117 protein-coding genes and 4 tRNA genes (1 of these 121 running past the window's edge) are annotated in these 108851 nt (G+C 67.0%); 58 read left to right on the top strand and 63 right to left on the bottom strand.

The window, feature by feature from the left end; genetic code table 11:
* Positions 1-471, top strand: partial view of a sensor histidine kinase gene (locus ACNO8X_RS00605; protein ID WP_418003706.1) — the 3' end only. The gene continues 1023 nt to the left of window position 1, outside the view; only the last 471 of its 1494 coding nucleotides appear in the window; the start codon falls outside the window, past its left edge; it ends in the stop codon at positions 469-471.
* On the opposite strand, the gene ACNO8X_RS00600 is transcribed toward ACNO8X_RS00605, so the two are convergent.
* From ACNO8X_RS00600 to ACNO8X_RS00580, 5 genes are read right to left on the bottom strand one after another with little or no spacing between them, the layout of a single operon-like run.
* Positions 418-822 (bottom strand): HIT family protein, encoded by a 405-nt coding sequence (locus ACNO8X_RS00600; protein ID WP_418003705.1) that lies wholly within the window; start codon positions 820-822, stop codon positions 418-420. The genes ACNO8X_RS00605 and ACNO8X_RS00600 overlap by 54 nt on opposite strands.
* Positions 823-831: 9 nt before the next feature.
* The gene (locus ACNO8X_RS00595; RefSeq protein ID WP_418003704.1) at positions 832-1809 is read right to left on the bottom strand and encodes an enoyl-CoA hydratase/isomerase family protein; all 978 of its coding nucleotides are present in this window, start codon (positions 1807-1809) and stop codon (positions 832-834) included.
* Positions 1810-1819: 10 nt separating this feature from the next.
* Positions 1820-3181: a cytochrome P450 gene (locus ACNO8X_RS00590; RefSeq protein ID WP_418003703.1), complete on the bottom strand. Its 1362-nt coding sequence runs from the start codon at positions 3179-3181 to the stop codon at positions 1820-1822.
* 15 nt (positions 3182-3196) lie between these two features.
* Positions 3197-4129: an SDR family NAD(P)-dependent oxidoreductase gene (locus ACNO8X_RS00585; protein ID WP_418003702.1), complete on the bottom strand. Its 933-nt coding sequence runs from the start codon at positions 4127-4129 to the stop codon at positions 3197-3199.
* A complete protein-coding gene (locus tag ACNO8X_RS00580) occupies positions 4130-4753 on the bottom strand; it encodes a PaaI family thioesterase (RefSeq protein WP_260972271.1) in 624 nt (207 codons plus the stop codon). It lies immediately after the preceding gene.
* Between the two features lie 461 nt (positions 4754-5214).
* Between ACNO8X_RS00580 and ACNO8X_RS00575 the strand changes: the two genes are divergently transcribed.
* From ACNO8X_RS00575 to ACNO8X_RS00560, 4 genes are read left to right on the top strand one after another with little or no spacing between them, the layout of a single operon-like run.
* Positions 5215-6381 (top strand): thiolase family protein, encoded by a 1167-nt coding sequence (locus tag ACNO8X_RS00575; protein ID WP_418003701.1) that lies wholly within the window; start codon positions 5215-5217, stop codon positions 6379-6381.
* A gap of 7 nt (positions 6382-6388) precedes the next feature.
* Positions 6389-8605 (top strand): MMPL family transporter, encoded by a 2217-nt coding sequence (locus ACNO8X_RS00570; RefSeq protein ID WP_418003700.1) that lies wholly within the window; start codon positions 6389-6391, stop codon positions 8603-8605.
* Positions 8606-8613: 8 nt separating this feature from the next.
* The gene (locus ACNO8X_RS00565) at positions 8614-9579 is read left to right on the top strand and encodes an SDR family NAD(P)-dependent oxidoreductase (protein ID WP_418003699.1); all 966 of its coding nucleotides are present in this window, start codon (positions 8614-8616) and stop codon (positions 9577-9579) included.
* On the top strand, positions 9579-10574 hold the full coding sequence (locus ACNO8X_RS00560; protein WP_418003698.1) for an NAD-dependent epimerase/dehydratase family protein: 996 nt from the start codon (positions 9579-9581) through the stop codon (positions 10572-10574). Before ACNO8X_RS00565 ends, ACNO8X_RS00560 begins: the two co-directional genes overlap by 1 nt.
* A 64-nt stretch (positions 10575-10638) precedes the next feature.
* Here ACNO8X_RS00560 and ACNO8X_RS00555 read toward each other — a convergent pair whose 3' ends face one another.
* The 8 genes from ACNO8X_RS00555 to ACNO8X_RS00520 all read right to left on the bottom strand — a co-directional run bounded on the left by ACNO8X_RS00555 (position 10639) and on the right by ACNO8X_RS00520 (position 17198).
* Complete coding sequence (locus ACNO8X_RS00555; RefSeq protein ID WP_418003697.1) at positions 10639-11046, bottom strand: nuclear transport factor 2 family protein; 408 nt, start codon at positions 11044-11046, stop codon at positions 10639-10641.
* 90 nt (positions 11047-11136) lie between these two features.
* Positions 11137-12267 carry an NDMA-dependent alcohol dehydrogenase gene (locus ACNO8X_RS00550; RefSeq protein ID WP_418003696.1) on the bottom strand — a complete coding sequence of 377 codons (1131 nt, stop codon included), beginning with the start codon at positions 12265-12267 and terminating at the stop codon, positions 11137-11139.
* A gap of 93 nt (positions 12268-12360) precedes the next feature.
* Positions 12361-12936 carry a nuclear transport factor 2 family protein gene (locus ACNO8X_RS00545; RefSeq protein WP_418003695.1) on the bottom strand — a complete coding sequence of 192 codons (576 nt, stop codon included), beginning with the start codon at positions 12934-12936 and terminating at the stop codon, positions 12361-12363.
* Between the two features lie 17 nt (positions 12937-12953).
* Positions 12954-13160: a ferredoxin gene (locus tag ACNO8X_RS00540; protein ID WP_418003694.1), complete on the bottom strand. Its 207-nt coding sequence runs from the start codon at positions 13158-13160 to the stop codon at positions 12954-12956.
* Position 13161: 1 nt separating this feature from the next.
* Positions 13162-14514 carry a cytochrome P450 gene (locus ACNO8X_RS00535; protein ID WP_418003693.1) on the bottom strand — a complete coding sequence of 451 codons (1353 nt, stop codon included), beginning with the start codon at positions 14512-14514 and terminating at the stop codon, positions 13162-13164.
* Positions 14511-15338 (bottom strand): SDR family oxidoreductase, encoded by an 828-nt coding sequence (locus tag ACNO8X_RS00530; RefSeq protein ID WP_418003692.1) that lies wholly within the window; start codon positions 15336-15338, stop codon positions 14511-14513. The genes ACNO8X_RS00535 and ACNO8X_RS00530 overlap by 4 nt, the downstream gene beginning before the upstream one ends.
* 28 nt (positions 15339-15366) lie before the next feature.
* Complete coding sequence (locus ACNO8X_RS00525; protein WP_418003691.1) at positions 15367-16596, bottom strand: cytochrome P450; 1230 nt, start codon at positions 16594-16596, stop codon at positions 15367-15369.
* The gene (locus tag ACNO8X_RS00520) at positions 16593-17198 is read right to left on the bottom strand and encodes a TetR/AcrR family transcriptional regulator (RefSeq protein ID WP_133762418.1); all 606 of its coding nucleotides are present in this window, start codon (positions 17196-17198) and stop codon (positions 16593-16595) included. Before ACNO8X_RS00520 ends, ACNO8X_RS00525 begins: the two co-directional genes overlap by 4 nt.
* A gap of 183 nt (positions 17199-17381) precedes the next feature.
* Here ACNO8X_RS00520 and ACNO8X_RS00515 point away from each other — a divergent pair, with 183 nt between their 5' ends.
* The 5 genes from ACNO8X_RS00515 (at position 17382) to ACNO8X_RS00495 (ending at position 22211) form a co-directional block, all read left to right on the top strand.
* Complete coding sequence (locus tag ACNO8X_RS00515) at positions 17382-18851, top strand: aldehyde dehydrogenase (RefSeq protein ID WP_418003690.1); 1470 nt, start codon at positions 17382-17384, stop codon at positions 18849-18851.
* Positions 18852-18927: 76 nt separating this feature from the next.
* Complete coding sequence (locus ACNO8X_RS00510; RefSeq protein WP_418003689.1) at positions 18928-19677, top strand: SDR family oxidoreductase; 750 nt, start codon at positions 18928-18930, stop codon at positions 19675-19677.
* A complete protein-coding gene (locus ACNO8X_RS00505; protein WP_418003688.1) occupies positions 19674-20537 on the top strand; it encodes an NAD(P)-dependent oxidoreductase in 864 nt (287 codons plus the stop codon). The genes ACNO8X_RS00510 and ACNO8X_RS00505 overlap by 4 nt, the downstream gene beginning before the upstream one ends.
* On the top strand, positions 20537-20980 hold the full coding sequence (locus ACNO8X_RS00500) for a carboxymuconolactone decarboxylase family protein (protein ID WP_133762414.1): 444 nt from the start codon (positions 20537-20539) through the stop codon (positions 20978-20980). The genes ACNO8X_RS00505 and ACNO8X_RS00500 overlap by 1 nt, the downstream gene beginning before the upstream one ends.
* Entirely contained in the window at positions 20970-22211 is a 1242-nt protein-coding gene (locus ACNO8X_RS00495; RefSeq protein ID WP_418003687.1) for a hypothetical protein, read from the top strand. The genes ACNO8X_RS00500 and ACNO8X_RS00495 overlap by 11 nt, the downstream gene beginning before the upstream one ends.
* 210 nt (positions 22212-22421) lie before the next feature.
* Here ACNO8X_RS00495 and ACNO8X_RS00490 read toward each other — a convergent pair whose 3' ends face one another.
* Positions 22422-22913 carry an EspA/EspE family type VII secretion system effector gene (locus tag ACNO8X_RS00490; RefSeq protein WP_418003686.1) on the bottom strand — a complete coding sequence of 164 codons (492 nt, stop codon included), beginning with the start codon at positions 22911-22913 and terminating at the stop codon, positions 22422-22424.
* A gap of 72 nt (positions 22914-22985) precedes the next feature.
* Between ACNO8X_RS00490 and purD the strand changes: the two genes are divergently transcribed.
* Complete coding sequence (gene purD, locus ACNO8X_RS00485; protein WP_418003685.1) at positions 22986-24254, top strand: phosphoribosylamine--glycine ligase; 1269 nt, start codon at positions 22986-22988, stop codon at positions 24252-24254.
* On the opposite strand, the gene ACNO8X_RS00480 is transcribed toward purD, so the two are convergent.
* Positions 24251-25147 (bottom strand): alpha/beta hydrolase, encoded by an 897-nt coding sequence (locus ACNO8X_RS00480; protein ID WP_418006065.1) that lies wholly within the window; start codon positions 25145-25147, stop codon positions 24251-24253. The two genes, purD and ACNO8X_RS00480, sit on opposite strands and share 4 nt — an antisense overlap.
* A gap of 96 nt (positions 25148-25243) precedes the next feature.
* On the opposite strand from ACNO8X_RS00480, the gene ACNO8X_RS00475 reads away from it, so the two are divergent.
* From ACNO8X_RS00475 to ACNO8X_RS00465, 3 genes are read left to right on the top strand one after another with little or no spacing between them, the layout of a single operon-like run.
* Complete coding sequence (locus ACNO8X_RS00475) at positions 25244-25858, top strand: TetR/AcrR family transcriptional regulator (RefSeq protein WP_418006064.1); 615 nt, start codon at positions 25244-25246, stop codon at positions 25856-25858.
* A 25-nt stretch (positions 25859-25883) separates the two neighbouring features.
* Complete coding sequence (gene purB, locus ACNO8X_RS00470; protein WP_418003684.1) at positions 25884-27302, top strand: adenylosuccinate lyase; 1419 nt, start codon at positions 25884-25886, stop codon at positions 27300-27302.
* Complete coding sequence (locus ACNO8X_RS00465) at positions 27299-28516, top strand: cytochrome P450 (RefSeq protein WP_418003683.1); 1218 nt, start codon at positions 27299-27301, stop codon at positions 28514-28516. Before purB ends, ACNO8X_RS00465 begins: the two co-directional genes overlap by 4 nt.
* Positions 28517-28561: 45 nt before the next feature.
* Here ACNO8X_RS00465 and ACNO8X_RS00460 read toward each other — a convergent pair whose 3' ends face one another.
* Together ACNO8X_RS00460 and ACNO8X_RS00455 are read right to left on the bottom strand one after the other, a co-directional pair.
* Positions 28562-29419 carry a cyclopropane mycolic acid synthase family methyltransferase gene (locus ACNO8X_RS00460; RefSeq protein WP_418003682.1) on the bottom strand — a complete coding sequence of 286 codons (858 nt, stop codon included), beginning with the start codon at positions 29417-29419 and terminating at the stop codon, positions 28562-28564.
* 122 nt (positions 29420-29541) lie between these two features.
* On the bottom strand, positions 29542-30075 hold the full coding sequence (locus ACNO8X_RS00455; RefSeq protein WP_418003681.1) for a fasciclin domain-containing protein: 534 nt from the start codon (positions 30073-30075) through the stop codon (positions 29542-29544).
* 396 nt (positions 30076-30471) lie between these two features.
* Between ACNO8X_RS00455 and ACNO8X_RS00450 the strand changes: the two genes are divergently transcribed.
* Entirely contained in the window at positions 30472-31689 is a 1218-nt protein-coding gene (locus ACNO8X_RS00450) for an NAD(P)/FAD-dependent oxidoreductase (protein ID WP_418003680.1), read from the top strand.
* Here the strand turns inward: ACNO8X_RS00450 and ACNO8X_RS00445 are convergent.
* The 3 genes from ACNO8X_RS00445 to ACNO8X_RS00435 form a co-directional block, all read right to left on the bottom strand.
* A complete protein-coding gene (locus ACNO8X_RS00445) occupies positions 31686-32570 on the bottom strand; it encodes a cyclopropane mycolic acid synthase family methyltransferase (protein ID WP_418006063.1) in 885 nt (294 codons plus the stop codon). The two genes, ACNO8X_RS00450 and ACNO8X_RS00445, sit on opposite strands and share 4 nt — an antisense overlap.
* Before the next feature lie 8 nt (positions 32571-32578).
* Entirely contained in the window at positions 32579-33442 is an 864-nt protein-coding gene (locus tag ACNO8X_RS00440) for a cyclopropane mycolic acid synthase family methyltransferase (RefSeq protein ID WP_418003679.1), read from the bottom strand.
* A gap of 362 nt (positions 33443-33804) precedes the next feature.
* Positions 33805-34434 carry a hypothetical protein gene (locus ACNO8X_RS00435; RefSeq protein WP_418003678.1) on the bottom strand — a complete coding sequence of 210 codons (630 nt, stop codon included), beginning with the start codon at positions 34432-34434 and terminating at the stop codon, positions 33805-33807.
* 30 nt (positions 34435-34464) lie between these two features.
* Here ACNO8X_RS00435 and ACNO8X_RS00430 point away from each other — a divergent pair, with 30 nt between their 5' ends.
* Both ACNO8X_RS00430 and ACNO8X_RS00425 read left to right on the top strand, forming a co-directional pair.
* A complete protein-coding gene (locus ACNO8X_RS00430) occupies positions 34465-35364 on the top strand; it encodes a phosphoribosylaminoimidazolesuccinocarboxamide synthase (protein ID WP_418003677.1) in 900 nt (299 codons plus the stop codon).
* Positions 35361-37550: a S9 family peptidase gene (locus ACNO8X_RS00425; RefSeq protein WP_418003676.1), complete on the top strand. Its 2190-nt coding sequence runs from the start codon at positions 35361-35363 to the stop codon at positions 37548-37550. The genes ACNO8X_RS00430 and ACNO8X_RS00425 overlap by 4 nt, the downstream gene beginning before the upstream one ends.
* On the opposite strand, the gene ACNO8X_RS00420 is transcribed toward ACNO8X_RS00425, so the two are convergent.
* Positions 37479-37925 (bottom strand): DoxX family protein, encoded by a 447-nt coding sequence (locus ACNO8X_RS00420; RefSeq protein WP_418006062.1) that lies wholly within the window; start codon positions 37923-37925, stop codon positions 37479-37481. The two genes, ACNO8X_RS00425 and ACNO8X_RS00420, sit on opposite strands and share 72 nt — an antisense overlap.
* A 79-nt stretch (positions 37926-38004) precedes the next feature.
* On the opposite strand from ACNO8X_RS00420, the gene ACNO8X_RS00415 reads away from it, so the two are divergent.
* The 3 genes from ACNO8X_RS00415 to ACNO8X_RS00405 all read left to right on the top strand — a co-directional run bounded on the left by ACNO8X_RS00415 (position 38005) and on the right by ACNO8X_RS00405 (position 41022).
* Entirely contained in the window at positions 38005-38562 is a 558-nt protein-coding gene (locus ACNO8X_RS00415; protein WP_418003675.1) for a TetR/AcrR family transcriptional regulator, read from the top strand.
* A gap of 90 nt (positions 38563-38652) precedes the next feature.
* The gene (locus ACNO8X_RS00410; protein WP_418003674.1) at positions 38653-39357 is read left to right on the top strand and encodes a DUF2334 domain-containing protein; all 705 of its coding nucleotides are present in this window, start codon (positions 38653-38655) and stop codon (positions 39355-39357) included.
* A 24-nt stretch (positions 39358-39381) separates the two neighbouring features.
* Complete coding sequence (locus ACNO8X_RS00405; protein WP_418003673.1) at positions 39382-41022, top strand: FAD-binding dehydrogenase; 1641 nt, start codon at positions 39382-39384, stop codon at positions 41020-41022.
* A gap of 3 nt (positions 41023-41025) precedes the next feature.
* On the opposite strand, the gene ACNO8X_RS00400 is transcribed toward ACNO8X_RS00405, so the two are convergent.
* Both ACNO8X_RS00400 and ACNO8X_RS00395 read right to left on the bottom strand, forming a co-directional pair.
* Positions 41026-41604, bottom strand: coding sequence for a PA-phosphatase (locus tag ACNO8X_RS00400; RefSeq protein ID WP_418003672.1), 579 nt, complete (start codon positions 41602-41604; stop codon positions 41026-41028).
* Positions 41605-41636: 32 nt separating this feature from the next.
* Positions 41637-42287, bottom strand: coding sequence for an MBL fold metallo-hydrolase (locus ACNO8X_RS00395; RefSeq protein WP_418003671.1), 651 nt, complete (start codon positions 42285-42287; stop codon positions 41637-41639).
* A 93-nt stretch (positions 42288-42380) separates the two neighbouring features.
* On the opposite strand from ACNO8X_RS00395, the gene purS reads away from it, so the two are divergent.
* Together purS and purQ are read left to right on the top strand one after the other, a co-directional pair.
* Positions 42381-42620 carry a phosphoribosylformylglycinamidine synthase subunit PurS gene (gene purS, locus ACNO8X_RS00390; protein ID WP_418003670.1) on the top strand — a complete coding sequence of 80 codons (240 nt, stop codon included), beginning with the start codon at positions 42381-42383 and terminating at the stop codon, positions 42618-42620.
* Positions 42617-43291 (top strand): phosphoribosylformylglycinamidine synthase subunit PurQ, encoded by a 675-nt coding sequence (gene purQ / locus ACNO8X_RS00385; protein ID WP_418003669.1) that lies wholly within the window; start codon positions 42617-42619, stop codon positions 43289-43291. The genes purS and purQ overlap by 4 nt, the downstream gene beginning before the upstream one ends.
* Positions 43292-43295: 4 nt before the next feature.
* On the opposite strand, the gene ACNO8X_RS00380 is transcribed toward purQ, so the two are convergent.
* Together ACNO8X_RS00380 and ACNO8X_RS00375 are read right to left on the bottom strand one after the other, a co-directional pair.
* Positions 43296-44093, bottom strand: coding sequence for a family 1 encapsulin nanocompartment shell protein (locus tag ACNO8X_RS00380; protein WP_043390374.1), 798 nt, complete (start codon positions 44091-44093; stop codon positions 43296-43298).
* Positions 44090-45100 carry a Dyp-type peroxidase gene (locus ACNO8X_RS00375; RefSeq protein ID WP_418003668.1) on the bottom strand — a complete coding sequence of 337 codons (1011 nt, stop codon included), beginning with the start codon at positions 45098-45100 and terminating at the stop codon, positions 44090-44092. The genes ACNO8X_RS00380 and ACNO8X_RS00375 overlap by 4 nt, the downstream gene beginning before the upstream one ends.
* 51 nt (positions 45101-45151) lie before the next feature.
* On the opposite strand from ACNO8X_RS00375, the gene ACNO8X_RS00370 reads away from it, so the two are divergent.
* The gene (locus ACNO8X_RS00370) at positions 45152-46411 is read left to right on the top strand and encodes a M18 family aminopeptidase (RefSeq protein ID WP_418003667.1); all 1260 of its coding nucleotides are present in this window, start codon (positions 45152-45154) and stop codon (positions 46409-46411) included.
* Between the two features lie 15 nt (positions 46412-46426).
* Positions 46427-46780: a VOC family protein gene (locus ACNO8X_RS00365; RefSeq protein WP_260972293.1), complete on the top strand. Its 354-nt coding sequence runs from the start codon at positions 46427-46429 to the stop codon at positions 46778-46780.
* 4 nt (positions 46781-46784) lie between these two features.
* On the opposite strand, the gene ACNO8X_RS00360 is transcribed toward ACNO8X_RS00365, so the two are convergent.
* Complete coding sequence (locus ACNO8X_RS00360) at positions 46785-47096, bottom strand: hypothetical protein (RefSeq protein WP_418003666.1); 312 nt, start codon at positions 47094-47096, stop codon at positions 46785-46787.
* A 135-nt stretch (positions 47097-47231) separates the two neighbouring features.
* On the opposite strand from ACNO8X_RS00360, the gene ACNO8X_RS00355 reads away from it, so the two are divergent.
* The 3 genes from ACNO8X_RS00355 (at position 47232) to ACNO8X_RS00345 (ending at position 50437) form a co-directional block, all read left to right on the top strand.
* Positions 47232-47654 (top strand): DoxX family protein, encoded by a 423-nt coding sequence (locus ACNO8X_RS00355; protein ID WP_071287789.1) that lies wholly within the window; start codon positions 47232-47234, stop codon positions 47652-47654.
* 52 nt (positions 47655-47706) lie between these two features.
* Positions 47707-49995, top strand: coding sequence for a phosphoribosylformylglycinamidine synthase subunit PurL (purL, locus tag ACNO8X_RS00350; RefSeq protein ID WP_418003665.1), 2289 nt, complete (start codon positions 47707-47709; stop codon positions 49993-49995).
* 61 nt (positions 49996-50056) lie between these two features.
* Positions 50057-50437 carry a sterol carrier family protein gene (locus ACNO8X_RS00345; RefSeq protein WP_418003664.1) on the top strand — a complete coding sequence of 127 codons (381 nt, stop codon included), beginning with the start codon at positions 50057-50059 and terminating at the stop codon, positions 50435-50437.
* Here ACNO8X_RS00345 and ACNO8X_RS00340 read toward each other — a convergent pair.
* The gene (locus ACNO8X_RS00340; protein WP_418003663.1) at positions 50430-51782 is read right to left on the bottom strand and encodes a DoxX family protein; all 1353 of its coding nucleotides are present in this window, start codon (positions 51780-51782) and stop codon (positions 50430-50432) included. The genes ACNO8X_RS00345 and ACNO8X_RS00340 overlap by 8 nt on opposite strands.
* 207 nt (positions 51783-51989) lie before the next feature.
* On the opposite strand from ACNO8X_RS00340, the gene purF reads away from it, so the two are divergent.
* Entirely contained in the window at positions 51990-53522 is a 1533-nt protein-coding gene (purF, locus tag ACNO8X_RS00335) for an amidophosphoribosyltransferase (protein WP_260937932.1), read from the top strand.
* Between the two features lie 63 nt (positions 53523-53585).
* Positions 53586-54668 carry a phosphoribosylformylglycinamidine cyclo-ligase gene (purM, locus tag ACNO8X_RS00330; protein WP_418003662.1) on the top strand — a complete coding sequence of 361 codons (1083 nt, stop codon included), beginning with the start codon at positions 53586-53588 and terminating at the stop codon, positions 54666-54668.
* A gap of 61 nt (positions 54669-54729) precedes the next feature.
* On the opposite strand, the gene ACNO8X_RS00325 is transcribed toward purM, so the two are convergent.
* A complete protein-coding gene (locus ACNO8X_RS00325; RefSeq protein ID WP_133762387.1) occupies positions 54730-54942 on the bottom strand; it encodes a DUF3073 domain-containing protein in 213 nt (70 codons plus the stop codon).
* A 215-nt stretch (positions 54943-55157) separates the two neighbouring features.
* A complete protein-coding gene (locus ACNO8X_RS00320) occupies positions 55158-56222 on the bottom strand; it encodes a YgfZ/GcvT domain-containing protein (protein ID WP_418003661.1) in 1065 nt (354 codons plus the stop codon).
* Between the two features lie 42 nt (positions 56223-56264).
* Between ACNO8X_RS00320 and ACNO8X_RS00315 the strand changes: the two genes are divergently transcribed.
* Positions 56265-57068, top strand: coding sequence for an aminotransferase class IV (locus tag ACNO8X_RS00315; protein WP_418003660.1), 804 nt, complete (start codon positions 56265-56267; stop codon positions 57066-57068).
* A gap of 337 nt (positions 57069-57405) precedes the next feature.
* On the opposite strand, the gene ACNO8X_RS00310 is transcribed toward ACNO8X_RS00315, so the two are convergent.
* The 7 genes from ACNO8X_RS00310 to lmeA form a co-directional block, all read right to left on the bottom strand.
* Entirely contained in the window at positions 57406-58047 is a 642-nt protein-coding gene (locus tag ACNO8X_RS00310; protein WP_260937930.1) for an FABP family protein, read from the bottom strand.
* Between the two features lie 287 nt (positions 58048-58334).
* Entirely contained in the window at positions 58335-58637 is a 303-nt protein-coding gene (locus ACNO8X_RS00305) for a DUF1416 domain-containing protein (RefSeq protein WP_020098804.1), read from the bottom strand.
* A 1-nt stretch (position 58638) separates the two neighbouring features.
* Positions 58639-59475 carry a sulfurtransferase gene (locus tag ACNO8X_RS00300; RefSeq protein WP_043390397.1) on the bottom strand — a complete coding sequence of 279 codons (837 nt, stop codon included), beginning with the start codon at positions 59473-59475 and terminating at the stop codon, positions 58639-58641.
* Between the two features lie 38 nt (positions 59476-59513).
* Positions 59514-59981: a DUF4395 domain-containing protein gene (locus ACNO8X_RS00295; RefSeq protein WP_043390400.1), complete on the bottom strand. Its 468-nt coding sequence runs from the start codon at positions 59979-59981 to the stop codon at positions 59514-59516.
* Positions 59982-60084: 103 nt separating this feature from the next.
* On the bottom strand, positions 60085-60177 hold the full coding sequence (locus ACNO8X_RS00290) for an Ms5788A family Cys-rich leader peptide (RefSeq protein ID WP_366663813.1): 93 nt from the start codon (positions 60175-60177) through the stop codon (positions 60085-60087).
* Positions 60178-60206: 29 nt separating this feature from the next.
* Complete coding sequence (locus ACNO8X_RS00285) at positions 60207-60632, bottom strand: thioredoxin family protein (RefSeq protein WP_418003659.1); 426 nt, start codon at positions 60630-60632, stop codon at positions 60207-60209.
* The gene (gene lmeA, locus ACNO8X_RS00280) at positions 60629-61426 is read right to left on the bottom strand and encodes a mannan chain length control protein LmeA (RefSeq protein ID WP_418003658.1); all 798 of its coding nucleotides are present in this window, start codon (positions 61424-61426) and stop codon (positions 60629-60631) included. The genes ACNO8X_RS00285 and lmeA overlap by 4 nt, the downstream gene beginning before the upstream one ends.
* Before the next feature lie 208 nt (positions 61427-61634).
* Here lmeA and ACNO8X_RS00275 point away from each other — a divergent pair, with 208 nt between their 5' ends.
* The 6 genes from ACNO8X_RS00275 to pstB all read left to right on the top strand — a co-directional run bounded on the left by ACNO8X_RS00275 (position 61635) and on the right by pstB (position 67375).
* Complete coding sequence (locus ACNO8X_RS00275) at positions 61635-62411, top strand: winged helix-turn-helix transcriptional regulator (RefSeq protein WP_418003657.1); 777 nt, start codon at positions 61635-61637, stop codon at positions 62409-62411.
* Positions 62408-63298 carry a mycothiol synthase gene (gene mshD / locus ACNO8X_RS00270; RefSeq protein ID WP_418003656.1) on the top strand — a complete coding sequence of 297 codons (891 nt, stop codon included), beginning with the start codon at positions 62408-62410 and terminating at the stop codon, positions 63296-63298. Before ACNO8X_RS00275 ends, mshD begins: the two co-directional genes overlap by 4 nt.
* Before the next feature lie 147 nt (positions 63299-63445).
* Positions 63446-64555 carry a phosphate ABC transporter substrate-binding protein PstS gene (gene pstS, locus ACNO8X_RS00265; protein ID WP_418003655.1) on the top strand — a complete coding sequence of 370 codons (1110 nt, stop codon included), beginning with the start codon at positions 63446-63448 and terminating at the stop codon, positions 64553-64555.
* 72 nt (positions 64556-64627) lie between these two features.
* Complete coding sequence (pstC, locus tag ACNO8X_RS00260; protein WP_418003654.1) at positions 64628-65659, top strand: phosphate ABC transporter permease subunit PstC; 1032 nt, start codon at positions 64628-64630, stop codon at positions 65657-65659.
* An 8-nt stretch (positions 65660-65667) separates the two neighbouring features.
* The gene (gene pstA / locus ACNO8X_RS00255; RefSeq protein ID WP_418006061.1) at positions 65668-66582 is read left to right on the top strand and encodes a phosphate ABC transporter permease PstA; all 915 of its coding nucleotides are present in this window, start codon (positions 65668-65670) and stop codon (positions 66580-66582) included.
* Between the two features lie 16 nt (positions 66583-66598).
* Entirely contained in the window at positions 66599-67375 is a 777-nt protein-coding gene (pstB, locus tag ACNO8X_RS00250; RefSeq protein WP_043987936.1) for a phosphate ABC transporter ATP-binding protein PstB, read from the top strand.
* A 338-nt stretch (positions 67376-67713) separates the two neighbouring features.
* On the opposite strand, the gene ACNO8X_RS00245 is transcribed toward pstB, so the two are convergent.
* Positions 67714-68688 carry a quinone oxidoreductase family protein gene (locus ACNO8X_RS00245; RefSeq protein WP_418003653.1) on the bottom strand — a complete coding sequence of 325 codons (975 nt, stop codon included), beginning with the start codon at positions 68686-68688 and terminating at the stop codon, positions 67714-67716.
* Between the two features lie 76 nt (positions 68689-68764).
* Here ACNO8X_RS00245 and ACNO8X_RS00240 point away from each other — a divergent pair, with 76 nt between their 5' ends.
* Positions 68765-69277: a MarR family transcriptional regulator gene (locus ACNO8X_RS00240; protein ID WP_418003652.1), complete on the top strand. Its 513-nt coding sequence runs from the start codon at positions 68765-68767 to the stop codon at positions 69275-69277.
* 66 nt (positions 69278-69343) lie between these two features.
* On the opposite strand, the gene phoU is transcribed toward ACNO8X_RS00240, so the two are convergent.
* From phoU to ACNO8X_RS00215, 5 genes are all read right to left on the bottom strand, one after another.
* Positions 69344-70015 (bottom strand): phosphate signaling complex protein PhoU, encoded by a 672-nt coding sequence (gene phoU, locus ACNO8X_RS00235; RefSeq protein ID WP_418003651.1) that lies wholly within the window; start codon positions 70013-70015, stop codon positions 69344-69346.
* Between the two features lie 78 nt (positions 70016-70093).
* Positions 70094-72217, bottom strand: a complete 2124-nt coding sequence (locus ACNO8X_RS00230) for an LCP family protein (RefSeq protein WP_418003650.1) — start codon at positions 72215-72217, stop codon at positions 70094-70096.
* A 2-nt stretch (positions 72218-72219) separates the two neighbouring features.
* A complete protein-coding gene (gene dusB / locus ACNO8X_RS00225; protein ID WP_418006060.1) occupies positions 72220-73401 on the bottom strand; it encodes a tRNA dihydrouridine synthase DusB in 1182 nt (393 codons plus the stop codon).
* Positions 73389-74390, bottom strand: a complete 1002-nt coding sequence (locus ACNO8X_RS00220; RefSeq protein ID WP_043390432.1) for an acyl-ACP desaturase — start codon at positions 74388-74390, stop codon at positions 73389-73391. The genes dusB and ACNO8X_RS00220 overlap by 13 nt, the downstream gene beginning before the upstream one ends.
* A 126-nt stretch (positions 74391-74516) precedes the next feature.
* Entirely contained in the window at positions 74517-75104 is a 588-nt protein-coding gene (locus ACNO8X_RS00215) for a TetR/AcrR family transcriptional regulator (RefSeq protein ID WP_418003649.1), read from the bottom strand.
* Positions 75105-75167: 63 nt separating this feature from the next.
* Between ACNO8X_RS00215 and ACNO8X_RS00210 the strand changes: the two genes are divergently transcribed.
* From ACNO8X_RS00210 to ACNO8X_RS00195, 4 genes are all read left to right on the top strand, one after another.
* Positions 75168-76178, top strand: coding sequence for an oxygenase MpaB family protein (locus tag ACNO8X_RS00210; protein ID WP_418003648.1), 1011 nt, complete (start codon positions 75168-75170; stop codon positions 76176-76178).
* Between the two features lie 113 nt (positions 76179-76291).
* Positions 76292-76633, top strand: coding sequence for an ArsR/SmtB family transcription factor (locus ACNO8X_RS00205; protein ID WP_418003647.1), 342 nt, complete (start codon positions 76292-76294; stop codon positions 76631-76633).
* Positions 76630-77289, top strand: coding sequence for a cation transporter (locus ACNO8X_RS00200; protein ID WP_418003646.1), 660 nt, complete (start codon positions 76630-76632; stop codon positions 77287-77289). The genes ACNO8X_RS00205 and ACNO8X_RS00200 overlap by 4 nt, the downstream gene beginning before the upstream one ends.
* Positions 77290-77475: 186 nt before the next feature.
* On the top strand, positions 77476-78762 hold the full coding sequence (locus ACNO8X_RS00195; protein ID WP_418003645.1) for a PE-PPE domain-containing protein: 1287 nt from the start codon (positions 77476-77478) through the stop codon (positions 78760-78762).
* Positions 78763-78764: 2 nt separating this feature from the next.
* Here ACNO8X_RS00195 and ACNO8X_RS00190 read toward each other — a convergent pair whose 3' ends face one another.
* Genes ACNO8X_RS00190 through ACNO8X_RS00180 form a run of 3 tightly spaced genes read right to left on the bottom strand, consistent with a single transcriptional unit; the run spans position 78765 to position 82214 of the window.
* Positions 78765-80387 carry an AMP-binding protein gene (locus tag ACNO8X_RS00190; protein ID WP_418003644.1) on the bottom strand — a complete coding sequence of 541 codons (1623 nt, stop codon included), beginning with the start codon at positions 80385-80387 and terminating at the stop codon, positions 78765-78767.
* Between the two features lie 12 nt (positions 80388-80399).
* Positions 80400-81389, bottom strand: coding sequence for an SDR family NAD(P)-dependent oxidoreductase (locus tag ACNO8X_RS00185; protein WP_418003643.1), 990 nt, complete (start codon positions 81387-81389; stop codon positions 80400-80402).
* 33 nt (positions 81390-81422) lie between these two features.
* Complete coding sequence (locus ACNO8X_RS00180) at positions 81423-82214, bottom strand: SDR family NAD(P)-dependent oxidoreductase (protein WP_418003642.1); 792 nt, start codon at positions 82212-82214, stop codon at positions 81423-81425.
* 80 nt (positions 82215-82294) lie between these two features.
* Here ACNO8X_RS00180 and ACNO8X_RS00175 point away from each other — a divergent pair, with 80 nt between their 5' ends.
* Entirely contained in the window at positions 82295-83017 is a 723-nt protein-coding gene (locus ACNO8X_RS00175) for a MerR family transcriptional regulator (RefSeq protein WP_418003641.1), read from the top strand.
* 11 nt (positions 83018-83028) lie between these two features.
* Here ACNO8X_RS00175 and ACNO8X_RS00170 read toward each other — a convergent pair whose 3' ends face one another.
* Both ACNO8X_RS00170 and ACNO8X_RS00165 read right to left on the bottom strand, forming a co-directional pair.
* Positions 83029-83487 carry a PaaI family thioesterase gene (locus tag ACNO8X_RS00170; RefSeq protein WP_418003640.1) on the bottom strand — a complete coding sequence of 153 codons (459 nt, stop codon included), beginning with the start codon at positions 83485-83487 and terminating at the stop codon, positions 83029-83031.
* Between the two features lie 51 nt (positions 83488-83538).
* Positions 83539-83614 (bottom strand) — tRNA-Lys (locus tag ACNO8X_RS00165).
* Between the two features lie 164 nt (positions 83615-83778).
* Between ACNO8X_RS00165 and ACNO8X_RS00160 the strand changes: the two genes are divergently transcribed.
* The 3 genes from ACNO8X_RS00160 (at position 83779) to ACNO8X_RS00150 (ending at position 84061) form a co-directional block, all read left to right on the top strand.
* Positions 83779-83851, top strand: a tRNA-Glu gene (locus ACNO8X_RS00160).
* 34 nt (positions 83852-83885) lie between these two features.
* Positions 83886-83962 (top strand) — tRNA-Asp (locus ACNO8X_RS00155).
* 25 nt (positions 83963-83987) lie between these two features.
* A tRNA-Phe gene (locus ACNO8X_RS00150) sits at positions 83988-84061 on the top strand.
* A 69-nt stretch (positions 84062-84130) separates the two neighbouring features.
* Here the strand turns inward: ACNO8X_RS00150 and ACNO8X_RS00145 are convergent.
* The 7 genes from ACNO8X_RS00145 to ACNO8X_RS00115 form a co-directional block, all read right to left on the bottom strand.
* Positions 84131-85039: a hypothetical protein gene (locus ACNO8X_RS00145; protein ID WP_418003639.1), complete on the bottom strand. Its 909-nt coding sequence runs from the start codon at positions 85037-85039 to the stop codon at positions 84131-84133.
* Positions 85040-85196: 157 nt separating this feature from the next.
* The gene (locus ACNO8X_RS00140; protein ID WP_418003638.1) at positions 85197-85568 is read right to left on the bottom strand and encodes a hypothetical protein; all 372 of its coding nucleotides are present in this window, start codon (positions 85566-85568) and stop codon (positions 85197-85199) included.
* A 36-nt stretch (positions 85569-85604) separates the two neighbouring features.
* Positions 85605-86819: a hypothetical protein gene (locus ACNO8X_RS00135; RefSeq protein ID WP_418003637.1), complete on the bottom strand. Its 1215-nt coding sequence runs from the start codon at positions 86817-86819 to the stop codon at positions 85605-85607.
* Positions 86820-86823: 4 nt separating this feature from the next.
* Positions 86824-87108, bottom strand: a complete 285-nt coding sequence (locus ACNO8X_RS00130) for a hypothetical protein (RefSeq protein WP_418003636.1) — start codon at positions 87106-87108, stop codon at positions 86824-86826.
* 221 nt (positions 87109-87329) lie between these two features.
* The gene (locus ACNO8X_RS00125) at positions 87330-87878 is read right to left on the bottom strand and encodes a hypothetical protein (protein WP_418003635.1); all 549 of its coding nucleotides are present in this window, start codon (positions 87876-87878) and stop codon (positions 87330-87332) included.
* Complete coding sequence (locus ACNO8X_RS00120; RefSeq protein WP_418003634.1) at positions 87875-88114, bottom strand: hypothetical protein; 240 nt, start codon at positions 88112-88114, stop codon at positions 87875-87877. The genes ACNO8X_RS00125 and ACNO8X_RS00120 overlap by 4 nt, the downstream gene beginning before the upstream one ends.
* A complete protein-coding gene (locus tag ACNO8X_RS00115; protein ID WP_418003633.1) occupies positions 88111-88239 on the bottom strand; it encodes a hypothetical protein in 129 nt (42 codons plus the stop codon). The genes ACNO8X_RS00120 and ACNO8X_RS00115 overlap by 4 nt, the downstream gene beginning before the upstream one ends.
* 129 nt (positions 88240-88368) lie before the next feature.
* Here ACNO8X_RS00115 and ACNO8X_RS00110 point away from each other — a divergent pair, with 129 nt between their 5' ends.
* Complete coding sequence (locus ACNO8X_RS00110; RefSeq protein WP_418003632.1) at positions 88369-88629, top strand: hypothetical protein; 261 nt, start codon at positions 88369-88371, stop codon at positions 88627-88629.
* Positions 88630-88691: 62 nt separating this feature from the next.
* A complete protein-coding gene (locus ACNO8X_RS00105; RefSeq protein WP_418003631.1) occupies positions 88692-89720 on the top strand; it encodes a hypothetical protein in 1029 nt (342 codons plus the stop codon).
* Here the strand turns inward: ACNO8X_RS00105 and ACNO8X_RS00100 are convergent.
* From ACNO8X_RS00100 to ACNO8X_RS00080, 5 genes are all read right to left on the bottom strand, one after another.
* Entirely contained in the window at positions 89678-90325 is a 648-nt protein-coding gene (locus ACNO8X_RS00100) for a pyridoxamine 5'-phosphate oxidase family protein (RefSeq protein WP_418003630.1), read from the bottom strand. The two genes, ACNO8X_RS00105 and ACNO8X_RS00100, sit on opposite strands and share 43 nt — an antisense overlap.
* A gap of 26 nt (positions 90326-90351) precedes the next feature.
* The gene (locus ACNO8X_RS00095; protein WP_418003629.1) at positions 90352-92862 is read right to left on the bottom strand and encodes a cellulase family glycosylhydrolase; all 2511 of its coding nucleotides are present in this window, start codon (positions 92860-92862) and stop codon (positions 90352-90354) included.
* A 143-nt stretch (positions 92863-93005) separates the two neighbouring features.
* A complete protein-coding gene (locus ACNO8X_RS00090) occupies positions 93006-93650 on the bottom strand; it encodes a hypothetical protein (protein WP_418003628.1) in 645 nt (214 codons plus the stop codon).
* Positions 93651-93709: 59 nt separating this feature from the next.
* Positions 93710-94381 carry an MspA family porin gene (locus ACNO8X_RS00085; protein WP_133762355.1) on the bottom strand — a complete coding sequence of 224 codons (672 nt, stop codon included), beginning with the start codon at positions 94379-94381 and terminating at the stop codon, positions 93710-93712.
* 245 nt (positions 94382-94626) lie between these two features.
* Complete coding sequence (locus tag ACNO8X_RS00080; protein WP_418003627.1) at positions 94627-95298, bottom strand: MspA family porin; 672 nt, start codon at positions 95296-95298, stop codon at positions 94627-94629.
* Between the two features lie 464 nt (positions 95299-95762).
* On the opposite strand from ACNO8X_RS00080, the gene ACNO8X_RS00075 reads away from it, so the two are divergent.
* From ACNO8X_RS00075 to ACNO8X_RS00050, 6 genes are all read left to right on the top strand, one after another.
* On the top strand, positions 95763-96263 hold the full coding sequence (locus tag ACNO8X_RS00075) for a hypothetical protein (protein ID WP_418003626.1): 501 nt from the start codon (positions 95763-95765) through the stop codon (positions 96261-96263).
* Between the two features lie 25 nt (positions 96264-96288).
* Positions 96289-96987, top strand: a complete 699-nt coding sequence (locus ACNO8X_RS00070; RefSeq protein WP_418003625.1) for a sensor domain-containing protein — start codon at positions 96289-96291, stop codon at positions 96985-96987.
* A gap of 67 nt (positions 96988-97054) precedes the next feature.
* A complete protein-coding gene (locus ACNO8X_RS00065; protein WP_043390474.1) occupies positions 97055-97495 on the top strand; it encodes an SRPBCC family protein in 441 nt (146 codons plus the stop codon).
* 47 nt (positions 97496-97542) lie between these two features.
* The gene (locus ACNO8X_RS00060) at positions 97543-98622 is read left to right on the top strand and encodes a CaiB/BaiF CoA transferase family protein (protein WP_418003624.1); all 1080 of its coding nucleotides are present in this window, start codon (positions 97543-97545) and stop codon (positions 98620-98622) included.
* A 64-nt stretch (positions 98623-98686) separates the two neighbouring features.
* On the top strand, positions 98687-99124 hold the full coding sequence (locus tag ACNO8X_RS00055; protein ID WP_418003623.1) for an SRPBCC family protein: 438 nt from the start codon (positions 98687-98689) through the stop codon (positions 99122-99124).
* Positions 99125-99151: 27 nt separating this feature from the next.
* Complete coding sequence (locus ACNO8X_RS00050) at positions 99152-99859, top strand: GntR family transcriptional regulator (protein WP_418003622.1); 708 nt, start codon at positions 99152-99154, stop codon at positions 99857-99859.
* 52 nt (positions 99860-99911) lie between these two features.
* Here ACNO8X_RS00050 and ACNO8X_RS00045 read toward each other — a convergent pair whose 3' ends face one another.
* Both ACNO8X_RS00045 and ACNO8X_RS00040 read right to left on the bottom strand, forming a co-directional pair.
* Positions 99912-101096, bottom strand: a complete 1185-nt coding sequence (locus ACNO8X_RS00045) for a pyridoxal phosphate-dependent aminotransferase (protein ID WP_418006059.1) — start codon at positions 101094-101096, stop codon at positions 99912-99914.
* Between the two features lie 11 nt (positions 101097-101107).
* Complete coding sequence (locus ACNO8X_RS00040) at positions 101108-101608, bottom strand: DUF2834 domain-containing protein (protein ID WP_418003621.1); 501 nt, start codon at positions 101606-101608, stop codon at positions 101108-101110.
* 70 nt (positions 101609-101678) lie between these two features.
* On the opposite strand from ACNO8X_RS00040, the gene ACNO8X_RS00035 reads away from it, so the two are divergent.
* The 5 genes from ACNO8X_RS00035 (at position 101679) to ACNO8X_RS00015 (ending at position 106996) form a co-directional block, all read left to right on the top strand.
* Positions 101679-102263, top strand: a complete 585-nt coding sequence (locus tag ACNO8X_RS00035) for a TetR/AcrR family transcriptional regulator (protein WP_418003620.1) — start codon at positions 101679-101681, stop codon at positions 102261-102263.
* 63 nt (positions 102264-102326) lie between these two features.
* Complete coding sequence (locus tag ACNO8X_RS00030; protein WP_418003619.1) at positions 102327-103877, top strand: phytoene desaturase family protein; 1551 nt, start codon at positions 102327-102329, stop codon at positions 103875-103877.
* Positions 103878-103943: 66 nt separating this feature from the next.
* The gene (locus tag ACNO8X_RS00025; protein ID WP_260971726.1) at positions 103944-104645 is read left to right on the top strand and encodes a GntR family transcriptional regulator; all 702 of its coding nucleotides are present in this window, start codon (positions 103944-103946) and stop codon (positions 104643-104645) included.
* 84 nt (positions 104646-104729) lie between these two features.
* The gene (locus tag ACNO8X_RS00020) at positions 104730-106277 is read left to right on the top strand and encodes an NCS1 family nucleobase:cation symporter-1 (RefSeq protein WP_418003618.1); all 1548 of its coding nucleotides are present in this window, start codon (positions 104730-104732) and stop codon (positions 106275-106277) included.
* The gene (locus ACNO8X_RS00015; protein ID WP_418003617.1) at positions 106274-106996 is read left to right on the top strand and encodes an aspartate/glutamate racemase family protein; all 723 of its coding nucleotides are present in this window, start codon (positions 106274-106276) and stop codon (positions 106994-106996) included. Before ACNO8X_RS00020 ends, ACNO8X_RS00015 begins: the two co-directional genes overlap by 4 nt.
* Here ACNO8X_RS00015 and puuE read toward each other — a convergent pair.
* Both puuE and alc read right to left on the bottom strand, forming a co-directional pair.
* Positions 106993-107895, bottom strand: a complete 903-nt coding sequence (puuE, locus tag ACNO8X_RS00010; protein WP_418003616.1) for an allantoinase PuuE — start codon at positions 107893-107895, stop codon at positions 106993-106995. The genes ACNO8X_RS00015 and puuE overlap by 4 nt on opposite strands.
* Positions 107892-108842 (bottom strand): allantoicase, encoded by a 951-nt coding sequence (gene alc / locus ACNO8X_RS00005; protein ID WP_418006058.1) that lies wholly within the window; start codon positions 108840-108842, stop codon positions 107892-107894. Before alc ends, puuE begins: the two co-directional genes overlap by 4 nt.
* Positions 108843-108851: the final 9 nt, after the last annotated feature.

The following is a 108851-nucleotide window of genomic DNA, read 5'->3' as shown; positions in this document are numbered from 1 at the left end:
ACGGTGTCGCTGGAACTGCTGGACGGGCCGGGCACCCCGGAAGTCCTGGGCGACGAAGCCCGGTTGCGCCAGGTGCTGGGCAACCTGGTGATGAACGCGGTGCAGCACACCCCGGAGTCCGGTGGCATCACCGTGCGGGTCGGCACGGTCGACGGCGACGCGGTACTCGAGGTGTGCGACCAGGGCCCTGGCCTCACGGCCGAGGATGCCCACCGCATCTTCGAGCGCTTCTACCGCACGGACTCGTCGCGCACCCGGACCAGCGGCGGCACGGGCCTCGGGCTGTCGATCGTCGACTCGCTGGTGCGGGCGCACGGCGGCGTCGTCACCGTGACCACGGCGCCGGGCCACGGCTGCCGATTCACGGTGCGTCTGCCCCGGGTCGGCGGCGCCGCCGGCTCTGCCGAAGTAGCCGGCTCAGCCGGCGGTGCCGAGGGCGGCGACGATCTTGGCCTGAGCCTCGTCGAGTGATTCCGGCGACGGGTTGCGGTCGACATTGGCGAAGCCGAAGTCGGACAGGTTGCGGGCCGGGAAGACGTGCACGTGCAGGTGCGGCACCTCGAGCCCGGCGATGATCACACCGGCGCGGGGCGCGTCGAACGCCGTGCACACCGCGCGGCCGATCTGCTGTGACACCGCCATGACCTTGCCCCACAGCTCGGGGTCCAGTTCCTGCCAGTTGTCCACCTCGGCCCGGGGCACGACAAGCGTGTGGCCCTGCGTCATGGGCTCGATGGTGAGGAACGCGACGACGTCGTCGTCCTCGTAGACGAATCGGCCCGGCAGGTCGCGGTTGATGATCATGCTGAAGACGGTCGGCATGGGCCCAGCCTATTGCTCGACGCGGGTGCCGGACAGCCAGGGATCGATGTGCGTGGCGAAGGGGCTGTCGCCGATGGTCTCGTAGTCCTGCTGAAAAGCGTCCGCCGTCAGGTGTTTTCGCGGATTCCGGCCGGTCCCGATGAATCCCGCGAGCTCGAAGTCGAGGGCGCGGGACAGCGATTTGTTGCCGCCGAAGTAGACGGCGCGTTTGACGGCCGCGATGGCGTAGGGGGAGCGCCGGGACAGCCGCTGCGCGGTGGCGTGGACGTCGTCGAGGAGGTTTGCGGCGGGCACGAGTCGGTGCACGACGCCGGCGTCGAGTGCTTCCCGCGCGGTCAGCGGTCGGCCTTCCAGCATGTGTTCCAGTGCGGCGGACATGCCGAGCATGGCCGGAAGTCGTTGGCTGCCACCGCCTCCCGGCACCAGGCCCGCGAGAATCTCGATCAGGCCGATGCGGACCTGGTCGGCGTCGGCGGCGATCCGCAGGTCGCAGAACAGCGCGAGCTCGAACCCGCCACCGAGGGTCGTGCCGTTGATGGCGGCGAGGTAGACGACGCCCGAGCGGTTCATCCGGGTGATGGTCCGCTTGAGGATGGCGCTGTAGACGATGCCGGTGCCCCAATCGCCGCCGCGGGTCTCGGTGGCCTTGAGCAGGGCCGGGACGCGCATGGCGGCGTTGTTGAGCTTGATGGACCAGCCCACGGCGCGCGGCGGCAGCGGCGGCGTCGCCAGCTGGAAGAACAGTTGCACCTGTTCAGGTTCGGAGTGCGAGATGAACTTGTCGCCGGTCCCGGTCAGGATCACCGCGCCGACCTCGGGATCTAGATCCGCGGCGCGGGTCAGCCGGTCCATGTCCTTGACCAGCCGCAGCGACAGGAACTGGTTCGGCGGGTCGTCGAACCGCGCGGTGAGGACGCGGCCGTCCTGCTGCAGCGTCAGGGTTTCCAGGTCCAGCTCGGCGGTACGTACCGGGGCTCGTCGTGGCACGGCGGTCTTCCTAGGAGTTCACGGTCTGGACCAGGGCTGGGATGGGCCCGTCCGGCACGATGGTGAGGGGCGCAGTGATGGGGAACGTCGATTCGCGCGACGTCAGCCGGCAGTGCCGGACGATCGACGCCAGCTCCAGGGTCGCCGCGGTCAGGGCGAAGAACTCGCCGATGCACGACCGCGGCCCGCCGCCGAACGGCAGGAACTGCCATTGCATCCGCGAGCGGCCCGCGCTGAACCGGTCGGGATCGAATTCCAGTGGGCGGTCCCATAATTCCGGGTCTCGGTGCATGGCGTACACGCCGACCAGCAGCATGCTGCCCGCCTCGACGCGGAAACCGTCGACTGCCATGTCCTGCCGGGCAATCCGCATCACACCGGGCGTCGGGCCGCCGAGACGCAGGGCCTCCTGGATGACGCTCACGGTGTAGGGCAGCTGGCTGCGCGGATTGGTCCGCAGTGCCGCCTCGTCGACCGCCGACACCTCGGCCGCGACGCGGTCATAGATGTCGGGATGACGGCCCAGCGACCAGAGTGCGTAGGCGAGCGTCGTCGCGGTGGTCTCCAGCCCGGAGGCCAGGAAGATGACGAGCTCGTGGCAGATCTCCTCGTCCGTCAACGGTTCTGAGGTCTCCGGATCCCGGGCCTCCATCATCGCGCGGACCAGGGGCGCGCTCAGCTCCGGATCGGTGCGGCAGTCCTGCAGGATCTGTGCGGCGAGGTCGTGCGCCACCTTGTTGAATCTGACCGCGAAGCGGCGTTCCCTGGTCGGCACCCAGCTCGGCAGCTTCACCGGTGCGCGGCCCCGGTCGGCGATGTACTTGCTGATCCGGCGTAGTGGATCAACCAATTCGTCTGTGTAGGAACCGGGTTCGAATCCCATGATGGTGCGGCCGAGCACCCGCATGGTGATCCGCCGGCTCTCCTGGTCGAGGTCGATCTCGGACCCGTCGCGCCACGAGGTCGCGGCGTCGGCGGCGATGTCGTACATCTGCCCGTTGAGTTCGGCGATGCGTGCGGTGGTGAACACCGGTTGCAGCATGCGCCGCCGCCCGACCCATTCCCGGTGGCTGAAATTCAGCAGCGATCCGCCGTTGAGCTTCTGCTGCTCGGTCATGAACGGGAAGTCGCGGTCGACGGCCGGGTACGTGGCGGTCAGGACGTCGCGAGCGCCCTGCGGAGAAGTCACGGCGACGATCGGCGGCATCATCCACTTCGGGGCGATCCGCACGGTGGTGACCGGACCGCCCGCGTCGCGGAAGGTCTCACATCCGCTGTGCGCCAACTGGATTGCGGCAATTCGCTCGCGCAGGCTCAAGGGTACGTCGGGGGCCGGCGGCAGCCGGCCGACATCGGTTGTATCGGTTGACACTGTCGGCTCCTGTCGTCAGATGCCGTACCGGACACCGGTGTGGTGTTCGGCGGCAACCCAATTCGCGGTCATCAGAGCCTGGTCGGTGGCGGCGCGGCCGGCCTTCGCCGGAGCCGGGAGGCCGCGCATCCCGAAGAACCGGTTGGGCCCGTAGTAGCCGCCGGCGACGACGTCGTCCGCGGCGGCGGCGTAGGTGATCGACAGGGCCGCAACGTCCGCCGGCTGACCGATGGCCCGGCACGAGGCACGCCACGAGACGTCGCCCCACTTGCGGCCGGAGTGCATGCCCGCGTCGGTGTCGGCCCAACCGGGTTGTGCGGATACCGATTTCACCGTGCTCCCGGCAGCGGTGAGGCGGCGCTGCAGCTCACCCGCGAACAACAAGTTGGCGAGCTTGGCCTGGCAGTACCCGTCGAACGCGGAGTACCTGCGGGTGCGCCACCCGGGATCGGCGGGCGCGAGCTTGCCGAAGCCCGGTCGGCCGACGAACTCGTGTGCCCGGCTGGTGACCACCACGACCCGGTCGGTGATGCGGTCCAGGAGCTGGCCGACCAGCGCGAAATGTCCGAGATGGTTGATGCCGGTGTGTAATTCGAAACCGTCGGCGGTCAGTCCGTAGGGCACGTGACACACCCCGGCCAGCGCGATGACGGTGTCGACGGGGCCACAGGCAGCCGCTGCGGACTTCACAGAGTCCAGGTTGGCCAGGTCGAGATTCAGAGTCTTCGCGGCAGGGCCGATTTCGGCGGCCAACGCCTCGGCTTGCTCAGGGCGGCGGCACGCCAGGATGACCTGAGCTCCCGCATTCGCCAGGTGCCGCGCGGTGGCGGCGCCGAGGCCGCCGTTGGCACCGGTGATCAGGACTGTCCGGCCGGTCTGGTCAGGAATGTGCGCGCCGAGCCAGTCTTTGGCCACTTTGGTGGCATTGGCGCCGATCGACCGTGTCATCTAGCCGCGGGCCCACTTGGGCTGGATGAAGATGCCCTCGGCTTCGATGGTGACGCCCTGGTCGTCGGCGATGTGGGCGACGCCGTAGGCCTTGAAGCCCTCGGTGCGCACGATGCGTGCTTCGGCTCGCAGCTTGCCCAGCGGGGTGGGGCGCACGTACTTCACGTTGATGGTGCCGGTGAACCGGGTCGTGCCGTCGTTCGACGACACTTCGCCCAGCACATGGTCGAGAATCATGGCGCAGACGCCGCCGTGCGCGTGGTTGGGCGGGCCCTCGTAGGCGGCGCCGAGGGAGAACTCGGACCAGACGTAGTCCTTTGCTTCGAGAACGACGGTCAGCGGCGGTGCGACCGGGTTACGCAGCCCCACAACGGCATTGGCCCATGGCAGCCACTCACCTTCGGTGGTGAAGCGCAGGCCCCAGGTCTTCTCCAGCTGCTTGGACCGCAACCGCGCGGTGGCCGATTCGATCTCGGCTTTCGCGGCCGCGATGGTGTCGGCGTCGGCGTCGCTGCGGACCGTCGCATCCATCAGTTCCCGGACCGATTGGGTCAGCGGCTCGAATACGGAACGGAGGCGTTCGGCTTCCTCGGGGCTGAGGGTGTCGGTGCTGAAGTCGAGCATGTCGCTACTAGAACATGTTCTACCGGACGCTGTCGAGCCCAAAGTTTGCTGCGATGGTCGTCGAGGGTTTGCCACAGCGGCGGGCGTCGCGGCAGTGGGCGCGCGGTCCGCAAGCTGATTCACAGCATTGGTCGGTGTCCTTCGAAACACTGTTATCGGTTGTGCGGCAACGTGGTTCCCGCTGTGACGGGGGTTACATCAATCATTGCGTCGAGCAACTATTGAAACAGGTTCTAACTAGTTCGCTAAATTGATAATTAACGCCTCCGACGTGGATATTTACGCCAAAGCAATATGGACTGCACCGGGATTGCGTGTTACAAACTATTGCCGTTAGTTGCTGATATCAGTACGGCGAAGAACAGCCATGCCGTTATGTCCACGCGCACACGACAGTTCTGAGCAGTCCGCGGATTGCGTGCCGCCGCTCGTGGATGACGTTGCCGAGGAGGACAAGAATCTTGACCAATCCAGTAGTCGTTGCGTATGCGCGAACCCCGTTCACGCGTTCGCTGGTAGGTGGACTGGCCAACGTTTCTGAGTTCGACCTCGCGAGCACGGTGATCCGTGAGGTGATCGACCGCGCCGGCGTCGACCCGCAGTGGATCGACAACATCGTGATGGGTGAGGTGCTGCAGGGCGGCGGCTGCATCGCCCGCTACTCGGCCCTGGACATGGGGCTGCCGCTGGACACCCCGGCCGTCGCGGTCGGCGGTTGGTGCGCTTCGGGAATGATGGCGATGCACCAGGCCGTGGCGACCATCAAGGCGGGCATGGGCAAGTGCGTCATCGCCGGCGGCCTGAACACGCCGTCGGCGTCACCCTTGGCGGGTCCGCAGTTCGCGGCCACCGGCATCACCGACACCAAGATCGCCCCGATGCATCCCGGCATCGGCGAGATGCCGGCGCTCGACCTGGCCCGCACCCTCGGTGAGGGCACCGCGCGGATGTTCGGTCTGACCCGCGAAGAGGTCGACGAGTGGTCGGCCCGGGCGCACACCCTGGCCTCGGACGCCATCGACGCGGGCGTGCTCGATGTCGAGAAGGTTGCCGTAACTGTCGACGGCACAGCCGTTTTCGATGACGAACTGCCGTGCCGCGACTTCAACATGAAGAACCTGTCCGCGCTGACGTCGTTCCTCGGTGAGGACTGCACGGTGACGCCGGGCAACCAGACGGGCCTCACCGACGGTGCCGCCGCCGTGATGATCTGCGACCCCGACTTCGCCGCAGCGCAGGGCCTGACCCCGCTGGCGGAGATCGTCGGCTGGTCGGTCGTCGGCTCGGAGCCCGAGCGCGCCACCGAGGCCGCGATCACCGCCACCCGGCGCGCCCTCGACGGCGCCGGCATCGGCATCGAGTCCGTCGACCTGTACGACGTCCACGACTCCTACGCCTCGATCGGCATCGCCTACGAACGCTCGCTGCACATCGGCCGCGACCGGCTCAACGTGCACGGCGGCGGCCTGGCGCTCGGCCACCCCTACGGTGCCTCCGGTACCCGCGTGGCCGGCACCTTGATCAATGAACTGCAGCGCCGCGGCGGCGGTATCGGCGCCGGTGCGATCGTCAGCGCGGGCGGCCTGGGTGCCGCCGTCGTGCTCAACGTCTTCCCGCCGGCGGCGTGACGCGACGATGCTCGAGCTGATCTCGCGCGTCGTCATCGCCGCGCCCAAACGGATTCTCCTGGCCACCGTCATTCTGATGTCGCTCTTCGGGGTCCTGTCCGCACCCGTCGCAGACATGCTCGGCGCCGGTGGATTCACCGACCCCGACGCCCAGTCCAACCGCGCCAACAAGGTGCTCACCGAAGAGTTTCACCGCGGCTTCGTCAACCTGAATCTGCTGGTGCAGGCCAAGCAACCGGTGACCTCGGCGCCGGTGCGGGTCCAGGTGGACCGGCTGGTCACCGAGTTGCGCGGCACCGAGCACGTCGCCCGGGTGCTGTCGCCGTTCGAAGCTCCTGATCCGGTCGCGGCCGGTCTGGTGAGCAAAGACGGGCGCTCGGCTCTGGTCATCGCCTTCATGGACGGCAACGAGACCACCGGCATCGCGTCCTCCACCGCGTTGGTGGAACGCTATGTCGGCGGGCGGGATCCGGGCCTCACCATCTCGGCGGGTGGTCCCGGCGCCGTGTACTCCGCGGTCAACGAGCAGAGCCGGCACGATCTGACCCTCAGCGAGGCCATCGTGCTGCCGCTGACGTTCCTGGTCCTGGTGTGGGTGTTCGGCGGCGTGGTCGCGGCCCTGGTGCCGCTGGCAGTCGGGGCCTTCGCGATCTCGGGTTCGGTTGCGATCCTTCGGGTGCTGGCCGAGTTCGTCGACGTCTCGATATTCGCGCTCAACCTCGCGGTGGCGTTGGGACTGGCCCTGGCCATCGACTACTCGCTGCTGCTGGTGAGCCGGTACCGCGAGGAGATCGGCGACGGCTCCCATCCCGACGAGGCGTTGCGGCGCACCATGCGCACCGCCGGCCGCACTGTCGTCTTCTCGGCGGCCACGGTCGCGCTGTGCCTGGCGACCATGGCGGTCTTCCCGATGTACTTCCTGCGGTCGTTCGCCTACGGCGCGGTGTCGGTGGTGGCCATGGCCGCGCTCGCCGCGCTGGTCATCACGCCGGCCGCCATCCGGGTCACCGGCAAGCGGATCGGCAAGCCGGGTCAGCGTGGTCCGCTGACCGAATCACGTTGGTACACCTGGACGCACGCGGTGATGCGTCGTCCCAGGATCGCGGCGGCCGTCACCCTGATTCCGCTCGTCATCGTCGGGCTGCCGTTCCTCAACATCAAGTTCGGCTTCCCCGATGACCGCATCCTGCCGACCACGTCATCGGCGCGTCAGGTCGGTGACCACATGCGCAGTGACTTCACGCAGGACGCCGGGTTGCCGGTGCACATCGTCCTGTTGCACGGCAACGGAACCCGCGACAACGCCGCCATCGACGCCTACGCCGCGGAGCTGTCCAAGGTGCCGACCGTGGTGGCCGCGGCCGGACCGGGTGCCACCTACGCCGGTGGACGCGCGATCGGTCCCGCCGGGCACGAGGCCGGTACCGGCACCGACGCCAGCTTCCTGACGGTGACCACCACGACGCTGCCCTTCAGCGCGGCGTCCGACGAAGCGCTGGACCGGCTGCACGCCGTGCCGCCGCCGGCCGGGATGACGCCGCTGTTCACCGGTGCCGCGCAGTCCAACCGCGAGGGCGTCGAGGCCATCGCCACTCGGGTGCCGACCATGCTGGGGCTGATCGCGGTGGTGATGTTCGTCCTGCTGTTCCTGCTGAGCGGCAGCGTGATCATCCCGTTGAAAGCGTTGGTGCTCAACGCCTTGTCACTCACCGCGACGTTCGGTGCGCTGGTGTGGATCTTCCAGGAGGGTCACCTCGGCGGCCTCGGCACCACGGTGGTGGGCACTTTGGTATCGACCATGCCGGTGCTGATGTTCTGTGTCGCGTTCGGTCTGTCGATGGACTACGAGGTGTTCATCATCGCCCGCATTCGCGAATTCTGGCTTGCCTCAGACAAATCCGATCAGGCCGGCCGCGAATCGGTGGCACTTGGTCTGGCCGGCACCGGCCGGATCGTCACCGCTGCAGCGCTCGTCATGGCCATCACGTTCGCCGGGCTCGTCGCGTCGCAAGTGTCGTTCCTGCGCATCTTCGGGTTCGGGCTGGCGGTCGCGATCCTGGTGGACGCCATCGTGATCCGGACGGTGCTGCTGCCGGCCGTCATGGTGCTCCTGGGCAAGGCGAACTGGTGGGCGCCGGCACCACTGGCCCGGCTCCATGCCCGCATCGGTCTGAATGAGGGTGCGCCAGAAGAGAATTCGTCAATTCCAGCGGAAGTCGGGTAATGAATCAGATGGTGACACGGAGCCTGCTGTTGACCGGTGCCACCTCGGGGCTGGGGCTCGGGCTGGCGAAACGCGTGGTGGGACAGCCCGGTTGGCACGCGGTGCTGCCGGTCCGCAATGCCAAACGGGGCGAAGAACTGAAGGCGGCGCTCGGTGACCGTGCCGCGGCCGGCACCACCCATATCGTGGTGTGCGACCAGGGCAGCCAAGAGAGCGTGCGCAACGCCGCCGCCGAGATCGCGCGCCTGGTGGCGGACGGCGTCATCCCGCCACTGTGCACCGTCGTGCTCAATGCCGCAGTGCTGCGCAACGATGCGCACGAGCTCAGTCCCGACGGCATCGAATTGACCGTGGCCACCAACCTTTTGGCCCCGCACTCGCTGCTGGCGCGGATCAGTCCCCAGCTGGCCGCTGATGCGCGCGTCATGATCGTCGGGTCGCCGACCATCCGCCAGACCCTGTTCCAGCGACTGGCTCGGGTCAAGACCGCCCAGTGGCAGCCGCTCGCCGAGCAGTGCCTGCCCAGCGATGACGGAGTCCAGGCGTACGCGCGCACCAAACTCGGCTTGTTCTACCTGTCCCGCGCGGCCGGCGGCCTGGTGCCCGAGGGCATGTCCGCGGCGTATTTCGATCCGGGCGTGATGCCCGGGACGAACATCCTGCGCGAACGTGGTCAGTTCAGCCAGGTCTACTGGCGCCGGGTGCTGCCGTACATCGCGTGGACGTTCGGCGGGGTCACCGTCGGCCGCGGCGCGCGGTCGATGTCGCCCTATGTGCTGCACCAGAAGTCGATGGGGGACAGCGGATTCCTCTCGGTCAAGTGGGGTAAGCGCGCACCGGCAGTCGACCCGGCGCGGGTGCACGAGTACTTCGTGGAGGCCAACGAGATCACCGGAATCGGCGAGTCCGACGCCGCGCCGTGGTGGTCGCAACCGGACCGCCTGCTCGGCCAGGCGGTCGGGCCCCGAGCCTGATGGCGCCACGCAAGTCACTGGTCATGGGAGCCAGTGGCTTCCTCGGCTCCCACGTGACGCGTCAGCTCGTCGAACGCGGCGACGACGTCCGGGTGCTGCTGCGGGAGAGTAGCGCGACCCGCGGCATCGACGATCTCGACGTCGAGCGTTGCTACGGAGACATTTTCGACGACGACGCCGTGCGGTCCGCGATGGCCGACCGGGACGTCGTCTTCTACTGCGTCGTCGACGCCCGGGCCATGCTGCCCGACCCGGCGCCGTTGTTCCGGACCAACGTCGATGGCCTGCGGCAGGTGCTCGACATCGCGGTGGACGCCGAGCTCGACAAGTTCGTCTTCGTCAGCACCATCTGCACCATCGCCGTCAGCGCGGACGGCAGCGCGGTCACCGAGGAGACCCCGTTCAACTGGGCGGACAAAGGCGGCGACTACGTCCGATCACGGCGTGCCGCAGAACAACTCGTGCTGGATGCGGTCGCCGAACGGGGATTGCCCGCCGTCGCGATGTGTGTGTCGAACACCTACGGCCCACGGGACTGGCAGCCTACGCCGCACGGCGAGATCGTGGCGCGCACCGCCGTCGGCCGGATGCGGTTCTACGCCGCCCACGCGGCCGCGGAAGTGGTCGGTATCGAGGACGCGGCACGGGCGCTGCTTCTGGCAGCTGAGCGCGGCCGCGTCGGGGAGCGCTACATCATCTCGGAGAGCTACCTGCCGCTGCGCACCATCTTGGAGACGGCGGCCGACGAAACCGGCGTCCGGCCACCACGATTCGGCATCCCGAAGGCCGCCATGTACGCGGGCGCCTACGCCTCGCTGCCGCTACGCGCGGTGCGCCCGGGCAAGATACCGCCGCTGCTCACCATCACGCGGCTGCTGCACCTGACGTCACCGGCGGACAACAGCAAGGCGCGGCGGGAGTTGGGCTGGGAACCGGAGCCGACGGTGAACGCCATCCGCCGCGCGGCCCGGTTCTATGTTGAACATGTGGAATAACGCCGAGAGGCCAGTTATCGCACGGATTTTCGAGAAATACGTGTGACAACTGGCCAGTCGGCGGTTACTCGGCAGGCTGCTCGAACTTCATGGCCTCGAGGTTCCAGTAGCCGCGCAGGTTGGTGATCAGCCCCTCTGCGTTGACCTTGTACGTGAAAGGACCGCGGACGGTCGCGACGAAACCGTTCGGGAATTCGGTGCGCAGCACCAGGATGTAGGCGATCTCGTTGGGCGAGCTCGACGGGAACGTCTCCTCGCAGGTGATCGTCAACTGGTTGGGCCCGATGTTGGTGTCGTAGAAGGCGGCCAGCGCCTCCTTGCCCTTCACGCCGGTACCGTCCGGGTTGGTGACGGACTCGCCGATCGGGTCTTCGACGACGATGTCGTCGGCCATCAGGGCCAGCCAGCCCTCTCGGTCGTGGCTCTGGACGCAGCGCCACGACGACTGCGACGCGGTGACAACGGGATTCATGCTTCTCCTTTTCATACCGAAACGGCATTGCGGCAGGCGGCTACTCGAACTTTCCCTGCTGGAATGCCGTTTCGGCCTGGGGTGTCTCGCTCAGCGGTCGGCGTCGGTGTACCGGATGACGCCGCGGATGTTGCGGCCCTCCAGCATGTCCTGGTAGCCCTCGTTGATCTGCTCCAGCTTGTACTGCCGGGTGACCATGTCGTCCAGGTTCAGGCGGCCGGCCTTGTACATGGCCAGCAGCGACGGGATGTCGTGGTGCGGGTTGCCGCCGCCGAAGATGGTGCCCTGCAGGCGCTTCTGCATCAGGGTCAGCATCGACAGGTTCAGCTTCACGTCCAGGCTGGCCATGTTCGCGACCGCGGTCACCACACAGGTGCCGCCCTTGCTGGTGATGTTGAGGTAGTTGTCGATGTCCTCGCCGTGCAGTTCGCCGACGGTGACGATGGTCTTGCTGGCCATGCGGCCTTCGGTGACCTCCGCGACGCCTGCCATCGCGCTGAAGATGTCCGGGTAGGCGTGGGTGGCACCGAACTTCAGGGCGTTGTCCCGTTTGAACTCAACAGGATCCACGACGAAGACGTTGCGGGCACCGGCGTTCAGGGCACCCTGCAGCGCGCCGGTACCGACACCACCGACACCGACGATGCACACGTCGTCACCGGGGCGCACGTCGCCGCTGCGGACCGCCGAGCCGTAGCCGGTGGTGACACCGCAACCGACGAGGCAGGCGACCTCGAACGGGATGGTCGGGTCGATCTTCACGACCGAGCTCTTGTGCACCACCATGTACGGGCTGAAGGTGCCCAGCAGGGTCATCGGGAGGACCGGGGTGCCGTCCGTGGTGTGGACGCGGTTGGTGCCGTCGGAGACGGCGGCGCCGGTCAGCAGGTACATACCCAGGTCGCACAGATTGCGCATGCCGGCCTGACACGACGGACACTCGCCACACGACGGGATGAACGACAGCACGACGTGGTCGCCGACGGCGATGTGGTCGACGCCGGGGCCGACCTCGACGACGATGCCCGCGCCCTCGTGGCCGCCGAGGACCGGGAAACCGGCCATCGGGATGTCACCGGTCACCAGGTGATGGTCGGAGTGGCACATGCCCGAGGCTTCCATCTGGATCTTGACCTCGTCCTTGACAGGGTCGCCGATCTCGATTTCCTCGATGGTCCACGGCTTGTTGAACTCCCAGATGAGAGCACCTTTTGTCTTCACCGCATGTGCCTTCCACTAGAACGTGTTTCACTCAGACTAGAGGCAATAGTTAGATACGTCACACCCACCCCCAATCAACTGCTTGGGCGGGTTTCACCAGATCGGGACCGGAGCTTCGCCCAGCGGGTAGTAGCCGGGCAGCTGCTCGCCGGCCAGGCTGCGCTGGATGCGCTGCTGCATGCCCTTGGACAGTTTGCCCGCGGTCATCAGGTCCAGGTAGAGCTTCTGCACATGGCCGAAATCGAAGAAGTCGCGCTGCCAGGCGATCTTCGGTTCCCCATCCACATTCTCCAGCCGGAACCAGCTGCCGCCGATGCCGTAGACCTCGAAACGCGCGGAATCGGTGGCTCCGGCCGAATTGTCGGCTCCGCCGACGATCTGCTTCCAGAAACCGACGACCTCGCCCTGCTTGTCGTCGATCACCACCCGTTGGTACGGGTACTTCCAGCCTTCGAGGCCCTCCATCTCCAAACCCAAAGCAATATCGCGTATCTCATCGACGCCGAGGCACATCACGTCCTCCTTGGGCCCGATGTTCCAGCCGTAGGTGGCATCGTCGGTGTAGAAGTCGGCCATGGGCTTCCAGTCACCGGCCGCCTCGGCGTCCCGGTTGACCTGCAGCCACCGCTGCACCCACTCTTCGAGTTGTTCGCGGGGGAATGACGTCATTGTCTTGTCCTTTGTTTTCAGCTGGTTTCGCGAATGAACAGGGCTTGGGTCGGGCATTCGGCGACGGCGCGCTCGATCTCGTCGCGCGCCTCGTCGGGCGGGGTCTCGTCGAGGATCTCGACGGTGCCGCGCTTGGGAACGTCGAAGTAGTCGGGCGCCTCCAGGGAGCACATGGCGTGGCCCTGGCACAGGTCGCGGTCGACTTCAACGCGGTAGCAACCCATTTCAGGAGCGCTTCCGGTACCGGACCGTGGCGGGACGGGCCAGCTGGACGACCATCTTCGAGTGGTCGTTCTGGTAGCTCTCCGGGGGCTGCGCCATCTCGAACTCGTACTCGCGCAACAGAACCGAGAAGATCGCCTTGATCTGCATCTGCGCGAAGGCCGCGCCAACACAGCGGTGCTTGCCGGCGCCGAACGGGATCCAGGTCCACCGGTTCAGCAGATCTTCCTGCCGCGGCTTCTCGTAACGGTCGGGGTTGAAGGCATCGGGGTCCGGGAAGTCCTCGGGAAGTCGGTTGGAGATCGCCGGCGAGGCGGCCACCATCTGACCCTTGTGGATCGGGTGCTCGGCGACCTCGAACTCGTCCTGCGCGACGCGCATCAGGATGATCAGCGGCGGGTGCAGGCGCAGGGTCTCCTTCAGTGCGTTGTCGAGATTCGGAATCTGGCGCAACGCATGGAAACTCACCTCCTGGCCGTCGGAGTAGAGGTCGTCGAGCTCCTGCTGGACCTTGGCATAGAAGTCGGGGTGGCGCAGCAGCTCGATCAGCGTCCACGACGACGTACCCGAGCTGGTGTGATGCCCGGCGAACATCAACGAGATGAACATGCCGGTGACCTCGTTGGCACTGAAGCGCAGGTTGCCCTCTTCGTCCTTGATGGACACCAGGACGTCGAGCAGGTCACGATCGCTCTTGTCGGTGGGCGGGCTGGCAATTCGGCCGTCCATGACCTCTTGGACCAACGCCACCAGATTGGCCCGGGCCTCGTCGCGGATGCGGAAACTCTCGATGGGCAGGTAGGGGTCGACGTAGCAGAGCGGGTCGGTGCCGCGCTCGAGTAGGTGGTAGTAGTTCGCGAACCGCGAATCGAGCTGGTTGCGGAACTTCTGGCCGATCAGGCAGGCCGTCGAGGTGTAGATGGTCAGTTCGGAGAAGAACTCCAGTAGATCGATTTCCCCCGAGTCGCCCCAGTTTTCGGTCATCCGCCGGACCTCGCGCTCGATGGTCGCGGCATGGCCTTTCATCTGCTCGCCGCGCAGCGCGGTGTTGTGCAGCATTTCGGCCCGACGTTCGGGGTCGGCGTCGAACACGACGCCCTCGCCGAAGATCGGGGTCATGAACGGATAGGCCTCGGCCTGGTTGAGTTCGCTGTCGCTGGAGCGGAAGAAGAACTCGTTGGCCTCGGAGCCCGTCAGCAGCACCACCTGCTTGTCTGCGAGTTGGAACCAGCCGACGTCGCCGCATTCGTCGCGGATGCGCTGCATCAGGCCGATCGGGTCGGTGCGGAATTCCTCCAGGTGGCCGTGTTCGTCGGCGCCGCCCGAAACCCGTTGTACCTCTTTGGTGATCGTCATTGGTTCGGCATCCCTTCTTCGCCCAGGGCCAGCGACTGGCGGTCCTTGATCTCCGTCAGCGGCGCTTCGGGCTGCAGTTCCATGTTGGCGATGTACCCGCCGCGCGGGGTCTCGGCGACGAACGTGATGGCGCGGGCCAGGTCGGCGGCGCGCAGGAAGTAGCTGTGGCGGGCCTGACCCCATTTGGCCCAATCCTCGAGGGCCGGGCCGATCTTCTCGGCCGGCAGGCTCCAGCCCATCGACGTCATGGTCGGGCCGGGATGCACCACCGACGCGCGCACGCCGGTACCTTCCAGCTCCATCTGGAAGTTGGTGACCATCGCGACCAGACCGGCCTTCGCGGCGCCGTACGCGCCCATGTGCGGGCGCTGGCGCAGCGCCACATCGGATCCGACGAAGATCAGGTCGCCACGCCGGCGCTCGACCATGCCGTCGAGGACGGCACGGGCCATGCGGTTGGCGCCGACCAGGTGAATCTGCAGCTGCTGGGCGAACTCGTCGGTGCTCATCTCGTGCAGCCGACCGAAGTTCGTGTCGCCGGCGCCGGTGACCAGGACCTCGATGTCGCCGAGAGCGGCTGTTGCCTTGGCGACGAAGTTCTCGGCCGACGCGGTGTCGGTGACGTCCAGCGGCAGCGCGATCGCCTCTCCGCCTTCGGCTTTGATCTGGTCGACGAGTTCCTGACACTTCTCCACCCGGCGGGCGCCGAGGGCGACCGGGAAGCCACGGGCGGCGAGTGCGGTCGCCGTCGCGGCGCCGATACCCGACGAGGCGCCGGCCACGATGGCGGGCCTGCGGGTGGGGTGCGGTTCGAAACGGGCCATGTAGCAATGCCTCTCAGAATATGGCGGTTCAGCGGGTCTGGACGGTGACGGGCAGGTGGGCAAATCCGCGGACGGAACTGGAGTGCACGCGGACGCAGTTGTCCTCGTCCACCTCGTAGCCGCGGATACGTTTGAACAGTTCGGTCAGAGCGACCCGGGCTTCCATCCGGGCCAGGTGGGCGCCCAGGCAGAAGTGGGCGCCGCTGCCGAAACTCACCAGCTTCGAGCCGATCTCGCGGCCGACGCGGTACTCGTCGGGCGCCTCGAACACCCGCTCGTCGCGGTTCGCGGAGCCGGCGAGGAGCACCAGCACCTCGCCGGCCGGGACGGTGGTGCCGTGAAACTCGAGGTCCTCGACGACGGCCCGGGCCAGCAGCTGGCTGGACGTGTCGTAGCGCAGCGTCTCCTCGATCCACGGCGAGATCAGCTCGTGGTCGTCGAAGACCGGAGCCAGCTGGTCGGGGTTCTTGTGTCCCCAATAGGCGGCATTGGCAAGCAGTTTCGTGGTGGTCTCGTTGCCGGCGATCACCATCAGGAACAGGAACGCCATGATCTCGTCGTCGGTGAGTTTGTCGCCGTCGATCTCGGCCTCGACCAGTGCCGAGGTGAGGTCATCACTCAGGCTCTTGCGGCGCTGCTTGACCATGGCGGCGTAGTACATCAACAGCTCACCCGAGGCGGCGATGGCGGAGGCCGGGACGTCGGGTGCCCCGTCCTCGCGGTGCATCACGCCGTCGGCGAGTGCCCGGATGCGCACGCGGTCTTCGTCGGGGACGCCCATCAACTCGCTGATGACGTCCATGGGCAGCTTGCCCGCGAAGTCGTCGACGTAATCAAAGGTGTTGTGCTGCAACGCCTCGTCTAGGTGCTGGACCGCGATCTCGGTGACCCGTCCTTCCAGCTCGCGGATGCGCCGCGGCGTGAAGCCCTTGGAGACCAGGGTGCGCAGCCGAAGGTGCGCCGGATCATCGAGGGCCAGAAAGGACATCACGCGGTGCGCTTCGTCGTTGCGGGAGATCGGGTCCAGCGAGACGCCGTGCTTGTTGGACAGGGCGACGCTGTTCCGGAAGCCGCGCAGCACGTCCTCGTGCCGCGACAGGGCCCAGAAGTTGAGCTTGTCGTTCCGGTAGATCGGCGCCTCGTCCCGCAGTCGCCGGTAATACGGATACGGATCTTCATGGAAGTCGTAGCTGTACGGGTCGATGAGTAGCTCGACTTGCCGGGGCGAGCGAAGCGACGGGGATGTGTTGGCTGTCATGCGTTGTCTCCCACGATAAGTCCGACGACATAGGACAGCCGGTCCGCGATTTGGTGATAGGTGTAGACGCCGCTGCCGGCGTTGACGAGTGCGCCGAAGTACGTCATCTCCAGCGCCGACAGCAGGCGCGGATCGGCATCGGGCCCGACGGCCGAACGGATCCGGCGGTGGATTTCGCCACCGATGCGGTCGCGCACCTTGCGGACCGTGTCGTCGTCGCCGGACAGCAGGGCCGTCGTGCAGGCGGCTGCCACCCCGGGTTCGTCGGCGACCACCAGGGCCAGGCTGCGCAGCGCCTGTTCGACGCGGCTGGCCATCGACTGGTTCACATCGGTGAAGTAGGGCACCTGCCGAACCATGTCCAGGTACACCTCGGCGATGAGGTGGTTCTTGGACGAGAAGTAGGTGTAGGCGGTTGCCGGCGCGACCTTCGCCCGCGCTGCCACTGCCCGCACCGTGAGGTCGGCGTAGGACGATTCCCGCAGCATCTCGCGACCGGCGGCCAGAACCTTCTGGAAGGTTTCCTCCTGGCGGCGGTTGCGCGGCTGGTCGTCCACTTCTTGGCCGGTACTTGTGACTGCGGCCACTGCATCGCTGGACACATGTCCAAGTTAGCCGATGACGCGCTGCGGAAGCAAGAAGGTGACGAAAATAACCAGGTAAATCCATATGTAGCGCGATAGCGACGTTGCTGATTTAGCCCGACCCTTGCCACTCGGCGGCGCGTGAGGTTATGGTTCGACTGAACGTTGTCGGACAGCTGTCCAGAATTTTCAGGAGTGCAGATGACCTTGCTGGGTGATCGCGAAAGCCGCCTTCTCATCGACGGGAAATTGGTGCCGGGCTCGCGCGGCGCGTTCCCGACCATCAACCCCGCGACCGAGGAAGTCCTCGGTGTGGCGGCCGATGCCACGGTGGGGGACATGGCTGATGCCATCGACGCCGCCCGGCGGGCCTTCGACGAGACCGATTGGTCCACGAATGTCGAACTGCGGGTGCGCTGCCTGCGGCAGTTGCAGCAGGCCATGCGCGACCACCGCGATGACCTGCGGGAGCTCACGATTGCGGAGGTCGGCGCGCCCCGGATGCTCACCGCCGGAGCGCATTTGGACGGCCCGATCGAAGACCTGAGCTTCGCCGCCGACACCGCCGAGAACTACCAGTGGACCACCGACCTGGGACATGCCACGCCGCAAGGGATTCCGACCAACCGGACCATCGCGCGCGAGGGCGCCGGCGTCGTCGGTGCCATCACGCCGTGGAACTTCCCGCACCAGATCAACCTGGCCAAAGTCGGGCCGGCGCTCGCGGCGGGCAACACCCTGATCCTCAAGCCTGCACCGGACACCCCGTGGGCCGCCGCGGTGCTCGGCGAACTGATCGCCGAGCATACCGACTTCCCGGCCGGCGCCATCAACATCGTCACCTCCCGCGACCACGGCGTCGGTGCCATGCTGTCGAAACACCCTGACGTGGACCTGGTTTCGTTCACCGGATCGACCGTCACCGGCCGCGCCGTGATGACCGACGCCGCAGAAACCATCAAGAAGGTGTTCCTGGAGCTCGGGGGCAAGTCGGCGTTCCTGGTGCTCGACGACGCCGACCTGGCCGGCGCCTGCGCGATGGCCGCATTCACGGCGTCGATGCACGCCGGCCAGGGCTGCGCGATCACCACCCGGCTGGTGGTCCCGCGGGCGCGCTACGACGAGGCGGTCGCGGCCGCGGCCGGCACCATGGGCGGCATCAAGCCCGGCGACCCGTCCAGCTCGCGGACCGTCTGCGGTCCGGTGATCTCGGCTCGCCAGCGCGACCGGGTGCAGAGCTACCTGGACCTGGCCATCGAGGAAGGCGGCACCTTCGCCTGCGGTGGTGGCCGGCCGGCGGACCGGGACACCGGATTCTTCATCGAGCCGACCGTCATTGCCGGACTGGATAATTCGGCCCGCGTCGCCCGCGAGGAGATCTTCGGGCCGGTGCTCACCGTCATCGCCCATGATGGCGACGACGACGCCGTGCGCATCGCCAACGACTCGCCGTACGGACTGTCCGGCACGGTGTTCTCTGCCGACCCGCAGCGGGCGGCCGGCGTGGCTGCCCGGCTGCGCGTCGGCACCGTCAACGTCAACGGCGGCGTCTGGTACTCCGCCGACGCGCCGTTCGGCGGCTACAAGCAGTCCGGCAACGGCCGGGAGATGGGCATCGCCGGGTTCGAGGAGTACCTGGAGACCAAGTGCATCGCCACCCTCGCGACCTAGTCGCTCCAGCGGCCAACTGTGACACGCAAATCAGCGAAAACCGTGTAGTAACTGCCCATTCGGCGGAGAGGAAATCATGAGGTTCGAAGGTAAAGTTGGCATCGTCACTGGAGCCGGCGGCGGCATCGGCCAGGTCTACGCCGAGTCGCTGGCGCGCGAAGGCGCCGCGGTCGTCATCGCCGACATCAACGTCGAAGGCGCCGAGAAGGTGGCCGCCGGCATCAAGGCCGAGGGCGGTAAGGCGCTGGCCGTCCGGGTCGACGTCTCCGACATCGATTCGGCCAACGACATGGCCGCCCAGGCCGTGGCCGAGTTCGGCGGGATCGACTACCTGGTGAACAACGCCGCGATCTTCGGTGGCATGAAGCTCGACGGTCTGCTGACCGTGGACTGGGACTACTACCGCAAGTTCATGAGCGTCAACCTCGACGGTGCGCTGGTGTGCACCCGCGCGGTGTTCCCGCACATGGAGAAGCGCGGCGGTGGGTCGATCGTCAACCAGTCCTCCACCGCGGCATGGGTTTACGCCAACTTCTACGGTCTGGCCAAGGTCGGCATCAACGGCCTGACGCAGCAGCTGTCCCGTGAGCTGGGCTGGCGCAACATCCGCATCAATGCGATTGCGCCGGGGCCCATCGACACCGAGGCCAACCGCAGCACCACGCCGCAGGCCATCGTCAAGCAGATCGTCCAGACCCTGCCGCTGGCGCGGATGGGTACCCCCGAAGACCTGGCCGGTATGTGCCTGTTCCTGCTGTCCGACGAGGCCAGCTGGATCACCGGGCAGATCTTCAACGTCGACGGCGGACAGATCATCCGGTCATGACAGACGAACGAAACGGGTGCCGGCTTGGTTATATAGGCCTGGGTAACCAGGGCGCGCCGATGGCCAAGCGGCTGGCCGAATGGCCCGGCGGGCTCGTCGTTTTCGACATGCGCGCCGAGGCCATGGCACCGTTCGCGGAACTCGGCGCCACCCTGGCGGGCAGCGTTGCGGAGGTCGCCAAGGCTGACGTGATCAGCGTGACCGTGCTCAACGACGAGCAGGTCCGCGACGTCGTGACGCAGCTCGCCGAGCACGCCGGGCCCGGCACGGTGATCGCGATCCACTCCACGATCGAACCGACGACCGCCGTCGAGCTGGCTGAGCAGTTGCGGCCCAAGGGGATTCACATCGTGGACGCCCCGGTCAGCGGTGGCGCCGGCGCAGCGAGCAAGGGCGAGCTGGCGGTCATGGTCGGCGCCGACGACGACGCCTACGACAAGGTCAAGCCCGTCTTCAAGCAGTGGGCGTCCTTGGTGGTGCGCGCCGGTGAGCCCGGCGCGGGCACCCGGATGAAGCTGGCCCGGAACATGCTGACCTTCATCGGTTTCGCTGCCGCATGTGAGGCGCAGAAGCTGGCCGAGGCGGCGGGCATCGACCTGCAGAAGCTGGGCCGCGTGGTGCGGCACAGTGACGCGCAGTCCGGCGGGCCCGGCGCAATCATGGCGCGGGACGACACCAAGCCGCTGGCGCCCGACCACTTCCTCTACAACATGTTCGTCCACACCCGGGGTCTGGCGGAGAAGGATCTGTCGCTGGCACTCGGTCTGGGGTCTGCTGTGGGAGTGGATCTTCCGCTTGCCGAGCTGGCCCTGGCCAACCTCGCCGAGGGGCTCGGCGTACCGCATTCGAAGGAGCAGTGATGGACGAGTTGCGCGCCAAGGGCCTGGCGAAGATGAACGAGGTCTACGGCTGGGAGATGCCCAACATCGAGGGCGACCCGTACTTCGATCTCACCGTGGACCACCTGTTCGGCACCATCTGGAGCAAGCCCGGACTGTCCATGCGGGAGAAGCGGCTGATGACGTTCACGTGCGTCACTGCCGTCGGCTCGCAGGACCTCGCGGAAATCCAGGTCAATGCCGCATTGCTCAACGAGGAGTTCAGCGAGGCCGAACTCAAGGACATCGGCATCTTCCTCACTCAGTACCTCGGCTTCCCGCTCGGTTCGGCATTCAACGGAGCGGTCTCCAAGGTGGTGGCCAGGCGGCGTAAGGCTGCCGAGAAGGGTTTGGCCGAGGACCGCAAGGCCAACGTCAACGCCGCGGTCAAGATGAACACCGGGACCGAGCTCGATGACCAGTAGGTATGCCTCGCTGTCGCGTGCGGAGCTCGCCGCGCTGGTGCCGGAGCTGCTGCTGATCGGCCAGCTCATCGACCGCGCCGGAATGGCCTGGTGCATCGTCGAATTCGGCCGAGAAGAGATGCTGCAGGTCGCCATCGAGGAGTGGGCCGGGTCCAGCCCGCTGTACACCAAGCGGATGCAGAAGGCGCTGAAATACGAAGGCGTGGACGTCATCACGATCTTCAAGGGGCTGCAGCTCGATATCGGCGCACCGCCGCAGTTCATGGATTTCCGGTACACCGTGCACGATCGCTGGCACGGCGAGTTCCATCTGGATCACTGCGGCGCCCTCATGGATGTCGAGCCGATGGGCCCCGATTATGTGCGCGGCATGTGCCATGACATCGAGGACCCGACGTTCGATGCGACGGCGCTGGCGACCAACCGGCGCTGCCAGGTGCGCCCCATCCACCGGCCGCCGCGCGTTCCGGCGGGCCGAACGCCGGCCTGCGCGTGGACCGTCACCATCGACGAGTCCTATCCCGAGGTCGGGTTCATCCCGCAGCTCGACATCATCGGCGCGAGCCGCGCCTACCACTGCGAGCTCGACGCGATCGATCCGGCCGACGAAGGCCAGGCCGACTACTCCGGCGCGCTCATGAGCGACGTCGACTTCTCCGCGTTCTCGCATTCGGCCCTGGTGCGCATCGCCGACGAGGTGTGCCTGCAGATGCACCTGCTGGTGCTGTCCTTCGCGCTGGCGGTCCGGGCCCGCTGCGACGGGTCCGCAGAGGACAGGGGCACAGAGAAGGAACGGTCGATCCGGACCAAGTCGTTGATCGGCATCTCCGGTGTTGCGGCCGAACGCATCCGGCGGGTGCTGGAGCTGCCGAACGACGCCGCCGGCGCGCTTCGCGTGCTGGAGCTGCATCCGCTGCTCAACCCGGCTGCGTATGTCTCCGTTGATGTTTCGGGTGACGAGGCGCATGTGCATCCCTCGCCGGCGCACGAGGACGACGCCTGGATCGCCCTGGTGTCCCCAGGGTCCGTCCTGCCACTGCAGGCGATCGCGACGGCCGTCAACCCGCTGCTGCGCGTGGAGGTGTCGGGTACCGACACCGACTGGACCGTCCGATTCGTCGAAACCGACACCCCGGCAAAGGAACTCGGCGAGGTCTCGGTGTGCAAGGTGAGCAGCGGGGCGGCGTGGGTTTTCGAGGAACGCAAGTCCCTGCCGCTGACGGTGGTGTAGTGCGGCTGCGCAATTTCCAACTCCTGAAAGCGGACCTCTCCCTCGGCGCCTTTCGTCGGAAGCCGTCAACTTTCCTTGACGTCAAGGAAAGTTGACGGCTTCAGGTCGCATGTGTGGGGGTGAGAGTTGACTGCTGCTTTGACGGCGAACTGACGGCGCGAAAAGTCGAGTAGATGTGTGCATGGATTCGCAGTCAAAGTTGACTGGCGCTCAGAAGTCGTCGAACTCGCGGTCGAGACTCTGGATTCGTCCCGCGACCCCCGACAGGTCTGTGTGTGAGCGCTGGATGATGTCGGCGACATCGCCGCTGGCCTTGCCGATCGCCGACCACAGCGCGTGGTCGGCGGCGGCGGTCGGCGTCTTCTTGGCCTCGTCGGCGAGGTCGTTCACCCACTGCTTGAGCGCGTCGAGTTCCCGGCGCCCGCCGGTGACCACGTCGGCGGACCGCTCGAGTTCGTCGCCCACGCGCTTGTCGATATCGGCCAGCCGGCCGAGGGCCTGGGCGTGCTGGTGGTTGGCGTCGGCGTAGCGGTCCGCTGCGCCGCCCGTCCAGTGCGATCCGGGACCTGCGGCCTTCACCTGGTCCTGCAGCCCGCGCAGCTCCGCGCTCTTGTCGAACTCGGTGCGGTCGTGCGGAACGCCCTCGCCGAAGGTGGCGCGGGCCCGTTCCCACACCAGCAGGAAGGCATCCAGCGGCTCCACCGGTGTGGACCTCCTCGCGTGCGTCGGGCCTGCCCAGTTTAGGACGAGCCGACCAGCTATTAGTGTGTGGCTGTGCGCGTCCTCGTGATCGGCTCTGGAGCCCGTGAACATGCCCTGCTGCTTGCCCTGAGCCGCGACCCCCAGGTGGACTACCTGGCCGTTGCCCCCGGCAACGCCGGTACCTCCGCCGTTGCCGAACAACACGACGTCGACATCACCGCCGCCGACGAGGTGGTCGCGCTGGCCAGGAAGCTGTCCGCCGACCTGGTGGTGATCGGACCCGAGGTGCCCTTGGTGCTCGGGGTGGCCGACGCCCTGCGTGCGGCCGGCATCGCCTGCTTCGGGCCGTCCAAGGACGCCGCCCGCATCGAAGGCTCGAAGGCATTCGCCAAGGACGTCATGGCCGCTGCCGGGGTTCGCACCGCGACCAGCGAGATCGTCGACAACCCCGCGCACCTCGACGCCGCACTGGACCGCTTCGGCCCGCCTGCCGGTCAGCAGGCGTGGGTCGTCAAAGACGACGGCCTGGCCGCCGGCAAGGGCGTCGTCGTCTCCGCCGACCGCGACGCGGCCCGCGCGCACGCCGCCGAACTGCTCGAGTCCGGCCACCCGGTGCTGCTCGAGTCGTTCCTCGACGGACCCGAGGTGTCGCTGTTCTGCGTCGTCGACGGCGAGACCGTGGTGCCGCTGTTGCCCGCCCAGGACTTCAAGCGCGTCGGCGACAACGACAGCGGACCCAACACCGGTGGCATGGGCGCCTACACGCCGCTGCCCTGGCTGCCCGCCGCCGTCGTCGACCAGATCGTCGAAGAGGTCGTCAAACCCGTTGCCGCTGAACTGGTTCGGCGTGACAGCGCGTTCTCCGGGCTGCTGTACGCGGGCCTGGCCATCACCTCGCAAGGGCCGGCTGTCGTCGAATTCAACTGCCGCTTCGGCGATCCCGAGACCCAGGCGGTGCTGGCGCTGCTGGACACCCCGCTGGGCTCGCTGCTGAACGCCGCCGCCACCGGAACCTTGGGCTCGCTGGACGAGCTGCAGTGGCAGGACGGCTCGGCCGTGACCGTCGTCGTGGCCGCCGAGAACTACCCGGGCCGTCCCCGCGTCGGCGACGTGATCACCGGATCGGAGACGGCCGGCGTGCTGCACGCCGGCACCACCCGCCGGGCGGACGGCAGCGTCGTCTCCTCCGGCGGCCGGGTGCTGTCGGTGGTCGGCACCGGCGCGGATCTGGCAGCCGCGCGGGCCGAGGCCTATCGGATCATCGAGTCAGTTCGCTTGCCGGGCAGCCACTTCCGCACCGACATCGGCCTCGCCGCCGCCGAAGGCCGCATCTCCCTCTAGGCGACCAGCAGCGGGGCCAGCCAGGAGATCTCGGCGGGCAGCTGCGCGCTCCAGAACGACCCGTCGTGCCCGCCGGGGGAGAACCCACCCGCCGCTCCGTTCGGCAGCTGGGCGATGAACTGCTTGGTCGCCGAGTAGAACGGGTCGCTGTCGCCGCAGTCGATCCGGATCGGGATGCCCGCCAGCCCGGGCAGTCCCCACACCGAGTTGGCCGCGTAGTCGCCTGCGCCATCGAAGGCGCCCGGAGCCGTCGCGCCCGACGACGTCCACAACGCCGGACTCACCGCGCAGATCGCCGCGGTCCGGGCCGCCCCCAGCCGACCGCCCAGCAGCAGCGCGCCGTAACCGCCCATCGACCAGCCGAGGAAGCCCACCCGCGAGGTATCCAGCCCCTGACCAGCCAGCATCGGGATCAGCTCGTCGAGCACCATCGCGCCGGCATCCTCACCGGAAGCCCGCTTGTGCCAGTAGCCGCCACCGCCGTCGACGGCCACCACCGCGAACGGCGGCAGTCCCGCCGCCACGGCCTGTGCGAGCCCCTGTTCCACGCCGCCGGCCATCACGGTCGCGGCATCGCTGCCTTTGCCGTGGAGCGCGATCACGGGGCGCAGCGGGGCGGTCTGGCCCGGCGGGCGGGCGATGGCCCAGTTGGTCGAGACGCCGCCACGGGCCTGCGAGACGAACGAGCCCGTCACGTAGGTGGGCGCCGGGTCTGCGACGGCCGGGGGCGGCGCCAGCGGCGTTCCCACGCTCGTCATCGTCACCGGTTGCGCGGTGACGGCCGGGCGGTTGATCGTCGACCCCAACGCGAACGCGCCGGCGGCCCCTGCGGCGGCGCCCGCTCCGAGACGGAGGACGGCGCGTCGGCTCGGCTCTGTCATGGCCGCCATCATGCCATCGGCCACCAGGCGTCATTCCTGAGCAATGCCTAATGGATTACGTCAATTCGTGATCACCACGTGACCATTGCTGGCAGCATTTACCTGGTGATGACAGCAGTCACCCCTAAGGGGGAACGGCGACGGTATGCGCTGGTCAGCGCCGCCGCCGAGCTGCTGTGCGAGGGGGGCTTCGACGCCGTCCGACACCGCTCCGTGGCGCAGCGCGCCGGGCTGCCGCTGGCCTCCACGACGTACTACTTCTCGTCCCTCGACGACCTCATCGAAAAGGCCGTCGAGCACGTCGGCGAATCCGAATCGCAGCAGCTGCGGCTGCGGGTTTCGGCGCTATCTCGGCGCCGGCGGGGGGCCGACGCGACGGCCGATCTGCTGGTCGACCTGCTGGTCGGCGACGGTAACCGGGCGTCCGACCAGCTGATTTCCCGCTACGAGCGCTACATCGCCTGCGCCCGCCAGCCCGGGCTGCGGGACGTACAGCGACGCATCCTCAAGCAGCGCTCCGACGCCGTCATCGAGGTGGTGGAACGGTCGGGGCGCTCGGTGCGCGCCGAACTGCTGACGGCCCTGGTCTGCGCGGTGGACGGGGCGGTGGTCGCCTCGATGGTCAGTGACGGTGACGGCCCGCGTGCGACGGCCCGGGCGACCCTCGTGGACGTCATCGACGTCTTGGCGCCCTTCGACCAAGAACGCCGGATCGCCCTGTAAATAGGCCGAAGTAGGCTTAAGCCCCGTGAGCATCCCCAATGTGCTGGCCAACCGTTACGCCAGCGACGAGATGGTGGCCATCTGGTCGCCGGAGAACAAGATCGTCGCCGAACGCCGGCTGTGGCTGGCCGTGCTGCGCGCGCAGTCCGAGCTCGGAGTGTCCGTGCCCGACGGGGTGGTGGCCGACTACGAGCGGGTGCTGGAACAGGTCGACCTGGCGTCCATCGCCGCGCGCGAGCGCGTCACCCGCCACGACGTCAAGGCGCGTATCGAAGAATTCAACGCGCTGGCCGGCCACGAGCATGTGCACAAAGGCATGACGAGCCGCGACCTCACCGAGAACGTCGAGCAGCTGCAGATCCGGCAGTCGCTGGAACTGGTGTTCTCGCACGGCGTCGCGGTGGTGGCACGGCTCGCCGAGCGCGCCGCGCTGTACCGCGATCTGGTGATGGCCGGTCGCTCGCACAACGTGGCGGCGCAGGCCACCACCCTCGGCAAGCGGTTCGCCTCGGCAGCCGAAGAGACCCTGGTCGCGCTGACCCGGCTGCGGGAGCTGATCGACCGCTACCCGCTGCGCGGCATCAAAGGCCCGATGGGGACGGCGCAGGACATGCTGGACCTGTTCGGCGGGGACGCCTCGCGGCTCGCCGACCTGGAGCGCCGGGTGGCTGAATTCCTTGGATTCACCGAGGTTTTCACCTCCGTCGGCCAGGTGTACCCGCGGTCGCTCGACCACGACGTGCTGTCCGCGCTGGTGCAGTTGGGCGCCGGTCCGTCGTCGTTCGCGCACACCATCCGGCTGATGGCCGGCCACGAACTGGCCACCGAGGGCTTCGCGCCCGGGCAAGTCGGCTCGTCGGCCATGCCCCACAAGATGAACACCCGGTCGTGTGAACGTGTCAACGGTCTGCAGGTCGTGCTGCGCGGCTACGGCTCGATGGCCGCGGAACTGGCTGGGGCGCAATGGAATGAGGGCGACGTCTTCTGCTCGGTGGTGCGCCGTGTCGCGCTGCCCGATGCCTTCTTCGCGATCGACGGGCAGACCGAGACGTTCCTGACGGTGCTCGACGAGTTCGGCGCCTACCCGGCGGTGATCCAGCGCGAGCTGGACCGCTACCTGCCGTTCCTGGCGACGACCCGCATCCTGATGGCTGCGGTGCGCGCCGGCGTCGGCCGCGAGACCGCACACGAGGTCATCAAGGAGCACGCCGTCGCGGTGGCGCTGGCGATGCGCGAAAAGGGTTTGGAGCCCGACCTTCTGGACCGGCTGGCCGCCGATCCGCGGCTGCCGCTCGACCGCGTCGAACTCGATGCGGCGCTGGCCGACAAGCAGGCGTTCAGCGGTGCGGCCGGTGACCAGGTCGACGCCGTGGTGGCAGCGGTGGACCGGTTGGTCGGGCAGTACCCGGAGGCGGCCAAGTACACCTCGGGCGCCATCCTGTGACCCTCGCGCGAAGTCTCGCCGGGGTCGACCTGACCGACCTCGACAACTTCGCGTCGGGTTTCCCGCACGAGCTGTTCGCGCGGCACCGCGCCGAAGCCCCGGTGTACTGGCACGAGCCGACCGAGAACACCCCGGACGGCGAGGGGTTCTGGTCCGTCGCTACCCATGCGGAAACCCTTGCGGTACTGCGTGATCCGGTGACGTTCTCGTCGGTGACGGGCGGTTCGCGGCCGTTCGGCGGGACCCTGATCCAGGACCTGTCCATCACCGGCCAGGTGCTGAACATGATGGACGACCCGCGGCACGCGGAGATTCGGCGGCTGGTGTCGTCGGGGCTGACGCCGCGGATGATCGCGCGGGTCGAGGATGACCTGCGCGCGCGCAGCCAGACGCTGCTGGACGCGGTGGAGCCGGGCGTGCCCTTTGACTTCCTGGTCGACATCGCCGCCGAGCTGCCCATGCAGATGATCTGCATCCTGATGGGTATCCCTGAGTCGCAACGGCATTGGCTATTCGAGGCGATCGAGCCGAGTTTCGATTTCGGCGGTTCGCGCAAGGCCGCTATCACCCGGTTGTCGGTGCAGGAAGCCGGGTCGCGGATGTACAACTTCGGCATGGAGCTGATCGCGTCCAAGCGGGCCGAACCCACCGACGACATGCTGTCGGTGGTGGCCAACGCCGACGACGTGTCAGACCTCGAGGTCTATCTGTTCTTCAACCTGCTGTTCAGTGCGGGCGCGGAGACCACTCGCAACTCGGTCGCCGGCGGGCTGTTGGCCTTGTGCGAGAACACATCTGCGCTGGAACTGGTGCGCGCGGACCCGGCACTGCTGCCGTCGGCGATCGAGGAGATGGTGCGCTGGACCTCGCCGTCGCCGTCGAAGCGGCGTACCGCCACGCGCACCGTCGAGCTGGGCGGGTGCACCATCGAGGCGGGGCAGAAGGTGGTGGTCTGGGAAGGTTCGGCCAACCGCGACGAGCTGGTGTTCACCGATCCAATGACCTTCGACGTGGCCCGGAAACCCAACCCGCACTTGGGATTCGGGCAGGGATTGCACTACTGCCTGGGCGCGAACCTGGCCCGGCTGGAGCTGCGGGTCCTGTTCGACGAGCTGCTGACCCGGTTCCCGGACATCCAGGTGGTCCGGCCGCCGGAATGGACCCGCAGCAACCGGCACACCGGGCTGCGGCACCTCTGGGTCACCCTGTCGTGATTTGTGCACGAAAATCCGCGGGTGGCGCGGATTTTCGTGCACAAATCACGACTTTTCGAGGGTGAACTGGTTGACGTCGACTTGGCGCAGCCGGAACATCTTTGCGCACCCGGTCAGGTATTTCATGTACCGGTCGTAGACCTCGACCGATTGCACTGCGATGGCTTCGTCGCGGTGTGCTTCCAGGGCTTCGGCCCAGAGGTCGAGGGTTCTCGCGTAGTGCGGCTGCAGTGACTGAACCCGGGTTACCTTGAATCCGGCCGCCGCGGCGTGCTGACGGACCATCGGGGCGGACGGCAGCCGGCCGCCCGGGAAAATCTCGGTCATGATGAACTTGACGAACCGCAGCAGGTCGATCGTCACGGGCAGGTTCGTGTAACGCGGATCGGTGCCGCAGATGGTGTGCAGCAGCATGGTGCCGTCGGGCGGGAGGGCGTCGTAGGCCATCTGGAAGAACGCCGGGTAGCGGTCGTGGCCGAAATGTTCGAATGCGCCGATGGACACGATCCGGTCCACTGTTCCGTCGTATTGTTCCCAGCCTTCGAGGAGGACGCGACGGGAGCGGGTGGTGTCCATATTGTCGAAGAGCCGCTCGACGTGGGTGGCCTGGTTCTTGGACAAGGTGAGGCCGATGACGTTCACGTCGTACTTCTCGATGGCGCGGCGCATGGTGGCGCCCCAGCCGCAGCCGACGTCGAGCAGCGTCATTCCTGGCGTGAGGCCGAGTTTTCCGAGGGCGAGGTCGATCTTGGCTGTTTGGGCTTGTTCGAGTGTCATGTCGTCGCGCTCGAAGTATGCGCAGCTGTAGGTCTGGCCGGGGTCCAGGAACAGTCTGAAGAAGTCGTCGGACAGGTCGTAGTGGGCTTGAACGTCCGCGAAATGCGGTTGAAGTTTCTGCGCCATGATGTTCCTTCCTGGCGGCTGGGCTGGATTCAGTCGGTTATGAAAAACGTTGAACTGCAGCGGATATCAATTTGGCGGCTTCGAATCCGGCTGACCCAGTGCCGGAGCGCGGTGTGATTCCGTCATGTCGGCGGCATCAGGACCGAGTCGATCATGTACACCGTGGCATTCGCGGTCTTGACTCCGCCGCACACCAGCGCGGCGTCATTGACTTTCAGATCTGCGCCGACGCCGGTAACGCTCACCGGCGAGCTCTCCAGGGTGGTGTGTGTCCCGGCCACCGCCTCGGGCGAGAGTTGGCCTTGCACAACGTGATACGTGAGGATTTTGGTCAGGGCGGCGGAGTCCGTCTTGAGTGAATCCAGGGTCGCTGCCGGCAGCTTCTTGAAGGCCTCATCGGTGGGCGCGAAGACTGTGTATTGGCCACTGTTCAGAGTCGCGACCAGGTTGACGTTCGGGTTCAGCTCGCCCGACAGCGCCGCCGTCAGCGTGGTCAATATCGGATTGTCGGAGGCAGCCGTCGCGACCGGGTGCAACCCCATCCCGGCGACCGAACCCGGCCCGGTGGGGACCTGCTGTGCGTAGGCCTGGCAACCAGTGCCCACGAGTGCCGTGACGGGCGGAGCCGATGTCACTGCCGGGGCAGCACTTGGCATTGAAGCCATGTTTGTACTTGGCGCAGCTGAGGTTGCCGACTTGGTGCTGGCGTCCGAACACGCCGATAAGCCGATGACGGCGACAATCGACATGCCGACGGCCGCGATGTGTGGATAGCGAGGGTGTTGCATCCGGGTCTCCTTTGTGCGGACGACTGCCGCCGTGGTTTGTTCTTTGTTTACTGATTCGGAACCCTGGCGCTTTTGGATGGGTCTGCGGGCGGATGGAATGAAGGTTGTCCGCCAACGTGATTCGACTGACAGGAGGAAGCGGGCAGATTCGTGTACCCGAAGACACCGAATTCGCTGCCGCACCCATCCGGGCCGCCCTTGGTTCCGAACCACTCCTGCGACCCGCAGCGTGATGGCTCGGGCGTCGGATGAGAGTGAGACCAGATGACGCAGCGATTTGACGTGGCGATTGTCGGCGGCGGACCGGCCGGTGCGGCCGCGGCATGGCAAGCGGCGCAGGCCGGTGCCCGAGTCGTGGTGCTCGACAAGGCCGACTTCCCGCGCGACAAGCCGTGTGGCGATGGGCTGACTCCCCGCGCCGTCAGCTACATCCAGAAGATGGGGCTGGCGGAGGAGGTCGCGAAATTTCACCGGGTCAACCGGGCGACTGTGTTCAGCCCGAACCAGTGGGACCTGGCGTTCCCGAACCGTCCAGGAATGCCCGATCACGGTCACGTGGCGCGCCGACTGGAACTGGACATGATGTTGCTTGCCCGCGCGGAGTCGTGTGGGGTGGAGGTGCGCCGCGGTGCCGAGGTGGCTGGGCCCATCCTCGATTTCGGTGGGCAGGTCGGCGGAGTGATCCTCAAGACCGGGGAACGGGTCGCCGCTGATGCCGTAATCGCCGCTGACGGCGCCCATTCGCCGAGCAAGCGGGCACTGGAACTCACGTCGCGCTACAACGGCTACGCGGCGATCGCGATTCGCGCAGAAATGTCGGCGGACCGCCCGGATGTCGATTCTCTTGACGTACACCTGCAGCTCAGATTCGAGGGCGATCAGCTGCCGGGCTACGGCTGGGTGTTCCCGCTCGGAGGCGGCCGGGTCAACATCGGCCTGGGTTACGTCAACAGCTACAAGAAGTGGCGACAGATCAATGCGACGCGGCTGCTGGGCGAGTTCCTCGCCGGGCTGCCGTCCGAGTGGAATCTCCCGGCGATCGACGAGTTGATGAAAGCCAAAGCCGTGCAAGCATGGCGGCTCCCAATGGGTTTCACCGCCTGGCCGCCATGGCGGCCGGGCATCCTTTTCGCCGGCGACGCCCTGGGCGCGGCGCGCCCCGCCTCAGGTGCGGGAATCTCGAAGGCCCTGCAGTCGGGGATGGCTGCCGGCGAGTGCGCTGTCGCTGCGCTGACCAATGGCGGCCCAGGCGATTTCACCAACTACGCCCAGCGGGTGGAGGAGGCGTGGGGTACGGAGTATCGGCGCGGCCGGTGGTTCCACAAGTTGGTCGGGGTGCCGACGATCGCGAGCCTGGGGCTGCGCGTACTCGACACCGTCGGCAACCCGTCAGTTCGCGCGCGCACGCTGTTCTGGGAACAGTGGACCGATCAGGACTCCCTCGCGAGTCACGCTGCGGACCCGCGAGGGAGTCGGACCTAGGTCGCGTCCTTGCGGTACGCGGCGAGAGTGACGTCCAGCAGGCCTTCGGTGAAGTACCGTTCGCAGCCGCGCAGGTACTTCATGAAGCGCTGGTAGACCTCTTCAGATTGGACTTCCACGGCTTTGTCGTGGTTCGACTCGAGTGCGTTTCCCCAGATGTTGAGAGTGCGGATGTAATGCGGCCGCAGGGACAGGGTCTCGATGTCGGTAAATCCTGCGTTTTCACCATGCTCGACCATCATGTTCGTCGTCGGAATTCGCCCACCCGGGAAGATTTCCGTGACGATGAATTTGATGAATCGGGCCGTCTCGAAGGTGACCTTCTTGCCATCGGCATGCAACTCGTAAGGGTGATAGCCGACGCTGCTCTGAATGGTCATGCGACCGTCATCGGGCAGAATTTCATGGCAGTTCTCGAAGAAATCCGGATAGCGTTCGAAACCGAAATGTTCGAAGGCTTCGATGGACACGATCCGGTCGACGGGGTCGTCGAACTGCTCCCAACCACGCAGTAGCACGCGGCGGCTCCGCGGCGAATCGATATCGTCGAGGAGTTGCTGAGTGAAGGTCTGCTGGTTCTTCGACAACGTGAGTCCGATGACGTTTACGTCGTACTTCTCGACCGCACGTTTGGCGGTGGCGCCCCAGCCGCATCCGATGTCCAACAACGTCATACCTGGTTTGAGGTCGAGCTTGTCGAGGTTCAGGTCGATCTTCGCGATCTGCGCCTGCTCAAGTGTCAGCGTCGATGGTTCGAAATAGGCACAACTGTAGGTTCGCGTCGGGTCCTGGAACAGGGCGAAAAAATCGTCGGACAGGTCGTAGTGGGCTTGGATTTCCTCGAAGTGTGGTCGCATTTCTTCATTGGAACCATTGGACATGAATCTGATTACTTCTCCAGGGTGAATTGGTTGATGTCGACTTGGCGCAGCCGGAAGCCCTTTGCGCACCCGGTCAGGTATTTCATGTATCGGTCGTAGACCTCGACTGATTGCACTGCGATGGCTTCGTCGCGGTGTGCTTCGAGTGCTTCGGCCCAGAGGTCGAGGGTTTTCGCGTAGTGCGGTTGCAGTGACTGGACCCGGGTTACCTTGAATCCCGCTGCGGTGGCGTGGTCTTCGACCATCGCTATGGACGGCAGCCGGCCGCCCGGGAAGATCTCGGTGATCATGAACTTGATGAACCTGGCCAGCTCGAAGGTGATCGGGATACCGAGTTCCGCTGCCTGGCGTGGGTCGAAGCCACAGATGGTGTGCAGCAGCATGACGCCGTCGGGCGGGAGCGCGTCGTAGGCCATCTGAAAGAACGCCGGATAGCGTTCGTGACCGAAATGCTCGAACGCACCGATGGAGACGATCCGGTCGACCGGTTCGGCGAACTGCTCCCAGCCCTCCAGTAGCACGCGGCGAGAGCGTGTGGTGTCCATCCCGCCCAGCAGTTGCTCGACATGTGCGGCCTGGTTCTTGGACAACGTCAGCCCGACGACGTCCACGTCGTACTTCTCGATCGCGCGCCGCATGGTGGCGCCCCAGCCGCAGCCGATATCGAGCAGCGTCATCCCGGGGGCCAGGCCCAGCTTGCCCAGCGCCAAGTCGATCTTCGCCATCTGGGCTTGTTCCAGCGTCATGTCGTCGCGCTCGAAGTACGCACAGCTGTAGGTCTGGCTGGGATCCAGGAACAGTCTGAAGAAGTCGTCGGACAGGTCGTAATGCGCTTGAACGTCCGCGAAATGTGGTTTGAGTTTGTCTGCCATGGCAGTTCCTTCCTGGCAGTGGGTGTTCGGAGTACTGGTCGCAAACGCCGCGTACCCGGCCGGCCACGGCGACGGTCCGTACGCGGTGCGATGTTCAGAACACGTATGCGGGGCCGGCGTGGTTCGCCGGTCTGAGAGGTATTCGTTGCCAGATTTCAGTTGGATGGCACCGACATCGAAATTGATGGGCTCGAACTACTGAATCGACGCCGTCGGGCACCGCTCGGCAGCGCGATGCTTCGAGCTCCGGCGCCGCCCACGCTGCTGGAGCGACCATCCGGAGAAGTCGTGCAATATATTTGCCGACGTCTTTCCAGTGAAGCAATGACTCGGCTGCCAGGCAAGTGGAAACGCGGCAGCAGTCACTCCGGTTTGGGGGGCGCCGGCCGCAGGCCCGCGGACCGCAGCTCCAGCGCCGCCAATTTCCGGATCGCGACGGTGTCGTGGGTGCGCCAGGCGGTCACCGGGTCGTCGGAGACCTCGGTGAGCTTGGCCAACGGCCGGTTGGCCAGCGCCCGCAACGCCAGCAGCTGTTCGCCGGCGTCGGTCGAGGCCAACGTCACCGCCGTCCACTTGCGCCGGAAGAACCGGATCCGCAGCACCAGCCACGGCATCGCCACGGCCAGGATCGGCGGCAACGCCACCGCCAGCGCGAGCACCCACGCCAGCCAACTGGCCGTGCTGTTCAGGCTGTCGCCGGCCCCCGCGATGTCGACGGCGGCGCTGCCGGCCGATCGCAACGGACCGCCGAAGGCCTTCCCGATCAGGGGAATTCCGTCGGCGTTGTGGCCGGCAGAGGCCAGGCTGTCGGCGACGCCGCCGGCGCCGTCGTGCACCTGACGTCCGACGTCGGCGATGGTGGCGATGGCGCTGTGCACCGCGACGCCGACCGAGATCCAGACGACGAACCACACCAGCGCGACGACGTCGCTGGTCAGCTGGGCGAGCAACCGGCCCGGCGTCCGGGCGTAGGGCACGTAGCGCGAACTCATACCAGCTATCCCAACAGATAGGGTGGTCCGATGCGCCCAGCTTTGTCCGACTACCGGCATCTGACCAGCGGTAAGGTTCGCGACCTGTACCGCATCGACGACGACCACCTGCTGTTCGTCGCGTCAGACCGGATTTCGGCGTTCGACTACGTGCTCGACAGCGAGATCCCGGACAAGGGCCGGGTCCTGACCGCCATGAGCGTCTTCTTCTTCGACTACCTGGCCGAGCAGCTGGGCACCGCCAACCACCTCGCCGGCCCAGCCGACGACGAGCGCATCCCCGCCGAGGTGCTGGGCCGCGCCCTGGTGGTGCGCAGCCTGGAGATGATGCCGGTCGAGTGCGTGGCGCGCGGATACCTGACCGGTTCGGGGCTCATCGACTACCGCAAGACGGGGCAGGTGTGCGGTATTGCCCTGCCCGCAGGGCTGACCGAGGCCAGCCCGTTCGCCGAGCCCCTGTTCACGCCCGCGACGAAGGCCGAGATCGGTGCGCACGACGAGAACATCGCTTTCGACGCCGTCGAGAAGCTGGTGGGTACCGAGCGGGCCGAGCAGCTGCGCGACGAAACCCTGAAGGTGTACAGCGCCGCCGCCGCGCACGCGCTCACCAAGGGAATCATTTTGGCGGACACCAAGTTCGAGTTCGGGGTCGACGCCGACGGCACTCTGGTGCTGGCCGACGAGGTGCTGACGCCGGACTCGTCCCGGTACTGGCCGGTCGATGGCTACACCGAAGGCGTGGTGCAGCCCAGCTTTGACAAGCAGTTCGTCCGGAACTGGCTGACCGGGCCGGACTCCAGCTGGGACCGCGCCGGTGACACCCCGCCGCCGGCGTTGCCCGACGACATTGTCGAGGCGACGCGGGCGCGGTACATCGAAGCGTACGAACGGATTTCGGGTCGCCGCTTTGCGGATTGGATCGGCGCATGAGCGAGGCTCGCCGAGCGAATCAACGGCCTGAGTGCACGCCACCGATTGCGAAAAAGGTCGAGCACCGCCGCGAACACCACGGCGACGTGTTCATCGACCCGTACGAGTGGATGCGGGACAAAAACGATCCCGAGGTGCTCGCGCTCCTGAACGCGGAGAACGCCTACACCGAGGAGATCACCGCGCCGCTGGAGCCGTTGCGGCAGAAGATCTTCGACGAGATCAAGGCCCGCACCAAGGAGACTGACCTCTCGGTGCCGACGCGCCGCGGCGACTGGTGGTACTACGCCCGCAGCTTCGAGGGCAAGCAGTACAGCGTCCACTGCCGGTGCCCCATCAGCGATCCCGACGACTGGACGCCGCCGCAGCTCGACGAGCACACCGAGGTCCCCGGCGAACAGGTGCTGCTGGACGAGAACGTCGAGGCCGAGGGCCACGACTTCTTCTCGCTCGGCGCGGCCACCGTCAGCGTCGACGCCAACATCCTGGCGTACTCCGTCGACACCGTAGGCGACGAGCGATACACGTTGAAGTTCAAGGACTTACGTACCGGCGAGCTGTACGACGACCGGATCACCGGCATCGGCGCCGGTGGTACTTGGGCGGCCGACAACCGGACGCTCTACTACGTCACGGTCGACGACGCCTGGCGGCCGGACACCGTGTGGCGGCACCGGCTGGGTTCCGGGCTGCCCGGCGAGAAGGTGCACCACGAATCCGACGAGCGGTTCTGGGTCGGGGTCGGCCGCACCCGCAGCGACAAGTACGTGTTCATTGCCGCGGGCAGCGCCGTCACCTCCGAGGTGCGCTACGCCGACGCGGGCGACGCCAAAGCCGAGTTCGCTGTGGTGTTGCCGCGCAAGGACTCTGTGGAGTACTCGGTCGAGCACGCGGTGATCGGCGGCGAGGACCGGTTCCTGATCCTGCACAACGACGGCGCCGAGAACTTCACGCTGGTAGATGTGCCGGTGTCCGATGCCCCGCTGGCCGGCCTGGCGAACGCCCGCACGCTGATCGGGCACCGGGAGGACGTCCGCCTGGACGGTGTCGACGCGTTCGCCGACCAGTTGGTGATCAGCTACCGCAGCGAAGCGCTGCCGCGAATCCAGCTGTGGCCCTTGGATTCCGACGGCAACTACGGCGAACCTCAGGAGATCACCTTCGAGTCGGAGTTGATGTCGGTAGGCCTGTCGGGCAACCCGAACTGGTCGTCGCCGCGGCTGCGGGTGGGGGCGACGTCGTTCGTCATCCCGGTGCGGATCTATGACCTGGACCTGGCCACGGGCGAGCGAATCCTCCTTCGCGAGCAGCCGGTTCTCGGCGACTACCGGCCGGAGGACTACCTGGAGCGCCGGGATTGGGCCGTTGCGCCCGACGGTACGAAGGTGCCGTTGTCGGTCATCCAGCGGGCCGGTGCGCCGACCCCGGCGCCGGCGCTGCTGTACGGGTACGGCGCCTACGAGTCGTGCGAGGACCCGCGCTTCTCGATCGCGCGACTGTCGCTGCTGGACCGTGGCGTGGTGTTCGTCATCGCCCACGTGCGTGGCGGTGGCGAGCTTGGCCGTGGCTGGTACGAGCACGGCAAGCTGCTGCAGAAGAAGAACACCTTCACCGACTTCATCAGTGCCGCAGAGCATCTGATCGCCACCGGGGTCACCCGGCCGGAGAACCTGGTGGCCCTCGGCGGCAGCGCCGGTGGTCTGCTGATGGGCGCGGTGGCCAACATGGCGCCCCAGTTGTTCGCCGGAATTCTGGCGCAGGTGCCGTTCGTCGACGCACTGACCACCATCCTCGATCCGTCGCTGCCGCTCACCGTCACCGAATGGGACGAGTGGGGTAATCCGTTGGCGGACAAGGATGTCTACGAGTACATGAAGTCCTACACGCCGTACGAGAACGTGACGGCGCAGGAGTATCCGGCGATTCTCGCGATGACGTCGCTGAACGACACCCGGGTGTACTACGTCGAACCGGCCAAATGGGTTGCCGCCCTGCGTGGTATCAAGACCGACGACCATCCCGTCCTGCTCAAGACCGAGATGGCCGCCGGACACGGTGGCACCAGCGGGCGCTATGAGCGGTGGAAGGAAGCGGCGTTCCAGTACGCGTGGGTGCTAGCCACCGCGGACCGCGACAAATATGGCAGCGGCCAGGTAGACGACCTCCTCGACGGAGCGCACGCTTAGGTTCGATGCCATCGAAGGCGGGGTATCGGGCATCTGCGCGGCATAGATGTTGGCGGGAAACATGGCCAGCATCAACAGGAACAGGCAGATGGCCGCGGCGACGCGGGTGGGCGGGTACAGCAGGCCGGCCGCGCCGAGCAGTTCGAGCACGCCCGTGACCGTCACCAGCAGCTCTGGCGACGGCAGCCGCGGCGGGACGATCGCGATCATGTCTCCGCGCATGCCGGGAACGAAATGAGCGATCCCCGTCATGACGAACATCAGCGCCAGGCCGACCGCGATGGCGCTCGGCCAGCTGTTGACGTAAGCAACCCCGAGCCAGCCCACAGCGCGGGCGCCCAGGCTGCCCAGAACGAGAGCAAGAAGTACGGCCACGAACTGTGCCTCCCTCATCTAGTCGGTGTCTAGATTGAGGATAGCGCCGAACTAGTCGCTGTCAAGATAGGATGCCGTTATGGCCAAGGGCAGCTACCACCATGGCGACCTGAGGGTCGTCATCCTGGCGCAGGCGGCCGCGCTCGTCGCCGAACGCGGCGCCGACGCCATCTCACTGCGCGAGTTGGCCCGCGCGGCCGGGGTATCGCACGCGGCGCCCGCACATCACTTCACAGATCGGCGCGGATTGTTCACCGCGCTGGCAACCGAGGGCTTCACGCTACTGGCCGCGGCACTTGCTGACGCCAAGCCCGAATTCGCCTACACCGCACGGGTGTACGTGCAATTCGCCCTCGATCACCCCGGCCACTACGCCGTCATGTTCGACAAGATGCTCTACGACCCGGCCGACCCGTACCTGCGTGCCGCCGAGGACGAGGCGGCGGCCGAACTCACGGGCGGCGTCGCGACCCTCACCGATCCCAACGCGCAGCGTGACCCCGAGGGCTCGGCGCTGGCTGCCTGGTCACTGGTGCACGGCTTCGCGCTGTTGACGCTCAACGGTGCGGTCACCGACACTGACATCGACCCCGTAGACACCGCCGAGCGCCTCGCCCGGATCCTCTTCTCCGACTGACCCATCTCCCGCGAGCGCCAATGGGAACTGTTCAGGTGGCACCAATGTCACGGCAACCATCGGGACACCTGGAGTTGCCACACTGCTTACATGGCTGGCCAATTGATCGTCTCGATCTCGGGCATCCGGGACCGCACGCTGGGCGATGTCGCCGACTTCTGTAGCGAACTCGACGCACGCCAGATTCCCGCATCGCTGCTGGTCGCCCCGCGACTCAAGGGCGGCTACCGACTGGACCGCGACATTCCGACCGTCGAGTGGTTGACCAAACAACGCGCAGCGGGAGCCTCTGTCGTCCTGCACGGATTCGACGAAGCGGCCAGCAAGAAGCGCCGCGGCGAATTCGCCGCGCTGCCCGCCCACGAGGCCAACTTGCGGCTCATGGGCGCCGACCGGGTGCTCGAACACCTCGGCCTGCGCACCCGGTTGTTCGCGGCACCAGGCTGGACGGCGTCGCAGGGCACCGTGATGGCCTTGCCGCGCAACGGTTTCCGGCTGCTGGCTGGAGACAGCGGCATCACCGATCTGGTGCGGTCGACGACCTTGCGGGCTCGGGTTCTCGGCATCGGCGAAGGCTTCCTCACCGAGCCATGGTGGTGTCGCACCCTGGTGCTGGCCGCCGAACGCACAGCCCGGCGCGGCGGCACCGTCCGGCTGGCCGTGGCTGCCTCCCAGCTGCGGCGGATCGGTCCGCGGCAGGCCATGCTCGACGCCATCGATCTTTCTCTCATGCACCGCTGCGGCCCCGCGGCCTACGAGTGGCTGCCGGACCCGGCACTAACCGACGCGGCCTGAAGGCCGGGGCGCTAGCGTGGCCCCATGGACGCTGACGTCATCGTCGTGGGGGCCGGGCTCGCCGGATTGGTCGCCGCCGCTGAACTGCTGGAGCGCGGCCGGTCGGTGCTGATCGTCGACCAGGAGAACGAGGCCAATATCGGTGGCCAGGCGTTCTGGTCGTTCGGGGGTTTGTTCTTCGTCGACAGCGCCGAACAGCGGCGCGTCGGAATCCGCGACAGCTACGAGCGGGCGCTGGAAGATTGGCTGCGCACAGCGGGATTCGACCGCAGCGAGGATCACTGGCCCGAGCAGTGGGCGCGGGCCTACGTCGACTTCGCGTCCGGCGAGAAGCGCAGCTGGCTGCGCGAGCGCGGACTGCAGACCTTCGCGCTGGTCGGCTGGGCCGAGCGCGGCGGCTGGGACGGCAAGGGGCCGGGCAACTCGGTGCCGCGCTTCCACATCACCTGGGGCACCGGTCCGGCGCTGGTCGACGTCTTCGCCCGACGGGTAGTCGGGCATCCCAAGGTGAAGTTCGCGCACCGGCATCGAGTCGATGAGCTCGTCGTCGACGGTGGCGTCGTCACCGGCGTGCGCGGCGCGGTACTGGAGCCGTCGACCACTGCCCGCGGCGAAGCGTCGTCGCGTAACGCCTTGGGGGAGTTCGAGTTCCGGGCGCAGGCGGTGATCGTCGCCAGCGGCGGTATCGGGGGCAACCACGATCTGGTGCGTCAGAACTGGCCCGAGCGCATGGGCCGGGTGCCTGGCCAGCTGCTGTCGGGCGTCCCCGCGCACGTCGACGGCCGCATGCTCGGCATCAGTGCGGCCGCCGGCGCTAGCATCATCAACAACGACCGGATGTGGCACTACACCGAGGGCATCACCAACTACGACCCGGTGTGGCCGCTGCACGGCATCCGCATCCTGCCCGGCCCGTCGTCGCTGTGGCTGGATGCGACCGGCAAGCGCCTGCCCGACCCGCTGTACCCGGGCTACGACACCCTGGGCACGCTGGAACACATCTGCCAAACCGGTTACGACTACACGTGGTTCGTGCTCGACCAGAGCATCATCGCCAAAGAGTTCGGCCTGTCCGGCCAGGAGCAGAATCCCGACCTCACCGGCAAGAACCTGCGGGAAGTGCTGGCGCGCAGCCGAAATGGCGGCCCCGCCCCTGTCCGGGCGTTCGTCGACAAGGGCGTGGACTTCGTGTCGGCGAAGACGTTGCGGGACTTGGTGACTGCCATGAACAACGTGCCCGGCGTGGTGCCGCTGGACTACGCGACCGTCGAGGCCGAGGTCACCGCCCGCGACAAGGAGATGACCAGCAAGCTCACCAGCGACGGCCAGACCGTCGCCTACCGGGCGGCGCGCTCCTATCTGCCCGATCGGCTGGCGCGCATCGCCGGTCCGCACAAGCTGACCGATCCCAAGGCCGGCCCGATGATCGCGGTGAAGCTGCACATCCTGACTCGAAAGTCCTTGGGTGGCTTGCACACCGACCTCGATTCGCGGGTGCTCACGCCCGAGGGTGCGGTGCTCGACGGGCTGTACGCCGCCGGTGAAGCTGCCGGGTTCGGTGGCGGCGGGGTGCACGGCTACCGGGCGCTGGAAGGCACCTTCCTCGGGGGTTGCATCTTCTCGGGCCGGGCCGCCGGACGTGCCGCCGCCCGCGCCGTGGGCTGAGGTTTACCGCCGAACACTGCCACTTCCCCAGTGGGAGGCGCCCCTGGTTCGCGAATGGTGCAGGGCCTGCGGGCCGGCGGCCAACACCGCCAGGCACACCATGGACGTGGCATAGAACGCACCACCGATGATGTCGGTGAAGTAATGGAAGTCGTTGCTGGCCATGCCAATCGAGGGGATGGCGGCACCCATCACGGCGAGCGTGACACTCCACGGGTGAATCCCGATCGCGAGCAACAGCATGGCCGCGACGGTGATCGCCACCGTGGTGTGGCCGCTGGGATACGCCAGATTCTCGCCGTACCAAGGCCGGCCGAACAGCACCTTGAGCACCTTCGCGCCGATGATCGAGATGAGCGGGCACAGCGCGGCCACGGTGGCCAGCCGCCACTCGCGCCGCCACATCGGGATGCCGATCGCGAGCAGGTAGAGCGGCACCAGCACCCGGACCCGGTTCAGCGCCAGCATCCAGTACGGGTGCTTGCCGAGTAGTTCCTGCGACGTCTCCATGAACCAGCGGTCCAGGCCCGAGTCACCTGACCTCACGGCCAGGCCAAGCACGATCGTCGCGGTGAACCCCACCAAGGGCCACCACACCAGGAACCGCCGCGTGCTCAGAACCGCGTCTCCTGCTCGGGCGTCAGCACCCGGAAGTCCGTGTCGGTCATCTCGTCGAGTCGGCCGTAGTAGATGCCCTTGGCCTGTTCGGCGACGACGCCCTGATGGATGGGCACCGCGTGCTGCGGCGCGACGGCCCGCAGGAAGTCGACGGCCTCGGCGATCTTCATCCACGGCGCGGCGGCCGGTGCGGCGAGCACCTCGACCGGCTCGTCCGGGACGAACAACGCGTCGCCCGGATGCATCAGCCGGGCGGCGTGACCAGCATCACCGACCAGATACGAGATGTTGTCGATGATCGGGAGCTCCGGGTGGATCACGGCGTGCTTGCCACCCGCGCCCCGCACCGTCAGGTGACCGATCGACAGGGTGTCGCCGACGTGCACCGCCTGCCACGGCCCGCCCAGCTGCGCCGCGGTCATCGGGTCGGCGTACAGCTTGGCCTGCGGATTCGCCTCGACCAGGGCGGGCAGGCGCGCCGGGTCGGCATGGTCGGGGTGCTGATGGGTGATCAGGATGGCGTCCAGTCCGGTGATGCCCTCGAACCCGTGCGAGAAGTTGCCCGGGTCGAACAGCACCGTCGCTTCCGCATCGCCATCGGTGAATCGGGCCAACAGGCAGGAATGTCCGAAGTGCGTCAGCTCCATCAGTCCATTCTGGCGGCACTCGGGCGGCATCGCGGCTTTTCCCGGCGCCGGTAGAGTAAGCGCGAGCAATCCGACCCGAACAAAGGAGCGCGCGTGGCCCGCGTCGTTGTGCACGTGATGCCCAAGGCCGAGATCCTGGACCCGCAAGGCCAGGCGATTGTCGGAGCGCTGGGGCGCCTCGGAATCACCGGAGTGTCCGATGTCCGGCAGGGCAAGCGGTTCGAGCTCAAGGTCGACGACACCGTGTCCGACGAGACGCTGGAGCACGTCGCCGAGACGCTGCTGGCCAACACCGTCATCGAGGACTTCTCGGTGCACCGGGAGGACGCGTGACCACCAAGGTCGGTGTCATCACCTTCCCCGGCACGCTTGACGACGTCGATGCCGAGCGCGCGGTGCGCGCCGTCGGCGGCGAGGCCGTCAATCTCTGGCACGCCGATCCCGACCTCAAGGGCGTCGAGGCCGTCATCGTCCCCGGTGGTTTCTCCTACGGCGACTACCTGCGCTGCGGAGCCATCGCCAAGTTCGCGCCCGTGATGACGTCGGTCGTCGAAGCTGCAGGCAAGGGCATGCCCGTGCTGGGTATCTGCAACGGCTTTCAGGTGTTGTGCGAGGCCGGGCTGCTGCCGGGCGCGCTGACCCGCAACGAGGGCCTGCACTTCATCTGCCGCGACGTGTGGCTCGAGGTGACCGCGACCTCGACCGCGTGGAGCAGCCGCTACGAAGCCGGCGCCGACATCCTGATCCCGCTCAAATCGGGTGAAGGCCGGTATGTCGCTTCGGAGAACGTGCTCGACGAACTCGAGGGCGAAGGCCGCGTGGTGTTCCGCTACCGGGACAACATGAACGGCTCGATGCGCTCGATCGCCGGGGTCAGTTCGGCCAACGGCCGCGTCGTCGGCCTGATGCCGCATCCCGAGCACGCCACCGAGGCCCTCACCGGCCCGTCGGACGACGGGCTCGGCATCTTCTTCTCGGCGCTCGACGCAGTCCTCAGCGCCTGACAGCTCAGCTGTCGAGCGCGACCGACGCCTCGGCGGTGTAGCACAGGAACGTCAGCGTCTCCTGCAGGTACAGCTGCACCGAATCGGCATCGTGGGACAGGTATCCGATGGTCACGTCGGTGCCCAGTTGCAGATCGAAATCGCCGCCGCGCGTGGACAATACGAACGCGCCGTCGATGGCGGGCGCCCAGATGATCTCGCCGTCCACCAGCCGGTTCAGATGCTCCAGCAGCGGGTAGCCATGCTCTGTGGTCTCGGTGACCTTGGTGTAGGCCTCCGCCGACAGCAGCACCGAGTACGGCCCGTCCACACCAGCCAGCCGGAGCTCCGACAACGCCTGCGAGATCACATCGGGGTAGCCGCGCGGATCACTCGGCAATGCCAGCGCCGGGTTGGAACCGGAGGCTCGGATGCCTTCGATCTGCGCGTCCGCGTAGCCCTCGAAGATCGCGCGGTCCTCGGCGAAGGCCAGCTTCTTGGCGGCCTCCTTGACCGGATCCCAGTCGGAGTCCTGCGCGCCGCGCTCGACGTCGTCGATTGCCGTGCGCGACACCGTGAACGGCACCCGCAGCCGCACCAGCGGCCGGGACTCGCGGAGGTGCGCCTGGACGCCCTCGGCCGGTGACGCGACATCCACCAGGTGGCCGGTGCCGACGGCGGCGGCCGTCGGGCCGTTCGGGCCGCTCACGTCGACGACGCGGCGGCCGGCGATGTGCCGCTTGAACGTCCGCGCGGCTTCCTCTTCGATCTGCGCCCAGGCGGCGGAGGTGACGGGAGCCAGTTCGCGGTACAGGTTGTTCATTGCGGTTGACCTTTCAGACTGCCGATGGACAAGGGGCTGACGTGCTCGGGTACTGCGGGTGCAGCGGGTGTCGCCGGTAGCGGCGGGGGAGAGTCGAGGAAATCCGTTGTGGGCGTGAAGAACAGCGCACCGGTGACGGCAGTGGAGAAATCCAGGATGCGGTCGGTGTTGCCCGGCGGGTCGCCGATGAACATGTTCCGCAGCATCCGCTCGGTGACCTCGGGATCGGCCGAATACGCGATGTAGTACGTGCCGAATTCGGCGGAACCGACCCGGCCGAAGGGCATGTTGGCCCGCAGAATCTGCAACTGGTTGCCGTCGGCATCGGTGATGACGTTGAGCGCCAGATGGGAATTCGCGGGTTTCACGTCGTCGGCCATCTCGATGTCATCGAGCTTGCTGCGCCCGATCACCCGCTCCTGCTCGGCGACACTGAGTGAGTCCCACGACGACATGTCGTGCAGGTACTTCTGAATGTGAACGTAACTGCCACCGGCGAATACAGGATCCTCGTCGCCGATCTGCACGGCCGCCACGGCGTCCGGCCCGTCGGGATTCTCTGTGCCGTCGACGAACCCGAGCAGGTCGCGGTTCTCGTAGAACTTGAACCCGTGCACCTCGTCGACCACCGTGACGGCGCCGTCGAGTGACTTCAGAATCTGGCCGGCCATCTCGAAACACACGTCCATGGCATTGGCCCGGATATGGAACAGCAGATCGCCCGGCGTCGACGGGGCGTGATGCCGCGCGCCCTGCAATTCAGGGAACCGATGCAGGCCGGCCGGGCGCGGCCCCGAGAACAAGCGGTCCCAGGCGTCCGAGCCGATCGACGTCACCACCGCCAAAGCGCTTGCCGGTGTACGAAATCCGACGGCCCGGCCCAGGCCGGACAAGCCGGACAGCGCGTCGTTGACCGCGGACTCGGCGCCGTCGTTGATGGTGGCGATGAGGAAGATCGCCGCGGATGTCAGGGGACTGGTGACCGGTTGCGATCTAGGCGGACGCACGAATTCGACCCTAGCGGCAAGCGCCGCGGATTTCCGGGTGATGATGGCCTCATGACCGGAGCTACTGCCGCGGGCCTCTGCGGGTTCATCGACGCGTCGCCCTCGCCGTTCCACGTGTGCGCCACGGTGGCCGCGCGTCTGACCGCCGCCGGCTTCACCGAACTCGCCGAGACCGACGTCTGGCCTGCCACTCCAGGTAATTACTTCACGGTCCGGGCCGGCTCCCTGGTGGCGTGGCAGACGACGGACGCACCGAACCCGTTCCGCATCGTCGGAGGCCACACCGACAGCCCCAACCTGCGGGTCAAGCAGCACCCGGACCGGTTCGTCAGCGGCTGGCAGGTGGTGGCGCTGGAGCCGTACGGCGGCGCCTGGCTGAACTCCTGGCTGGACCGCGACCTCGGCATCAGCGGCCGGCTTTCGGTGCGGCGCGGCAACGCCGTCGAGGACGTGCTGGTGCGGATCGATGACCCGATCCTGCGGGTGCCGCAGCTGGCCATTCATCTGTCCGACGACCGCAAGGGCGTCAGCCTCGATCCGCAGCGGCACGTCAACGCGGTGTGGGGCGTCGGGACAGGCAGCCGCGACTTCGTCGGCTATGTCGCCGAGCGCGCGGGCGTGGCGGGCGTGGACGTGCTGGCCGCCGACCTGATGACCCACGACCTGACGCCGTCGCGGCTCATCGGTGTCGACAGCGAACTCATCAGCGCACCCCGGCTGGACAACCAGGGCACCTGCTACGCCGGGCTGGAGGCGTTCCTGGCCGCCCCGGCTGCCGCATACGTTCCGGTGCTCGCGCTGTTCGACCACGAGGAGGTCGGGTCGACGTCCGATCACGGCGCGCAGTCCGACCTGCTGCTGACGGTGCTGGAACGCATCGTGCTGGCCGCCGGCGGTACGCGGGAAGACCTGCTGCGCCGGCTGGCCGGGTCGATGGTGGCCTCCGGCGACATGGCGCACGCCACCCACCCCAACTACCCCGAGCGGCACGAGCCGGGGCACCTCATCGAGGTCAATGCCGGTCCGGTGCTGAAGGTGCAGCCCAACCTGCGGTACGCCACCGACGGCCGGACTGCCGCGGCGTTCGCACTGGCCTGCGCCCAGGCCGGGGTGCCGCTGCAGCGGTACGAGCACCGCGCCGACCTGCCATGCGGATCCACGATCGGTCCGATGACCGCCGCGCGTACCGGCATCCCGACGGTCGACGTCGGCGCCGCGCAGCTGGCGATGCACTCGGCGCGCGAGGTGATGGGCGCTCACGACGTCGCGGCCTATGCCGCGGCGCTGCAGGCGTTCCTGTCGCCGGCCTGACCTAGAGTCGCGACCATGGCACTCAAAGTGGAGATGGTCACGTTCGACTGCACCGACGCGCAGGCACTGGCCGACTGGTGGGCCGCGCAGTTCGGCGGCAAGGTGCACACGCTGATGCCGGGGGAGTTCTTCGTCGTCAACTTCGCCGAAGGCCCGAACCTGGGCTTCCAGCAGGTCGACGATCCGACGCCCGGCAAGAACCGGCTGCACCTGGATTTCCATCTCGAGGGCGACATCGAGCCCCAGATCGAGCGGCTCAAGGCTGCCGGCGCGAGCGAGACCGAGCGGCACGCGTTCGGCGAGGTGGCCCGCTGGGTGGTGCTGGCCGACCCGGAGGGCAACGCCTTCTGCATCGCCGGCGCGGCCTGACGGCTTACTGACCCGCCTGCACCTGCTGCTCGACCAGCTGGCCCTGCTGCTCGGCCTGTTGGGCCTCCTGCTGGGCCAACTCGTTCTGCTGTTCGGCCTGCTGCTGCGAGGCGATCATCTGCTGCTGGTCGATCATCTGTTGGGTCTGGTCTTCGGTGTCGTCGACCAGTTCGACACCGGTCGACACATACGGCTCAGACGCGGCGTGCCACGCCTTGGACGCGACGACGATCGCGCCGGCACAGATACACACCAATGCCGCGACCACGGCAAACACCGCGATCGTGGCTCGGTTGATACCGAGTTGGAGTCTCATTCGGCCACGCTAAATCCGGTGCGTAAGGCCCACGTTTGTGCTTCCTAGCTGCTGGCTGTGAGTGCGGTTACGATGAGTTTCCGCGCCCGCGACGGTCGACATAGTGTTGAAACATCGATCGAGAACGGAGTCGCCATGACCGGCGCCAAGGATGTATCGAAATCACGGTCCGCGTTCGCCGGCCGAACCACACCGGAGAAGGTCGGCCTTGCGCTGAGCGCCTTCCTCCTGCTGTTCCTGCTGGCCGATGCCATCCCGAAGATTCTCGGGGTGGAGTTCGCGCGCACCGCGACCGAGGGACTCGGCTTCCCGCCCTATCAGACTTACCTCATCGGATGGGTGCTGCTGGCCTGCGTCATCGCGTGGGCGATCCCCCGCACGGCAGTGCTGGGCGCGGTCGGGCTGACGGCCTATCTCGGCGGCGCGGTGACCATCGACCTGCACGAGCAGGCCTGGTTCCCGGTGGTCTTCGCGGTGGCCTTCGGCCTGCTGATCTGGGGCGCGCTCATTCTGCGGCGTCCCGCATTGCTCAAGGTGCTGATCGGCGGGACCGAGTAGCCGGCATTCGCCGTGGCGGGCGGGCGCGATCGGCAACGATAGACTCATCGGCGTGACGTCCTCGGTCGATACCGTCAATAACGCGACTACCACGCCCGATCAGCCGCAGCCGTATCGCGAGCTCGGTCTCAAGGATGACGAGTACCAGCGCATCCGCGAGATCCTCGGCCGTCGGCCCACCGACGCCGAGCTGGCGATGTACTCGGTGATGTGGAGTGAGCACTGCTCCTACAAGTCCTCGAAGGTGCATCTGCGCTACTTCGGCGAGACCACCACCGACGAGATGCGCGCCGGCATGCTGGCCGGTATCGGCGAGAACGCGGGCGTCGTCGACATCGGCGACGGCTGGGCCGTCACCTTCAAGGTCGAGTCGCACAACCACCCGTCGTACGTCGAGCCCTACCAGGGCGCGGCCACCGGCGTCGGCGGCATCGTCCGCGACATCATGGCCATGGGTGCCCGTCCGGTCGCGGTGATGGACCAGCTGCGCTTCGGCGCCGCAGACGCACCCGACACCCGCCGCGTGCTCGACGGCGTCGTCCGTGGCGTCGGTGGCTACGGCAACTCGCTCGGCCTGCCGAACATCGGCGGCGAGACCATCTTCGACCCGTCCTACGCGGGCAACCCGCTGGTGAACGCTCTGTGCGTCGGCGCGCTGCGCGTCGAGGACCTGCACCTGGCCTTCGCCTCCGGTACCGGAAACAAGATCATCCTGTTCGGTGCCCGCACGGGTCTGGACGGCATCGGCGGCGTGTCGGTGCTGGCCTCGGACACCTTCTCCGGCGACGAATCCGGCGCCGGCCGCAAGAAGCTGCCGAGCGTTCAGGTGGGCGACCCGTTCACCGAGAAGGTGCTCATCGAGTGCTGCCTCGAGCTCTACGCCGCACACCTCGTGGTCGGCATCCAGGACCTCGGCGGCGCTGGATTGTCGTGCGCCACTTCGGAACTGGCGTCCGCCGGCGACGGCGGGATGCACATCGACCTGGACCAGGTGCCGCTGCGCGCGACGGGCATGACCCCCGCCGAGGTGCTCTCCAGCGAGTCGCAGGAGCGCATGTGCGCGGTCGTGACCCCGGAGAACGTCGACGCGTTCATGGCCGTCTGCCGCAAGTGGGACGTGCTGGCCACCGTCATCGGTGAGGTCACCGACGGTGATCGACTGAAGATCAGCTGGCACGGCGAGACCGTCGTCGACGTGCCGCCGCGCACCGTCGCGCACGAGGGCCCGGTGTACAACCGGCCCGTGGCGCGCCCCGACACCCAGGACGCGCTGATCGCGGACACCTCCGCCAAGCTGACCCGGCCCAAGACCGGTGACGAGCTGCGCGCCACCCTGCTACAGCTCATCGGCAGCCCGCACCTGTGTAGCCGGGCGTTCATCACCGAGCAGTACGACCGCTACGTCCGCGGCAACACCGTCCTGGCCGAGCACGCCGATGGCGGCGTGCTGCGCATCGACGAGGCCACCGGCCGCGGCATCGCGGTGTCGACCGACGCGTCGGGCCGCTACACCCAGCTGGACCCCTACACCGGAGCGCAGCTGGCGCTGGCCGAGGCCTTCCGCAACGTCGCGGTCACCGGCGCCACCCCGGTCGCCGTCACCAACTGCCTCAACTTCGGTTCGCCGGAGGACCCGGGCGTCATGTGGCAGTTCTCGCAGGCCGTGCGTGGCCTCGCGGACGGCTGTGCGGCCCTTGGTATTCCGGTCACCGGCGGCAACGTCAGCTTCTACAACCAGACCGGCTCCACCGCGATCCTGCCGACCCCGGTGGTGGGCGTGCTCGGTGTTATCGACGATGTGCACCGCCGCATCCCGACCGGCATCGGCCTGGAGCCGGGCGAGACGTTGATCCTGCTTGGCGACACCCACGACGAGTTCGACGGCTCCGTCTGGGCCCAGGTCACTGGCGACCACCTCGGTGGCGTGCCGCCCAAGGTGGACCTGGCGCGCGAGCAGCTGCTGTCCGAGGTGCTGACCGCCGGTTCGCGCGACGGCCTGATCTCGGCCGCGCACGACCTGTCCGAGGGTGGGCTGATCCAGGCGGTCGTCGAGGCTGCCCTGGCGGGCGAAACCGGTTGCCGGGTCCTGCTTCCCGAGCACTCGGATGCGTTCGTGCAGCTGTTCTCCGAGTCGGCCGGCCGGGTGCTGGTCGCGGTGCCGCGCACCGAGGAGAGCCGCTTCCTGGCCATGTGCGAGGCCCGCGAGCTGCCGGCCGTCCGCATCGGTGTGGTGGACCCGGGCAGCGACTCGGTCGAGGTGCAGGGCCAGTTCAGCGTCACGCTGGACGAGCTGCGGCGCACCTCCGAGAGCGTGCTGCCCGCCCTGTTCTCCCACGAGTGAGCTGTGCACGAAAATCCGCGCTCGCCGCGGAATAACGTGCACAAATCACCGAGGCTGAACCATGGCCGGGCGTAAGGCGCCCGACCCGGCCACGACCCGGGCTGCGGTGTTGCTGGTCGCCGACTGGCTGCGCGACGAGCAAACCGAAGCGCCCCCGCGGGCCGCGATCGCCGACGCCGTCCGGCTGACGGCGCGCACCCTGGCGGCTGTCGCGCCCGGCGCCAGCGTCGAGGTACGCGTCCCTCCTTTCGTTGCGGTGCAGTGCATTTCGGGGCTCAGTCACACCCGCGGCAACCCGCCCAACGTGGTCGAGACCGACCCGCGCACCTGGTTGCTGCTGGCCACCGGACTGTGCACGGTGGCCGACGCCGCCGGCTTGCAGATGTCCGGATCGAGGGCCGCGGAGATCGCCGGCTGGCTGCCGCTGGTGGCGCTCACTTGAAGAACGGGTACTCCTGGACCCAGTGAAAGCCCCGGTTGCGCAGGGTGAATTGGTCGAGGTCAACCTGATCCAGGTCGATCAGCACGGGGCGGCCCTGCAGCGTGCCGGTCAACCGCAGTTGCTGGGCTGACGGGCGTGACACCCTCAGGTCGGCCAGCGTGGCACCGCCGGGTTCCGTCGCCTTGATGGTGTCGGAACCGACGGTGGCGGCGGCATCCACCAGCTCGCCGTTCATCCGCTGGTACGTCAGCGCGCCGTCCTTCTCGAAAACCAGGCGTTGCCAACGGGTCTGATCGGTCGCCAGGGGCGGCACCGGCTTGCCGTCCACACTGAACTCCCGGACCGACCAGATGCCGTACAGCTCAGGCTTGGCCTTGCCACCGCCGTAGGCGTGCCACGCCTGCCAGCTGCCGAAGATGCAGCCGACCATCACCCACAGACCCAGTACGGCCTGCGCCGTGGCGGCTCGCCGATCGGCCCGCTCGGAGCTGAACAGCGCGGGCTGGCTCACCGGCTCGGACGGGCGTTGCAGGACAAACATATTCGTCAGCCGACCCAGCTGCGGGGCGAGCAACACCAGGCTCATCAGCAGCAGATGCCCGGACAGGATCTTGACCGGCACATCGAAGGTCATGTTCAACAGGAACACCTGAGCCATGCTGGCCAGCCCGAGCAGCGTCCCCAGGGTCGCGGTGCGCGGCAGGAACATCAGCAACCCGGCCAGCACCTCGACGGCGCCGAGCACCATCTCGTACGGATGGGAGCTGCCCACCTGCAGCCACAGCACCGACGCCGGGCTCAAATCCCCGTAGGACCGCAGCAACGCGCTCGGCGGCGGCGTCGGCATCTGCGTGGGCACCAGTTTGGCGAACCCGTAGAACAACATCTGCCCGGCGACGCACAACCGCAGGAACGTCAGGAACCACGCCGACAGCCGTGCGTAGTCGGGCCGCTGTCGGTCGACCAGGGTCCACACCGCGGTCCCGACGACCGCGACAACCACCAGACTGAACACCATCACCCAGACCACGGTCTGATCGCCGCTGCCGGAGTCCTGGTGCAGCACCGCCTCGACACCGAAGACCTCGCGGCCGACCCATTTCAGCGGCGGACCCAGCACGGCCATCTGCCACATGACGGCGAGCTTCGGCAGCCACTCGCCCACGATCCCGAAGAAGGCGAAGAGGATCTGCGCGAACAGCACACAGAACAGGCCGAAGTACAGAAAACAAAACCTGAATGCGATCTTCGTCACTGTGGACCATGGCCGGGTCGGCTCCGTCGCGACCGAATCGACTAGGGCGGTACCGGTGTTCCCGGAAAATTGACTGGCCATGAAATCCATATAAACAGCCGGACTGAAGTGGGCTGATAGGACGACTGACGGCCATGCGCGAAGCCCGCCGCGGCGCGGCAGCCGAGCCGGAGTTGAGCCCGGCCGGTGCGCCGGTGGGGCGGGACTCGAAGGCGGACCGGCAATTCGATTCCGTTTACCGGCCGGCTGGACCGTAGACTCATTCGTGTCACCAACCGCCTCCCTGGGAGCAGCCCTATTGTGACCGAACAGACCGAGAACGAGCCACGCGAGGAATGCGGCGTATTCGGGGTCTGGGCCCCTGGCGAGGATGTGGCAAAGCTCACGTACTACGGCCTTTATGCGCTGCAGCACAGAGGGCAGGAAGCGGCAGGCATCGCCGTCGCTGACGGATCTCAAATCCTGGTGTTCAAGGACCTCGGTCTGGTGAGCCAGGTCTTCGATGAGCAGACCCTGGCCGCCATGCACGGCCACGTCGCCGTCGGGCACTGTCGCTACTCGACCACCGGCTCCACCACGTGGGAGAACGCGCAGCCGGTGTTCCGCAACACCGCTGCCGGCACCGGCGTCGCGCTGGGCCACAACGGCAACCTGGTCAACACCGCCGAACTGGCCACCCGGGCCCGCGCAGCCGGGCTGATCAACTCGCGTGGACACGTCGCCGCCACCACCGACTCCGACATCCTGGGCGCCCTGCTGGCCCACGGCGCCGCCGACTCGACCCTGGAACAGTCCGCGCTGGAACTGCTGCCCACGGTCCGCGGCGCGTTCTGCCTGACCTTCATGGACGAGAACACGCTGTACGCCGCACGCGACCCGCACGGCGTGCGTCCGCTGTCCCTCGGCCGGCTGGATCGCGGCTGGGTCGTCGCCTCAGAGACCGCCGCGCTGGACATCGTCGGCGCCTCGTTCGTCCGGGACATCGAGCCCGGTGAACTGCTGGCCATCGACGCCGACGGTGTGCGCTCCACCCGGTTCGCCAACCCCGAGCCCAAGAGCTGCGTCTTCGAGTACGTCTACCTGGCCCGCCCGGACAGCACCATCGCCGGCCGCTCGGTCCACGCGGCACGCGTCGAGATCGGCCGCCGGCTGTCCCAGGAGAAGCCCGTCGACGCCGACCTGGTCATCGGGGTCCCGGAATCCGGCGTACCCGCGGCTGTCGGCTACGCGCAGGGCTCGGGCATCCCGTTCGGTCAGGGCCTGATGAAGAACGCCTACGTCGGGCGCACCTTCATCCAGCCGTCGCAGACCATCCGCCAGCTCGGTATCCGGCTCAAGCTCAACCCGCTGAAGGAAGTCATCCGCGGCAAGCGGCTGATCGTCGTCGACGACTCGATCGTCCGCGGCAACACCCAGCGCGCCCTGGTCCGCATGCTGCGCGAGGCCGGCGCTGTCGAGGTGCACGTGCGCATCGCATCGCCGCCGGTGAAGTGGCCGTGCTTCTACGGCATCGACTTCGCCACCCCGGCCGAGCTGATCGCCAACGCCAAGAGCACCGAGGCGAGCGAACCCGAGATGCTCGAGGCCGTCCGGCACGCGATCGGCGCCGACTCCTTGGGCTACATCTCCAAGCAGGGCATGATCGCCGCCACCGAGCAGCCCGCCACCCGGCTGTGCAGCGCCTGCTTCGACGGCGACTACCCGATCGAACTGCCCGGTGAAGCTGCCCTCGGCAAGAACGTCGTCGAGCACATGCTGGCGTCCGCGGCCCGCACCGGACTGCCGCTGACCGTCGACAACGACAATGCCTCAGCCCTGCGTCGTCCCTGACCAGCGGCCGTCACCCGGGCGCGACGTGCATCCGTGAGGGTGCGACCGGTAGCCTTGGGGCCGATGACTAGCCAGGATGAGCGAGCTGAATCGATTGGCGCCTCCTACGCTTCGGCGGGGGTTGACATCGAGGCAGGCGATCGCGCCGTCGAATTGTTCAAGCCCCACGCCAAGAAGGCCACCCGACCCGAGGTTCGGGGCGGCCTCGGAGGTTTTGCCGGCCTGTTCGGCCTGAAAGCCGGATACCGCGAGCCACTGTTGGCCTCGTCGACCGACGGTGTGGGCACCAAACTCGCCGTGGCCCAGGCCATGGACAAGCACGACACCGTCGGCATCGACCTCGTCGCGATGGTCGTCGACGACCTCGTGGTGTGCGGTGCCGAGCCGCTGTTCCTGCAGGACTACATCGCCGTGGGACGCACCGTGCCCGAGCGGGTGGCCGAGATCGTCTCGGGCATCGCCGAGGGCTGTGTGCAGGCCGGCTGTGCGCTGCTGGGCGGCGAGACCGCCGAGCACCCGGGCCTGATGGAGCCGGACCACTACGACATCTCCGCCACCGGCGTCGGTGTCGTCGAGGCCGACGATCTGCTGGGCCCCGAGCGGGTCAAGCCGGGTGACGTGATCATCGCCATGGCCGCGACCGGCCTGCACTCCAACGGCTACTCGCTGGCGCGCAAGGTCCTGCTCGACATCGACCGGATGAACCTGACCGCGCACGTCGAGGAGTTCGGCCGCACGCTCGGCGAGGAGCTGCTGGAGCCGACGCGGATCTACGCCAAGGACTGCCTGGCGCTGGCCGCCGAGACCAAGGTGAGCACCTTCTGCCACGTCACCGGTGGTGGACTGGCCGGCAACCTGGAACGCGTCATCCCACACGGCCTGACCGCAGAGCTGGACCGCGGCACCTGGACGCCGGCACCGGTGTTCCAGATGATCGCTCAGCGCGGCCGCGTGGAGCGTGCCGAAATGGAGAAGACGTTCAACATGGGAGTCGGTATGGTCGCCGTCGTCGCGCCGGAGGACACCGACCGCGCACTGGCGATTCTGACTGCCCGGCACCTGGACTGCTGGACCCTGGGCACCGTGAACAAGGGTGGCAAGAGCAGCGTTCGCGCCGAGTTGGTAGGCCAGCACCCGCGCTTCTGACCAGACGAGTCATGCGCGGGGCTGGGCCTAGCGGCCCTGATCTCAGGGCCGCACGTGGGGTCTAGTGACGCCAGTCGTCTTCGGGTACGGCCCAGCGACCGGCGGGCTCGTCGCCCGAGTCGTCGTCCAGGTCGTTATCGATGGCACTGGTGCTGTAACCAACGGTGTCGTTCGACAGCTCCCGTTGCAACCGACCGAAATCAGTCTGCGGTGAGCTGTACTTTAGGTCTCGAGCAACCTTGGTCTGCTTTGCCTTTGCCCGGCCGCGGCCCATGGGGGACCCCCTCGCGCAATAACGGAGCGGCCCGATGTGCAGGCGGCTCCGATCTGAGTGTGTTTATTGTCCTGCCGCTAGCTTACCGTGCCCGGCGGTCTCATGCTGGCAGGCCACCCTCCCCGGGCGTCGGAGGCGAATCAGTGCAGCGCTGCGGCCTGATCGAACAGGATGACCTGGCGGATGGCCGCACCGCGGCCCGGACTCGGTGGCCCCTAGCGGGCGCCGCCGCGCAGCCGGTCCACGGCGGCCCGGCCCGCACCGGCGGTCGTGTCCGCGCCCGGCAGTGAATCCGCGTCGATCGCGGCGGGTACCTCGGACTCGCCGCCCGTGGTCAGCTCGGTGTCCGCGGGCACGCCACGCTTGAGCAGCGCCAGCGCGATCGGGCCCAGGTCGATATGGTCCGCGACGGTGCCAAGGCGGCCGATCGTCCGGCCGCCGGCGAGCACCGGATCACCTGTCGCGGGACGGTCTTCGCCGCCGTCCAGGTGCAGCAGGACCAGCATGCGGGGCGGCTTGCCCAGATTGTGCACCCGCGCGACGGTCTCCTGGCCGCGGTAGCAGCCCTTGTCGAGATGCACGGCGCCGACGCCTGGCCCGCCGATCCAGCCGACCTCCTGCGGGATGGTCCGCTCGTCGGTGTCGACACCCAGCCGCGGCCGCAGCGCCGCCACCCGAAGAGCTTCGTAGGCCCACAGCCCGGCGGGCCGGACGCCCGCGTCCAGTAGCCGTTGCCGCCATGCCGGGACATCGGCCCGCGGCACCACCAGATCGATCTCCTGCGGCCCGACACGGCGTACGAAACCGCCGTCGGGCAGCGGGGCCGCGGTCCACTCGGCGTCCGGGGTCGGCAGGTCGAGTGCGTTGACGGCAGGCCCGAGCAGCGACAGCACCGCGAGGTCGGCGGGATTCACCTCGACCTTGGACCAGAACACCATCTTGCGCAGGAAGTCGGCGAGCGGCTGCCCGCGCCACGACTCGGTGTCGAGGGTGGTGACGCCGCCGAGTTCGGTCTGCAACCAGTGGTCCTCGACGCGGCCCTGCAGGTCCAGGCTGAGGTTCTGCACGACGGACCCCTCCGGCAGGGCGCTGACGTGCTGGCTGGAGATGGTGTGCAGCCAAGTCTGTCGTTCGGGGCCGGTGAGTTCGATGGTCGCGCGATGGCCGCGGTCCACAATGATGGCGTCGACGGCTGCGCTGCGCTGCTCCCCGAGTGGGTCGCCGTAGTGCCAGACGGCGCCGGCGTCGGGTCCGGATTCGGGGGCGGGAACAGCGCTCATCCTTCGAGCCTAGTGAGTGCGGCCCCGACTAGCCTTTTGCCCATGACCCCGCCGCCGATCGTCGTCCCGGTCGAGGGCTGCCGGGCCTCGGTACGCGTCGACGATCCGGTGTTCTCCCGCGGTGACGGCGTCTTCGAAACGGCGTTGGTGGGTGGCGGCGTCGTCTTCCTGCTCGATGAGCATCTGGCGCGACTGACGGCGTCGGCCGTGCGGGCAGGCCTGCCGTGTCCCGATGCCGTCCGGTGGCGGGCGGCCGCGTCGGCCGCGGTCGGTCAGTGGCACGAAGCGGAGGCCGTGCTGCGGCTGGTGCTCGGACGCGGTGTCGACGGTGTGGTGGCCTTCGTGATGATCTCCGCGGTGCCGGATCGCGTCGCGGCGGCCCGCCGGGAGGGTGTGGCAGCGGTGACGCTGGTGCGGCCGTACTGGCCGCTGGCTGCTGCGAAATCGCTGTCCTATGCGGCGAATGTGGCCGCGCTGCGGCATGCCGAACTGGCCGGCGCGGGCGACGCGGTGTTCGTCGATGCCACGGGCGCGGTGCTCGAAGGGCTGCGGTCCGCGGTCGTGCTGGCGGTCTCCGGCTCCGGCGGCGAGCCGGTTCTGGTGACGCCGGATGCGTCGTCGATCCTGCCGTCGACGACGCAGCGCGCGCTCTTCGCGGCCGCTGAGGCGCGGGGCGTCGAGTGTGTGTACCGGCGGGTGGAGGTGTCGGATTTGCTTGCCGCACAAGGTGTTTGGCTGTTGTCGGCGATCACGCTGGCGGCGCGGGTGCATACCCTGGATGGGCGCGCGTTGGCGGCATCGCCGTTCGAGTCGGTGGTCGCCGAGCTGATCGACGGGCAGTTCTGAGTCCGAGAAAAATCGGTTGTCGGGGCTCGGACCTGGGAGTACGGTCGCACGTACACAGGGAAGGAGGTGGTCCGACAAATTGATTGAAACTTTGAGGACATGTGAGGTGGCTGCCCGCTAGTAGCGCCGGGTATTTCGTCCGAGCGCACTCGCGAAATCCCGCAGCCACCCGGCCCCCGAGCCTCCCGGTCTTGTCCAACCAGGAACCTTGGCTCGGGGGTCGCCTCATGTCCGGGAACAGCTGTGAACTGGCTGCGTCCAGATCGACGAAATGGTCGTGATCCGAGGGGTATCTGCAGCCATTTGGTCCATCTCGGGCGAGGGCGCCGCCGGAGGGTCAGCCGACGAAACGTGCCAGGCGCGCGGAGAGGTGCGGGGTCAGGCCGCCGTCGGCGTCGACGCGCTCTTCGACGTAGGCCAGGTCGCCGTTCTCGATGATCCCGTAGAGCCGCTTCGCGCCGCCGACCAGAACGCCCGACTTGCTGCGGGCCAGGGCATCGGTCGCCAGTTCCCAGGAGGACTGGTTCAGCGGGCCACCGTAGAACAGCTCGACGTAGCCGGCCGAATGCGCCAGCAGCAGCTCGATGGCCTGCGACTCGTCCTGTCCATGCGGATCGGTCGGGTCATTCACGAACCGCCAGTAGCCCGTCTCGCGCAGACCCGGACCGGCGTACTCGCCGTTCTCGTCGAGCCGCCACGAGCGGGCATCCCAGTTGAGGTAGTCGTTGCCGTTGTGCGACACGATGATCTGCTGGCCGAACCGGTAGTCGCCGGCGGCATCGCGGCCTTCGCCCTCGCCGCGCCAGACGCCGACCAGCGGCAGCAGGGCCAGCAGGGCGTCGTTGAAGTGCGCGCCTTCGCGCAGGTTGGCGGTATCGGCGGGCAGCGGCAGGTCGTCGAACCCGGGCACGTTGCGCGCGGCCGTGGCCTTGGCGCGATCGGCTGCCGCGGCGATGGCGCGGTCGCCGGAACTGGCCAGTGCGCCGAGCTCGGAGCTCGGATCGCCCGGGCCGTTTTCAGGGTCCGGGGCGGACGTCACAACTCGTCGGTGATCAGTCGGTACAGCGCGTAGAGCGCAAACCAGGTGATGGCCAGCGAGGCCACGACCAGCAGGATCTCGAAGAAAAGCACCACGGGGAGACAGATTACTCGCGATGCCGGTGTGACGTGCGCCGCACCGGTCCCTCAAATGCGACGAGCGGCCGCATCTGTACGTCCGGACAGGGAGTGTCGGGGTACAAACACGGCCGCTCGCGGCAAAAAGAGTTACGCGACCTTGACGTCGACCTCGTGGATACCGGCACCGGTCGGGGCCACCACGGCGTCGCCGTTGCCGACCTTGGACAGTGCACGCAGCGTCCAGGTGCCGGGGGCGGCGAAGAACCGGAAGTCACCGGTGGCCGACGCGACGACCTCGGCGGTGAACTCGTCGGTGCTGTCCAGCAGCCGCACGAACGCGCCACCGACCGGCTGGCCCGAGCCGTCGACGACGCGGCCGGTGATGACGGTTTCCTTCTCCAGATCAACGCTGGCCGGCAGCGTCAGGCCTTGCTTGGGTGCAGAGCACATATCAGTTTCCCAACTCGATCGGGGCACCCACCAGGGAGCCGTATTCGGTCCAACTGCCGTCGTAGTTCTTTACATTCCGGTGGCCGAGCAACTCCTGCAGCACGAACCAGGTGTGCGACGAGCGCTCACCGATGCGGCAGTAAGCGATGGTCTCCTTCTCGCCGTCGAGGCCGGCGTCGGCGTAGATCTTGGCCAGCTCCTCGTCGGACTTGAAGGTGCCGTCGTCGTTGGCGGCCCGGCTCCACGGCACGTTGATGGCGCTCGGCACGTGGCCGGGGCGCTGGCTCTGCTCCTGCGGGAGGTGAGCCGGAGCCAGAATCTTGCCGGAGAACTCGTCGGGGGAACGCACGTCGACCAGGTTCTTGGTGTTGATCGCGTCGATCACCTCGTCGCGGAACGCGCGGATGCTGTTGTCGATCGGCTTGGCCTCGTACGACGTGGCAGCGCGGACGGTCGCGTCCTTGACCAATGGGCGGTCGTCGAGCTCCCAGCGCTTGCGGCCGCCGTCGAGCAGCTTGACGTCGCCATGGCCGTACAGCTTGAAGTACCAGTAGGCGTAGGCCGCGAACCAGTTGTTGTTGCCGCCGTACAGGACGACGGTGTCGTCGTTGCTGATGCCCTTGTCGGACAACAGCTTCGAGAACTGCTGCTGGTCGACGAAGTCACGCTTGACCGAGTCCTGCAGATCATCGCGCCAGTCCAGCTTGACGGCGCCGGGGATGTGCCCCTCGTCGTCGTAGGCGCTGGTGTTCTCGTCGACCTCGACGAACACCACGCCGGCGGTGTCGAGGTTGTTCTCGGCCCATTCGGTCGAGACCAGGACGTCGGAACGTGCCATGTACGAATTCCTTTCGGTTGCTTTTGAGCTCTAGCGGGTCAGGTGGCGGGGATCGCCGTGCGGCGCAGTCGCGCCACCAGGGGGTAGATCTGGCAGCCCAGGCAGATGCCGAAGGCGGCGTTGAGGAATGCGGCGATCAGCGCGAAGGCTGTGGCACCCAGGCCGAGTGCGGTGATGCCCGTCGCGAAGCCGACGGTACCGGCGATGGCGAACAGCAGCCCGACGAGCTGGGCGAACTTCAGCGGCGCGACCGGTTCCTTCTCGGTCACCGGCGCCAGCCGCGGCGCGATGAAGGTGGCGAAGATGCGGCCGTACGGGTGCTTGCGCGGTCCGCCGACCGCACCGATCGCGAACACCACGGCCTGAATGCCGAGAATCACGGCTGCGGCGATCGGGCTCGCGGCCGAGACCAGCAGCGCAGCGATCAGCACGCCGGTGGTGACCCAGGCTGCGAAGCGGGGTCCACGCACGTCGACCTGCGGGGTTTCGATGGAATTGTCTGACATGGGAAAGCTCCTGTTGTTGGTAAACGGAGGCGGCCGCAGAGTTTGATTCGCGGCCCGCCGCGGAAAGCTCCTCGGAGCGCAACACGAAACGACGGCGCGACTCTCAGCAGCTACAACAACAACAGCAACAACCCGCAACGCGGCACAGATCAACTGCGCGACGCTTGGTGAGCAGGAGCTCGCGGGGGGACAACACGGCAGACAGCTTACCCAACGACGGGGTGCTCAAGCCAACAGCGGTAGCAGGGCATCCCGCAGGTCAGCGGATTTCGGGACCCCCGCGGTGCGGTACCGCTGCTGCCCCGAGGCGTCGAAGATGAACGTCGTCGGCAGTGAGAGCACCGACAGTCGTCGGGCCGCAACAGGATTGGCGTCCAGGTCGATCTCGACGTGCGCGACCCCGAGCTCGCCGCACACCTGGTCGACGACGCGGCGGACGGCCGCGCACGGTCCGCACCATGTTGCGCTGAAATGCACGACGGTCGGGCCGGTGGTGGACAGGCCGAGATCGGCGTTGTCGTTTTCGGCGGACGGTTCGGCCGGCGGGACTTCCCTCATCAGCCCGGCACGCAGGGTCAGCAGCCGGCCGACGATGTACGCGATCCCGAGGGCGGCGACCAGGACCGTCAGCACCAGAACGGTGGAGTTCATGACTGTCTGAACCCATCCAGGGGCACGGTTACTCCCGTTGTGATGCCTTCGATGATGACGTCGGAGCCGCGCGCGCCCTCGCTGGTCGGGGCCAGCCCGAACGGCAGCTTCATCCCCGGCATCGTGGTGGAGAAGGCGCGGAACACCGCGGCCTTCTTGTCGTCGGGCACCTGCCGCTCGGCGGTACCCGGGCCGGTGAGCACCTCGGTGGCCGTGAACACCAGGTTGGTGTGGTCGGCGCCGGTGATCGACAGATCCACCGCGACGCTGACGCGCTTGTCGAGGCCCGCTGCGGTCGGGGTGCCGGTGAACACCAGCCCGTGGCTGTTGGAGATGCCGGACTCAGTGGTGCCGCCGGTCGCATCGTCGGTCTCGTTCGGCGGGGCCTCCACCAGTAGATCCTTGATGCCCATGAAGCGGCCGACGTGGGTGGAGTCGATGATGATGCGGCTCTCCAGCTTGGACGCCGAGAGCTTGGCGTCGGGTCCGATCAGCCAGGACTTCGGCGACGAGACCATGTCGTACATGGTGGCTTCCAGCGACACCTTGCCGGCGACGGGATGTGAGACGCTGCCCGCCTTGATCTCCACCTCGTCGTACTCGCCGCGCACGGCCTGCGGTCCGAACGGGAACCCGAGGATCGCGACCCACGGATCGAAGTGCAGGTGCGCCGCGGTCCGGACGCTGCGGGCCATCCGGTATTCGGCGAAGATCGCGAACCCGAAATCGGTGCCGACGACCACGAGGATCAGCACGGCCACCGGGATCAGCAGCCGAGTCATCACCTTGCGCATCCGGACATTCTGGCGTACGCCCAGCCACGCAGTGCCGCGACCGGCCGTTCCAAGCCGCTAAATCGCAGGTGGCAAGCTATCGTTAGGTGATCTTGGCCGGTAACGGCCATGTGTCAGCCATGATTCTCCGGAGTCAAGCTGGATCGAACCGCGACAGCGTCGTCGCCGGGAACGGTCCGGTGCGGCTCCGGACGCACTGGAGGACCCGTTGGATCTTCTGCTATTGACCGTCGACCCGCACCCGGAGTCGGTACTTCCGGCGCTGGCGCTGTTGCCGCACAACGTGCGGCCGGCACCCACCGAGGTGTCGTCGTTGCTGGAAGCCGGCAACGCCGACGTGGCGATCGTCGACGCGCGCACCGATCTCGCGGCCGCCCGCGGACTCTGTCGTCTGCTGGGTAGCACCGGCGCATCCGTACCCGTCGTGGCGGTGGTCAACGAAGGCGGTCTGGTGGCCGTCAACATCGAGTGGGGTATCGACGAAATCCTGCTGCCCGGCACCGGGCCCGCCGAGATCGACGCCCGGCTGCGACTACTGGTGGGACGCCGCAACGGCGTCGCCGACCAGCAGAGCGCCGGCAAGATCACCCTCGGTGAGCTGGTCATCGACGAGGGCACCTACACAGCCCGGCTGCGTGGCAAGCCCCTTGACCTGACCTACAAGGAATTCGAGCTGCTGAAGTACCTGGCCCAGCACGCCGGCCGGGTGTTCACCCGCGCCCAGCTGCTCCAGGAGGTGTGGGGCTACGACTTCTTCGGCGGCACCCGCACCGTCGACGTGCACGTGCGGCGCCTGCGCGCCAAGCTCGGCCCTGACTACGAGTCGCTGATCGGGACCGTCCGCAACGTCGGCTACAAGGCCGTCCGGCCCGCGCGCGGCCGCACCAATGGTGCCGCTGAGGCGGTCGACGACGTCGAAGACGAGGACGACGCCGACGCCGTCGAAACCGGGCCTGATGCTCGCCAGACCCTGCCCGCCCAGTGACGGAACTGACCTGGCACACCGCGCTGAGCGCTGACCATCAGGCCGGCATCCGCGCACTCGTCGCGGCCGCGACTGCCGCCGACGGGGTGGCCCCGGTGGGGGACCAGGTGCTGCGGGAGCTGCCGTTGGACCGGACCCGGCATCTGCTGGCCCATGACTCCGGTGAGTTGGTCGGCTATCTGAACCTTGCGCCGGACATGGCCGAGGCCGTCGTCGCCGCCCCGGCGCGGCGCCGCGGGATCGGCAGCGACCTGATCCGCACGGGCCTGGCCGCCGGCGGTCCGGACACCCGAATCTGGGCGCACGGCAACCTCGATGCCGCGTGCGCCACCGCCTCGGCACTCGGCCTGACGGCGGTGCGCGAGCTGTGGCAGATGCGCCGCTCGTTGTCGGCGCTGCCGCCGCTCTCCGATGCGCCCGGGGTTCGGCTGACCACCTATCCCGGACCCGAGGTCGACACCGAACTGCTGCGCGTCAACAACGCCGCGTTCCATTGGCACCCCGAGCAGGGCGGCTGGACGCAGGCTGACGTGGACGAGCGCCGGGGTGAGTCGTGGTTCGACCCGGCGGGGTTGTTCCTGGCCTATGACGCCGCGGATCTCGCCGGGGAACGGTTGCTCGGCTTCCACTGGACGAAGATTCACCCAGGTTCCGGGCTCGGCGAGGTGTACGTCGTCGGGGTCGGCCCCGACGCGCAGGGCCGCGGGCTCGGTGCGTTGCTGACGCTGGCCGGGCTGAACTATCTGGCCGACCGCTTGGGAACCGACGGGACAGTACTGCTGTATGTCGAGGCAGACAACACTGCGGCGGTGAAGACGTATCAACGTCTCGGGTTCGAGCTGTACAGCGCCGATGTCGCGTACGCCGGAGCGTCGACCGTTAGCTGAAACGGCGAGTTGGCTGAAAAGTCGCTGACCGTGTTCACCCCGTGTTCATTCCGCATCAGGAATACGTCCACCACGGCCGCATACGTTGCGCGGGAGTCGGAAGCCGACCCTTGAAGCCGACCATCGGCCGACACCGAAAGAGGACCCGTGAAGTTCACCATCATCGGTAAAGCACTCGTCGTCACCGCAGCGGCCGCGTCGCTTGCCGTTGGCATGACCGCGTGTGGCAACGACAACAAGTCCAGCACCGCGTCGTCGACCTCCGGTTCCGCCGCGGAGTGCGGCGGCAAGAACGCGCTGACCGCCGAGGGCTCGACCGCGCAGCAGAACGCGATCGCCGAGTTCAACAAGGCCTGGGGCCAGGTCTGCTCGGGCAAGACCCTGTCCTACAACGGCACCGGCTCGGGCGCCGGCCGCCAGCAGTTCATCGCCAAGCAGGTGGACTTCGCCGGCTCCGACTCGGCGCTGGCCAAGGAGCAGGTCGAGAAGGCTGCCGAGCGCTGCGGCGGCAACCCGGCGTGGAACCTGCCGCTGGTCTTCGGCCCCGTCGCGATGGCCTACCACCTCGAAGGCGTGAGCAAGCTCGTCGTCAACGCCGACGTGCTGGCCAAGATCTTCCAGGGCGAGATCAAGAAGTGGAACGACCCGGCCATCGCCGCGCTGAACGCCGGCACCACCCTGCCGGACATCGACATCAAGCCGGTCTACCGCTCGGACTCGTCGGGTACCACCGACAACTTCCAGAAGTACCTGGCCGCCGCGGCTCCGGAGAGCTGGAAGAAGGGCGCAGGCAGCGAGTTCCAGGGCGGCGCCGGTGAAGGCGCGCAGAAGTCGGCCGGCGTCGTGCAGGCCGTGCAGGCCACCCCGGGTGCCATCGGCTACGTCGAGAAGAGCCCGGCCGCGGCCGCGGGCCTGCCGTTTGCGCAGATCGACACCGGTTCGGGCGCAGTCGAACTGACCGATGACAACGCCAAGAAGGCCATCGCCGCCGCCAAGTTCGCCAAGGACGGCAACGACCTGGCGCTGGACCTGAAGTCGCTGTACTCGACCAAGGAAGCCGGCGCCTACCCGCTGGTGCTGGCCACCTACGAGATCGTCTGCTCCAAGGGTTACGACGCCGACACCGCCGCTGCGGTCAAGTCGTTCCTGAAGGTGGCGGCCAACCAGGGCCAGGCCAACCTGTCGAAGGCGGGCTACATTCCGCTGCCCGACGCCTTCAAGGCGCGTCTGCTGCAGTCGGTTGACGCAATCGCTTAAGCAGCACTGGCGCTCCGGTTCCATCCCGGTGAGGATGGAACCGGAGCCCACGACCGTTAGGTTCCTGACAGGATGACAGTGACAACACCGAATCCAGCCGACGCGGGGTCGGGTGAGGCGCTCGCCGCACCCTTCCCGGAGCCGACGCCGGTGTCTCTCGACCCGCTGAAGGGCTCGAAAGTTCGCCTGGGCGACCGGATTTTCCGTCTGCTCGCCGAGGGCTCGGGCGTACTGATCGTCGCGCTCATCGCGGCCATCGGCGTCTTCCTGCTGTGGCGCGCGATCCCGGCGCTGGCCCGCAACAAGGAGAACTTCTTCACCTTCGGCGGCAACTGGGTCACCACCGACACGTCGGCGATGCACTTCGGCATCTTCGATCTGCTGCAGGTCACCGTCTTCGTGTCGGTGTTCGCGCTGCTGATCGCAATGCCCGTCGCCTTGGGTATCGCGATCTTCGTGACGCAGTACGCCCCTCGCAAGACGGCCGGTCCGCTGTCGTACATGGTGGACCTGCTGGCCGCGGTGCCATCGATCGTCTACGGCGTCTGGGGCCTGTACGTGCTGGCCCCGGTGATCAAGCCGTTTGCGTTGTGGCTCAACAAGGATCTGGGCTGGCTGTTCCTGTTCAAGACCGGCAACGCCTCGGTCGCCGGTGGCGGCACCATCTTCACCGCGGGCATCGTGCTCGCGGTGATGATCCTGCCGATCATCACCGCGGTTAGCCGCGAGGTCTTCACTCAGACGCCGCGTGGCCAGATCGAGGCCGCGCTGGCGCTGGGCGCCACCCGCTGGGAAGTCGTCCGCACCACGGTGCTGCCGTTCGGTCTGTCGGGCTACATCAGCGGTGCCATGCTCGGCCTGGGCCGCGCTCTCGGTGAGACCATCGCGCTGCTGATCATCCTGCGCGGTACCCAGACCCAGTTCAGCTGGACGCTGTTCGACGGCGGCTACACGTTCGCCAGCAAGATCGCCGCCACCGCAAGCGAATTCAACGACCAGTTCAAGGCCGGCGCCTACATCGCCGCCGGTCTGGTGCTGTTCATTCTCACCTTCGTGGTGAACTCCGCGGCACGCGCCGCGGTGGCCGGCAGGGGAGCGAAATGAACGCCAAGATGGCCGCGATGCTGGATCGGCCGGTCAAGCACCAGTCCTTCGAAGGGGTGGGCCTGCGCCGCAAGGTGGTCGACAAGCTGGCCACCGTGTTGGTCAGCATGTCGGTGCTGTTGGCGCTGATCCCGCTGGTGTGGGTGCTGTATTCCGTTGTCACCAAGGGTTATAAGGCCCTCACGTCGGCGGACTGGTTCACCAATTCGCAGTCCGGCATGACCGCGTTCGTGGAGGGCGGCGGTGTCTACCACGCGATCGTCGGCACCGTGCTGCAGGCTCTCGTATGCGCCGTCATCTCCATCCCGATCGGCGTGCTGGTCGCGGTGTATCTGGTCGAGTACGGCGGCGGCACCAAGCTGGGCAAGCTCACCACTTTCATGGTCGACATCCTCACCGGTGTTCCGTCGATCGTCGCCGCACTGTTCATCTACGCGCTGTGGGTGGCCACTCTCGGCTTCCAGCGCACCGGTTTCGCGGTGTCGCTGGCGTTGGTGCTGTTGATGATCCCGGTCATCGTGCGGTCCACCGAGGAGATGCTGCGCATCGTCCCGATGGATCTGCGTGAGGCCAGCTACGCACTGGGCATTCCCAAGTGGAAAACCATTGTGCGCATTGTCATTCCGACAGCGCTGTCGGGCATCCTCACGGGCGTCATGCTGTCCCTGGCTCGCGTCATGGGCGAGACGGCGCCGTTGCTGGTTCTGGTGGGCTACGCCCAAGCCATGAACTTCGACATGTTCGGCGGCTTCATGGGCTCGCTGCCCGGCATGATGTACGACCAGATCGGCGCCGGCGCGGGCGCCAACGAGGTCCCCACCGACCGGATGTGGGGAGCGGCACTGACCCTGGTGCTGCTGATCGCTCTGCTGAACGTGGCAGCGCGGTTGTGCGCCAAGTTCTTTGCCCCGAAAAAAGTTTGAGCAGGAGTGCGGGTTAATGGCCAAACGGCTTGATCTCAAGGATCTCAATATCTACTACGGCTCGTTCCACGCCGTGGCGTCCGTCTCGCTGTCGGTGGAGCCGCGCAGCGTCACCGCGTTCATCGGGCCGTCGGGCTGTGGCAAGTCCACGGTGCTGCGCACCCTGAACCGTATGCACGAGGTGATCCCGGGCGCACGCGCCACCGGATCGGTGCTGCTCGACGGTGACGACATCTACGCCGCGGGCGTGGACCCGGTCGGCGTCCGCAAGACCATCGGCATGGTGTTCCAGCGTCCGAACCCGTTCCCCACCATGTCCATTCGCGACAACGTGGTGGCCGGGCTGAAGCTGCAGGGTGTGCGCAACAAGAAAACGCTCGACGAGGTCGCCGAGCGGTCGCTCAAGGGTGCCAACCTGTGGAACGAGGTCAAGGACCGGCTCGAGAAGCCGGGCGGCGGCCTGTCCGGCGGCCAGCAGCAGCGGCTCTGCATCGCCCGCGCGATCGCCGTGCAGCCCGATGTGCTGCTGATGGACGAGCCCTGCTCGGCACTGGACCCGATCTCGACGCTCGCCATCGAGGACCTGATCTCAGAACTGAAGCAGGACTTCACCATTGTGATCGTCACGCACAACATGCAGCAGGCGGCGCGCGTGAGTGATCAGACGGCGTTCTTCAACCTCGAAGCCACCGGCAAGCCCGGCATGCTGGTCGAGATCGACGACACCGAGAAGATCTTCTCGAACCCGTCCAAGAAAGCCACCGAGGACTACATCTCCGGCCGCTTCGGGTAATCCCCGAGCAGACGTGAAAACTCCCAAATCCCGAGAGAGATTTGGGGGTTTTCGCGGGGGGACCCCCTGTGGGGGACTGCTTGCGAGCACATCCGTGGGTCCGACGTTGCGAACTCTTGTCGACGTCGGTGCACGATCAACAGCAGCGACGCGATAACTCAACGACGGTCTGGCCACAGAAGTACGTGGTTTCAATCACCGTGGAGGCGCGGCCGCCGTGATTGAACACAGGTACTTTTTCAGGCCATCCGAGGTCCCTGAGTTCAATCACCACCGGCACATTGCCATCGAGATTGAACTCGCGGACCTCTCCCGGGGTTCGGGACCGGAAATGACCCCTAGGGCGTGATGACGACGCGGGTGCCGGAGGGTTCCTTTGCCGCCCAGACGTTTTCGATGTCGGCCAGTGGGCGGGCGACGGTGGTCAGTTGCAACTCGCCGGCCGCGAGCATCGCGAACAATCGCGGCAAGCCTTCGGTGCGGGCGCGCAGCAGGGCCTCGGGCGGGACGCTGCCGATGCCCACGCCCTGCAGGGTAATTCCGGTGCTGCGCAACGTCGCAGCGTCGACACTGATACTCGCGCCGGTCATCGAGCCGACCTGGATGAAACGGGTGGCGTGGAAATGCGTCGACGAATGCGCGGCCGCCAGAGCCGCCAGGGTCTGCTGTGCGGGCGTGCCCCACAGGTAGTCGATGACGGCGTCGAACGGCCGCGCCGAGTGCTGGGCCACAACGCTTTCGGTGAGATCGTCGGTTCCGAGCGCGATGACGTCGTCGGCTCCGACGGTGCGGAGCCAGTCCAGCCGCTCGGGATTGCGGCCCGCGACCACGACGCGCCCCGCCCCGAACACGAACTTGGCCAACTGCACGGCCAGCGACCCCGTGACGCCCGTGGCGCCGAGGATCAGCACGTGGTCGCCGGGTTTGGTCTGGGCGGCGTAGTCCAGGCTCATCCATGCCGACATACCGGGATTGGGTACCGCGGCGGCCGTCACCGAGTCGACGTGCTCGGGCACCGGGACACCGCCGGCCGGGACGACGAGGGTGCGTTCGGCCATCAACCCGTACGGCGCCAGTGACCCGGTGTAGACCCGGGTGCCGTCGTCCAGGCGGGCGATGCCGTCCACTCCGGCGATGGCGGGCAGCTGAATTTCCTTGCTGCTGTAGTGCTTTCCCATGATCACCATGCGGCTGAGGTTGGTCAGCGCAGACGCCTCCACGGCGGCGACGACAGCGCCGTCGCGCGGCGGGGGTTCGGGGAAATCCAGATACCGGGGTTGCTGGCCCCACTCGTGCACGACCGCTGCCTTCATGTGTGCTCCTCGGCTCGGCATATAGTTTCTCCGGAAACTATATGCCGAGCGCCGCCCGGATGGCAAGATGGTTTCCGTGAAAACCAAGTCAGCGCTGATCACCGAGATCGGTGCGCTGGTCGGTGCGGTCGGGGATAAGTTCGACAACGACGAGGGCGATGCCGAGCGCGATTACCTCGCCGAACACTGCCCAGCGCGGCTGGAACGCACCGCGCGTGAACTACCCACACTCAGCATGCATCTGCTGGCGGTACTCGCCGACGGGCCGATCAGCGTGGTGGGCCTGGCAGCCCGCGCCGACCAACTCAAGGGCACGGTATCCAAGCATGTGCAGCGCCTTGTCGACGCCGGTCTGGTCACCCGCTCGCCGGTGCCGGGTAACCGCAAGGAGCTGCAGCTGACCCCCACGTCAGACGGGGAGCTGGTCATCGAGGTGCACCAGCGCATGCACGACGAAATGGATGCCGGCCGGCACGACTTCCTGTCGCGCTACACCGCTGCGGAACTGTCGGTGCTGGCGAAGATGCTGCAGGACCTGCTGGCCGCGGGCCGGGACGGCGTGCGGCTGGTACCTGCCGAGCAGTCGTAAAACTGTCATTTTCCGTGTGAAAACGACAGTTTTACGTCTGCTCGCGAGTGAAACCGAGGTGAAGACCTAGCGGATGGTGGGCAGGCCGTCGATATCGTCGGAGAAACGGCCGGTGACCTGGAAAATCACCCGGCGGGCGACCTCGACCGCGTGGTCGGCGAAGCGCTCGTAGAAGCGGCTGAGCAGCGTCACGTCGACGGCCGCGGTTACTCCGTGCTTCCATTCGCGATCCATCATCACGCTGAACAGATGACGGTGCAGGTCATCCATCGCGTCGTCTTCTTCTTGGATGCGGGCGGCGCGCTCCGGGTCCCGGGTGAGCAGCACCTCTTGTGCGGTGTTGCCCAATTCGACTGCCAGGCGGCCCATTTCGGCGAAGTAGCCGTTGACCTCCTCGGGCAGCGCGTGCTGTGGGTGGCGCCGGCGGGCGATCTTGGCGACGTGCAGCGCCAGCGCGCCCATGCGGTCGACGTCGGCGACGATCTGGATCGAGCCGACGACGGACCGCAGGTCACCGGCGACCGGCGACTGTAGAGCCAGCAGGACGAACGCCTGTTCTTCGGCGTGCGCGCTCATCGTGGCGATCTGTTCGTGGTCGGAGATGACCTGCTCGGCCAGCACCAGGTCGGCCTGCAGCAGGGCCTGGGTCGCGCGCTCCATGGCAACACCGGCCAGTCCGCACATCTCGCCTAGGCGGTTGGTAAGGCTATCGAGTTGCTCGTGGTACGCGGTACGCATGGGCTCCAGCCTACTTTCTGGCCCTTGGACATGCCGTGATCTGGCAATGAACGCCCGGTGAATGGGATTGGTCAGGTGCTATTTGCAGCTGGTGTCGGCCGCATTGGTGATGCTGAGGTCCTCCGGCAGCTTGGTGGGCTCGCCGGAGAGGCTGCCGTGGGTGACCCGCATCTGGGCCGCCGAGCCGCTGGTTGTCGGGGTGCCCACCGAGGTGAAATCGGTCCCGAGCACCACGCGCACCACGTCTCCCAGGCCCGATACCCGCTCGACATGGGCGTTGGGCAACGATGACGCCACCGTCGCGGCGGCCTGCTCGTGGCCCGCGGAGAAGAACACCGTCGTCGACGTCACCTGGCCCTGGTAGTCGTCCGGGGAGGTGACGGTGAAGCCGTGCTGCTCGAGTTCCTTGGTCGCGGTTGCGGCCAAGCCGTCCTGGCCGGTCGAGTTGGACACCCGGACCGTGACCTGGCTCGGATCGGTCGTCGTGGTGTCGACCTGTTCGGCGTCCGAGTTGGCTGACGTGGTGCTCGGCGCGGCCGACGTGCTGGGCACCGGGGTGCTGTCGGCGTTGCGTTCCTCGGGCAGCGGGTCGTCGTCGATGATCGCGTCGAACAGCGCGCGCATGTCGTCGACCCTTGGTGGTTCGTTGCCTTCGGAGTCGGTGACGCCGGTGGGCACCGTGACGAAGGTGACGCGGCCCGCGCTGACGCCCTGGATGGACTGGCCCAGCTGAACGAGATCCTTGGTGGTGACGTTGTCGACCGAGGAGTCGTCGATGAACAGGTTGACGACGTTGTTGAGCTTGCCGAGGTTGAAGAAGGTGTCCTTGGAGATCATGGACCGCAGCAGTGAGGACAGGAACATCTGCTGGCGCTTGATCCGGCCGTAGTCGCCGTTGACCTCGGTGGTCACCTGGCGGGCTCGCACGTACTGCAGCGCGGTATGACCGTCGATGACCTGGCGGCCGGAGTGGTCCAGCACGGTGCCCAGCTCGTAGTCCTCGAGGGGTGTGGGGCTACAGACTTCGACGCCGCCGACCGCGTCGACGAGTTTGGAGAAGCCGGCGAAATCGACTGCCATGAAACGGTTTACCGACAGCCCGGAGAGCTTCTGGATCACCTTGACCAGGCACTTGGGGCCACCGAACGAGTAGGCCGAATTCAGCTTGGTCTCGGTGTAAACCTGGTCGGACCCATAGCTTTTGGTGTCTTCGTCGTAGATGGGCCCGTAGGCGCCGGTCTTCGGATCCCAGGCTTCGCACAGCGTCGACTTGATGGCCAGGTCGCGCGGGAACGACACCGCCACAACACGTTTGCGGTTCGCCGGGATGTTCACCAGCATGATCGTGTCGGAGCGCGCGCCACCCGCCTCTTCGGTGGTACCGGCACCCATGTCGGCGTTCTGGCCGTAGCGGCTGTCCACGCCGACGATCAGGAAGTTCTCGTCGCCGAACTGCGCGTTGGGGTCGACGATGTCGCGGGAGTTGAGGTCCAGCGCCGAGACCCGGTTCATGCTGTTGTTCTTGATGTTCTGCCACTGCCAGGCAGCACCGGTCATCGACAGCGCGATGACGGCGGCCAGCGCGACGATGATTCGGCCTGCGATCGCGAACCGATGGCGGGTGTGGTGATCGACGGGCGGGGGAGCGTCGGCATGCGTCGGCCGCTCCGGATGGTCGCGCTCCGGATGGTCGATGTAGTTCCGCACGTCGGTGCGCACCACGGCGCGCGGCCGCTCGGGCAGCTCGACCGGGTCGGCCAACGGCACCAACGCGCCGAAAACTTCCGTGGCGGGGTCCGATTCGGGCTGACGGCGAGTGGGGCGCACAGGCACCTCGGCCGCCGGCGCCGGGCTGACGGGCTCGGGCTTCGGTGCGGGACGCGGCGGGGGTACCGGCTTCGGGGCAGGCTGGCGCGGCACCGGTGTCTTGGGTGGCGACGGCGCCGGGGGTGGCGCCTCGATGCTGGCCTGCGCCGGTGGCACTGAGCCACCCGAGAGTCGCGCGATGAGTTCGGCGACCGTGACGCCACCGCTGCCGTGGCTGCCGGTGACCTCGTCGTCCGGTTGATCCGGCAGGTGACCGGCCCGTTCCCACGGCGCCCGGACCGGCCCCGAGGCCCGCGTCGTGCGCGTTACCCAAGGGTTGTCGCCGGCAGCATCGCCGTCACCCTCACCGGGGGTGGTCCGGTCGCGGTCGCTCACGTCTACCCGCCGGAGTTGACCAGGTCGGCGCCGAACGGCACCGTGCAGTCGTCGGGATCGTCGAGCCAGCCTTCGGGCAGCACCACCGAACCCGGTGAGCCCTGCCGGCCACGTGGGCCTTCGGCGCAGTTCGGGAACGGTACATCCGAATCGAGTTGGGTGAGGAGCTCATCCAGCTCGGCCTGGGTCTTGACCAGAGCCAGTGCGCGGCGCAGGTCGGTGCCGGCGGGCAGGCCGTGCAGGTACCAGGCGACGTGCTTGCGGATGTCGCGCATGCCTTTGTCCTCGCCGAAATGATCGGCGAGGAGCTGGCCATGGCGGCGAATGATGTTCGCGATCTCGCCGAGGGTAGGCGGAGTGGGGCGAGGCTGCCCGTTGAATGCCGCCGACAATTCGGCGAACAGCCAGGGCCGGCCCAGGCAACCGCGGCCGATGACGACGCCGTCGCACCCGGTCTCGGCCATCATCCGCAGTGCATCGTCGGCGTCGAAGATGTCGCCGTTGCCGAGCACAGGAATACCGGTGACGTGGGCTTTCAGGGCCGCGATCTGGTCCCAGTCGGCTGTGCCTGAGTAGCGCTGCGACGCGGTGCGGGCGTGCAGCGCGACGGCCGCGGCACCCTCCTCGGCGGCGATCCGGCCGGCATCGAGGTGGGTGTGGTGGGCGTCGTCGATCCCGACCCGGAACTTCACGGTGACCGGGATGTCGGTGCCGGCCGTGGCGGCGACTGCCGCTCCTACGATCTGGCCGAACAGCTTGCGCTTGTAGGGCAGGGCCGAACCACCGCCGCGCCGGGTGACCTTGGGCACCGGGCAGCCGAAGTTCATGTCGATGTGGTCGGCCATGTTCTCGTCGACGATCATCTTGGCGGCCGCGTAGGTGGTGGCCGGGTCGACGGTGTAGAGCTGCAGCGAGCGGGGTGATTCCTCGGGCGCGAACGTCGTCATGTGCAGCGTCGAGGCGTTCCGCTCGACCAGCGCACGCGCGGTGACCATCTCGCAGACGTACAGGCCACTCACGGTGCCCACGCGGGCCAGCTCCTGCTCGCGGCACAGGGTGCGGAAGGCGACGTTCGTGACACCCGCCATGGGGGCGAGCACGACCGGGGAGCGCAACGAGATCGGCCCGATCCGAAGGGATCGGGCCGAAGGCGCCGCGTCTAGCGGTGGACTTACGACGTTGATGACGACACCAAAAGGTTCTTCATCGCCTTCTTCTCGGCGACCTTGCGCTCGCGCTCCAGACGGCGTTGCTTGGCGACCTCGAACTTCTCGCAGGTGTCCTCGAGCTCCTCGATCAGCTTGCCCAGGTCGTCGCGCAGCCGGGCGCCCTCACCGGTGAAGTCCTCGCGCTCGAAGATCCGCCACTTCTTCAGGATCGGCATCACCACGTCATCGAGGTGGATCCGCGGGTCGTAGACGCCACCGACGGCGATGACGACGGCCTTGCGGCGGAAGTCGGGCACGGTGTAACCGGGCATCCTGAAGTTGCGCAGCACCCGGTGCAGCGCCTCCATCGCTTGGTTCGGCGCGATGTCCAGGCCCGCGGCGGAGATGTCGCGGTAGAAGATCATGTGCAGGTTCTCGTCACCCGAGATGCGCTGCAGCAGCTGGTCGGCGACCGGGTCGTTGCACGCCTTGCCGGTGTTGCGGTGCGAGACGCGGGTGGCCAGCTCCTGGAACGACACGTAGATGACCGACTCGAACAGCTTGTCGGCGAACAGGTCGCCCTGGCCGTTCTGACCGGGGGAGAAGCCGCGGGTGACCTGCTCGACGCGCAGTTCCTCCAGCTCGACCGGGTCGCAGTTGCGGGTGACCACGAGGTAGTCGCGCAGGGCGATGCCGTGCCGGTTCTCCTCGGCGGTCCAGCGGTTGACCCAGAAGCCCCAGGGGCCGTCCATGCCCATGTTCATCGCGATCTCGCGGTGGTAGGACGGCAGGTTGTCCTCGGTCAGCAGGTTCTGCACCATGGCGGTCTGGGCGACCTCGGACAGCTTGGACTGCTCCGGGTCCCAGTCCTGGCCGCCGAGGGCGTAGTAGTTCTTGCCCTCTTTCCACGGGATGTAGTCGTGGGGGTTCCAGTCTTTCCGCATGCTCATGTGCCGGTCGATGAGCGTCCCGACGACCGGTTCGAGCTCATGAAGGAGCTGCAGGTCGGTCATTTCCGCTGTCATCGCGCCTCCCGATGTATCTGTACCTGTTGGTAGCAGTCAGAGTATCTGTGTCGGGTAGTGACATCAAGTTGCTGTGACGCATGTCGGACTCGTGAATCTGAACTGTTATCTCGGGAATTGCTTGTCTTACTGGCGTGACGGGACCCGGCTGAGCAACATGTCGACGCAATAATCGACGAATTGCTCCCGGGTGACGGGCAGCTTCCCGCCCAGATATCCGGTAAACAGCGCGGTGAGGGCGCCGATCAGGCTGGTCGCTTCCAAGGTTCGGCGGGCGGGGTCGCCATCGGGGAACATCTTGTGCTGCACCAGTTCGATGAAGCTCGGCATCCAGTCGGCGCCCGACCTGGTCAGCACCGGTTCCTGGGCCGGCGCGATCAGCAGCACCCGGCCGCGGGTCGGGTCGTCGACCATCATCGTGACGAACCGCTCGACAGCGTCGCGGGCGCTTTGTGACGTGGTCAGCGCCGCCATGGCGGTCGTGCACACCTCGTCGTAGACGGCGCGGACGAAATCGTCACGGTCGGTGAAGCTTTCGTAGAAATAGCGTTCGGTGAGGCCGGCGGTCCGGCACACCGCGCGGACGGTCGCCGCCGGGCCGGCGGCATGGCCGAGCGCGGCGATGCCGGCGTCGATGAGCGCCTCGCGGCGCCGTGTCGGGCGGTCCGCCAGTGGGACGGTGGACCAGCGGCCCTGTCGTTGACCGGAAGGCACGTGACTCCTAGGCTATGGCTGACAACGCGTGTAGTCAGGATACCCGCTGACATCCAGGAAAGAATGCCGGTGACCCAAAATACTTCCGACGTATGCCCCGTGACCAGCGACTCTGCCCCTGTGTCACCCGGTTGTCCGGTTGCGCCCGGCAGCTACGACGCCGTGCCCCTCGGGCCGGACTCGTTGACCTGGAAGTACTTCGGCCAATGGACCGGGCTGTTTCAGGGCACCTGGGCCGGCTCGATGCAGAACATGCACCCGCAGTTGGGCGCCGCTGTCGAGGAGCACTCGATCTTCTTCATCGAACGGATGCCGCGGTTGTTCCGGTCGATCTATCCGATCGGCGGCGTGGTGTTCGACGGGTACCGCGCGCCGCAGACCGGCGCCGAGGTCCGCGACTACCACGTCGGCATCAAAGGGGTGGACAAGCAGGGGCGGCGCTACAGCGCACTGAATCCCGACGTCTTCTACTGGGCGCACGCGACGTTCTTCAAGTCGACGCTGCTGGCGGCCGAGAAGTTCGGTGGCGGTATCACCGAGGCCGACAAGCGGCAGCTGTTCGATGAACATGTCACCTGGTATCGCATGTACGGCATGAGCATGCGGCCGGTGCCGAAGAGCTGGGAGGAATTCCAGGAGTACTGGGACCACATGTGCCGCAATGTGCTGGAGAAGAACTGGGCCGCGACGACGGTGATGGATTTGTCGACGATGCCCAAACATCCTTCGCTGCAATGGGTTCCGGATCGGCTGTGGAAGCTGAACCTGTCGGTGATGCAGCGGTTCCTGACCTTCATGACGGTGGCGCTGTATGACGAGCCGGTGCGCGAGTTGATGGGGTACACCTGGTCGCCCCGGCAGCAGCGGCTGCATGACCGGCTGTGCACGGTGATCACGCTGGCCGCCAAGTACGGCCCCAAGCGGGCGCTGATGCATCCGCGTAAGCGCTCGGCGGTGGATCGGGCGTCGGGCCGGCTGCCGGTCGACGCGCCGCTGGTGCAGACGCCCGCGCGCAATCTGCCGCCGGTCGAATACCGCGACAGCCCCAACTTCTACTGCCCGAAGATCGACTGAGACCTGCCGGCATCGCAGCTCGAGGGGTCTGCGATGCCGATGCGGCGACTACCGGAGCGATCGCCGCGCAATACATCATTTTCTGAATACAGAAGTTGATGTATCTTTCTCGTATGACCACGGCGCAGCACACCGACGCGTTGTCGCGTTTCGGCCATGCCCTGTCCGACCCGACGCGCACGCGAATCCTGTTGAGCCTGAACGGGACGCCTGGCTATCCGTCGGATCTGGCCGACCAGCTGGGCGTCTCTCGGCAGATCCTGTCCAATCACCTGACGTGCCTGCGTGGCTGCGGTCTGGTGGTGGCCGTGCCGGAAGGCCGCCGGATGCGGTACGAACTGGCGGACAGCCGCATCGGCCGCGCTCTGGACGACCTGCTGGGTCTCGTGCTGGCGGTCGACCCGAACTGTGTCTGCGTCGGCGCGGACGGCGAGCCCTGTGGGTGCGGGCAATGACGCTCACCGACGTGCGCCGCGGTCAGCTCGCGCGGCGCATCCGATGGCTGGTCGCGGCGACCATCTCCTACAACGTCATCGAGGCTGTCGTCGCGCTGTCGGAAGGGGCTCGCGTCTCGTCGGCGGCGTTGGTCGGCTTCGGCCTGGATTCGGTGATCGAGGTGTCCTCGGCCGCCGCCGTGGCCTGGCAGTTCGCCGGGGCCGACCCTGAAGCGCGCGAGAAGACCGCACTGCGCATCATCGCGTACTCGTTCTTCGCGTTGGCCGGTTACGTAACCGTCGATGCGATTCGGGCACTGCTGGGATTCGGGCAAGCCGAGCACTCGATCATCGGCATCGTGCTCGCAGCGGTGAGCCTGCTCGTGATGCCGGTGCTGTCGTACGCGCAGCGCCGTGCGGGTCGTGAGCTCGGCTCACGGTCGGCGGTCGCCGATTCCAAGCAGACGCTGCTGTGCACCTACCTGTCGGCCGTGCTGTTGATCGGCCTGCTGGTGAACAGCGTCCTTGGCTGGTCCTGGGCCGACCCGATCGCCGCCTTGGTGATCGCCGGGATCGCGGTGAAGGAAGGCCTCAACGCGTGGCAGGGTGACGTCTGCTGTGCGCCGGCCGTGCGCGAGCCTGCCGCGGTGTCCGATGGGTGCGGATGCTGCGACTGACTACGCGGCGAACTTCCAAAAATTTGCCATAGCGGAGTATTTCCATCCAAATATGGTGAACATGTGCTGCTATGTGCCGATCTGGCGTTCCTACTGGATTTGCTATGCGCCGCGTGGGGAAACGTAGTACGGTCCCGAGGTGTCCGGTGATCACTCCGGGTGGCGGCTGACGAACGGCGGGTCCCCATGGCTGGGAAGCATCGCGAATCTTCACTTGCCGCGACGCGGCGATGCGCACGCGGCGGCACCGCGCTGACCGTGACCGCAGCCTGTGTCACGACAGTGCTCACCACAGCCACGACGCACGTCCCGGTGATCTCGGCCCCGGTGGCGTTGGCGGCATTGATCACGCCGGCGAACTCCACCGCGCAGATTTTCGCGGGATCGCAGTACTACAACCGAGACTGGAGCCAGTACGGGCAGCCGCAGGTGGTGCCGTTTCTCGCCGGACCGCAGGGGATCGCGAACGCGGTGGCGGCCAACGCCGATGACCCGAGCGGCATCGTCGTGCTGTCGTCGGGCTGGGGTGCCGGCCAGACGGGTACCGCGCTGGGCATCCTGCAGGACCGGAACGATCCCGCGCTGGACAACGTCAAGCTGGTCGTGCTCGACAACAACTCCAACCGCGCCGGCGGCGGATTCTGGACCACGTACTGGTTCGGTGCACCCTTCCTGCTGACGTCGGCTGCCCCGACGCCGAACAACACCACGGTGCCCGTCGTCGACGTCGCCTACGAATACAACGTCAACTCGGACGCGCCGACCTATCCGATCAATGTGCTGGCCGACGCCAACACCCTGGCCGCCTATCTCGGGGACTACGGTGCCGAGGCAACCGCGCCCGTGCCCGACGTAGCGCTGCAGCCGGTAGCACCCGGCGCGCAGCACTACCACTACATCGTTGCGCCGGACGGCACGATCGTTGATACCGTGCCGGTTTCGGGCAACATCACCTACGTGACGTTCACGTCGTCCGGGCTGCCGCTGCTGCGGCCACTGCGAATGATCCCGGGCGGCAACATCATTGCCGACCCGATCGAACCGGCGCTGAAAGTCTTGGTCGACGCCGGCTACAAGGACAACTCGCCCATACCGCAGGATCCGGGGCAGACCCGGCCGGTCGGTTTGCTCCCGTCGGCAGCGGAGACCGGGAGCGCTCTCGGGCAGCTGCCCGGCGCGGTGCAGCAAGGTGCGCAGACGGTTGCCGGCGACGTGCCGGCGCCGCTGGCCGCGACGCCACCACAGAGTCCAAAGCTGGTGGCCGCCAACGCCGATGCGCCGGATGTCAAGAACCCCGTCGATATGACCGCGGGCAACAAGGCCACCCCGCACGCGGGTCTGCCGAGCCTGCCGACCCCGGGCGGATTCGTGAAGCAAACCGCCGGGGCGGTCACGTCAACAGTCAGCGGTTTGGTCAGTGGGCTGACGGGCGGGCTGCTGAAACCCAAGGCCCACAGCAGCCCATCGAAGTAGCCTCAGTCCGTCCGGTTGATCAGGTCCCGCTTGAGTACCTTGCCGGTCGGGTTGCGCGGCAACTCGTCGAGGAACACCACCTCACGTGGCACCTTGTAGCGGGCCAGGTTGTCCTTGACGAACTGCTTGAGATCCGCCTCCGAGACCTCGGCGCCGGAAACGGTAACCACGAAGGCGCGCAGGTGTTTTCCGAACTCCTCGTCGTCCACTCCGATGGCGGATGCTTCGACGATCGCGGGATGGGTGACCAGGAGTTCCTCGATCTCGACCGGGAACACGTTCTCGCCACCGGAGACGATCATGTCGTCGTCCCGGCCGTCGATGTAGAGCCGGCCCTTGTCGTCGAAGTGTCCGACGTCGCCACTGGCCATCAGCCCATCGATGAACTCTTTGGTGCCGCCGCCGGTGTAGCCCTCGAATTGTGTTGCCGCGCCGACGAATATCCGCCCGGTCCCGGGCGTAGGCACCTCGTTGCCGTTGTCGTCGATGATCTTGATCCGGCAACCAAGCATCGGCTTACCCACTGAGGTGGGGGCTTCGCGGACGTCGGCCGGTGTCGCCATGGTCGCCAACGCGACTTCGGTTGAGCCGTAAAGGTTGTAGACCACGTCGCCGAGCAGGTCCTGCGCCGCGGTGGCGACGGCGGCCGGCAACTGGGAGCCGGCGCAGAAGATGGCGCGCAGGCTCGAGGTGTCGTAGCTGCGGACCGTGTCGTCGCCGAGGCCGAGTACGCGCTGCAGCATGACCGGCACGACACACACCGTCGTCGCACTGTGTTTCTCGATGTCCGCCACGAGCTGCTCGGCGTCAAACTTGCGCCGCAGCACCAGCTTCGAGCCGAGGGCGATCGTCATGATGGCGATCAGCAGCCCGGTGCCGTGGAACAGCGGCGGCCCGATGATGGTGGCTTCGCGAGCGCGCATGGGCAGACGTTCCAGGAGGCCACCCGGGAGGATGAAGCTGCGCGGCTCCGCGCGCGGCGCGCCCTTGGGGGTGCCCGTCGTGCCGCTCGTCAGCAGAATGATCCGGCCCTGCTTGGCCGGTGCCGGCGGCGCCTTCGGCGATGCATCGGCCGCGAGTGCGTCGAGATCGTCAGTGGCGCTGTCGATGTCGGCGACGAACGTGCCTTTCCTGGCCTCGATATCGGCGACCAGATCGGTGAATTCGACGTCATGCACCAGCAGATCGACACCTTCGCGGTTCGCGACCTCTGCCGCCTGGCGGGCCGAGAACGCCGTGTTGAGCCACACCGCGTTGACCCCGGCGCGGGACGCGGCGAACGCCACGATCAGCGGTCCGCGGTGGTTGCGACAGAGGATGCCGACGGTGTCGCCGGGAGCCAGTCGCTGCCGGAATGCGTTGGCAATCCGGTCGACTGCCTCGTCGAATTCGGCGTATGTCAGCTCGCCCCGTTCGTCGGCGATCGCCGGATACGCGCCGTGCCGGATCGCCGCGATACGCGGCGCGGCCCCGAACGGCCCGTAGGTGTCGAGTGCCTTCAGGACCTGCACCAACCGGTGCGGCAGATCGACGCCGATGGCGCCGGCCCGCACCAGTGCCACGAGGGCGCGGGTTTCGAGGCCGGCCCGCCGGGCCGGCTCGGCAAGCAATGAGTTCAGGTCCATGCCAGTCCTTTTCTATTCGGCCGCAACGGGTTCGGTGGACTCTGCCGGAGCTGACTGCGCAGCGGCGGAGTCACCGAACATCGAGTAGACCTTGTTCCGCACCATGTCGAACGGCCGCGGGCTGAGGGCGTCGGTGAGAGCGGTGAGCTGTCCCGACGGCGGGCTCAGCCGGCGCGGGCGGTGCATGATCGCGTCGCACAGCGTGGCCGCGGCCTGCTCGGGGGTGAGGGTGGGGAAGCGGTCGTACATCTTGGTCGGCGCGATCATCGCGGTCCGCACCAACGGCATGTGCACCGTGGTGAAGGTGATGTTCTCCGACACCGTCTCACCTTGCAACGTGTCGCACAGTCCGTCCAGTGCCGACTTGCTGGCGATGTAGGCGCCGAAGCGCGGCAGCTTGGTCTGCACGCCGATCGAGGACACGTTGATGATGTGCCCGAAGCCGCGCTCGCGCATGCCCGGCGTGAACTTCAGGATCAGCTGGACCGGGGCGAAGTAGTTGAGCTGCATGGTGCGCTGGTAATCGTGCATCCGGTCGTGCGACAGCTCCAGTGAGCGGCGGATGGAGCGGCCGGCGTTGTTGATCAGGATGTCGACGCGGCCCAGGTCGGCCAGCACCTGGTCGGCCATGGCGCCGATGGCGTCGAGGTCGCTCAGGTCGCAGGGATAGACGTGCGCGGTGCCGCCGTCGGCGCGGATGTCGTCGGCGACGCAGTCCAGGTTCTCCCGGGTGCGGGCCACCAGCACGACCTCGCCGCCGGCAGCGCCGATGCGACGGGCGGTGGTCTCACCGATGCCCGCCGAGGCGCCGGTGATCACGACGATCTTGCCCGCGACGGCGTCCTCGAGGGTGTAGCCGGTGATGGCGTCGACCACCGTCTGCAGGTAGATGGGGCGGGTCTTGATGGGGGTATTCATGACACTGGCGAAGACGGCCAGCGGCTTGGCGGCGACAGCGGCGACGGGCTTGGTCGCCAGTGCGGTGATATCGGCGAGGTTCACGGCAGGGGGTCCCTTCTTGAGTTTGGTTGGTTGTCAGCCCAGAGCCCGGCGGGCCAGGCGCAGCGCCGGCAGCAGCAGGGCGTGGGGAGTGATCGAGCCGGTGATGGCCATGAGCTTCACGACGGTGCCGGGCACGATCTGCCGGGCGCCGGCCTGCATGCCGTCGACGGCCTGGGTCGCGACCTCGACGGGGGAGACCTGCGCCGGTCGCAGGCTGAACTCATGGGCCGAGGCGACCTCGGCCCATTCGGTGGGGACCGGTCCGGGGCACAGCGAGGTGCAGGAGACGCCGGTGCCGCGCAGCTCTTCGTGCACGGCTTCGGAGAACGAGTTGACGAACGCTTTGGACGCTCCGTAGGTCGCCATCGACGGCATGGGCTGGAATGCGACGACGGATGCGACGTTGAGGACGGCGCCGGCGCCACGCTCGACCATGCCGGGCAGGACAGCGTGGGTTAGTTCCTGCAGCGCAACAACATTGAGCTCGACCTGCTCGCGTTCGCGATCCATGGGCAGGGTGTGGAAGGCGCCGCTGGTGCCGAAGCCGGCGGAGTTGGCCAGGCCGGCGACGGGCCGGGTGCGCAGCTCCTCGATCAGGGTCTGGCGCTGGGTGGCATCGGCGAGGTCGCATGGCCGCACCGTCACCCCGACGCCGTGCTCGGCGCGCAGTTCCTCGGCGAGGGCGTCGAGCCGGTCCTGGCGACGTGCGACCAGAAAGAGGTTGTAGCCGCGGGCGGCGAGCACTCGGGCCAGTTCGGTTCCGATTCCGGACGAGGCACCAGTGATGACGACCTCGGTGGTGCCTGAGGGCTTCGGCAGAGTCATGTGGCTCTCATTTCATGTCGACGTGTGACTGTGCCAGTAACACTGGCACAGTGTGAATGTTGGTGTCTATACTTCGTGGAATGACAGATGTCACAGTCGAGGAATTCACCATCGACGAACTCGCCGCGCGCACCGGAACGACGGTGCGGACCATCCGCTTCTACAACGAGAGTGGCCTGCTGCCGCCGGCCGAGCGGCGCGGTCGCCTCGCCTATTACGGTGCACCGCATCGCATTCGGCTCGAGTTGGTGCAGCAGCTGCAGCAGCACGGCTACACCCTGGCGGCGATTACCAAGGTGCTGGCGCGGCTGCCCGAAGGCGCGACGGCCCACGACCTCGCCGTGCGTGCGGCACTTCTCACACCGTGGAGCCCGGCCGAAGACGAGACCGTGGACCTACGGGAACTCGAACAACGTGCCGGTCTGTCGTTGGACGGCCGGGGGCTGCAGACGCTCGAGGCGCTGGGTGCCATCCGTCGTCTGGATGACGGCACGTTCAGCGTCCGGCAGTCGGTCCTGGGCGCGGCCATGAACCTGCGCGACACCAATGTTCCGGCGGAGGATGTCCGGCGCCTGGCCGGCGTCGTCGACAAGCACATCGACGCCCTCGCCAACGAGGTGACGGACGTCGTCTTCAGCCGGATTCGGGAGGCCGAGGACCCAAACGTGTACCTCGGGCGGATCGCCAAGGTGGTGCCGAACCTGCGGCCACTGGCGGCGCAGATGATGGCCGACCGCTTCACCGCCGCGATCAATCAGGCGGTGCAGGAACGCGTGGCGGAGCTGGAGATTCCGGCCAAGTAAGTCGAGGGCGCTTACTTTCGGCGGAGCTGGCAGGTCGCCCTGGTGGTGGCGACGACGGTGCCTTCGGCATCGGTCACGACCGCCTCGACGGTGTACTCCGACTTGCCGTTCTGTGCGGCCTCGGCCTCGATCCGCGCGATGTCTTCGTCGCTCATCTCGGCTTGTGCCCGCACATCGGATTTCGCCGGTGCTTTGTACTGGATCGCCATGTCCTTGACCAGCGGATAGAACTGGCTCTGGTCGAATGCGGTGAGGGCAAGAATCCCGCCGAGCACCTCGGCCACGGTGAACAACACGCCGGCGTACATCACGCCAAAGTGATTGCCGTTACCTGTGATTGGGGCTGTGGTGGCGGCCAACCCGCGTCGGACCTCAACGATCCTGACGCCCAGGCCATGGGCGGCCGGGATGGTGGTCGCGAACATCGAGTTCATGAACTCGAGCTGGGCTGCATCGGCGGTGTTCGTCACGTCGCAAGACTATCCACCGCGATTAGTCCGGCTACTGAATTCGCGGACTTGTGGTGCCCCCACCAGGGCTCGAACCTGGGACCTGCGGATTAAAAGTCCGTAGCTCTACCGACTGAGCTATAGGGGCGTGGGAGACAGAATACTGCGTCCCGCCCCGCCGCCTCCGGGGGTGGCCGGTTGTGTGGCGGTTGGCGGTCTGTAGTGCGGATTTGGGCCGTGAGGCAGTCGTGCCCTAAGCTATCGAAGCTCCCAACGGAAACGTTGAGAGTGCCCCCGAAGAGATTCGGATTGGCCCCCATCGTTTAGTGGCCTAGGACGCCGCCCTTTCACGGCGGTAGCACGGGTTCGAATCCCGTTGGGGGTACGCAACGCGGAAACGCGGAGCAAGCAGTGCGTAAGGCCCTGTGGCGCAGTTGGTTAGCGCGCCGCCCTGTCACGGCGGAGGTCGCGGGTTCGAGTCCCGTCAGGGTCGCCAGAACGGCGAGGCAACTTGCCCTTCCGGCCAGGTAGCTCAGTTGGTACGAGCGTCCGCCTGAAAAGCGGAAGGTCGCCGGTTCGATCCCGGCCCTGGCCACTTCAAGAACCACCTGGTGACGGGTGGTTTTTCTCGTATCTGGGGCGTTTGCTGCGGAGACTCGGGGTGTCAGTCTTCACGTACGGGGAGGGCCTCTGTCAACTCCGCAGAGAGTCGCCAACGGGCACGGTGGCCGTCTGTCACGGAACTGTTGGCCTTGAGGGTGATGTGGGCCGCGACGCAGAAGTCATCGGCAGGATTCCACTGCACTCCTGTCCTACCGAACGATGACAAGAGTCGCCTTCCGCCGAGAGCGGCCCATCGCCGATCGAAAAGCTGGTCTCGCAGCGTCTCTGTCGTTCCCAGTCTGGCGTCTTCGAGCCGCTGAACTTCGACGACTCCATCAGAGCCCTCGTGGCTGTGATATGCGCTGATGATGCCGTCCAGCGTCGGCTTCACGATGTCGACCAACGAACTAACGGGCCTGTCCTTCCTCGTGTCCGTTACGTGGAGCTTGAGAAGGAATCGCGTTGGCGCTGTGGCTGTCTCGACTGGTGGCGCCGCGAAGTCCCGGATGGCCTTCCACACAGGTGCGGGTTTGTCGGTGACGGAGTCCACCGGGACGCCGGTAAACGCGGCCAACTGCTTTCCCGGTCTCCAGAACTCGAACGCGTCGTCGCGTACCTCGCAGTAGCGCTGGTAGTGCAGGGCCGCGCCTTCGGTCAGTCCGCTGCGCGATGGCGGCGGTGGCAACTGGTAGCCGCGTTCGAAGGTCACCGAGCGTGCCATCAGTGGCCGGAGCGCGCCGCTGCCCACGTTGTAGAGCAAGACGTTCTCGGTGTCGACGAACGCGCCGTCATCCGCAGCGCTGTACACCGCGTGCAGCCCACGACCCGCTCGAGGGGCTGAGTCACGCAGCGCTCGGCGCAGGTCGTTTCGCATCTCGAGGACCCAGCCGCGCGGTTCATACGGCAGACGGACCGTCGACCACAGCTCGACGACGTTGGGTGCGGCTCGCACCACGTAGGGGACGGGCATGTCGACACAGTATGAGCCCGGCCGGCAGGTCGACGCACACGTCAACCCGCGCGACCGCGGGTCATCACCCGCGAACTCAGTTTGTTGCCGTGACTCTGGTCGTTCAGTTCGGCCCTCTGCGCGGTGGAGAACCGCGTCACCACTTGTCGCCGCCGTGTCAGCCGACGGATGTGGCTCGCGCGTCACCACCGAGAGCGAGCCCGAACCAGATGCGGTACTGCCACTCGTCAGGCTCACCGTGTCGATTGACGTACATGCCCCGGATCCGCTCGACGCTGGCGTCAGGGGATAGACCCCAGTCCGGGGTCTCGGCTCCGTCGCCCGGCAGGTCCCCCACGCTGACCAGACCCTCTTCCAGCATCGTGCGCACCACGCTCGTCACCAAGTCGAACCGTTCGCCGTTGCCCGCCGCGAGCTGCTGTTGCGTCACGATCTGATCGACCTCGATCATGGGTACCCAGTCGTGGGATGCGGCGTCCAGGATCTCACTGCGCAACGTGTTCTGCGCTGCGCTTACTGGCTCGGTCATCGCGTTGTGCTCCTCGTGTTCGTCATCACCATCGTCTCAGTGCCCCTCGAAGTCGCGGGGATTCTCGTTCGGGTTGTCCTCGCCGAGGATCGGGAACGGGTGGTTGATACTGCCCGGCGGGTGCACTGGTTGCGGCCCCATCGGCTCGGCGGACGGCCCGCCCCAGCCCCCGATACCTGGCGTGGGTTTCACCGCGGGTGCAGGCTCGACGACCGGTGCCGGTTTCGCGGCGGGGCCGGCTTCCGCCGCTGGCGGTGGTGCCGCCCGCGGCGCTTCGGGTTCCGCCACCTTCGGCGCCTCGACCGGTGCCTTCGGAGCCGGGATGTTCGGCTCGGCGCCCTTGTCGGGGTTGATGTGCACCTTGATGTAGCCCCGACCGGGCACGTTCACGTCCAGCGCGGACTGGCCAGTGGATCGCGCCGCGGCACGCTCTCCGACTGATGTGCCGTCGGGCAGGTCGACCGAGATCCCGTTGGTGCCGCCGTACCGCCCCGGATTCTCCACCCCGTTCTGCTTCATCCACTGCCAGAGCCGATCGATGTCGGCCTGAGAGCGCACCACCTTTATGTTCGGCCTGCTGTCACTCGGCAGCTGGTCGAGCACCTTGGCGATGTCTTGCCCGTTCGGCCCCGCAGGAGGCGGCGGAGGCTTCGGTACGTCCCGTTTGAACCCGTAGTCCACGGCCTGCACCGTTGGGTCGTGCTTCCCGTGGCCTTCGAGACCCGGGAACGTGACCCCGTTGAGCGGGGAGAGCGCACCGTGGATCCGGTCGGCGACCTGCTTGTCGGCGTCGACCAGCTGCTGCACCGCGGTCTGGATCGCGTGCGTGTGTTCTTTCGCCTTTGACTGCCGGTCCTCGCCGTCGCTGAGCAGGGAGGGTAGGGACGTGTCCTTGACGGAGAGGTCCTGGCCGACGGTGAATCCATCCTCCTCCGCCTCGGCTATCGCGTTCAGGGCCTGCCGCTTCGCCCAGGCCACGTCGCCCGACCCGTTCGTGGCGTGGGTGCTCGCGTTGTGCAGGGCATCGGCGGCGCCGCGAACCGTGATCAGATCCGCCCAGGAGCGCTCGGCGGCAGCGTCGGCCCCGGCTCCTTCCCATGTCGTCCCACCCGGCCGGGTCATGCCGTTGTGGATGGTGGTGAAGTGCTCCTCCCACGCCTGAGCGGTCGATGTCCAGTGGGTTGCCGCGGCGTCGAGGTGCTCGGTGTTCCACGCCTCGATGTCCGAGCGGGTCAGGGATCCGCTGGCCAAGGTTTCAGACCTGAACGGTGGAGATCGCCTGGCCAGAGTCACCGTCGCTGCGCGTGTAGCTGGTCGCCGCAGCGCGCAGTGTCTCCCCGGTGCTGGTGGCCCGGCCGGAGAGGGTTGCGGTGACGTTGTCGATCAGCGAGTGGCCAGTGGTGACGGCAGAGGTGCTGGACTGGGTGTGGTGGCCGCCCGCTGCGGGTGCGGTGATGTCGGAGAGGGATGCGGCGGCGGTATCGCAGACCTCGGCGTGCGACTGCAGGCCTTCGGCGTCGACGCGGAGCGCATCGGACATGGATGCCCCTTCCCCCAAGATCCAAGGATACGGCCGGATCTGGTGGGTCCCCGACGGCAATTGCAGTACCGGCGGCGGGGAGTAACCCGACAGCTGGTCGCCGGCATCCCGGTGAGATTGCGAGGAAAAAGTGCCTTTGAGGTCGACGCACAGCCGGTTTCCGCACCTGTAGTCGAGCAGCCGCTCGCGGTGCATCTGGTGTACTGCCAATCCGGGTGAGATCATTCAGCTCGGGTCGGGCGAGGCGCCCACACCCGGCTCCACACTTCACGAATCGCGACGCCGACCATCACCAGCGCGAACACCGTCAGTAGGTTCAACTGCAGAGCACTGCCGAATCCGGTCCCGTAGTAGAGCGCAGTGAGGATGATGGCCGCGCCGGCAATCGGCGCGAGAATCGTGGCAATGCCCGCCGGCCATTTCGCGACGGATACCGCTTCGACCACGGCGGCAATCGCAGTGACGGCCAGCGCCACGACCGCGACGCTCGCCATGGCGTTCGCGACGAAGAACACATCGTTCAACGGCGAGGGCGGATGGTTGGTCAGCGGCTCGTATGCGGTCCAGCCAAAGTCGCTATGTCCCAACCCGACTCCGAAGATCGACTCGTCGTAGTCGGCGTACCGCCGCGGCAGGCCGGAGTTCAATGCCGCTGAATTCATCTCCGTCATGAGACGAGCGACGACGAACACCCACCACGACACCGCGCCGGTGACGTGGGCGATCCGCGCCGTGACGAAGCGCCGACCGCGAAGCTCAATGCGGCTCATCCGAATACCGGGGCGCCGTTCGGGCCGATCTGCGGCGCCGGCATGAAGCACGGCGGGATTCCCGGCGCGTACGGGGGCACGCAGGGCTGCGGGAAGCAGGGCTGCCCGTTCCAATACGTCGACTGGTTCGGAGGACACACCGTCATCGGTTCGGCGGCGGACTCGGGGGCAGACGGCAGCGCGGCAGCTCCGGCAACCGAGACAACGATCGCTACGGCTGCGGACCAACGAGTCATAGTTCGTCGTCTTCGTCTTCAAGCTGCGGGCGTGGCTTGCGCATCACCACCACGGCCCAGATCACGCCGCCGATCAGCGCCGCGACGATGGCCAGGAAGACCAGCTGTCCCGCTATGTAGTCCATCGCATCCCCCTGCCCCCGAAATCCAAGGATAAGGGGATCGTCGGCATGGTTCCCGCGGAGATTTGGGTGTACCTCTAACCGTGGGCGCAGGGCTATGTTGGCCATTGAACGGGTGAAAGCGTGGCGATGATGGCCGGTCTCCTTCGGATGGGCACGTACCTGGCGGCATGCGGGGCGGTGGCCATCGGCCTTTCGCCCGCAGCCGCGGCCGACGCCGCGGCTTTCGATCCCACCGGGAACCGATCAGGTGGACCGGTACCGACCGTCAACGGCGTGCCATGCGTCGGTGGCAGCTTGGGCGTCTGCCTGAGTTTTCGGCAGAACCGTCCGCCCATGGTTACGTCGGTGCCGCAGTCCGGTGTGGGGCACAGTCCGACGGTGCGTCGCTGAGTGTCGAGCCGCCCGAACTTGCAACCCGCGGCAGATGAGTTCAGCTGGGTAAGGTGCTGGCAATGACCAATTTCCCGGAGCCGGCCGACGACCTCGAGTCGCAGCTCGAACCGGTCGCCGCCCGTCTCCTCGATGCGCAGGTGGCGTTCGCCATGCAGCAGCTGCGCGGCGAGAACTACCACAGCCTGGTCCTCGATGAGATCGAGCACGCCTTGTCGGAGGCGTCGGAGATCACGCTGTCCGACGCGGTGACGCCCACCATGATCAAGAACGTCGCCGCGAAGTACGCCGTGCAGGTGCCGGTGGAAGGCGGCATCGCGGAACTGGTCAGTGAGATTGCCGCGCGGTTGTATCGGCTCACGGCGACCACGGACACCCGCTTCGGCGACGTCATCGACGGGCGGCGTTTCAGTGAGCTCAGCGCGATGGTGGTCGAGATGGGAGTCACCCAGCGAGTGCTGGAGCGCCTTCTGAGCAGCGAGGCGTTCGCCGAATTCTGCGTGACATTGGTTCAACACTCGCTCGCGGAATCCGTCACGCAGGGTGGCAAGTCGTTGGCCCGCGGCCGGCTGGGTCGCATCTTCGGCGGACTCGGCGCCCGCATGCCGCAGGGACCGGTCGAACGGTTGGAGGTTCGGGCAGAGGATCTGGCGCGCCGTGGCGCCCGTTTCCTACTCGCCCACACCCATGCGGACGAAGACGCGCTCGCCGAGGCGGTCAACCAGCTGTGGCGCAGTAACCTCGACAGCCCACTGTCGACGGCGGTTTCGATGATCTCCGCCGCCGACGTCGAGGACGCGGTCGTGCCGATCTACGAATTCTGGCGTACCTTCCGAGACACCGCCTACTTCCGGTCGCTGCTCGACGAGGGCATCGACCACGTCTTCGAAAAGTACGGCGAGGTAAGCCTTTACGAGCTGCTGCTCGATCTCGGAGTGGGGCGGGAGGACATGATCGAAGAAGCCCTCCGTTTCGGCCCTCCGGTCATCGCCTTGCTCGACGAGCGGGGTTATCTGGAGTCGGTGCTGCGGCGTCGGCTCATCCCGTTCTACCTCTCGGAGGAGTTCCGGGAGGCCCTCGCGGGAGGCTGAGCTTCCAACTCGGCCACTCGCGCCTTGAGCGCCTTGATCTCGGCCTGCAGCTCGGCTTCTCGCCCGTCGAACTTGGCTTGATAGGCCTCACCCAGCTCACGCAGGTACTCGCGATCGAAGCGCGGGATGATGGAGCGCGAGCAGTTCCAGTCGAAGGCCTCGACCGCGATCTCGATCTCGCGCTGCGGCCCGTCCTCGACGACTGTCCCGCGGCCGAAGACCTTGAGTCGGCTGCGCCGCGGGTAATCGACGAAGAACATGGCCAGCCGGTCGTCGGCGGCCAGGTTGCCCAGCGTGACGAACTGGTTGTTACCCGGTAGGTCGATGAACCGCAGGCGGTCGGTCTCGGGCAGATGCCGGACGAATCCGGCAGGGCCGCTGCGGTATTGGAGATAGGGCCAGCCGTTGGGGGTGACGGTGGCCAGGCAGAACTGGTCCGCTCGCCGAATCATCAGCAGCTCGCGGTCGTCGAGGCGCTGCGGGCCGTCGTCGGCGCGTTCGGTGTGCCGGCCATAGGCCAGATAACTGCCGTTGCGCTGCTGACGATTCAGCGCATCGGGGCCGAATGCCAGGTGGTGATAGTGGTTGTTCGGCTCGGTGGACACAACGGTCACGCTACGCCCGCGGCGTGTCAGGGCGCGGCGGTCACCACGACCTGAACGACGCCGGTGTCGGTGTCCGACGCGATCACCAAAGCCGGTGCGTTCGCGGCTGAGACCACGTGGCCGCCGGTGACGGTGACCGTGTATCCGTTCGGGTAGGCGACGGCGGGCACCGAAATGGTGCTCTGTGAACCGACTGCGAAGCTACCTGAACCATCCGCCTCCGCCGTCGAGTAGCCGAAGGTGAAGGTGCCCTTGGTATTTGAGAGCCTGAGCGGGGTTCCAGAAACCGCCTGCGGATACGGAGACGCCAGCACCTGCAGGCTGCCCGTGTTGACGTTGCCGCCGGTCGGTGGCAGGGCCGGGTCGTAGACCACGGACTCACCGTCGGTGCTGCCGCTGGTGGTGATGTCGCCGACACCGGAGTAGGCCCACTCGGACCAGCTCATGAGGTATTGGTCGGCGGCGCTCATTTCGGCTTTCAGATCTGATGGCAGGTTGGAGGCGCCGAATTCGTTCATGAATACCGGGACGTTGTTGGCCTTCCCGTAGGCGTTCGCGGTGCTGGCCTGCTGTCTCGCCAGCCACCCGCAGATGCTGCTGGTGGCCGACCCGGCACAGTAATCATGAAACGCCAGAACGACATTCGTGTCGTCGATGGTGCCCAGCTGGATCGGCGCGCCGAGGATCGCGGGTATTTCGGAGACCGCGGGGTTGGCGGGCTCGACGAACAGCGCGGTGTTCGGATCCACGGCCCGGATGGCAGCCGCCACCTGGTTGTACATCGGGGTCAGCTGTTGTTCTGCGTAGAACGGGCTGCCCAGCAGTGTTGGCAGCCAGGAGGTGCCCGGGAAGGGCTCGTTCATGATGTCGTACCCGATGACGCTGTTGTTGCCGGCCATTGCGGCAGCGACCGTTTCCCAGGCCTTGGCGTAGTTGTCCTGGAGCCCGATTCCGTTGGCGGCGTTCGAGTTGTTCCAGAATGCGTCCCACGCCGCGGTTTCGGCGGGGTTCAGGTAGTAGCTGCCGGGGAAGCCGAATCCCTGGTTGGGCAGTCCACCGGTCTGCGTGGCCCACTCCGGGGCGCCCTCGCCGCCGAGTGAGGCGCTGTACAGGTCCTGGTGCATGTCGATGATCGTGTAGATGCCATGTGCGGCAAGCATGTTCACGGTCTGCTGGATCGACTGGAGGTACGCGGCGTTGTACACACCGGGTTGGGGTTCGACCCCGGCCCAGATGACACCCAGCCGCACCACATTGAAGCCGTTGGCCGCCAGGAATGCAGCGTCGTCCTCGCTGAATCCGCTGGCTGACGGTTCGTACGGCGCGAGCTTGTACACCTCGTTGAATCCGTGCAGCAGGACGACCTGCCCGTCGCTGTTGGTCAACCAGACACCAGTGGACGTGACGGACAGCATGGAGCCGTTGGCACCTGTCTGGACGAGCGTGGCTCCGGTACCGGACTTACCGACCGAGCCGTGATTGCCCAGCAGGCCCGCGTTGCCGCCTGCTCCGCCCAGCGCCGGCAACCCGGTGGACACGGCGCCGACGCCGCTGTTTCCGGCATCTCCGCCGGCACCGCCGATGCCCAGGATGAAGGCGCCGGAACCGCCGTTGCCGCCGCGACCGCCGTCGGCCCCGTCGCCGCCTCGGCCACCACCGCCGCCGGCACCGAACAGCAGACCTTTGCCCGGGCCGCCCTTGCCGCCGGGCCCGCCGGACATCGCACCGCCGTTTCCGCCGCGACCGCCAACGCCCATCAGGAAGCCACCGGCGCCACCAGTACCGCCGGACGCTCCGGAGCCGCCGGTACCGCCCCGCCCGCCGTTGCCGACCATGCCCGCGGCGCCGCCGTTGCCTCCGGAGACGGCGGCCTCGGTGCTGTCCCAACCGGCTCCACCGTCGCCGAGCAGCCATCCGCCGGCCGTGCCATTCGGTGCGGCTGCGGTGCCGGTTCGGCCGTTCCCGATGACGTAGGTGCCGGCGAGCGTGTTGATGACGCCGTCGACTCCCTGCCCGAGGGGACTGTTGATCCAGCCTTCGATGCCGGTGTGCAGCGGGTTGTAGATCAGCGCACGCATCCAACCGGCCGGGTTGTTGGGTGGCGCCGGCACGGCGTTCTGGGTTGTTGTCGAGGGGAGCGCAGCGGCGACGGCGGCAGGCGTAGTGCTGGTGGCGGTCGGGGTTACGGCCGAAACCCTGGCTGGTGGCTTGGGCTTGGTGACAAGGGGATTCGACGTGGCGCGGGGTCGCAACGATGAGGCGCCGGTGGTTGATGTGGCCGCTCCGGGCGACTGCTTACCAGCCGACTTCGTCGCGGGTTTGATGCTGGCGGGGGATCGGGTGCCGCTCGCGTGTGGGGCCGTGCGGTTGCCACCGGCGTGGGCGGTGGAGCTGACAGCCGAGGAGGTGGGACCACCGGCAGCGTCGTGGCCGGAATCGTTGTCGGCCGATGCGACGGCTGTCCCGGTGGTGAGTCCCACCCCGATGATGGCCGCTGCCAGTCCGCCGATGCCCCACAGGCCGGCGCTTACCGTCATCGTCTGTGTATACGTGACGGCCGCTCGTGTTGCGGCCTAATTGGCGAGGCTGTCTGAATTGCAGAATGCTCCGACCGTCGGGAGCGGTCCGGCACAGACGATTTGGGCCCGTCAACCGGAGTTGACGGGCCCAAATCGGGTATTCAGTTGGCCGGGGCCGGAGGAACCGGCGGCACCGGTGCCCCTGGCGGGGGCGGGACATCGGCGGGGTCCGGTCGGAACTCGACCAGGCCCGGCGGGATGTTGGTGCCCGGCGGCGGAGCGGTACCGGGCAGGGATTCGCCGAGCTGTTCGCGCGGCACCTGCCCGAGCAGGCCGCCCTTGAGGCGGCCGTCGCGGTACATGTCGATGTACCGGCCCAGCCACTGCCGACCTGTCACATCTTCGGACTCCTGGCCGGCGTCCACCCCGAATTGCTCGCACTTGCCGGGTGCCGACGGCTTGAGGCACTGCGGCGTTCCGTAGGCGTTGTTGAACGCCCGCAGATTCGGGGCCGTGACCGGACCACCCTGGCCAGGAGCCGAGGGCACGGCGTACTGGCCGAGGACGGAGCCGCGGTCCAGACCGGAAAGGTCCGACGGTGCGCCCAGGGCGGCGGCCAAGGGGCTGTCCCCGTTGGCCTGGCCCAGGACGTTGAGGCCCTGCGGACCCAGGTTGGCGCCGGCGATTGGGATCGCGATGTTCCCGCCGGGTCCGTCCGGTGTCACCGGGGCCGGTGGCAGGGCAGGTGCAGGCGCAGGAACCGGCGTGGGTACGGGATCAGCTGATGCGACGTCAGTCTGCGTCATCGCCGCCGCCGCAAGGAAAACGCCTGCGGCGGCGACAACTCCGCGTGCAACACGGTGCATCAGACCGACTTCGTGATGCCGTAGTAGGCGACGATGTCGTCGGTGTCGGTGGTGGAGCTGGTCAGCACCGCGTAGGACCGCAGGAAGGACTGACCGACGCAACCATCGACCTTGATGTGGGTGTCCTTGAGGGTGACGCGCACCGGAGCGGACTTGAAGGTCTTCTTGTCGACCGGGACCTGGGTCACCGTGCCGGGCTTCGGGTGGATTTCTACGGTGCCCGACATCGGGACGCTGATACCGGTGGGGATCAGGCCGGCGAGGGTGGAACCGGAGGTGCTCAGACCGATCTGGCCGATCAGACGCACCTGGCCGAGCTCGATGCCGCAGCCGATCTGGTAGCCGGCTTCCAGCGTGCCACCAGACAGCTTGGTCTTGCCGTTGCCGGTGACCGTGCCGCTGAACGTGCCGCCCACCAGGTACTCGCGGGACGAGGCCGCAGTGGTCAGCGGGGCGACGGGCAGCTCGGTCTCGTTCTTGGCGACGACCGTCAGGACCCAGCCGTCGGGGGAGGTGACCGTGGCGGGTTCGTCGGAGGCCACGATGCCGGTGTCCGGCGGCGGGCCGTCGAAGCCGGCCGGGTCGGCCGGGTCGGCCTGGGCGAGCGGCGCAACGGTCGCCGACAGCAGCACGCCTGCTGCGGCAGCCATAGTGGCGAGTCGGTTCAACATGGGGTTACGGCGCCTCTCCGTGGTTGGAATCCTGGGTGGATTTGTATCGCTGTGGGGGAGCATTAAATGTTCGGTTTTCATTCTGGTGAACGGACGGCCAATTTCGTCTTCCGGATATTTCGCTGTCCCGATCGTCGAAATTGTGTTCAGTGGCAATATTTTGCATCGCACTGATTCAAAATTCCCGTCCGAATTGTCTGTGTTCGGATGCGGCCGGACTATGCCGGCCGCATCCGAAGCCAAGGTCAGACGGACTTGGTCACGCCGAGGTAGGTGATGACGTCGTCGGTGTTGTCGGTGGAGCTGGTCAGGGTGGCGTACGACCGGATGAAGGACTGGCCGGCGCATTGGTCGGTCTTGATCCGGACGCCGGTGATGGTGACGCGGGCCGTGGTGCCTTTGAACGACTTCTTGTCGATGGCGACGGTGGTGACGGTGCCGGGCTTGAGGTAGACCTTGCCCTGCAGGCTGATACCGGTGCCCAGGCTGGGGTCGGTGCCGGCGAACGGGATCTTGATGCCGGGGGTGAAGCTGATACCGGGGTTGATCTCGGTTTCGTCGGAGATGATGCCGCAGCCGATCTGTTCGCCGGCTTCGAGGGTTCCACCAGCGAGTTTGGTTTTTCCGCCGCCGGTGACGGTGCCGGTGAAGGTGCCGGCGACCCAGTATTCGCGTGAGGAGAGTGCGGTGGTCAGGGGGGCGACGGGCAGTTGGGTCTCGTTGCTGCCGACGACCGACAGGTGCCAGCCGTCGGGGGTGTCGAGGATTCCGGCGGGGCCTGAGGGGACGGCGCCTTCGCCTGGCGGCGGGGGACCGGGGTTGCCGGCCGGCTGCACGGGGGCAGGGTCGGTGGGCGGGTCGGCGAGTGCCAGCGGCGCGGTGCCGACCGGGAGCACCACGCAAAGGGCTGCCAACATGGCATAACGGTTCGACATGGTGATGAGCGCGCCTCTCGTAATCGGGTATTGCAACGTTCCAGTGGGATCGCTGTGCGTTGCTGTATTTGTGTCGCTGCGGAGCATCTACCGGCCGGGTTGCCGGACGGTTAACGGACCGCAAAAACTTGCCCCTGCGTTATCAACTACTGGGCGACTCGGGAATATGCGTGTATTGCTGGAGTCATTTGTCGTGGTTGCCGACTGTTGAATGCGCTGGTTGGTGAGTGTGATCTAGGTCATCCGCTGATCGGTGCCATGCAACCGACGGAGTTTGGAAATCGCTGGTTGGTTTGTTGTTAACCAACTGGCCATGTGTACGACCGACCGTGGGTAGGTCGAACGCCGAGCGTCCGTCATTGCCGGTTGGGCGAACGCCCCCGGTGGACGCGGCGCGAAAGACTTGGAGGAAAACGGTGAAGTCTTCACACACTTGGGCACGGCTGATGGCCGCGTCTGTTGTCGTCTTCGGAGCCGGGGCGATGTACCTGCCCAGCGCGGCAGCCGACCCGGACGACGCCGGCGCCGCGGGCACAGTGGATATCAGCACCCAGGTGCAGGCTTCGGGTGTCACGTCATCGAATGCCGACCCCGCCGCGGTTGCGGCGTGCTCGAAGTTCGCCTCGGCTCTCGATAGCGCCTCCGACGGCTACGGCGCCTTCGCCGACAGCGTTGACGACAACGATCCGTATGTCCACCAGACCAACCAGCAGGGCCGGACCAGCCTGCGGCAGTCGGCCGCCGTCGCGATGGACGCCGCGAACACGCCCGGGCTGACGCCTGCAATCGCCGACCCCATGCGGTCGTGGTCCTACGGCGCCGCGAAGCTGTTGGTGAAGATGGGCATCGGCATGACCGGCGGCAGTCTAGACGACACCGCGACTGCGGTCAACACCAACGCCGAGGCCGTCCAGCGCGAGTGCGCCGCGGCCGGCACGCACGCCTGAGCGCGCGCCGGTATATAAGGAACACGTGAAGCGACACGCCTTCGGCGTTGCCGTGCTGTGCCTGGCCCTGGCGGCCTGCGGCGGTAAGACGGGCACGCCGACACCAGCCACGCCGTCGGTCGTTGCCGAGTCGAGCATCAACGATCTGCTGCTGACCCCCGCCGAGCTGAACAAGACGATGGGCGTCACGGGCCTGGTCGGCCAGCCGCCGACAGATGTGATGGACGATCACCGGAACATGCTGCCGAACCTGAATTGCCTCGGCGTCTGGCAGATCAACGAGGCCGTCATCTATTCGAAGGACGGCAAGGACGTCAAGAGCGGCCAGGACTGGAAGCTCGTGCGGCAGCAGATGCTGCGGACGCCCGACGTCGATCAGTGGAACTACCTGGCGGCACAGTCGGTCGTCTACTACCCGACGTCCGCGGCGGCCCGTAACTTCTTCAACCTGTCGGCCGAGCGGTGGTCCAAGTGCACCAACCACCACGTGAACATCCGGCTCAACGACAAGCCGCTGCCGAAGTGGCTGTCCGGCGACCTGGAGCGTACCGACACCAAACTCGCGATGCCCATCACCCGTGGCACCGGACCCGAAACCCGTTGGTGCCAACATGTTTTGCAGCTGGTCGCCAACCTGATCATCGACGTTGAGGCATGCACTCCCAAGGCGCCGGTGACGGCGGCCGCTGATATCGCCACGAAGATCCAAGCGGGCATCCACTAGCGGAGATCGTCCCGCTGGTTGCACCATCCCGGTCACGGCGCGCCGCCTCGTGGTCTAGGGTCTCGCCATGGCAGTCAGCGCGTCGCATGAAGTGACCATCGAGGCAACCCCTGAAGAGATCATGGATGTCATCGCCGACCTGGCGCAGACACCTGTGTGGTCGCCGCAGTACACCAAGGCCGAGGTGCTGGCCACCTACGACAACGGCCGGCCGAAGCAGGCCAAGATGACCATCAAGGCCGCCGGTATGGCCGACGATCAGATCCTGGAATACACCTGGACCGACCTGACGGGCAGCTGGGTGCTGATCAGGTCGTCGTCGCTCAAGAAGCAGGAAGCGCGCTACACGCTGACCCCGGCCGGCAACAAGACCAAGGTGAAGTTCGAGATCACCGTCGACCCGGTGGTGCCGATCCCCGGATTCCTGTTGAAGCGCAGCGTCAGCGGCGGCGCCGAGACCGCCACCGAGGGACTGAAAAAGTTCATGGCGAAGAACAAGAAGGGCTGACGCACACCGGGATTCAGTCTCGTTGACCCATGGGCTAACGTCGCGGGATGACGAATGCGGGGCCACTGGCCGGTGTCAAGGTGATCGAACTCGGCGGGATCGGCCCCGGGCCGCACACCGCCATGATGCTGGCCGACCTCGGCGCCGACGTGGTGCGGGTCCGTCGCCCCGGCGGTCTGACCATGCCGGCCGAGAACGTCGACCTGCTGCACCGCGGCAAGCGGATCGTCGACCTGGACGTGAAGTCCGACCCGGCCGCGCTGCTCGCGCTGGCCGCGAAAGCTGATGTGCTGCTTGACTGTTTCCGCCCCGGCACCTGTGAGCGCCTCGGCATCGGGCCGGCCGAGTGCGAGGCCGTCAACCCGCGGCTGATCTTCGCCCGGATCACCGGCTGGGGACAGGACGGACCGCTCGCGCAGACCGCGGGCCATGACATCAACTACCTGTCGCAGACCGGCGCGCTGTCGGCCATCGGCTACCGCGACCGCCCGCCGGTGGCACCCCTGAACCTGGTCGCCGACTTCGGCGGCGGTTCGATGCTGGTGCTGATCGGCATCGTGACGGCACTGTACGAACGCGAACAGTCCGGCCGCGGCCAGGTGGTCGACGCGGCGATGGTCGACGGTGTCAGCATGCTCGCCCAGATGATGTGGACCATGAAGTCCACCGGCGTGATGAAGGACCAGCGCGAGTCGTTCCTCCTCGACGGCGGCGCCCCGTACTACCGCGTGTACGAGACCTCCGACGGCGGCTACATGGCGGTCGGTTCGATCGAGCCGCAGTTCTTCGCTCAGCTACTTGTGGGTCTCGGCCTGGATCCTGCCGAGGTGCCCAACCAGTTCGATCTCGCGCGCTACGACGAGATGCGCGACATCTTTGCTGCCCGGTTCGCGAGCCGGACCCGCGCCGAGTGGGCCGACACCTTTGCCGGCACCGACGCCTGCGTCACTCCCGTGCTCAACTGGACCGAGGCGGCGGCCGGTGACCACCTCCGGGCCAGGTCGACCATCGTCACGGTCGACGGCGTCGACCAGGCCGCACCGGCGCCGCGGTTCTCTCGCACCCCGTCCGGCCCAGTCGGTGCCCCGCCGCAGCAGACCACGCCGATCGACGAGGTCGGTTGGTAACGGTTGAGAAGTTAGCTGACGTATTCCCTACCCGAGGCCGGTGTAGAGGACTAAATTTGCTCTTATGGCAGTTATGGCGTCCCGAGAGCTGGTGATCGACGCCTCGCCCGAAGCCATCATGGATGCGCTGGCAGATATGGACGAGGCGTCGCAATGGCGCAGCTTGCACCGGGAACTACAGGTAGTAGATCGATATCCGAACGGTCGTCCGCACCACGTCAAAGCGACCGTGAAGATCATGGGCATCACCGATAAGGAGCTCCTGGAATACCACTGGGGTGATGACTGGATGGTGTGGGACGCGGCCGACACGTTCCAACAACGCAGTCAGCATGCCGAGTACAAATTGACTCGCGAGGGCGATCGGACCCGGGTGCGGTTCGACATCATCGTGGACCTGGTTGCCCCCATTCCGGAGTTCTTGTTGCGCCGAGCCCGCAAACTGGTGCTCGATGCTGCGGTCGACCGGCTGCGGGCCCGGGTGACTCGGCTCTACGGCTAGTCCACACTCTGTCGATAGGGAGCTTGTATGGCAGACCGCCCACCTTCTCCGCTGTTGGAGAAGCTGGTGGTGGTGCGGCACGGTGGGCCGCAGCAGACCGTGGTGACAGAACTGCGTCGGGTGATCCTGCGCGGTGACGCGCCGCCCGGAACGCCGGTGCCGCTGACCGAGGTTGCCGAGCTGTTCGGTGTCAGTCACATTCCCGTCCGGGAGGCGCTCAAGACGCTGATCAGTGAAGGCCTGGTGACCCACCGGCCGAACTCGGGGTACGCCGTCGCGCGGATGACGAAACAGGAGCTGCACGAGATGTACCTCGTGCGCGCGGCACTGGAGGGCGCAGCGCTCGCGGTTGCCGCGGAGCGAGCCACCGACTACGAGCGGGCCGTTGCCGTCGAGGCCAATGACCGCATGGCGCAAGCGATTCAGGACTCCGACGGTGCGGCGTTCCAGCGGGAGAGCCGCAACTTCCACATGGCGCTGGTGCGTCCGTCGGGCATGCATCGGCTGCTGCACATTCTCGAGATGTCGTGGAACATGATCGAACCCGTGCAGGCGATGATGCACGTGACTCCGGACGACCGGGCCAAGCTCAATCACGATCACGACGAGATGCTGGAGGCCTTCCTGGCCCGGGACACCGACCGGCTGAATGCGGTGGCGCAGCGGCACAACGACAGCGTCGACGCCGCGATCGGCACCCTGCCCACCGATACCGGGCTGCTCCACGACGAGTAGTGCGCGATTTGTGCACGATTTTCTGCGGCGGGCGCGGATTTTCGTGCACAAATCACAGGGTGCGGAGCCGGCTGATGGCCTCTTCGAGGGTGTCGTCGCGCTTGCAGAAGGCAAAGCGCACCAGGTGATTCCAGCCCGCCGAGTCAGGTGAATCGGGATCCAGGAAGGCGGACATGGGGATGGCGGCGACGCCGACCCGTTCGGGTAGTTTCGCGCAGAACGCCGTGCTGTCGTCGTATCCCAGCGGCCGGGGATCGGCGCACAGGAAGTAGGTGCCGAAGCTGTCGTGCACATCGAATCCGATGTCGGTCAGGGCGCCCGCCAGCCGGTCCCGCTTGCCGCGGTAGGACTTTCGCAGCGCCGCGACCCACGCGTCCTCGTGGTCGAGCGCGTGCGCGACGGCCGGCTGGAATGGCGCGCCCCCGACGTATGTCAGGTACTGCTTGGCGGCGCGGACGCCGGCGATCAGGTCGGCGGGCCCGCAGGCCCAGCCGATCTTCCAGCCGGTGCAGTTGAACATCTTCGCGGCGCTGGAGATGGTGACGGTGCGCTCGGCCATGCCGGGGTATCCCGCGAGCGGCCGGTGCTGATGGCCGTCGAACGTCAGCTGCTCGTAGACCTCGTCGGTGATCACCAACAGATCGTGCTCGATGGCGAGTGCGGCGATGGCTGTCAGCTCATCGTGACTGGCGACCATCCCTGTGGGATTGTGCGGTGAGTTGAGGATCAGGGCGCGGGTCTGCGGGGTGATCGCGGCGCGGAGCCGGTCGATGTCGATGGCGAAGCCACGGTGGCGAGCCACCAATGGGCCACGGTTGTCGGGCACCAATGGGATCGGCACCCGGCGGCACCCCGCCATCGCGATCACCGGGGAGTAGGAGTCGTAGAACGGCGCGATGATCAGGATGTCGGACCCCGGCTCGACCAGTCCGAGCACGGCCGACGCGATGGCCTCCGTGCCGCCGACGGTGACCAGTACCTCGGTGTCCGGGTCGTATTCGATGCCGTAGTGCCGTTTTCGCTGGGCGGCGATGGCCTGGCGCAGGGCGGGGATGCCCGGGCCCGGCGGGTACTGGTTGACGCCGTCCGCGATGGCTTGCTGCGCCACCGCGAGCATCGGCACCGGACCGTCCTCGTCGGGAAAACCTTGGCCGAGGTTGACGGCGCCGACCCGCGCGGCCAGCGCCGACATCTCGGCGAAGATGGTGGAGGCGTAGGGCCGCAGGCGGGCGACCATCCTCGGGGGCGTCACCCCGAGATTGTCGCAGAACCCCTGACGTTGTCGGCCGCACCCTGATGCCGCTGCTGCCGCGCGATGACCGCGAAGTAGAACGCCAGCGCGAAGGCGCAACTGGTGAACAGGCTGCTGACGAAGAACAGCCACGGATGCCGGATGCCGCGCCGCAGGCCGTCCGCGATGGTGAACAACGGCAGCAGGATCACATTGATGATCGTGTAGTCCTGGCCAGCCGAGGACGCCGCGGGGTTGACGAACATCAGCCGGATGTAATCCGACCAGCTGCCCGGCCCAGTGATCGGATTGCCGTTCGGCGGTTGGTAATCCATCACGAACTTGGTGTTGAAGTAGTAGCCGAGCGCTATCGAGGCGATGCCGATGACGTAGTAGGCCACCTCGAGAGCCGAGAACGCGGGTCCGTCGACGGGCTTGCGGAATACCGCCGGATTGAGCTTGACGATGAACGCGATGGTGATCAGTCCGAGGACGGCGTGGACGATGAGCGAGACCATGCCAGCGGAGTCTGCTCGCCGCCCAATGTTTTGTCAATCATGACAAAACATTCTGCGGTACCGTACTGGGATGCCACGCCCGCCGCAGACCGTTCGCAGTGAGCGCACGCGTGAGGCGTTGCAGCAGGCGGCGTTGGTCCGCTTCCTGGCGCAGGGCGTGGAGGGCACCACCGCCGAAGAGATCGCCGCGGATGCGGGGGTGTCCCTGCGCACGTTCTACCGGCATTTCACCTCCAAACATGAGCTGCTGTTCGCCGACTACGACGCCGGCCTGACCTGGTTCCGGTCCGCGCTGGCCGGGCGGCCCGCTGACGAGCCCGTGCTGGTAGCCGTGCAAGCCGCGATCTTTGCTTTTCCGTACGACTTTGGCGCCGTCACCAAGATTGCGGCGTTGCGCGAACAGGAACTCGACGCCGATCGGATCGTCAGCCACATCCGCCAGGTCGAAGCGGACTTCGCCGACGCCATCGCCGAGCACCTGGCGCGGCGCGGCGGATCGGCGGACCGGCTGCGGATCGCGGTGACCTCGCGGACCATCGCGGCCGCGGTGTTCGGCGCGATGGAGGTGTGGATGCTGGGCGCGGACCGGTCGCTGGCCGATCTGGCGCGCATGTGTCACCAGGCGTTGGATCAGCTGGCGGCCGGGCCGGTCTGAGTCGCTTCGGCCAAAGTTTTGTCACTATTGACATAACTGGTCCGGCGGTGCGAGTCTGCGGGCATGGCGCAATTCGATGCGATCGTGGTGGGAGCGGGACACAACGGACTGGCTTCGGCGGTGATGCTGCAGAAGGCGGGCCTGCGCACGCTGTGTCTGGAGTCCAAGCTCTACTCCGGCGGCATGGCCTCGACCGTCGAGCTGTTCGACGGCTTCAAATTCGAGATCGCCGGGTCCGAGCAGTTCCCGACGTCTCTCAAGGTGAGCCAGGAGCTGGGCCTCGACGAAGTGCCGAGCGTCGAGCAGGAGGTCATGTCGGTCAACATGCGGGGGATCGGCGACGAGCCGTTCCTCTTCTACTCCGACCCGATGAAGCTGCTCACCCACATGAACGAGCTGCACGGCGCCGAGGCCGTCAATGGCATGGCCGGACTGATGGCCTGGAGCATGGCGCCCGCCCGGGCCCTCGGCCGGTTCGACGCGGGGCTGCCGCCCAAGACCTACGACGAGATGTATGCCTGCGCCACAAACGAATTCGAGCGGTCGGCCATCACCGACATGCTGTTCGGCTCGGTGACCGACGTGCTGGACCGCTACCTGCCGGACAAGGACAAGCACGGAGCCATCCGCGGCATGCTGTCAGTACTGGCGTGCAACACCACCTACCGCGGCCCGGCCACCCCGGGCAGCGCCGCCGCACTGGCCTTCGGGCTGGCCATCCCCACCGACGGCGCGTCGCTCATGCGAAAGCTCAAGGGCGGCATCGGGGCACTGGCCAAGCACCTCGAGGACGCGTTCGTCGCGCACGGCGGTGAGGTCCGGTTGCGCAGCGCCGTCGCCGCCATCACCGCCGACAACGGCCGGGTCACCGGTGTCCGGCTCGAAGACGGCACGGAAATCGCTGCGCCCGTGGTGGTTTCCTCTCTCGCGCCGTCGTACACCGTGGAGCGGCTGCTCGGCGGCGCCGTGCCCGACGACGTGCGGGCCCGCTACGTGCGCGTCGACCACCGGGGCAGCTACCTGCAGATGCACTTCGCGCTCGACGGCATCCCGGAGTTCGACGAGCCCTACGAAATCCTGAACAACCCCGAATTGCAGGGCACCATCGGACTTTTCAGCACTCCGGAAGAACTGCAGCAGCAGTGGGAGGACAGTCGCCGGGGTATCGTGCCTGCCGATCCGTCCATCGCCTGGCAGATTCCGTCGGTGCAGGATCCCGGGCTGGCGCCGCCGGGCAAGCATGCGTCGTCGGCGTTCGCGCTGTGGTTCCCGGTCGAAGGCGACGGCGACTACGGCACGATGAAACGTGAGATGGGACAACGGGTCATCGACAAGATCACCCGCGTGGCACCCAACTTCGAGAAGCTGATCCTGCGCCACACCACCTTCACCCCGCGGCACATGGAGCGAATGTTCGGTGCCCCCGGCGGCGACTTCTGCCACGGCCTGATCCACCCCGAGCAGATGGGCCCGAACCGGCCCGGTCCGCGCGGCTACCTCGACCAGGAGCTGCCGGTCGAGGGCCTGTACCTGGGCGGCGCCGGCTGCCACGGTGGCCCGGCCGTCAACTTCATCCCGGGCTACAACGCCGCCCACGCCGTGCTCAACACCTGACTCCGCTAACAAGGTGGAAACTTCGCCGAAACGGGTTCGGGAACAACAGCGACCTAGTCTGCGGGTATGCGGCCCCACCGGCGTTCGGTCCTGCTCGGACAGCTGGTCGCAGACCGGGCTGCGCCGTCACAGCAGGGGGTGTTGAACGAACTGCGCCGTGCGCTCCTCGACGGCGGTGTGCCGCCTGGTACGCCCATCCCGTTGGCCGACGTGGCCGACGTGTTCGGCGTCAGCCAGATTCCGGTACGGGAGGCGCTCAAAACCCTGATCGGGGAAGGGCTGGTAGAGCACCGGCTCAATTTCGGCTACACGGTGGCCCTGTTGACACCGCAGGAACTGCGCGAAATGTACATCGTGCGTGAGGCTTTGGAGTCAGCGTCGCTGGCAGTCGCCGTGGCCAACGCCTCCGACGCGGACCGCGCGGCTGCGGTCGCGGTCAATGTCAGGCTGCAGCAGGCGATCCGCGACGATGACGCGGGCGCCTACCACCGGCAGAGCCGTGAGTTGCATGCCGCCCTCACCCGGCCGTCGCGCATGCACCGGCTGCTGCACATGCTGGAGGCGGCGTGGAATGTCACCGAACCGGTGCAGTCGATGGTGCATGTCAGCCATGACGACCGGGCGGGCCTGCATGCCGATCATTGCGCGATGGTCGACGCCTTCGTCGCCGGCGATGCCGAGCGCCTGATCGCGGTCGCGGCGGACCACGCCGTCCGGCTCAATGCGGTGATCGCCAAATTGCCGACAGACACCGGGCTGCTGGCGTAGCCGCGAAACATATATCTTTTCCGCAATTGCCGCATATCTCAGGTGAAACAGCAGGGAAACGTTGCATTTCTAGCGTTCTCCAGCATGACTGACACTCTCGTTCCCAAGGAAGTAATGCCACCGGGCGCGGTGGTCGGCGCAGGTGACATTGTCGAGGCCGCCGGCCACCCAGTCGGTGGCGGCGTCATCAAACCGGAGTACGACCCGCGGTTGACCAACGAGGACCTGGCCCCGTTGGGCAAACAGAGTTGGGGCTCCTACAACATCTTTGCGTTCTGGATGTCCGACGTGCACAGCGTCGGCGGCTATGTGACGGCGGGCAGCCTGTTCGCGCTGGGCCTGGCCAGTTGGCAGGTGCTGGTGGCGTTGCTGATCGGCATCACCCTCGTCTACTTCCTGTGCAACCTGGTCGCCAAGCCGAGTCAGGTTGCCGGTGTGCCGTATCCGGTGATGTGTCGCACCGCGTTCGGGGTGTTGGGGGCGAATGTCCCGGCCGTCATCCGCGGCCTGATCGCGGTGGCCTGGTACGGCATCCAAACCTACCTGGCATCGGCGGCACTGGATGTGGTGCTGCTCAAGCTGTTTCCGGGATTGGCGCCGTATGCCGATCTCGGCACCCACGGCTTCCTCGGCTTGCCGGTACTGGGTTGGGGCAGTTTCCTGCTGTTGTGGGTGCTGCAAGCCTGCGTCTTCTGGCGCGGTATGGAGGCCATCCGCAGGTTCATCGACTTCTGTGGCCCCGCTGTCTATGTCGTCATGTTCGTCCTTTGCGGTTACCTGATCTACAAAGCTGGCTGGGGCGCAATCGATCTCAACCTCGGCGAGGTCAAGTACACCGGCTTCGATTCGATTCCGGTGATGCTCGGCGCGATCGCGCTGGTGGTGTCCTACTTCTCCGGTCCGATGCTCAACTTCGGCGACTTCTCCCGCTACGGCAAGTCGTTCGCCGCGGTCAAAAAGGGCAACTTCCTCGGACTGCCAGTCAACTTCCTGGTGTTCTCGGTGCTGGTGGTGGTCACCGCGTCGCTGACGCTGCCGGTGTTCGGCGAACTGCTCACCGACCCGGTGCAAACCGTGGCCCGCATCGACAGCACGTTCGCAATTGTGTTGGGCGCGTTGACCTTCACGATCGCAACCATCGGCATCAACATCGTCGCCAATTTCATCAGCCCGGCATTCGACTTCTCCAATGTCAGCCCGCAGCGGATCAGCTGGCGTGCCGGCGGCATGATCGCCGCGGTCGGCTCGATACTGATCACCCCGTGGAACCTCTACAACAACCCTGAGGTGATCCACTACACGCTGGAGACCCTGGGCGCCTTCATCGGCCCACTGTTCGGCGTGCTGCTCGCCGACTTCTACCTGGTGCGCAAGCAGAAGGTGATCGTCGACGACCTGTTCACCATGAACGAGTCCGGAAAGTACTGGTACACCAACGGATACAACAAGGTCGCGGTCATCGCCACCGTGGTCGGCGCGGTGCTCGCGGCGCTTCCGGTGCTACTGGCGGGCACGGTGTACGGCATGCACACCGCCGCTCAGTACAGCTGGTTCATCGGCTGCGGCGTAGCATTCGGCCTTTACCGTCAACTGGCTGCCCGCGACAGGTTCGTCGTAAAGTCGTTGTCGTGACCCGGATTTGGGTGATCAACCCCAACACCACCGAATCCATGACCGTTGGGATCGGCCGCTGCGCACAGGCAGTGGCCGGTCCCGGCGTTGATGTCGTTGCCGTGACGTCCGAATGGGGTCCGCCCTCGATCGAAAGCCACTACGACGAGGCCATGAGTGTGCCGGGTCTGCTCGAGATGATCCGGCGCGGTGAGGACGCCGGGGTCGACGGGTATGTGATCGCGTGCTTCGGAGATCCCGGTCTGGACGCGGCCCGGGAGGTCGCGGCCGGCCCGGTCATCGGCATCGCCGAGGCCGCGATGCAGACCGCCAGCCATCTGGGCCGGGGCTTCTCGGTGGTGACGACGCTGTCCCGGACCATGGGCCGAGCGGCGGATCTGGCGGAACGCTATGGGATGCAACGGTTCTGCCTGGGCATACACGCCTGCGACATTCCGGTGCTCGATCTGGAGACCGACCCGACGGCGCGCAAGGTCATCACCGAGGCGTGCCGGGAGGCGTTGGAGGCCGACGGCTCGGACGCCATCGTTCTGGGGTGCGCGGGCATGGCCGAGATGTGCGCGGCGATCACCGCCGAGCTGGGGGTGCCGGTGGTCGACGGGGTGAGCGCCGCGACGCTGACGGTGCAGGCGTTGGTGCGGATGGGTCTGCGCACCGGCAAACGCGGCGAGTTCGCGACACCGCCGGTCAAGGAGTACACCGCCCGGCGCGGAGGCTAACCGGCCGGGTGCACGGCGCGCCAGTGCTCGGCGATCTCGATGCGCCGGGCCAGCCACACCCGTTCGTGGCGCTGCACGTGGTCGAGGAATCGTTCCAGGGCTGCACTGCGGGCCGGTCGGCCGACCAGGCGGCAGTGCAACCCGACGGAGAGCATCTTCGGGCTGCCGCCCAGACCTTCGGCGTAGAGCACGTCGAACGCGTCACGCAGATGCGCGAAGAACTCCTCGCCGTTGGAAAAGCCTGCCGGAGAAGCGAATCGCATGTCGTTGGTGTCCAGCGTGTACGGCACCACGAGATGGTCGGCGCCGGCCACCCGCACCCAGTACGGCAGATCGTCGGCATAGGAGTCCGAGTCGTAGACGAACCCGCCGTGTTCGACCACCAGCTCCCGAGTGTGTGGTGAGTCCCGGCCGGTGTACCAGCCCAGCGGCGCGGCGCCGGTGAGCTCGGTCAGGATTCGTACCGCTTCGGCCATGTGCTCGCGTTCGGTGTCGCGTTCGGTGAGCTGGTAGGACTTCCACCGCAGACCGTGACAGGCGATCTCGTGACCGAGTTCGCCGAACGCGGCCAGCGCCTCCGGGTTGCGCTGCAGGGCCCGGGCCACCGCGAAGATGGTCAGCGGGACACCCCGGCGCTCGAAAAGCCTTAGTATCCGCCACAACCCGGCCCGCGAGCCGTACTCGTAGAGCGACTCCATGCTCATGTGCCGGTCGGGGAACGCGTCGGCCGGGGTCATCTCGGACAGGAACGTCTCTGAGGTCGGATCCCCGTCCAGCACGTTGTTCTCCGCGCCCTCTTCATAGTTGAGGACGAACTGCACCGCAATCGCCGCACCCCCGGGCCACTGCGGGTCCGGCGGGGTGCGGCCGTAGCCCACCAGATCGCGCGGGTAGCTCACGTGAGCTCCCCGAACAGCCGCAATCGCGCCAACCCTCCGTCCGGATAGATGTCCAGTCGTGCCTCGGACACCACGTCGGCGGTGTCGATGAGGAAGCGGTGGCGCGTGTCGGGCAGCAGCTCGGTGCGGGGCAGGAGTTCGATCCACTGCCCGTCGGCGCGCAATCCGGTCAACGCCGCGGCCCCGGGGCTGTTGCCGATGAAGTAGGACGTATCGATTTCGGCGAGCTGCACCCGGCCCGGTCCGGCCAGCCCGATACGCACCCAGTCGTTGGAGTCGTCGCGACGACGGGCGGTTTCCCAGCCGTCGCCCATCACCTGCGCTTGTCCGGGGAAGATCAGATTCTGCGGCGAGCTGTAAAACCGGTTCGAGCAGTCCAGCACCAGGCCGCCGTTCTCCAGCGCCGCCAGGTCCACGGGGCCGATGCCGAGGAATCGTTTGTCCGGGCGGCCTTCTCCGTGCACCCGCAGGCGCGCCACCCCGCCGTCTGGGTAGATGTTGAGGCGCACATGCGTCCATCGCTGTTCCGAGGACACCTCGAAGTTGTTGCGCGTGTCCCCGTATACGCGCGAGCGTTCGATGAGCGGCACCCAGCCGGGATCGGTGGCCAGCTGTTCGGCGGTCGGATACCCGTCGACCTCGATGGCGTCGACGGAGACCGACGGCGGATAGTTGCCCTTGAACCAGGCGGTGTCCACCACCACGCCTCGGATGACGCCAGGCACACCGAGCCGCACGATCGCCGTGTCGTGGCCGGCGTCGCGGCGTCGCCGGGTCTCCCAACCGTCGTACACCTGGCCCTTGTGCCCGAACGACGCCGGCCGATATGCCGAGGGACCGGGGGAGATGAGGTTTTCCTTCTCGGCGAACAGTTCGTCGTTGGCCCAGATCACCGCCCCGCCGAGGCTCCGTAGCGCGAGATCTGGCAGCCAGGTGAAGTCTGGCAGTGATTCAGT

The organism is Mycobacterium sp. PDNC021, from assembly GCF_048282635.1.
GTDB classification, from domain to species: Bacteria; Actinomycetota; Actinomycetes; order Mycobacteriales; family Mycobacteriaceae; genus Mycobacterium; species Mycobacterium llatzerense.
This window is presented reverse-complemented; position numbering and strand designations above follow the sequence as displayed.

Excerpts from the sequence above, each read along its gene's own strand:
- ACNO8X_RS00600 (WP_418003705.1), bottom strand. The coding sequence starts at position 822 with ATGCCGACCGTCTTCAGCATGATCATCAACCGCGACCTGCCGGGCCGA.
- ACNO8X_RS00585 (WP_418003702.1), bottom strand. The coding sequence starts at position 4,129 with ATGACACGGTCGATCGGCGCCAATGCCACCAAAGTGGCCAAAGACTGG.
- ACNO8X_RS00580 (WP_260972271.1), bottom strand. The coding sequence starts at position 4,753 with ATGCTCGACTTCAGCACCGACACCCTCAGCCCCGAGGAAGCCGAACGC.
- ACNO8X_RS00570 (WP_418003700.1), top strand. The coding sequence starts at position 6,389 with ATGCTCGAGCTGATCTCGCGCGTCGTCATCGCCGCGCCCAAACGGATT.
- ACNO8X_RS00565 (WP_418003699.1), top strand. The coding sequence starts at position 8,614 with ATGGTGACACGGAGCCTGCTGTTGACCGGTGCCACCTCGGGGCTGGGG.
- ACNO8X_RS00560 (WP_418003698.1), top strand. The coding sequence starts at position 9,579 with ATGGCGCCACGCAAGTCACTGGTCATGGGAGCCAGTGGCTTCCTCGGC.
- ACNO8X_RS00555 (WP_418003697.1), bottom strand. The coding sequence starts at position 11,046 with ATGAATCCCGTTGTCACCGCGTCGCAGTCGTCGTGGCGCTGCGTCCAG.
- ACNO8X_RS00545 (WP_418003695.1), bottom strand. The coding sequence starts at position 12,936 with ATGACGTCATTCCCCCGCGAACAACTCGAAGAGTGGGTGCAGCGGTGG.
- ACNO8X_RS00540 (WP_418003694.1), bottom strand. The coding sequence starts at position 13,160 with ATGGGTTGCTACCGCGTTGAAGTCGACCGCGACCTGTGCCAGGGCCAC.
- ACNO8X_RS00535 (WP_418003693.1), bottom strand. The coding sequence starts at position 14,514 with ATGACGATCACCAAAGAGGTACAACGGGTTTCGGGCGGCGCCGACGAA.
- ACNO8X_RS00530 (WP_418003692.1), bottom strand. The coding sequence starts at position 15,338 with ATGGCCCGTTTCGAACCGCACCCCACCCGCAGGCCCGCCATCGTGGCC.
- ACNO8X_RS00525 (WP_418003691.1), bottom strand. The coding sequence starts at position 16,596 with ATGACAGCCAACACATCCCCGTCGCTTCGCTCGCCCCGGCAAGTCGAG.
- ACNO8X_RS00515 (WP_418003690.1), top strand. The coding sequence starts at position 17,382 with ATGACCTTGCTGGGTGATCGCGAAAGCCGCCTTCTCATCGACGGGAAA.
- ACNO8X_RS00510 (WP_418003689.1), top strand. The coding sequence starts at position 18,928 with ATGAGGTTCGAAGGTAAAGTTGGCATCGTCACTGGAGCCGGCGGCGGC.
- ACNO8X_RS00505 (WP_418003688.1), top strand. The coding sequence starts at position 19,674 with ATGACAGACGAACGAAACGGGTGCCGGCTTGGTTATATAGGCCTGGGT.
- ACNO8X_RS00500 (WP_133762414.1), top strand. The coding sequence starts at position 20,537 with ATGGACGAGTTGCGCGCCAAGGGCCTGGCGAAGATGAACGAGGTCTAC.
- ACNO8X_RS00495 (WP_418003687.1), top strand. The coding sequence starts at position 20,970 with ATGACCAGTAGGTATGCCTCGCTGTCGCGTGCGGAGCTCGCCGCGCTG.
- ACNO8X_RS00480 (WP_418006065.1), bottom strand. The coding sequence starts at position 25,147 with ATGATGGCGGCCATGACAGAGCCGAGCCGACGCGCCGTCCTCCGTCTC.
- ACNO8X_RS00475 (WP_418006064.1), top strand. The coding sequence starts at position 25,244 with ATGACAGCAGTCACCCCTAAGGGGGAACGGCGACGGTATGCGCTGGTC.
- ACNO8X_RS00460 (WP_418003682.1), bottom strand. The coding sequence starts at position 29,419 with ATGGCGCAGAAACTTCAACCGCATTTCGCGGACGTTCAAGCCCACTAC.
- ACNO8X_RS00455 (WP_418003681.1), bottom strand. The coding sequence starts at position 30,075 with ATGCCAAGTGCTGCCCCGGCAGTGACATCGGCTCCGCCCGTCACGGCA.
- ACNO8X_RS00450 (WP_418003680.1), top strand. The coding sequence starts at position 30,472 with ATGACGCAGCGATTTGACGTGGCGATTGTCGGCGGCGGACCGGCCGGT.
- ACNO8X_RS00445 (WP_418006063.1), bottom strand. The coding sequence starts at position 32,570 with ATGTCCAATGGTTCCAATGAAGAAATGCGACCACACTTCGAGGAAATC.
- ACNO8X_RS00440 (WP_418003679.1), bottom strand. The coding sequence starts at position 33,442 with ATGGCAGACAAACTCAAACCACATTTCGCGGACGTTCAAGCGCATTAC.
- ACNO8X_RS00435 (WP_418003678.1), bottom strand. The coding sequence starts at position 34,434 with ATGAGTTCGCGCTACGTGCCCTACGCCCGGACGCCGGGCCGGTTGCTC.
- ACNO8X_RS00430 (WP_418003677.1), top strand. The coding sequence starts at position 34,465 with ATGCGCCCAGCTTTGTCCGACTACCGGCATCTGACCAGCGGTAAGGTT.
- ACNO8X_RS00425 (WP_418003676.1), top strand. The coding sequence starts at position 35,361 with ATGAGCGAGGCTCGCCGAGCGAATCAACGGCCTGAGTGCACGCCACCG.
- ACNO8X_RS00415 (WP_418003675.1), top strand. The coding sequence starts at position 38,005 with ATGGCCAAGGGCAGCTACCACCATGGCGACCTGAGGGTCGTCATCCTG.
- ACNO8X_RS00410 (WP_418003674.1), top strand. The coding sequence starts at position 38,653 with ATGGCTGGCCAATTGATCGTCTCGATCTCGGGCATCCGGGACCGCACG.
- ACNO8X_RS00405 (WP_418003673.1), top strand. The coding sequence starts at position 39,382 with ATGGACGCTGACGTCATCGTCGTGGGGGCCGGGCTCGCCGGATTGGTC.
- ACNO8X_RS00395 (WP_418003671.1), bottom strand. The coding sequence starts at position 42,287 with ATGGAGCTGACGCACTTCGGACATTCCTGCCTGTTGGCCCGATTCACC.
- ACNO8X_RS00380 (WP_043390374.1), bottom strand. The coding sequence starts at position 44,093 with ATGAACAACCTGTACCGCGAACTGGCTCCCGTCACCTCCGCCGCCTGG.
- ACNO8X_RS00370 (WP_418003667.1), top strand. The coding sequence starts at position 45,152 with ATGACCGGAGCTACTGCCGCGGGCCTCTGCGGGTTCATCGACGCGTCG.
- ACNO8X_RS00365 (WP_260972293.1), top strand. The coding sequence starts at position 46,427 with ATGGCACTCAAAGTGGAGATGGTCACGTTCGACTGCACCGACGCGCAG.
- ACNO8X_RS00360 (WP_418003666.1), bottom strand. The coding sequence starts at position 47,096 with ATGAGACTCCAACTCGGTATCAACCGAGCCACGATCGCGGTGTTTGCC.
- ACNO8X_RS00355 (WP_071287789.1), top strand. The coding sequence starts at position 47,232 with ATGACCGGCGCCAAGGATGTATCGAAATCACGGTCCGCGTTCGCCGGC.
- ACNO8X_RS00345 (WP_418003664.1), top strand. The coding sequence starts at position 50,057 with ATGGCCGGGCGTAAGGCGCCCGACCCGGCCACGACCCGGGCTGCGGTG.
- ACNO8X_RS00340 (WP_418003663.1), bottom strand. The coding sequence starts at position 51,782 with ATGGATTTCATGGCCAGTCAATTTTCCGGGAACACCGGTACCGCCCTA.
- purM (WP_418003662.1), top strand. The coding sequence starts at position 53,586 with ATGACTAGCCAGGATGAGCGAGCTGAATCGATTGGCGCCTCCTACGCT.
- ACNO8X_RS00325 (WP_133762387.1), bottom strand. The coding sequence starts at position 54,942 with ATGGGCCGCGGCCGGGCAAAGGCAAAGCAGACCAAGGTTGCTCGAGAC.
- ACNO8X_RS00320 (WP_418003661.1), bottom strand. The coding sequence starts at position 56,222 with ATGAGCGCTGTTCCCGCCCCCGAATCCGGACCCGACGCCGGCGCCGTC.
- ACNO8X_RS00315 (WP_418003660.1), top strand. The coding sequence starts at position 56,265 with ATGACCCCGCCGCCGATCGTCGTCCCGGTCGAGGGCTGCCGGGCCTCG.
- ACNO8X_RS00305 (WP_020098804.1), bottom strand. The coding sequence starts at position 58,637 with ATGTGCTCTGCACCCAAGCAAGGCCTGACGCTGCCGGCCAGCGTTGAT.
- ACNO8X_RS00300 (WP_043390397.1), bottom strand. The coding sequence starts at position 59,475 with ATGGCACGTTCCGACGTCCTGGTCTCGACCGAATGGGCCGAGAACAAC.
- ACNO8X_RS00295 (WP_043390400.1), bottom strand. The coding sequence starts at position 59,981 with ATGTCAGACAATTCCATCGAAACCCCGCAGGTCGACGTGCGTGGACCC.
- ACNO8X_RS00285 (WP_418003659.1), bottom strand. The coding sequence starts at position 60,632 with ATGAACTCCACCGTTCTGGTGCTGACGGTCCTGGTCGCCGCCCTCGGG.
- lmeA (WP_418003658.1), bottom strand. The coding sequence starts at position 61,426 with ATGCGCAAGGTGATGACTCGGCTGCTGATCCCGGTGGCCGTGCTGATC.
- pstC (WP_418003654.1), top strand. The coding sequence starts at position 64,628 with ATGACAGTGACAACACCGAATCCAGCCGACGCGGGGTCGGGTGAGGCG.
- pstA (WP_418006061.1), top strand. The coding sequence starts at position 65,668 with ATGGCCGCGATGCTGGATCGGCCGGTCAAGCACCAGTCCTTCGAAGGG.
- pstB (WP_043987936.1), top strand. The coding sequence starts at position 66,599 with ATGGCCAAACGGCTTGATCTCAAGGATCTCAATATCTACTACGGCTCG.
- ACNO8X_RS00245 (WP_418003653.1), bottom strand. The coding sequence starts at position 68,688 with ATGAAGGCAGCGGTCGTGCACGAGTGGGGCCAGCAACCCCGGTATCTG.
- phoU (WP_418003651.1), bottom strand. The coding sequence starts at position 70,015 with ATGCGTACCGCGTACCACGAGCAACTCGATAGCCTTACCAACCGCCTA.
- ACNO8X_RS00220 (WP_043390432.1), bottom strand. The coding sequence starts at position 74,390 with ATGACAGCGGAAATGACCGACCTGCAGCTCCTTCATGAGCTCGAACCG.
- ACNO8X_RS00210 (WP_418003648.1), top strand. The coding sequence starts at position 75,168 with ATGCCGGTGACCCAAAATACTTCCGACGTATGCCCCGTGACCAGCGAC.
- ACNO8X_RS00205 (WP_418003647.1), top strand. The coding sequence starts at position 76,292 with ATGACCACGGCGCAGCACACCGACGCGTTGTCGCGTTTCGGCCATGCC.
- ACNO8X_RS00200 (WP_418003646.1), top strand. The coding sequence starts at position 76,630 with ATGACGCTCACCGACGTGCGCCGCGGTCAGCTCGCGCGGCGCATCCGA.
- ACNO8X_RS00195 (WP_418003645.1), top strand. The coding sequence starts at position 77,476 with ATGGCTGGGAAGCATCGCGAATCTTCACTTGCCGCGACGCGGCGATGC.
- ACNO8X_RS00190 (WP_418003644.1), bottom strand. The coding sequence starts at position 80,387 with ATGGACCTGAACTCATTGCTTGCCGAGCCGGCCCGGCGGGCCGGCCTC.
- ACNO8X_RS00180 (WP_418003642.1), bottom strand. The coding sequence starts at position 82,214 with ATGACTCTGCCGAAGCCCTCAGGCACCACCGAGGTCGTCATCACTGGT.
- ACNO8X_RS00175 (WP_418003641.1), top strand. The coding sequence starts at position 82,295 with ATGACAGATGTCACAGTCGAGGAATTCACCATCGACGAACTCGCCGCG.
- ACNO8X_RS00145 (WP_418003639.1), bottom strand. The coding sequence starts at position 85,039 with ATGCCCGTCCCCTACGTGGTGCGAGCCGCACCCAACGTCGTCGAGCTG.
- ACNO8X_RS00140 (WP_418003638.1), bottom strand. The coding sequence starts at position 85,568 with ATGACCGAGCCAGTAAGCGCAGCGCAGAACACGTTGCGCAGTGAGATC.
- ACNO8X_RS00130 (WP_418003636.1), bottom strand. The coding sequence starts at position 87,108 with ATGTCCGATGCGCTCCGCGTCGACGCCGAAGGCCTGCAGTCGCACGCC.
- ACNO8X_RS00125 (WP_418003635.1), bottom strand. The coding sequence starts at position 87,878 with ATGAGCCGCATTGAGCTTCGCGGTCGGCGCTTCGTCACGGCGCGGATC.
- ACNO8X_RS00120 (WP_418003634.1), bottom strand. The coding sequence starts at position 88,114 with ATGACTCGTTGGTCCGCAGCCGTAGCGATCGTTGTCTCGGTTGCCGGA.
- ACNO8X_RS00115 (WP_418003633.1), bottom strand. The coding sequence starts at position 88,239 with ATGGACTACATAGCGGGACAGCTGGTCTTCCTGGCCATCGTCGCGGCG.
- ACNO8X_RS00110 (WP_418003632.1), top strand. The coding sequence starts at position 88,369 with ATGGCCGGTCTCCTTCGGATGGGCACGTACCTGGCGGCATGCGGGGCG.
- ACNO8X_RS00105 (WP_418003631.1), top strand. The coding sequence starts at position 88,692 with ATGACCAATTTCCCGGAGCCGGCCGACGACCTCGAGTCGCAGCTCGAA.
- ACNO8X_RS00095 (WP_418003629.1), bottom strand. The coding sequence starts at position 92,862 with ATGACGGTAAGCGCCGGCCTGTGGGGCATCGGCGGACTGGCAGCGGCC.
- ACNO8X_RS00090 (WP_418003628.1), bottom strand. The coding sequence starts at position 93,650 with ATGACGCAGACTGACGTCGCATCAGCTGATCCCGTACCCACGCCGGTT.
- ACNO8X_RS00085 (WP_133762355.1), bottom strand. The coding sequence starts at position 94,381 with ATGTTGAACCGACTCGCCACTATGGCTGCCGCAGCAGGCGTGCTGCTG.
- ACNO8X_RS00080 (WP_418003627.1), bottom strand. The coding sequence starts at position 95,298 with ATGTTGGCAGCCCTTTGCGTGGTGCTCCCGGTCGGCACCGCGCCGCTG.
- ACNO8X_RS00075 (WP_418003626.1), top strand. The coding sequence starts at position 95,763 with ATGGCCGCGTCTGTTGTCGTCTTCGGAGCCGGGGCGATGTACCTGCCC.
- ACNO8X_RS00065 (WP_043390474.1), top strand. The coding sequence starts at position 97,055 with ATGGCAGTCAGCGCGTCGCATGAAGTGACCATCGAGGCAACCCCTGAA.
- ACNO8X_RS00060 (WP_418003624.1), top strand. The coding sequence starts at position 97,543 with ATGACGAATGCGGGGCCACTGGCCGGTGTCAAGGTGATCGAACTCGGC.
- ACNO8X_RS00055 (WP_418003623.1), top strand. The coding sequence starts at position 98,687 with ATGGCAGTTATGGCGTCCCGAGAGCTGGTGATCGACGCCTCGCCCGAA.
- ACNO8X_RS00050 (WP_418003622.1), top strand. The coding sequence starts at position 99,152 with ATGGCAGACCGCCCACCTTCTCCGCTGTTGGAGAAGCTGGTGGTGGTG.
- ACNO8X_RS00045 (WP_418006059.1), bottom strand. The coding sequence starts at position 101,096 with ATGGTCGCCCGCCTGCGGCCCTACGCCTCCACCATCTTCGCCGAGATG.
- ACNO8X_RS00040 (WP_418003621.1), bottom strand. The coding sequence starts at position 101,608 with ATGGTCTCGCTCATCGTCCACGCCGTCCTCGGACTGATCACCATCGCG.
- ACNO8X_RS00035 (WP_418003620.1), top strand. The coding sequence starts at position 101,679 with ATGCCACGCCCGCCGCAGACCGTTCGCAGTGAGCGCACGCGTGAGGCG.
- ACNO8X_RS00030 (WP_418003619.1), top strand. The coding sequence starts at position 102,327 with ATGGCGCAATTCGATGCGATCGTGGTGGGAGCGGGACACAACGGACTG.
- ACNO8X_RS00025 (WP_260971726.1), top strand. The coding sequence starts at position 103,944 with ATGCGGCCCCACCGGCGTTCGGTCCTGCTCGGACAGCTGGTCGCAGAC.
- ACNO8X_RS00020 (WP_418003618.1), top strand. The coding sequence starts at position 104,730 with ATGACTGACACTCTCGTTCCCAAGGAAGTAATGCCACCGGGCGCGGTG.